Origin of the sequence: Halomonas sp. 113 (genome assembly GCF_904067645.1) — a bacterium.
GTDB classification, from domain to species: Bacteria; Pseudomonadota; Gammaproteobacteria; order Pseudomonadales; family Halomonadaceae; genus Vreelandella; species Vreelandella titanicae.
In genome coordinates this window covers 1085461-1200803 of the sequence record NZ_LR881453.1, presented here as the reverse complement: position 1 = coordinate 1200803, position 115343 = coordinate 1085461, and the positions used below count along the sequence as shown (strand labels likewise).

At 53.8% G+C, this 115343-nt stretch carries 97 protein-coding genes (2 of these 97 only partly in view); 43 read left to right on the top strand and 54 right to left on the bottom strand.

Annotated features, from left to right (window positions below):
- On the bottom strand, positions 1 to 169 hold the 5' end (the start) of the coding sequence (locus YERSI8AC_RS05660) for a hypothetical protein (protein WP_159176292.1). It extends 1262 nt beyond the left edge of the window; only the first 169 of its 1431 coding nucleotides appear in the window; it begins with the start codon at positions 167 to 169; its stop codon lies off the left edge, out of view.
- Positions 170 to 281: 112 nt separating this feature from the next.
- On the opposite strand from YERSI8AC_RS05660, the gene YERSI8AC_RS05655 reads away from it, so the two are divergent.
- Together YERSI8AC_RS05655 and YERSI8AC_RS05650 are read left to right on the top strand one after the other, a co-directional pair.
- A complete protein-coding gene (locus tag YERSI8AC_RS05655) occupies positions 282 to 1301 on the top strand; it encodes a J domain-containing protein (protein WP_022520650.1) in 1020 nt (339 codons plus the stop codon).
- A gap of 59 nt (positions 1302 to 1360) precedes the next feature.
- A complete protein-coding gene (locus YERSI8AC_RS05650) occupies positions 1361 to 1792 on the top strand; it encodes a hypothetical protein (protein WP_022520651.1) in 432 nt (143 codons plus the stop codon).
- On the opposite strand, the gene YERSI8AC_RS05645 is transcribed toward YERSI8AC_RS05650, so the two are convergent.
- Positions 1709 to 4243, bottom strand: coding sequence for a mechanosensitive ion channel family protein (locus YERSI8AC_RS05645; RefSeq protein WP_022520652.1), 2535 nt, complete (start codon positions 4241 to 4243; stop codon positions 1709 to 1711). The genes YERSI8AC_RS05650 and YERSI8AC_RS05645 overlap by 84 nt on opposite strands.
- A 127-nt stretch (positions 4244 to 4370) precedes the next feature.
- On the opposite strand from YERSI8AC_RS05645, the gene YERSI8AC_RS05640 reads away from it, so the two are divergent.
- Positions 4371 to 5381: an amidoligase family protein gene (locus tag YERSI8AC_RS05640; RefSeq protein ID WP_009287187.1), complete on the top strand. Its 1011-nt coding sequence runs from the start codon at positions 4371 to 4373 to the stop codon at positions 5379 to 5381.
- Positions 5382 to 5455: 74 nt separating this feature from the next.
- Positions 5456 to 6139 carry a gamma-glutamyl-gamma-aminobutyrate hydrolase family protein gene (locus tag YERSI8AC_RS05635; protein ID WP_159176291.1) on the top strand — a complete coding sequence of 228 codons (684 nt, stop codon included), beginning with the start codon at positions 5456 to 5458 and terminating at the stop codon, positions 6137 to 6139.
- On the opposite strand, the gene tpx is transcribed toward YERSI8AC_RS05635, so the two are convergent.
- Positions 6136 to 6636 (bottom strand): thiol peroxidase, encoded by a 501-nt coding sequence (tpx, locus tag YERSI8AC_RS05630; RefSeq protein WP_159176290.1) that lies wholly within the window; start codon positions 6634 to 6636, stop codon positions 6136 to 6138. The two genes, YERSI8AC_RS05635 and tpx, sit on opposite strands and share 4 nt — an antisense overlap.
- Before the next feature lie 136 nt (positions 6637 to 6772).
- On the opposite strand from tpx, the gene YERSI8AC_RS05625 reads away from it, so the two are divergent.
- The gene (locus YERSI8AC_RS05625) at positions 6773 to 7489 is read left to right on the top strand and encodes a glutamine amidotransferase (protein WP_159176289.1); all 717 of its coding nucleotides are present in this window, start codon (positions 6773 to 6775) and stop codon (positions 7487 to 7489) included.
- Positions 7490 to 7513: 24 nt separating this feature from the next.
- On the opposite strand, the gene nfi is transcribed toward YERSI8AC_RS05625, so the two are convergent.
- The 3 genes from nfi to YERSI8AC_RS05610 all read right to left on the bottom strand — a co-directional run bounded on the left by nfi (position 7514) and on the right by YERSI8AC_RS05610 (position 10331).
- Positions 7514 to 8200: a deoxyribonuclease V gene (nfi, locus tag YERSI8AC_RS05620; protein WP_022520656.1), complete on the bottom strand. Its 687-nt coding sequence runs from the start codon at positions 8198 to 8200 to the stop codon at positions 7514 to 7516.
- Positions 8201 to 8335: 135 nt separating this feature from the next.
- Positions 8336 to 10051, bottom strand: a complete 1716-nt coding sequence (locus tag YERSI8AC_RS05615) for a DEAD/DEAH box helicase (RefSeq protein ID WP_009287184.1) — start codon at positions 10049 to 10051, stop codon at positions 8336 to 8338.
- A 91-nt stretch (positions 10052 to 10142) separates the two neighbouring features.
- Positions 10143 to 10331, bottom strand: coding sequence for a hypothetical protein (locus tag YERSI8AC_RS05610; RefSeq protein ID WP_039859330.1), 189 nt, complete (start codon positions 10329 to 10331; stop codon positions 10143 to 10145).
- A 253-nt stretch (positions 10332 to 10584) separates the two neighbouring features.
- On the opposite strand from YERSI8AC_RS05610, the gene YERSI8AC_RS05605 reads away from it, so the two are divergent.
- Both YERSI8AC_RS05605 and YERSI8AC_RS05600 read left to right on the top strand, forming a co-directional pair.
- A complete protein-coding gene (locus YERSI8AC_RS05605) occupies positions 10585 to 10782 on the top strand; it encodes a CsbD family protein (protein WP_141439734.1) in 198 nt (65 codons plus the stop codon).
- 153 nt (positions 10783 to 10935) lie between these two features.
- Complete coding sequence (locus YERSI8AC_RS05600) at positions 10936 to 11424, top strand: PRC-barrel domain-containing protein (RefSeq protein WP_201304194.1); 489 nt, start codon at positions 10936 to 10938, stop codon at positions 11422 to 11424.
- 123 nt (positions 11425 to 11547) lie between these two features.
- Here YERSI8AC_RS05600 and YERSI8AC_RS05595 read toward each other — a convergent pair whose 3' ends face one another.
- Together YERSI8AC_RS05595 and YERSI8AC_RS05590 are read right to left on the bottom strand one after the other, a co-directional pair.
- The gene (locus YERSI8AC_RS05595; RefSeq protein WP_022520660.1) at positions 11548 to 12540 is read right to left on the bottom strand and encodes a glutathione S-transferase family protein; all 993 of its coding nucleotides are present in this window, start codon (positions 12538 to 12540) and stop codon (positions 11548 to 11550) included.
- Positions 12541 to 12629: 89 nt separating this feature from the next.
- A complete protein-coding gene (locus tag YERSI8AC_RS05590; protein ID WP_027959901.1) occupies positions 12630 to 13553 on the bottom strand; it encodes a LysR family transcriptional regulator in 924 nt (307 codons plus the stop codon).
- A 435-nt stretch (positions 13554 to 13988) separates the two neighbouring features.
- Here YERSI8AC_RS05590 and YERSI8AC_RS05585 point away from each other — a divergent pair, with 435 nt between their 5' ends.
- Complete coding sequence (locus tag YERSI8AC_RS05585; protein WP_022520662.1) at positions 13989 to 15686, top strand: peptidoglycan DD-metalloendopeptidase family protein; 1698 nt, start codon at positions 13989 to 13991, stop codon at positions 15684 to 15686.
- Positions 15687 to 15771: 85 nt separating this feature from the next.
- Here YERSI8AC_RS05585 and YERSI8AC_RS05580 read toward each other — a convergent pair whose 3' ends face one another.
- Complete coding sequence (locus YERSI8AC_RS05580) at positions 15772 to 17406, bottom strand: L,D-transpeptidase family protein (RefSeq protein WP_159176288.1); 1635 nt, start codon at positions 17404 to 17406, stop codon at positions 15772 to 15774.
- Between the two features lie 105 nt (positions 17407 to 17511).
- Here YERSI8AC_RS05580 and YERSI8AC_RS05575 point away from each other — a divergent pair, with 105 nt between their 5' ends.
- The 6 genes from YERSI8AC_RS05575 to YERSI8AC_RS05550 all read left to right on the top strand — a co-directional run bounded on the left by YERSI8AC_RS05575 (position 17512) and on the right by YERSI8AC_RS05550 (position 24575).
- A complete protein-coding gene (locus YERSI8AC_RS05575; protein WP_159176287.1) occupies positions 17512 to 18234 on the top strand; it encodes a murein L,D-transpeptidase catalytic domain family protein in 723 nt (240 codons plus the stop codon).
- 170 nt (positions 18235 to 18404) lie between these two features.
- Positions 18405 to 19529 (top strand): CZB domain-containing protein, encoded by a 1125-nt coding sequence (locus tag YERSI8AC_RS05570; protein ID WP_201304193.1) that lies wholly within the window; start codon positions 18405 to 18407, stop codon positions 19527 to 19529.
- A gap of 103 nt (positions 19530 to 19632) precedes the next feature.
- The gene (locus YERSI8AC_RS05565) at positions 19633 to 20652 is read left to right on the top strand and encodes a patatin-like phospholipase family protein (protein ID WP_159176285.1); all 1020 of its coding nucleotides are present in this window, start codon (positions 19633 to 19635) and stop codon (positions 20650 to 20652) included.
- 343 nt (positions 20653 to 20995) lie between these two features.
- The gene (locus YERSI8AC_RS05560; protein ID WP_009287177.1) at positions 20996 to 22348 is read left to right on the top strand and encodes a NarK family nitrate/nitrite MFS transporter; all 1353 of its coding nucleotides are present in this window, start codon (positions 20996 to 20998) and stop codon (positions 22346 to 22348) included.
- Positions 22349 to 22474: 126 nt separating this feature from the next.
- Positions 22475 to 23752: a nitrate regulatory protein gene (locus YERSI8AC_RS05555; RefSeq protein WP_159176284.1), complete on the top strand. Its 1278-nt coding sequence runs from the start codon at positions 22475 to 22477 to the stop codon at positions 23750 to 23752.
- A 130-nt stretch (positions 23753 to 23882) separates the two neighbouring features.
- On the top strand, positions 23883 to 24575 hold the full coding sequence (locus tag YERSI8AC_RS05550) for an SDR family oxidoreductase (RefSeq protein ID WP_159176283.1): 693 nt from the start codon (positions 23883 to 23885) through the stop codon (positions 24573 to 24575).
- Here the strand turns inward: YERSI8AC_RS05550 and YERSI8AC_RS05545 are convergent.
- The gene (locus YERSI8AC_RS05545) at positions 24561 to 24725 is read right to left on the bottom strand and encodes a hypothetical protein (protein WP_159176282.1); all 165 of its coding nucleotides are present in this window, start codon (positions 24723 to 24725) and stop codon (positions 24561 to 24563) included. The two genes, YERSI8AC_RS05550 and YERSI8AC_RS05545, sit on opposite strands and share 15 nt — an antisense overlap.
- On the opposite strand from YERSI8AC_RS05545, the gene YERSI8AC_RS05540 reads away from it, so the two are divergent.
- The 5 genes from YERSI8AC_RS05540 (at position 24724) to YERSI8AC_RS05520 (ending at position 29982) form a co-directional block, all read left to right on the top strand.
- Entirely contained in the window at positions 24724 to 25716 is a 993-nt protein-coding gene (locus YERSI8AC_RS05540; RefSeq protein ID WP_027959907.1) for an LLM class flavin-dependent oxidoreductase, read from the top strand. The genes YERSI8AC_RS05545 and YERSI8AC_RS05540 overlap by 2 nt on opposite strands.
- A 23-nt stretch (positions 25717 to 25739) precedes the next feature.
- On the top strand, positions 25740 to 26234 hold the full coding sequence (locus YERSI8AC_RS05535; protein WP_022520669.1) for a GNAT family N-acetyltransferase: 495 nt from the start codon (positions 25740 to 25742) through the stop codon (positions 26232 to 26234).
- A gap of 257 nt (positions 26235 to 26491) precedes the next feature.
- Positions 26492 to 26917, top strand: coding sequence for a Tar ligand binding domain-containing protein (locus YERSI8AC_RS05530; RefSeq protein ID WP_236557254.1), 426 nt, complete (start codon positions 26492 to 26494; stop codon positions 26915 to 26917).
- Between the two features lie 6 nt (positions 26918 to 26923).
- Positions 26924 to 28156 carry a methyl-accepting chemotaxis protein gene (locus YERSI8AC_RS05525; protein ID WP_236557253.1) on the top strand — a complete coding sequence of 411 codons (1233 nt, stop codon included), beginning with the start codon at positions 26924 to 26926 and terminating at the stop codon, positions 28154 to 28156.
- A gap of 164 nt (positions 28157 to 28320) precedes the next feature.
- A complete protein-coding gene (locus YERSI8AC_RS05520) occupies positions 28321 to 29982 on the top strand; it encodes a sensor domain-containing diguanylate cyclase (protein WP_022520671.1) in 1662 nt (553 codons plus the stop codon).
- A 16-nt stretch (positions 29983 to 29998) separates the two neighbouring features.
- On the opposite strand, the gene YERSI8AC_RS05515 is transcribed toward YERSI8AC_RS05520, so the two are convergent.
- Positions 29999 to 30580 (bottom strand): DUF1415 domain-containing protein, encoded by a 582-nt coding sequence (locus tag YERSI8AC_RS05515; protein WP_022520672.1) that lies wholly within the window; start codon positions 30578 to 30580, stop codon positions 29999 to 30001.
- A 77-nt stretch (positions 30581 to 30657) separates the two neighbouring features.
- Positions 30658 to 31344, bottom strand: a complete 687-nt coding sequence (locus YERSI8AC_RS05510) for a GntR family transcriptional regulator (RefSeq protein ID WP_159176281.1) — start codon at positions 31342 to 31344, stop codon at positions 30658 to 30660.
- A gap of 178 nt (positions 31345 to 31522) precedes the next feature.
- On the opposite strand from YERSI8AC_RS05510, the gene YERSI8AC_RS05505 reads away from it, so the two are divergent.
- The 9 genes from YERSI8AC_RS05505 to YERSI8AC_RS05465 all read left to right on the top strand — a co-directional run bounded on the left by YERSI8AC_RS05505 (position 31523) and on the right by YERSI8AC_RS05465 (position 42589).
- Positions 31523 to 32092: a chromate transporter gene (locus YERSI8AC_RS05505; RefSeq protein ID WP_022520674.1), complete on the top strand. Its 570-nt coding sequence runs from the start codon at positions 31523 to 31525 to the stop codon at positions 32090 to 32092.
- Complete coding sequence (locus YERSI8AC_RS05500; protein WP_009287173.1) at positions 32089 to 32619, top strand: chromate transporter; 531 nt, start codon at positions 32089 to 32091, stop codon at positions 32617 to 32619. Before YERSI8AC_RS05505 ends, YERSI8AC_RS05500 begins: the two co-directional genes overlap by 4 nt.
- A gap of 124 nt (positions 32620 to 32743) precedes the next feature.
- A complete protein-coding gene (locus YERSI8AC_RS05495; protein ID WP_022520675.1) occupies positions 32744 to 33724 on the top strand; it encodes a Bug family tripartite tricarboxylate transporter substrate binding protein in 981 nt (326 codons plus the stop codon).
- 84 nt (positions 33725 to 33808) lie between these two features.
- On the top strand, positions 33809 to 34252 hold the full coding sequence (locus YERSI8AC_RS05490; RefSeq protein ID WP_236557252.1) for a tripartite tricarboxylate transporter TctB family protein: 444 nt from the start codon (positions 33809 to 33811) through the stop codon (positions 34250 to 34252).
- A 15-nt stretch (positions 34253 to 34267) separates the two neighbouring features.
- Positions 34268 to 35782, top strand: a complete 1515-nt coding sequence (locus YERSI8AC_RS05485; protein WP_022520677.1) for a tripartite tricarboxylate transporter permease — start codon at positions 34268 to 34270, stop codon at positions 35780 to 35782.
- A gap of 59 nt (positions 35783 to 35841) precedes the next feature.
- Positions 35842 to 37449 (top strand): gamma-glutamyltransferase family protein, encoded by a 1608-nt coding sequence (locus tag YERSI8AC_RS05480; RefSeq protein WP_022520678.1) that lies wholly within the window; start codon positions 35842 to 35844, stop codon positions 37447 to 37449.
- A gap of 129 nt (positions 37450 to 37578) precedes the next feature.
- Positions 37579 to 39441: an ABC transporter ATP-binding protein gene (locus YERSI8AC_RS05475; protein WP_159176280.1), complete on the top strand. Its 1863-nt coding sequence runs from the start codon at positions 37579 to 37581 to the stop codon at positions 39439 to 39441.
- 165 nt (positions 39442 to 39606) lie between these two features.
- Positions 39607 to 41283: a methyl-accepting chemotaxis protein gene (locus YERSI8AC_RS05470; protein ID WP_159176279.1), complete on the top strand. Its 1677-nt coding sequence runs from the start codon at positions 39607 to 39609 to the stop codon at positions 41281 to 41283.
- Positions 41284 to 41422: 139 nt separating this feature from the next.
- The gene (locus tag YERSI8AC_RS05465) at positions 41423 to 42589 is read left to right on the top strand and encodes an EAL domain-containing response regulator (protein ID WP_159176278.1); all 1167 of its coding nucleotides are present in this window, start codon (positions 41423 to 41425) and stop codon (positions 42587 to 42589) included.
- A 7-nt stretch (positions 42590 to 42596) separates the two neighbouring features.
- Here YERSI8AC_RS05465 and YERSI8AC_RS05460 read toward each other — a convergent pair whose 3' ends face one another.
- A complete protein-coding gene (locus YERSI8AC_RS05460) occupies positions 42597 to 44837 on the bottom strand; it encodes an ATP-binding protein (RefSeq protein WP_159176277.1) in 2241 nt (746 codons plus the stop codon).
- Positions 44838 to 44855: 18 nt separating this feature from the next.
- Complete coding sequence (locus YERSI8AC_RS05455) at positions 44856 to 45374, bottom strand: molybdopterin-dependent oxidoreductase (RefSeq protein WP_022520682.1); 519 nt, start codon at positions 45372 to 45374, stop codon at positions 44856 to 44858.
- A gap of 165 nt (positions 45375 to 45539) precedes the next feature.
- On the opposite strand from YERSI8AC_RS05455, the gene YERSI8AC_RS05450 reads away from it, so the two are divergent.
- Both YERSI8AC_RS05450 and YERSI8AC_RS05445 read left to right on the top strand, forming a co-directional pair.
- Entirely contained in the window at positions 45540 to 46268 is a 729-nt protein-coding gene (locus YERSI8AC_RS05450; protein ID WP_159176276.1) for a response regulator transcription factor, read from the top strand.
- 280 nt (positions 46269 to 46548) lie between these two features.
- Positions 46549 to 46797, top strand: a complete 249-nt coding sequence (locus YERSI8AC_RS05445; protein WP_008957723.1) for a hypothetical protein — start codon at positions 46549 to 46551, stop codon at positions 46795 to 46797.
- 167 nt (positions 46798 to 46964) lie between these two features.
- Here the strand turns inward: YERSI8AC_RS05445 and arfA are convergent, their stop codons facing one another.
- Together arfA and dkgB are read right to left on the bottom strand one after the other, a co-directional pair.
- Positions 46965 to 47114 (bottom strand): alternative ribosome rescue factor ArfA, encoded by a 150-nt coding sequence (arfA, locus tag YERSI8AC_RS05440; RefSeq protein WP_008957724.1) that lies wholly within the window; start codon positions 47112 to 47114, stop codon positions 46965 to 46967.
- A 110-nt stretch (positions 47115 to 47224) separates the two neighbouring features.
- Complete coding sequence (gene dkgB / locus YERSI8AC_RS05435) at positions 47225 to 48043, bottom strand: 2,5-didehydrogluconate reductase DkgB (RefSeq protein WP_053856855.1); 819 nt, start codon at positions 48041 to 48043, stop codon at positions 47225 to 47227.
- A 90-nt stretch (positions 48044 to 48133) separates the two neighbouring features.
- Here dkgB and YERSI8AC_RS05430 point away from each other — a divergent pair, with 90 nt between their 5' ends.
- On the top strand, positions 48134 to 49393 hold the full coding sequence (locus tag YERSI8AC_RS05430; protein ID WP_159176275.1) for an MFS transporter: 1260 nt from the start codon (positions 48134 to 48136) through the stop codon (positions 49391 to 49393).
- 21 nt (positions 49394 to 49414) lie between these two features.
- Here YERSI8AC_RS05430 and YERSI8AC_RS05425 read toward each other — a convergent pair whose 3' ends face one another.
- The 4 genes from YERSI8AC_RS05425 to YERSI8AC_RS05410 all read right to left on the bottom strand — a co-directional run bounded on the left by YERSI8AC_RS05425 (position 49415) and on the right by YERSI8AC_RS05410 (position 55710).
- Positions 49415 to 51130 (bottom strand): bifunctional protein-serine/threonine kinase/phosphatase, encoded by a 1716-nt coding sequence (locus YERSI8AC_RS05425; protein ID WP_159176274.1) that lies wholly within the window; start codon positions 51128 to 51130, stop codon positions 49415 to 49417.
- A 68-nt stretch (positions 51131 to 51198) separates the two neighbouring features.
- Entirely contained in the window at positions 51199 to 52008 is an 810-nt protein-coding gene (locus YERSI8AC_RS05420; protein ID WP_008957727.1) for a formate/nitrite transporter family protein, read from the bottom strand.
- 77 nt (positions 52009 to 52085) lie between these two features.
- On the bottom strand, positions 52086 to 52985 hold the full coding sequence (gene cobA / locus YERSI8AC_RS05415) for a uroporphyrinogen-III C-methyltransferase (protein WP_159176273.1): 900 nt from the start codon (positions 52983 to 52985) through the stop codon (positions 52086 to 52088).
- Complete coding sequence (locus YERSI8AC_RS05410) at positions 52945 to 55710, bottom strand: nitrate reductase (protein ID WP_159176272.1); 2766 nt, start codon at positions 55708 to 55710, stop codon at positions 52945 to 52947. Before YERSI8AC_RS05410 ends, cobA begins: the two co-directional genes overlap by 41 nt.
- A gap of 758 nt (positions 55711 to 56468) precedes the next feature.
- On the opposite strand from YERSI8AC_RS05410, the gene YERSI8AC_RS05405 reads away from it, so the two are divergent.
- From YERSI8AC_RS05405 to nirD, 3 genes are all read left to right on the top strand, one after another.
- Positions 56469 to 57809: an NAD(P)/FAD-dependent oxidoreductase gene (locus YERSI8AC_RS05405; protein WP_159176271.1), complete on the top strand. Its 1341-nt coding sequence runs from the start codon at positions 56469 to 56471 to the stop codon at positions 57807 to 57809.
- Positions 57810 to 60317, top strand: a complete 2508-nt coding sequence (gene nirB, locus YERSI8AC_RS05400) for a nitrite reductase large subunit NirB (RefSeq protein ID WP_159176270.1) — start codon at positions 57810 to 57812, stop codon at positions 60315 to 60317.
- Positions 60318 to 60394: 77 nt separating this feature from the next.
- The gene (nirD, locus tag YERSI8AC_RS05395; protein ID WP_159176269.1) at positions 60395 to 60829 is read left to right on the top strand and encodes a nitrite reductase small subunit NirD; all 435 of its coding nucleotides are present in this window, start codon (positions 60395 to 60397) and stop codon (positions 60827 to 60829) included.
- Between the two features lie 79 nt (positions 60830 to 60908).
- Here nirD and YERSI8AC_RS05390 read toward each other — a convergent pair whose 3' ends face one another.
- From YERSI8AC_RS05390 to YERSI8AC_RS05365, 6 genes are all read right to left on the bottom strand, one after another.
- The gene (locus tag YERSI8AC_RS05390) at positions 60909 to 61745 is read right to left on the bottom strand and encodes an alpha/beta fold hydrolase (RefSeq protein WP_159176268.1); all 837 of its coding nucleotides are present in this window, start codon (positions 61743 to 61745) and stop codon (positions 60909 to 60911) included.
- 198 nt (positions 61746 to 61943) lie between these two features.
- Positions 61944 to 62933: a hypothetical protein gene (locus YERSI8AC_RS05385; RefSeq protein ID WP_236557251.1), complete on the bottom strand. Its 990-nt coding sequence runs from the start codon at positions 62931 to 62933 to the stop codon at positions 61944 to 61946.
- A gap of 342 nt (positions 62934 to 63275) precedes the next feature.
- Entirely contained in the window at positions 63276 to 64607 is a 1332-nt protein-coding gene (locus YERSI8AC_RS05380; protein WP_159176267.1) for a hypothetical protein, read from the bottom strand.
- A 13-nt stretch (positions 64608 to 64620) separates the two neighbouring features.
- On the bottom strand, positions 64621 to 68070 hold the full coding sequence (locus tag YERSI8AC_RS05375) for a toxin VasX (protein ID WP_201304192.1): 3450 nt from the start codon (positions 68068 to 68070) through the stop codon (positions 64621 to 64623).
- Complete coding sequence (locus YERSI8AC_RS05370; protein WP_159176266.1) at positions 68067 to 69005, bottom strand: DUF4123 domain-containing protein; 939 nt, start codon at positions 69003 to 69005, stop codon at positions 68067 to 68069. The genes YERSI8AC_RS05375 and YERSI8AC_RS05370 overlap by 4 nt, the downstream gene beginning before the upstream one ends.
- 2 nt (positions 69006 to 69007) lie before the next feature.
- Entirely contained in the window at positions 69008 to 71134 is a 2127-nt protein-coding gene (locus YERSI8AC_RS05365; protein ID WP_201524289.1) for a type VI secretion system Vgr family protein, read from the bottom strand.
- Between the two features lie 244 nt (positions 71135 to 71378).
- Between YERSI8AC_RS05365 and YERSI8AC_RS05360 the strand changes: the two genes are divergently transcribed.
- A complete protein-coding gene (locus tag YERSI8AC_RS05360; RefSeq protein WP_159176265.1) occupies positions 71379 to 72311 on the top strand; it encodes a cation diffusion facilitator family transporter in 933 nt (310 codons plus the stop codon).
- A 14-nt stretch (positions 72312 to 72325) separates the two neighbouring features.
- Here YERSI8AC_RS05360 and YERSI8AC_RS05355 read toward each other — a convergent pair whose 3' ends face one another.
- A complete protein-coding gene (locus YERSI8AC_RS05355; protein ID WP_159176264.1) occupies positions 72326 to 73495 on the bottom strand; it encodes an MFS transporter in 1170 nt (389 codons plus the stop codon).
- A gap of 137 nt (positions 73496 to 73632) precedes the next feature.
- On the opposite strand from YERSI8AC_RS05355, the gene YERSI8AC_RS05350 reads away from it, so the two are divergent.
- Positions 73633 to 75021 (top strand): aminotransferase-like domain-containing protein, encoded by a 1389-nt coding sequence (locus YERSI8AC_RS05350; protein ID WP_159176263.1) that lies wholly within the window; start codon positions 73633 to 73635, stop codon positions 75019 to 75021.
- A 53-nt stretch (positions 75022 to 75074) separates the two neighbouring features.
- Here the strand turns inward: YERSI8AC_RS05350 and YERSI8AC_RS05345 are convergent, their stop codons facing one another.
- A complete protein-coding gene (locus YERSI8AC_RS05345) occupies positions 75075 to 76649 on the bottom strand; it encodes an aldehyde dehydrogenase (NADP(+)) (RefSeq protein ID WP_159176262.1) in 1575 nt (524 codons plus the stop codon).
- A gap of 28 nt (positions 76650 to 76677) precedes the next feature.
- Positions 76678 to 77433 carry a FadR/GntR family transcriptional regulator gene (locus YERSI8AC_RS05340; RefSeq protein WP_022521772.1) on the bottom strand — a complete coding sequence of 252 codons (756 nt, stop codon included), beginning with the start codon at positions 77431 to 77433 and terminating at the stop codon, positions 76678 to 76680.
- Between the two features lie 499 nt (positions 77434 to 77932).
- On the opposite strand from YERSI8AC_RS05340, the gene YERSI8AC_RS05335 reads away from it, so the two are divergent.
- Positions 77933 to 78250 carry an NIPSNAP family protein gene (locus YERSI8AC_RS05335; RefSeq protein WP_141439758.1) on the top strand — a complete coding sequence of 106 codons (318 nt, stop codon included), beginning with the start codon at positions 77933 to 77935 and terminating at the stop codon, positions 78248 to 78250.
- A 37-nt stretch (positions 78251 to 78287) separates the two neighbouring features.
- On the opposite strand, the gene YERSI8AC_RS05330 is transcribed toward YERSI8AC_RS05335, so the two are convergent.
- The 16 genes from YERSI8AC_RS05330 to YERSI8AC_RS05255 all read right to left on the bottom strand — a co-directional run bounded on the left by YERSI8AC_RS05330 (position 78288) and on the right by YERSI8AC_RS05255 (position 97189).
- Positions 78288 to 79973, bottom strand: coding sequence for a thiamine pyrophosphate-binding protein (locus YERSI8AC_RS05330; protein ID WP_159176261.1), 1686 nt, complete (start codon positions 79971 to 79973; stop codon positions 78288 to 78290).
- Positions 79974 to 80086: 113 nt separating this feature from the next.
- Positions 80087 to 81604 (bottom strand): tripartite tricarboxylate transporter permease, encoded by a 1518-nt coding sequence (locus tag YERSI8AC_RS05325; RefSeq protein ID WP_141439760.1) that lies wholly within the window; start codon positions 81602 to 81604, stop codon positions 80087 to 80089.
- On the bottom strand, positions 81604 to 82074 hold the full coding sequence (locus YERSI8AC_RS05320) for a tripartite tricarboxylate transporter TctB family protein (protein WP_159176260.1): 471 nt from the start codon (positions 82072 to 82074) through the stop codon (positions 81604 to 81606). Before YERSI8AC_RS05320 ends, YERSI8AC_RS05325 begins: the two co-directional genes overlap by 1 nt.
- Before the next feature lie 69 nt (positions 82075 to 82143).
- Complete coding sequence (locus YERSI8AC_RS05315; protein ID WP_009287148.1) at positions 82144 to 83127, bottom strand: Bug family tripartite tricarboxylate transporter substrate binding protein; 984 nt, start codon at positions 83125 to 83127, stop codon at positions 82144 to 82146.
- A 204-nt stretch (positions 83128 to 83331) separates the two neighbouring features.
- Positions 83332 to 84657, bottom strand: a complete 1326-nt coding sequence (locus YERSI8AC_RS05310; protein ID WP_159176259.1) for an enolase C-terminal domain-like protein — start codon at positions 84655 to 84657, stop codon at positions 83332 to 83334.
- A gap of 52 nt (positions 84658 to 84709) precedes the next feature.
- Complete coding sequence (gene garD / locus YERSI8AC_RS05305; RefSeq protein ID WP_159176258.1) at positions 84710 to 86272, bottom strand: galactarate dehydratase; 1563 nt, start codon at positions 86270 to 86272, stop codon at positions 84710 to 84712.
- The gene (locus tag YERSI8AC_RS05300; RefSeq protein WP_052475532.1) at positions 86259 to 87815 is read right to left on the bottom strand and encodes a tripartite tricarboxylate transporter permease; all 1557 of its coding nucleotides are present in this window, start codon (positions 87813 to 87815) and stop codon (positions 86259 to 86261) included. The genes garD and YERSI8AC_RS05300 overlap by 14 nt, the downstream gene beginning before the upstream one ends.
- A gap of 17 nt (positions 87816 to 87832) precedes the next feature.
- Entirely contained in the window at positions 87833 to 88276 is a 444-nt protein-coding gene (locus YERSI8AC_RS05295) for a hypothetical protein (RefSeq protein ID WP_041157756.1), read from the bottom strand.
- A gap of 118 nt (positions 88277 to 88394) precedes the next feature.
- Positions 88395 to 89450, bottom strand: a complete 1056-nt coding sequence (locus tag YERSI8AC_RS05290; protein ID WP_159176257.1) for an ABC transporter substrate-binding protein — start codon at positions 89448 to 89450, stop codon at positions 88395 to 88397.
- Positions 89451 to 89526: 76 nt separating this feature from the next.
- Positions 89527 to 90438, bottom strand: coding sequence for a 5-dehydro-4-deoxyglucarate dehydratase (kdgD, locus tag YERSI8AC_RS05285; protein ID WP_159176256.1), 912 nt, complete (start codon positions 90436 to 90438; stop codon positions 89527 to 89529).
- Positions 90439 to 90629: 191 nt separating this feature from the next.
- Positions 90630 to 91640 carry a 3-dehydro-L-gulonate 2-dehydrogenase gene (gene yiaK, locus YERSI8AC_RS05280; RefSeq protein ID WP_159176255.1) on the bottom strand — a complete coding sequence of 337 codons (1011 nt, stop codon included), beginning with the start codon at positions 91638 to 91640 and terminating at the stop codon, positions 90630 to 90632.
- Positions 91641 to 91721: 81 nt separating this feature from the next.
- Positions 91722 to 93230, bottom strand: a complete 1509-nt coding sequence (locus YERSI8AC_RS05275) for a tripartite tricarboxylate transporter permease (protein ID WP_159176254.1) — start codon at positions 93228 to 93230, stop codon at positions 91722 to 91724.
- Positions 93231 to 93245: 15 nt separating this feature from the next.
- Positions 93246 to 93761, bottom strand: a complete 516-nt coding sequence (locus tag YERSI8AC_RS05270; protein ID WP_159176253.1) for a tripartite tricarboxylate transporter TctB family protein — start codon at positions 93759 to 93761, stop codon at positions 93246 to 93248.
- Positions 93742 to 94725, bottom strand: a complete 984-nt coding sequence (locus tag YERSI8AC_RS05265) for a Bug family tripartite tricarboxylate transporter substrate binding protein (protein WP_159176252.1) — start codon at positions 94723 to 94725, stop codon at positions 93742 to 93744. The genes YERSI8AC_RS05270 and YERSI8AC_RS05265 overlap by 20 nt, the downstream gene beginning before the upstream one ends.
- A gap of 36 nt (positions 94726 to 94761) precedes the next feature.
- Positions 94762 to 96102 carry an enolase C-terminal domain-like protein gene (locus YERSI8AC_RS05260; protein WP_022521785.1) on the bottom strand — a complete coding sequence of 447 codons (1341 nt, stop codon included), beginning with the start codon at positions 96100 to 96102 and terminating at the stop codon, positions 94762 to 94764.
- 325 nt (positions 96103 to 96427) lie between these two features.
- Positions 96428 to 97189 (bottom strand): metallophosphoesterase, encoded by a 762-nt coding sequence (locus tag YERSI8AC_RS05255; RefSeq protein ID WP_009287137.1) that lies wholly within the window; start codon positions 97187 to 97189, stop codon positions 96428 to 96430.
- Between the two features lie 1200 nt (positions 97190 to 98389).
- Here YERSI8AC_RS05255 and YERSI8AC_RS05250 point away from each other — a divergent pair.
- Positions 98390 to 99151 (top strand): M48 family metalloprotease, encoded by a 762-nt coding sequence (locus YERSI8AC_RS05250; RefSeq protein WP_022521788.1) that lies wholly within the window; start codon positions 98390 to 98392, stop codon positions 99149 to 99151.
- 91 nt (positions 99152 to 99242) lie between these two features.
- Here YERSI8AC_RS05250 and speG read toward each other — a convergent pair whose 3' ends face one another.
- Positions 99243 to 99794, bottom strand: a complete 552-nt coding sequence (gene speG, locus YERSI8AC_RS05245; protein WP_009287135.1) for a spermidine N1-acetyltransferase — start codon at positions 99792 to 99794, stop codon at positions 99243 to 99245.
- A 75-nt stretch (positions 99795 to 99869) separates the two neighbouring features.
- Positions 99870 to 101090, bottom strand: a complete 1221-nt coding sequence (locus YERSI8AC_RS05240; RefSeq protein ID WP_159176251.1) for an NAD(P)/FAD-dependent oxidoreductase — start codon at positions 101088 to 101090, stop codon at positions 99870 to 99872.
- Between the two features lie 114 nt (positions 101091 to 101204).
- Between YERSI8AC_RS05240 and ltaE the strand changes: the two genes are divergently transcribed.
- Complete coding sequence (gene ltaE, locus YERSI8AC_RS05235) at positions 101205 to 102212, top strand: low-specificity L-threonine aldolase (RefSeq protein WP_039859237.1); 1008 nt, start codon at positions 101205 to 101207, stop codon at positions 102210 to 102212.
- Positions 102213 to 102241: 29 nt separating this feature from the next.
- On the opposite strand, the gene YERSI8AC_RS05230 is transcribed toward ltaE, so the two are convergent.
- The 5 genes from YERSI8AC_RS05230 to YERSI8AC_RS05210 all read right to left on the bottom strand — a co-directional run bounded on the left by YERSI8AC_RS05230 (position 102242) and on the right by YERSI8AC_RS05210 (position 107873).
- Entirely contained in the window at positions 102242 to 102856 is a 615-nt protein-coding gene (locus YERSI8AC_RS05230) for a LysE/ArgO family amino acid transporter (protein ID WP_009287132.1), read from the bottom strand.
- Positions 102857 to 103011: 155 nt separating this feature from the next.
- Complete coding sequence (gene uxuA / locus YERSI8AC_RS05225; RefSeq protein WP_039859236.1) at positions 103012 to 104184, bottom strand: mannonate dehydratase; 1173 nt, start codon at positions 104182 to 104184, stop codon at positions 103012 to 103014.
- Positions 104185 to 104226: 42 nt separating this feature from the next.
- A complete protein-coding gene (locus YERSI8AC_RS05220) occupies positions 104227 to 104955 on the bottom strand; it encodes an FCD domain-containing protein (RefSeq protein ID WP_027959959.1) in 729 nt (242 codons plus the stop codon).
- Between the two features lie 18 nt (positions 104956 to 104973).
- Complete coding sequence (locus YERSI8AC_RS05215) at positions 104974 to 106803, bottom strand: glycoside hydrolase family 2 protein (RefSeq protein WP_009287130.1); 1830 nt, start codon at positions 106801 to 106803, stop codon at positions 104974 to 104976.
- Between the two features lie 23 nt (positions 106804 to 106826).
- The gene (locus YERSI8AC_RS05210; protein WP_201304189.1) at positions 106827 to 107873 is read right to left on the bottom strand and encodes a TRAP transporter substrate-binding protein; all 1047 of its coding nucleotides are present in this window, start codon (positions 107871 to 107873) and stop codon (positions 106827 to 106829) included.
- A gap of 172 nt (positions 107874 to 108045) precedes the next feature.
- On the opposite strand from YERSI8AC_RS05210, the gene YERSI8AC_RS05205 reads away from it, so the two are divergent.
- From YERSI8AC_RS05205 to uxaC, 4 genes are all read left to right on the top strand, one after another.
- A complete protein-coding gene (locus YERSI8AC_RS05205) occupies positions 108046 to 108570 on the top strand; it encodes a TRAP transporter small permease (protein ID WP_009287128.1) in 525 nt (174 codons plus the stop codon).
- A gap of 1 nt (position 108571) precedes the next feature.
- Positions 108572 to 109870 (top strand): TRAP transporter large permease, encoded by a 1299-nt coding sequence (locus tag YERSI8AC_RS05200; RefSeq protein ID WP_009287127.1) that lies wholly within the window; start codon positions 108572 to 108574, stop codon positions 109868 to 109870.
- Between the two features lie 61 nt (positions 109871 to 109931).
- Positions 109932 to 112307, top strand: a complete 2376-nt coding sequence (locus YERSI8AC_RS05195; protein ID WP_159176250.1) for a glycoside hydrolase family 31 protein — start codon at positions 109932 to 109934, stop codon at positions 112305 to 112307.
- A gap of 74 nt (positions 112308 to 112381) precedes the next feature.
- Positions 112382 to 113791, top strand: coding sequence for a glucuronate isomerase (uxaC, locus tag YERSI8AC_RS05190; RefSeq protein ID WP_159176249.1), 1410 nt, complete (start codon positions 112382 to 112384; stop codon positions 113789 to 113791).
- A 54-nt stretch (positions 113792 to 113845) separates the two neighbouring features.
- Here the strand turns inward: uxaC and YERSI8AC_RS05185 are convergent, their stop codons facing one another.
- Both YERSI8AC_RS05185 and YERSI8AC_RS05180 read right to left on the bottom strand, forming a co-directional pair.
- Positions 113846 to 114451 carry a LysE/ArgO family amino acid transporter gene (locus YERSI8AC_RS05185; protein WP_159176248.1) on the bottom strand — a complete coding sequence of 202 codons (606 nt, stop codon included), beginning with the start codon at positions 114449 to 114451 and terminating at the stop codon, positions 113846 to 113848.
- A gap of 174 nt (positions 114452 to 114625) precedes the next feature.
- Positions 114626 to 115343 carry the 3' portion of an ABC transporter substrate-binding protein gene (locus YERSI8AC_RS05180; RefSeq protein WP_159176247.1) on the bottom strand. The gene runs 179 nt beyond the window's last position, so only the last 718 of its 897 coding nucleotides appear in the window; its start codon lies off the right edge, out of view; the stop codon is at positions 114626 to 114628.

Genomic DNA, 115343 nt, shown 5'->3' with positions numbered 1-115343 from the left:
GCGAGACATTGATAGCGGCATGATAAAAGGCTTCTTCTGAGATAAGCTGGGTGCTTAATCCCAAATCGCCAGGCACAAAAAGATAGACGTCGAGGTTATGCGATGTCTCTTCCTTGAGCCGCCGGGTAAGACGCAGCTGAAAGCTGTTTTTACGCTCAACGTTGATCAACTCATCAATCTCCTACTCCTTTGCCTAACGCGATGATATACCATGGCTAACTTGATCATGGCGCTACCTAAAGCCACCCCTCTGCTCACCTCTTCACCTATGGAGCTAGGAAATGTCCATTGCCCGTTTTTCACCCTTTGAGCTGCTGCTATTAAAGAGCCGCAGCCAAGTGGATACGGCAACCCTGCTGCTGTTGGCCTGGGTGCTGGTGCACCGTCAACATGTTTCAGAGGGGCAGCGGCGCCGCCGCCTGGCTCAGGTAACCGCACAGTTTCGCCACGGGCATGAGCTGGGGCCAGTAATGAGTATTGCCCGTAGCCAAGACTTGCAAGCGATCCAACTAGCTGCCGAGGTGGTTCGCAAAGAATGCGGCACAGAACGCAGCCTGAGCGTTATTCATCAAGCGATTACCGTCGCCACTGACGACGGCGAGCTGTCCCTGGCCAACCACTATATTTTGCGTTTTTTGGCCGACCTGCTAAGTATCGCACCAATGACCTTGAATACTCTGTTTAAAGAGCTCACCGGCACACCCCTTGCCACACCCGAAGACCCCAGCCGTGATGCTTACTGGCAGGCACACGACCCAGATTATCATGCCCGAAAAGCACGCGAAGCCGAGGCCGCTGAGCAGTACCACCAACAGGCCAATGCTCGGGCCAAACAGCAGCAACAACAGAAAGAGCGACGCCACCAGCAGAAGCAACAAAAACAGCAGGAGAAACAGCAACGCCAGGAGCAGGCTCGCCAAGCCCGCGAACAGGAACAGCAGCGCCAGCGTGAACAGACGCGCCAACAGGAGCAGGAACGGCAACGGCAACAACAGCAGCGCGAACAGGCCGAGCGCGAACGGCGCCGCTCTCGCCAGCAAGATTCTCGCCACCAGCATCGCCAACAAGAGCATCGCCAGCAGCGCGCCTCACCGCCGCCCGATCGCACCACGCGGGCGCTTTCGGTGCTAGGACTTACCCCAGGTGCCACCCGGGTAGAGGTTCGCCACGCCTATCGGCGGATGGCGCAGCTCCACCATCCAGACCGCTTCTATTCGGAAAGTGAACAACAGGTCGCCTTGGCCTCAGCGCGGTTTCAGCGTATTAAAAACGCCTATGATTATTTGATGCAAACTTACTAAGACCATGTAACGCTAGACGTTTCGCAGGATGCACTGGCCCATGAGAATAAATTGACCCTATGCGCGATTTGTACCAGCGCCTCGCGGTTTCCCCCGAGGCCAACGAACAAGAAATCAGCCAAGCCGTGGCTAGCTGCCAGCATAGCGCGCTACGCCAGGATGCCGAGGCGGTGTTCGCGGTTGCCGAACGCCGCGAAACCTACGATACGCTGCACGACACCGTCAGCGATATCGGAAAGCTACGAGCGCGCCTGGGGCTCAGCCACGGCGCCCACTGGCAGGGCGATGTCGCCAACGACTTTTCGCTGCCGCCGGATCACGCCATTTCCCGTCACGACGAACTGGTCGACCGCGTTAGCCACGCGGTCTCGTTGTACAACCGTTGGCGCCGCTGGCGGGGCCCGTGGCTACTCATCGCCGTGTTCGCCACCGGGGCTGGCATAGGAATCGCTCTGGGGCTTGCCCTGTGCCTGGGGCTTTTGCCGATGTGACGCAGCACGATTATTCGTATTATCGTGCCTGCGTGCCTGTTCATCCTGGCGAATCTCAGCTTTTGTCGGACGCGGCGCGGGCTTCGGAGGTGTTGGTTTCTTATGCTCCTGTGGGTTGAAGTCACTTGCTTGCGTCGCGCTATGCTTGCCTTGTTCACTCTCAGGCGAAGTGTTTTCTTGCCCAGCTTGTTCTTGCGAGCCCTCTTCTAAAGAGAATGAAGTACCCGCGGTCGCCTCCATGCGGTCTTCAGCGCGTGCTTCCATACTGACACTAAGACGCGGCACGCCCAGGTCAATCTCTTGAGCTTCCATACGCTGCTTCAGCAACAGGTTAAACGCCCGCGAGACATCCCACTGCATCTCCGGCGCGGTGCGAAAGCGCATGCGTAAAATGGGGCAGCCATCTTCAAAACCCTGAACGCCCTGCATCTCCAGCGGCGACCAGATGTAGTGGCGCATCATCGGATCACGGCGCAGCTCCTGGGCAGTCTCCTGCATCAGCGTAATCGCATCGTCGATTTTCATATCAAACGGAATGCGTATTCGCATCAGCGCGATGCCGAACTGGCGGGACATGTTATGAATCGACTCAATGCGGCTAAAGGTGATGATGTGCACAATGCCATCCAAATCGCGTAGCCGCACAGTGCGCAGCGTCAGCCCCTCGACCGTGCCCATATGGTTATTGATCTGCACGAAGTCATCGACCGCTAACGAATCTTCGATCAAGATAAAAATACCGGTAATCAAATCCTGCACTAACGTTTGCGCACCAAAACCGATCGCCAGACCGATCACACCAGCACCCGCCAGCAGCGGTGTGACGTTGACACCCAAATTAGCCAACCCGGCGATAACGGCAATAATCAGAATTGTTACAAAGATGACGTTGCGGATCATCGGCGTGATGGTTTGCGCCCGGGCCTGATTGACCCGCCGCCCACGTGAACGGGCTGACGATGTTAGCGCTCGCTGAATGGCGGTATCGGCAAATATCCATACCAGCCATGCAAGCAACACCGTGGCCCCCAAGCTAACCAGCGCTTGGCCAATCCGCGCGCTGGCCACGGCTTGTTGGCCCAAACCGAAGAACGAACTGCCCCACACCTGCATTGAGAGTTCGGCAAACACCATCCACGAGCAGATGTGCGCCAACACGAAGCCGAAGCGCTCTAAACGTTTGCGATATTGGCTATAACGGCGGCGGTGGCGACGCTTGCCCATCCGTTCCGCTTGGCGGCGCAGCAACCCGGTGACTACCAGTGTCAGTACCAGCAGGCTGGCGGAAATAATCGAGCGCGCCAGAGCAGTGCCCACATCGCCCACGGTGATAAAAATCGCCAGCAGCGAACCGCTCACCAACAGCAGCGCGGGTATGTGCCATAGCCCCCCCAGGGAGCGAATCATTTCGACCGCGGTGCTGGCGTCACGCCGCTGCTTGAAGGGCCGGTTGCAAATCAGGTGGCGCACGGGGCGCTTAAACTTGAGAATAAACCGCGCTGCAAGCAACGCTGCGAGCATATTGGAAAGCACAGAGGCTAGGCTCGACAGCTCGCTACCCAGCATTTCAACGAGACGAGTGGAGTTGACCGCGTCGCCAAGCGCAATCAAAGCACCAATCACAAACAGCCCGCGCAGCGCACGCTGTTGAAGCAGTTGAACCGCAGTAAAACGATGGCCACGGCTAAAGAACGCGATGACTGTTTCAAACACCACCGATAGCGCCCTGCCACACAGGCAGATATAGGCCACTACCAATACCAGCGTACGCCCAGGGCTATCGGGCAGCACCTGGCCAATCCCCAAGGTAATGGCAAACGACAGTGCCCAGGGCAGCATGCGGCGCAAAAAGTGCACTGCCATCAGCCAGCCCTTGGGATCCCGAGGCAGATCCAACGGCCACTCACGCCGGGTAGCGATCATGCGCCCAAAGGCAATCATCAGCACCAACAGTACGCCCCAAACCAAGGCCAGCACCGCCCCTTCGGCAACCGCTCGAATCGCTTCCCCCTGGTCGGCATCATCGTTAAGCGCGCGCAAATCATCTACGCCCTGAACCAGCTGGCGTGACCACTGATCAACCGGCGAATCCCCCGCCTGGGCCTGATCACCCAGGTCACTTAAGGTATCGGCGAGAGCACCCAGTAATCCCTGGCGTACTACGCCCTCATCTGCGCTGGCAGCGTCTGCGGTTACTTGCAATTCGCGTAGCGATTTAAGCAACTCTGTGCGCCGCTCTTCGTTTTCAAGCATGGTGATGACGTCAGTGAGCGACTTCTGAAACTCTTCACCGCTAACGTCAGCGCTTTCCTCTTCGGAACCGCTGCTCAGGCCGGGCAGCGACACCGTTTGCGCCTGGGCCTGAGTGATTGCCATGCTCGTCATTGCTAGGCTTGCCAATACAAACAAGACAAAACCTATTAACGAATTGATTAACCAGTGCTGTCGCACGCCTTACTCCTGAAAATTAGCTTAGATGGCGTCCTGCTTATCATTTGCCGCCGCTATTAATACGCTCAGTCTCAACGCGTGACTATGATAGGCTGAAGACTTAAACGTTCACCTCAAGGACGCCGAGATGACGCTACAAGCTCCACCTAACCGCTTAAACAGCCAGGGGAAAATCCGGCACGTTGGCATTGAAATCGAGTTCGCTGGCCTGCCGCCCCGAGACACGGCGATGATCGTACGTGAACTGTTTGGCGGGGAGCTTAACGTGGTAAGCCCCCATCGGCTACTCGTTGAGGATACCCGCTGGGGAGAATTTGGTATCGAGCTCGACACCCAATACGCGCATCCCGACAAATCGCTGGCCGACGACCCTCACCCAGAAGATAGCGAGTGGGCGCGCCATCAGCATCAACGCCGGGTCGAGTTCCATCACAAAACCCGCGAGCTGATTGGCGACATGGTCACAGGCCTGGTGCCTACCGAAATCGTTTGCCCACCGATACCTTGGAATGAGCTGGAAGATTTAGACGCGCTGTTCGAGACACTACGAGAGCATGGCGCTAAGGGCACCGATGCCAGCCTGCTGTATGGGTTCGGCTTACACCTAAACCCTGAAGCGGAGCGCTTCGACGTTGACTATTTGCTAGCCATGCTGCGTGCGTACCTGCTGCTGGCTGGCTGGCTGCGCGACGAAATTAAAGTCGATATTACCCGTGAGATGCTGCCCCACGCGAATCCATTTCACAAAGCCTATGCGTTAAAAATACTGGATAGCCACTATTCGCCTGATCTCGACACGTTAATTGACGACTACTTGCACCATAATCCCACGCGCAATCGCGAGCTGGATATGCTGCCGCTATTTGCCTATCTACGCCCCGACCACTCTCATGAATTGCTGCATACGCAGCTTACCAAGCCGCGCCCCACCTTTCACTACCGCTTACCCAACGCTCAGCTTTCCCAACCGGGGTGGGGCTCAGTGACCGAGTGGAATCGCTGGGTGGAAGTCGAGAAACTTGCCGCTAATTCTGAGGTGTTACTCGCTCGCTGCGCTGAATATATCGCCGACCATAACCGACCGATGCTGACCCGCGTAAAAGAAAAACTAGTTCGTTTGCTTCGCCGCGAACACTGATTGTGTTGTAGAGCCCAGCTATATAAAACCCGTTTAGCATTCTTCATTTCCTGTCACAGTGAGTAACTATCCACATGACTCGGCCGCTTATCGGAATTACTACCTCTGACCAAAAAAGCCACTTAGCGTGGTGGTTTGATTGGTTCGCCGTCTGGCGGCATGGCGGCAAACCGTTGCGGTTATCGCCTTCGCGCCCGCAGCCGGAAAGCCTTGACGGCTTGATCATTGGCGGCGGCGACGATATTCAGGCCCACCTCTACGGCGGCGAAGTACAATTAGATGTTCGTTTAGATCCTGCAAGGGATGAGCTGGAGCTAGCCCTGCTTGAACGTTTTATTCCGCTGCATACACCGGTGCTGGGTATTTGCCGAGGGGCACAATTAATCAACGTGCATCTTGGTGGCACACTGGATCCCGATATCTACACCACCCACGAAGGGTTAAAACGGCGACGCACCGTTCTGCCGCGCAAAACCGTTGATATCGTGGGGGCAAGTAAGTTGCATCGCCTGCTAGGAGTTACCTGGTGTCGGGTTAACAGCCTGCATCATCAAGCCGTTTATCAGGCAGGCAGAGGGATTGAAATCGTTGCACGCGACCGGGATGGCCTAGTGCAGGGCATTGAGTCACCGGAGCACGACTTCTTGATTGGCGTGCAGTGGCACCCGGAGTGGCTGATTTTCAATCGCCCCCAGCAGCGCTTGATTCGCGCGCTGGTGAGGGCGTCAGAGCGGTATGCTACACGGCATATGAGCTAGCTCAGCACCGCCAAGGCAGCATCATAATCAGGCTCGTTCTTCAACTCGCTCACCAGCTCGCTGTGCAGCACGCGGTTATCGGCATCCAGTACGACGACTGCACGGGCGCAAAGACCTTCCATGGAGTTGTTGCACAGTGCTACGCCCCAGGCTTCGCGAAACTCGGGGTGGCGGAAAGTAGACAGCGTTTCGACGTTATCCAATCCTTCCGCGCCACAAAAGCGTTTGGCTGCAAAGGGTAAATCCGCTGAGACGACCAATACCACGGTGTCGGCAAGGTTAGACGCCAGCTCGTTAAAGTGACGCGTGGACATGGCACAAGTGGGCGTATCCACACTGGGGATGATATTGAGCACTTTACGCTTTCCTGCGTACGTATCGAGCGTAACGTCTTGCAGATCGGTGTTGGTCAGCGTCATCGCCGGTGCCGCCTGCCCTTTTGCTGGCAATGTGCCAGCCACATCCAGCGGTTCGCCTGCGCGGGTAACCTGTTGCATTATTGTCTCCTTATGATGTTCATAATTAATGCGTTCTTACCATTTAAGCAGCCATGGTAGGCTATCTTCACGCCTTTGCGCTCTTCCTGAAAGGCCTTTGTTCAATGTTTGCGTTTCATCATACCGAGGGAGTGATATGGCCTGTGTATTGATCGTTAAAACCGGCGACGCTTTTCCGGAAGTCGTCGACCAGCACGGTGATTTTGAAACGCTATTTATAAAGCAGCTTAGCACCGCGCTGCCCGCGCATTTAGAACTACAGGTGTGGGATGCAACCCGCCAACCCAGCGCTCCTGAACTTAATACACTCGCGGGTATTGTGATTACAGGTTCGCACAGTATGGTCAGCGAGGCCGAACCCTGGAGCGAAGCACTGAAGCCGTGGCTGAAGGAGGCGCTGGCAAACGACATTCCCATGCTAGGCGTTTGCTATGGCCACCAGTTAATGGCCGCCGCTTTTGGTGGCGTGAGTGACTACCATCCGGCAGGCCGTGAATCCGGCACACGCACCGTGCGGCTCACTCAAGCAGGCCAACAAGACCCCCTGTTTAGCCAACTACCGGAGAGCTTTGCCGCCCACCTGACCCATGCCCAGTCGGTGATGCAGGCGCCCCAAGGTTGCACGGTGCTGACCCATAACAGCCACGACGCCCACCAGGCGCTGCGCTACGGCCCGCGCCAGTGGAGCGTGCAGTTTCACCCGGAATTTACGGCACCGGTGATGCGCGCCTACCTTGAACGCCAACGCGCCGCCCTACGCGACCAAGGCGAAGAGCCCGACACCCTGCTGGCGAACATTACTGACTGCCAAGAGGCCTCCAGCCTACTGCGACGTTTTTTAGCGTTTGTATAGCCCTTAACCATTGGCAATCGAAAGCTACTTACGCAGATCACGCCGTGAGGCCAGCCGATCTGCCAGCCGTGTTGGCTCAGGTAGCTTGGTACGCCCCAAGCAGCGCAACACCCAGGCCAGCGAGGTTTCTAAAGTGATCCGGTGGCCAGGTGATACGTACACGGGCTTGACCTTGGTGCGGGAACGCAAAACGGCACCAATGGTTTCCTGCCCCGCGGAGAGTGGCACCCAGTCGCCGCGCTGCTCGCCCACCTCGGCGTGTTGGCCATATAGGCGTGACTTGGCAATACCGATGGTAGGTAGATCGAGCCATAGCCCTAGGTGAGCCGCCACGCCTAACCGGCGTGGGTGTGCAATCCCCTGGCCGTCGACCATCACCAGTTCAGGCATCACGCTGAGTTTTTCAAACGCGCCTAGCGCGGCGGGGATTTCTCGAAACGAAAGCAAGCCGGGGATATACGGCATTCGGGTGGGCTCGCGATGAACGACCTGTTCCACCACGCTTAAATCGGGTGCGGTGGCAGGATCCCATTTCAATACCACCACCGCTGCCCGAGTGATTTCGCCGCCCTCTTCGAAGCCAATATCCACCCCGGCGATATGCGTTATCGGCGCTAGGCGATCAGTAAGTTCCAATCGCCTCGCCAACTGCAACTGCAGCGCCATCGCTTCCTTGGGTGCCAGATTCCATTCGTGTAGTGGTGCGGACATGGTTTCCTCCTTGAAACGGTTAATGGTGAATAAGGTAGCAAAAAAACGCCCTCGCACCAGTAACGGTACGAGGGCGTCGAGATCTTCTCAGTTGCCGCTTGGCGGCAGCTGATTAATCCTTATAGTGGTGAAGACTTAGGCGCGTTCGCGACGACGAACCGGCGCATCGCCTTCGTCGCGACGGCGGCGCGGTGCACGCTCTGCCGGTGCGCTGTCTTCGCTGATTTCCAACGGACGACCGGCCACACGGGCACGGGCCATCTTGGTCAGAATCGTCGAGGGCAAGCCGCTCGGCAGTTCGACCACAGAGAAAGCGTTGCGAATATCGATACGACCGATACGCGCGCCTTCAATGCCGCCTTCGTTGGCGAGGGCACCAACTAGTTGGCCAGGCTTGACGCCATCTTTATGACCAACCGATACGCGGTAGCGCGTCATACCTTCAGTTGGTGCACCAGTGCGTTCGCGGCGTGCTCCCGGCTTACCGCCAGACGCTCCATCACGCGAGGGCTTCTCTTTGCGCGGCGCCTGAAGGCGACCGATCGGCGCTTCGTCAGCACGCGCCATAGCGGCAAACGCACAAGTCAGCTCGATCGGGTCATGGCCTTCTTCGATCAGACGCTCAATCAGCGCACGCTGCTCTTCGGCGCCCTTCGTTAAGGAGGCGATAACACGCTGATAGAAGACGTCATCGCGATGGGCACGAATAGCGGCTTCATCAGGTAGCGGCATTTCGGTCATTTTCTGACCGGTTGCCTGCTCCATCCAGCCCACTTTGCGGCCTTCACGGAAGCCAGCAAAGGTAATCGCGATACCGCTACGGCCCGCACGACCGGTACGGCCAATACGGTGCGTATAAGCCTCTGCATCTTGAGGCAGATCGTAGTTGATAACGTGAGTGATACGCGACACGTCAAGACCACGGGCAGCTACATCGGTAGCGATCAGTACGTCGACTTTGCCACGCTTCAAGCGCGTAATAGTACGCTCACGCAGGCTCTGATCGAGATCACCGGACAGGCCAGCAGCGTTAACGCCACGAGCAGTCAACTGCTCAACGAGCGTGGTACAAGCGGCACGGGTACGTACAAAGACGATGGCCCCATCGACCGGCTCGACTTCAAGAATACGCGAAAGAGCTTCAAGCTTAGCGCCACCATCAACACGCACAATGCGCTGTTCGATGTTTTCGCCGGTCGTGGTGCCCGACTCAATCGCGACTTTCACTGGGTTAACCAAGTAACGGTTAACGATGCGCTCGATTTCAGTGGGCAGTGTCGCTGAGAAGAACACACGCTGAGCATCTTTCGGGGTATCGGCAACCACGCGTTTTACGTCGTCGATAAAGCCCATGCGCAACATTTCATCAGCTTCGTCCAGCACTAGGGCGGAGAGGCCATCAAGCTTCAGGCTACCGCGATCCAGGTGGTCGATAATCCGGCCGGGGGTACCGACAACCACTTGCGCGCCACGCTTAAGGGCGCCCAGCTGTTCACGGTACTCTTGGCCACCACATAGGGTCGCAACTTCGAGACCTTTCAGGTTTTGGCCATATTTACTAAACGAGGCAGCTACTTGCTGAGCCAATTCGCGGGTTGGCGCCATAACCAACACTTGGGGCTCACGGCGAGTCAGCTCTAAACGTGACAGTAACGGTAATGCAAACGCTGCGGTTTTGCCGGTACCCGTCTGGGCCTGGCCCAGCATATCGCGGCCTTCAAGCAACGCAGGAATAGTTTGTGCCTGAATCGGCGAGGGAACGAGGTAGCCCTGTGATTCAACAGCAGACAGAACGGCAGGCAAAAGAGCCAGATCGCCGAAGCTCGGCGAGGCGACAGAAGTCGAGGTCATTAATCACACCTTGGTAGGCCGGCAAGTACCGGCAAAAAACATCATAAGCGTCTCTGACTCAGTCATCGCACAACGACATGAAGAATGGTCATTATCGATAACAGGCACCGCCGTAGCGGTCAAAGCCATCAGTGGAGTCGGAGACGCCGGTCGCACCTAGCATCCGGTTGGCAAACAACGCATTAGCGGGCCAACCGTTGTGGCGACCTTCTGCGCCGATTTCACCCGTTTGGTGAAATACTGGAGGCGCGCCATCTACACAGCAATGAACATCTAGCAATTGGCGAGATGTTCCCGCAAGCGACACTACAAATAACTATTAACATCTACTCATTAATAACTATGCAGTTAAACGCTTACCGTCGTGATGGAGGGGTCAACACATGCGAGGAGCGCGCATCCTACCATTGCATTTGGCGTCTGACCAGTACTTTTAACTTACACCACAGTGAAACAAGGACTTGCGCTCATGCACATATGGTCTAACCTGAAAAAGTGCCTAATCAAGTTCACTATTCTCAAGGAGCGATGCAATGAACTGGGATCAAATTGAAGGCAAATGGAAAGAGATGAAGGGTAAGGCACGCTCAAGCTGGGGCGAGCTCACCGACGATGAGTTGGATCAGATCGGTGGTAAAAAGGATCAATTGATAGGCAAGCTTCAGCAGAAGTACGGCCTAGAGCGCGAAGAAGCAGAGCGTCAAGCCGATGACTGGGCTGATAAGCAGTAATAGCCTTATAAGCCCCCTTTAATTACACCATTTCCGTTTTGGTAGGTCGGTTTTTTAGCAACACAATGTGCTGGTGGTTCTGGTTATGTTATCCCCTCCAGTACCTGCAGCCACACAGATCTATTATCTATCGTAGCCACATGGAGAGATGCTATGCGTAAGACAATCCTCACAACCGTTATCGGTACCGCCCTTATGGGCAGCGTTGCCATGAATGCTCACGCACAGGATGAGCCCCAGGGCATGTATTCTGCCGACGACATTCTTGATGCAGAGGTCTATTTTGCCAGCGGTTCCGGTGAAGAGATTGGTGACGTCGATGACATCCTGTTTGATGAAGAGATGCGCATTACCGCGATTGTGATCGAAAGCGGTTCAGTACTGGGCCTCGGCGGCCGCGAGATCGTTGTTGATACCGACTACTTCACCCTCGAAACCGAAACGGACGCCGATGGTGATACAGAACATCGCATTATGGTCGAAGCCAGCCAGGAAGAAGTCGAAGCCTTCCCGGCTTACAATAACGAGTGGTGGGAACAGACTAAAGCCAACGCTCGCGATGCCTGGCAAACTACCCAAGAGGGAGCTGAAAGCGCTTGGCAGCGTACCCGTGAAGCGTTAGATATCGATGATAATGGCTAACGGTTCCCCATTGTTTTTAATAGCAACGTTTTTAATAGCAACGAAACGCTAGCAGTAGAATCTCAGCATTAGAAAAAGGGCTGCCCAACTGGGCGGCCCTTTTTGCTAGCTAGCGATACGCATCTATTTACGCCGCACGCCCTGCCCCGGTAAACGCTCCCGGTCGTGAGACCGTTCAAGGTCGAGTAGGGGCCCAGCAGGTACGATTCGCGTTGGGTTAATCGTGTCGTGACTATAATAGTAGTGGCGTTTGATGTGATCCATATTGACGGTCTCCGCCACTCCCGGCCACTGATAGATTTCCCTCACGTAATTGGAAAGATTGGGATAATCTTCAATGCGCTTAAAATTGCATTTGAAGTGGCCATAGTAAACCGCGTCAAACCGGATCAGCGTGGTAAAGAGACGAATATCCGCCTCGGTTAACCACTCCCCCGCCAAGTAACGATGCTCGGCCAAGCGTGCTTCCATACGCTCTAGACCGTCAAACAACGCCTTCACGTGCTTCTCATAAACCGCCTGTTCGGTGGCAAAGCCTGATTTATAAACGCCGTTATTGATGTGGTCGTAAACATCGGCGTTTACGTCATCAATGACACCGCGCAGATCTTCTGGGTAAAAATCTAGGTCGTTGCCGGTCAATTCATCGAACGCACGGTTAAAAATACGTAGCAAGTCTGCAGACTCATTATTAACGATGGCGCTGCGCTGTTTGTCCCATAGCACGGGCACGGTGACACGCCCGGTATAGTGGGGGTCGGTCATGGTATACAGCTGGTGATGGTAGTCGACGCCGTTAACGGGGTCGCCACTGGCACCTTCGTCCTGACGGTACGTCCAGCCTTGGTCGAGCATCAAGGGGCTAACATGGGACGTGCCGATCAACGGCTCTAGCCCTTTCAACTTACGCATAATCAGCGTGCGATGCGCCCAGGGGCAGGCTAGCGAGACATATAAATGATAACGCTCTTTTTCCGCTGGGTAGCAGTCACCGTCAGTCTCCGGATGGCTGCCCACCCAGTCACGAAGCTGAGCGGACTCACGAACAAATTCGCCGCCGTGTTTTTTAGTGTCATACCACTGGTCTTGCCACTTGCCATTTACCAGTAATCCCATTGGGCGTCTCCTGAAAGTCATTAGAGGTGCTAACAATTACGTTCTTTTCTTCAGCATACGCCCGCTTCAGGAACGCTCAAGCGGATGTTTTACGGCCTTTCATTCGAGTCAGTCGAATCATTCAGCGCGCATTCGCTCACCACGGCCTGTTTCAGTGCGGCGGCCATCGCATGAGCCGCTGGCCCTGCCCGGTCTCGGTCGCGAAAAATCATCTGAATCGGCACTTCACGAATACCGCCCGCGGGTAGTGGCAGCGGCTTTAATTGCCCGCTGTTTAACTCCTCCGCAATTCGTGTTTCCGGCATCCAGGCAAACCCCAAGCCACGCCTTAGCATATCCAGTGAGGTATTGAGGTGGCTGACGGTCCAACGCTGCTCGGCTTTCAACCAGCCAGCATTGGTTGATTGGCGCAGCGCTGAATCACGCACCACCAACTGCCGATACTGGGCTAGATCGCGCAAATCCAACGAGCGGCCCAATTGATGTAGCGCATGCTGGGGATGCGCCACGGCAACAAAGCGCACCGTGACCAACGGCTCGCCCAAGAAGCCCTGCGCCTCAATGCCGGAGACTACCAAGTCTGCGCGGCCATCATAGAGCATCTCAATGCCGCCATTGAGAACACTCTCGTGCAACTGCACGCGCACCTGCGGGTACGTTTCAGAGAATCGCTCTAGCGCTTTAGCTTGAGCAGCAGCGGGAAACACCTGATCGATTGCCACTACCACTTCCGCTTCTAAACCAGCGGCTAGCCGGGTGGCGACATCTTCAAGTGACGCTGCGCTCTCTATTAATTGACGCGCGCGCCGAAGCAGCAGCTCGCCCGCTTCGGTTAACCGTACTTGTCGGCCAATAGGCTCCAGCACCTGCACGCCTAGCTGCTCTTCTAATTTATGAACGGCATGGTTCAGCGTGGAGGGGCTTTTATGTACCGCCTCTGCCGCACGCGCAAATCCACCGTGGTCAACCACGGCGGCCAACATTTGCCATTGTGAAAGTGTTACCCGGGACATTTCGATTTCCTCAACGCAATACAGCGAAACAATGCGCTTAATGTTCGAAAAAACATGGCTAGAATGCCAGGAAACAGCTAACACTTCCGCCCATGCTTACAAAATGCTTGAGATTAACTGCTGGTCGCAGGTAAAAGAGCACGTCATTTCTATCCAGCGGGAAAATATTTGACACAGATTATACTTTAGCTTTTAAAAGCGTAGTTTTCGTCTATAGTTAACACAGATTATTTAGTTAGCACGCCTCACTGGTTACATTTGTTAGCAAACGCTGTTTATAAATAGTAATCTCTGTCTGTTAGTGCTATTTTTGTATTTAATTACGCTTTATGTATAGATATACAGTCTATGCACCCCTGCCTCCATGGGGTATGGTTTCCGGGTTTATTCGCTTAATAGTTACTTTTAATCACGAACTCGGCGGTCCATTTACCCATGTTGCGAATCCTCCATTCGCTGCCCCGTACGCACAAATTATTACTGTTACCCGTGGCCACAATGGTCACCGTGCTGGGCACACAAAAGTTATTGACGACATACCAAGATTTAACTCAACTAAACACACCGCTTGAAAGCGTGCTAGTACCGCTCCCAAGCGACTCTACTCCGGGCGTCCCTTCCCTGCATCAAGAACGCACCCCGGTAGCAGATGCGATCGATCGCGCCTCGCGCGCCCTCGACGCGACCCGCGAAAATATCCCCCTCAGTGAACTCACCGCAACCGAGATCGTTGATCTTGACGTCATTGCCAGCGCAGAGGCCGACATGGCGAACCAGCCGGCTTTGGGCGGCGACGTCACGGTACCGAATACCGCAGCACTGGAAAGCGGTGGTCTCGATGACGGTGCGCTGCATATGGCAATTGTGCTAGGCACATTGGCTAGCGGCATGCTGGATAATAATGTAGACAACAGCTCTTCCGTCGAAATTGCCGACGCTACCTCTTATGAGGATTATGGCGTTGAGCTATTCGATGATATCTCCTTTCTGGATTTAGAGCTGGCAGCTGAAGAGCCCTTTGTACCTGAGTGGGAAACCCACATTGTTGAATCCGGCGAAACTTTTGCCGTACTGGCACAAAACGAATTAGGCCTAGGCTATAGCGAAGTGATGGCTCTGCTGGAGGATTTACCTGACCCGCGCATGCTAACCAATTGGCGCGCCGGGCACAGCTTTGATTATCAGCTGGATGAAGATGGGCGTTTATTGTCGCTACGCATGATGAAAAACACCCGTGACGGCATACTGCTGGAGAAGGACGCAGACCACTTCGCCATCACCACGATTGAACGCCAAGGAGAACCTGTTCAGCGCCTCTATGCCGGTAGCGTCAGCGGTAGCTTTGCGCGCTCCGCCCAGGCGACAGGTTTGAACAGCGGCTCGGTAACAGAACTGACGAAACTACTCGAAAAGAAACTCGATTTTCGGCGTGACAGCCGCCGCGGCGATCGTTTCCAGGTACTGGTCGAGTCAGACATGATCGATGGTGAAACTTTAGATTCCCGTGTATTGGCTGTTCATTACAACGGCGAACGCATGGACTTAACCGTTGTGCGTAATGCCAGCGACGATAACTTCTATACACCTGAGGGTGGTAGCCTGGATCCTGCCTTTGCGCGCCACCCGTTTGAAGGCAACTACCGTTTAAGCTCCAGCTTCAATCCGCGCCGTAAGCATCCAGTAACCGGCCGCACTAGCCCGCATAACGGTACCGATTTTGCTATGCCGATTGGCACGCCGGTAACGGCTCCCGCTAACGGTGTTGTGGAACGAGTGAGCAACCATCGCGCCGCAGGACGCTATGTCGTCATCCGTCATGACAATGGCTACCGGACGCGCTACCTGCACCTCTCCCGGCCGCTGGTGAAGCAAGGTGAACGTGTAACAATGGGCGAGCGTATCGCGCTATCAGGCAATACAGGCCGCAGCACCGGCCCTCACCTGCACTACGAAGTCATCGTCAACAACTCACCGGTCAATGCGATGACGGTTCCCCTGCCCGAAAACACCAGCTTGAGCGGCGATACGCTTATTGCGTTCCAGAATCAGGCAGCACCCATATTGGCGGCGCTGGAAAGCGGCGAAACAGGCCCGGTTAGCGTGGCTAATTATCGGCAGGAGAGCGACGACTAGCGACCGCTATATAGCTACCGTGTACTCAAACGCAAAACACCGCCACTGGGCGGTGTTTTGCGTTGGCTTACGTATTTTCAACTGTCTAGACTGACCGCTGCAGCGCGGCCAGTAGCGTTGCATCCCGGCGGTAGATATCAGGTCTAAACTCCACCTCGCCTTCGGCATTTGGCCACGCGGTCAAATAATGCAGCGCAATGGGAATACGCTGAGATAAGCTCACATTGCGATCACTCCCTCCTTTTAACAGCGTACTCATTTGATAACGACTGCCGGTGTCTTGCAGCAGCATTTGCGCCAGCTCAGTCACACCTTCAACCCGAATACAGCCTGAACTAAGTGCACGCTGATCACGCCGGAACAATCCACGCGCGGGGGTATCGTGCAAATAGATCATGTCATCGTTGGGAAACCGTACCACGACGCGACCTAGCGGGTTACCTGTACCCGCTACCTGACGCAACATAACGCCGCCAGGACGCTGCCAGTCGATCTCCTCCGCAGCAAGCGGTTCGCCCATGGGGCTAATCACCTGGATGTTTTTACGCGCCAAGTAGTCGATATCGGCACGCACCTGGGGCAACACATCCTCGCGCATGATCGTCGGCGGGATTGTCCAGGAAGGATTAATGGTTAAATGGCTGATCGTAGAGTGGATAATCGGCGTCTCGCGCCGCGGGGTTCCTACCACCACACGGGCGTCCCAGTGCTGGCCGTTAGGGCGCACGTAGTGCATCCGGTAGCCTGCAATATCAACCCATACTCGTGGCTCAGCAGACTGCATCGGACGGATCCACCGCGCGCGCTCTAAATTGACCCGCAGCTGGTCGATTCGCGACGCCACTGAGGTGTTCAACGCCAAGCGAGTTTGTTCGCCCACTACACCATCTTCCTGCAGCAAATGACGGCGCTGGAAACGCCTCACAGCGGCTTCCAGCGGTGCATCAAAGGCACGCCGATTCGACCCGGCTTGTACACCGATTAATGGATAGGCGCTGCTATCCGCCACCTGTAACTCAGCCTCTCCCCATAGTGCCAGGCGCTGGCGCAGCACGCTCACATCGTCGGCTTCATCGCCTGGCCGCAACGACTCTTCTCGCGCAGCCAAGTAGGGCACGCTGCCCAGGTTAGCCAACTGATAATGCTGCTTCAAGGCATCGCGCAGTTGCTGATATTCAGCAGACGAGGGCCGAGCCAGCGCGATCGCGTTATCAAGCGAGCGGTCATCGACGGCATGCACCACACGCAGCAGTGAGTAGCGACGCTCAGGGCGCGGCGCATCCCACTGGGGTTCGACATCGCGCGGGTTCACCTTACCGCGTTCTAAATGATCCAGCGCCAGCAGCAACGCTCGAGTTGCTTTAATATCAAACGACGCCTGAGCGGCTTGACTGCTTGCCTGACTGCGCTGGAACTCATCAATCAGTGTATCAGCGTGGTAATCCTCGGGTGTTAGACCATCGGTTTCCAAGCTATTCAACGCAGCAACCAGAGACTCAACCGCCACGGCTGCCTGCCAGGCGGGCTGCCCATCGCGCAGTTGATAAAACTCAGTAACGGGTAGCCGCTGCGCCTCAACCGCGCTTAATTGCTGGGCTAACGCCTGTTGTAACGGCGCTGAATCCGCATTCGCATAGCTAATGCCTAAAGGGCTGTGGGTAAGCGTGAGACAAAGAGCGACCCCTATCGCCCATTGTCTTAGTGGCTGTATCTCGTTCATCGCCCTCTCCTTGCGTTACTATAGTCTTCCACATCGCCGACCCTGTTTTTTATATTAGTCGGCTAATCTTTATAATGACTTATATTGCTCGTAGGATCGACTTTTATGGCTCTTCGTTTAAATGTTGCCACGTTATTATTTTCTCTCCCTTTTATATTATTTACATTACCGCTCCACGCTGCCAGTTTCTTCGCCCAAGTTGATTCAACGCCACCTCGCGGCATACTGCCTTTACACCATCAGTTGCTGCAGCTCGCCCCCCAGGCCTCGCCCGATGCGCTGCGTTTAGCCGCCCAAGCGCTTAACTGCGCCGAGCCTAATGCCGAGCGCTTGGCAGTGATCGATTACTCGCTGCCATCTACCGAGCCGCGCTTGTGGGTATTTGATTTGCGCCAGCATAAGCTACTCTTCGAAGAGCTGGTCTCCCACGGCCAGGGGTCTGGCGACGCCCAAGCAGAGACGTTTTCCAATACCCCCGATAGCCATCAATCCAGCATTGGCCTATTTCGCACTATGAACAGCTACTATGGGCGCAACGGCTATTCACTGCGCCTGGAGGGTCTGGAACCCAACGTCAATGACTTGGCGTTTGAGCGCGCTATTGTGATCCACGGCGCGGACTATGTAAGCGACGCCTTTATCAACCAAACGGGGCGGCTCGGGCGCAGCCATGGCTGTCCAGCGGTACGCGAAAACGTCACTTACCCGCTGATCGACAGTCTAAAAGAGGATCAGTATGTGTTCGCTTATTATCCCGATGCCGAGTGGCTGGCCACCTCCGCGTTTTTAGGCTGCACGGCCACCGCCGCACAGCTAGCCCGGCGCTAATGTTACCCAGACTCTTAATGAGGGGAACGTTAACAACCTCAGTCTTACAGGCAATCAGTAGCTGAATTTTATCATTTTCGGCCGCTAAATCAGGCGCACAGGGGAACCCTCTGCAATACTTTGTGACAAATTAACACAAAATATTGCTATCTGCCGTAGGTGTCTCTGCCATGTTCACCTTTATGCACCCGTACCAAAAAATTCGCCGCCTGGAACAGGAAGTTGCCGAGTTACGCATTCAGCTTGACGCTGCTACCCCCTCCCCCAGTTGTCGATTATTGAGCCTGATGAAACCGGCACAATCCATCGGCATGCTGCAGGCAAGAGGCGCGGATATGCTGGCTTCTCTCAATAGTGGCATACAGGAGTACGCGGATCAGCTTGCCGGCGAGCGGGCCACCCTAACGGAAACGGTTAATTTAATTGCCACCGCTGAACAGGCGGTCAGTAGCCTTGACCAACGCTGCCACGACACTGAACGTACCGAAGCGTTACCCCCATTAGTGTTAGCTAAAACTCTGCACGCCTTAAGCCAGCTACAGGTCGCTCTCGCCCGTAGTGCAGGCCACGCCCAGGCGTTAGCGGTAAGTACGGCCCTCGAAACGGCCCATAGCCAAGGTCTGCTTGGCAGCACCGATGCCGCTAGCCAGCAATCTCCAGGATTGGCAGCCATTGCAGACGATGTCCACCGCTTAGCGTTGACTATGCACAGCTTGAGCCATCAGCTCAGCCTACTGATGGAGCAAATTAATAGCCAGGTAAGAGAACACTCGCAGGCCGTAGTGAAAAAACGTCTGGCCGACGAAGAGATTACCCATTCCGCGCAAGCAGCCAAGCAGGCAGTGCATCAGCTTGCTGACCAAGCTCAGCATATGCACAAGGTGATTCATCACAATGCCACCGCTGCGTTTTTACACTCCGCGAAGCTTGATCATGCGGTGTGGAAGTGTCGGCTTTATAAGCAGCTCCTCTCTGCCAACACAGACACTCCCCTAGAAGACCATCACCAATGCCGTTTAGGGCGCTGGCATCAACATGGAGAAGGTCACCAACGTTACGCCCGCACTGAGGCCTATCGAGCGCTGGCGGCACCCCATCGCCGTATGCATGACAGTGGCGCGGAAGCACTTAAGTTTGCCCGTCTGGGCGACCGCAATGGTCAACTGGCCGCCTTGGGAGTCATGGAAGAAGCCAGCCAGCAGCTCGCCCTGCAGTTGGACAACCTCATGGAGCACGCCATGTATGAGGCGCCCTATTCAACCAATCATCACTCACCGCTTGCGGGCGCACCTTAAATAGCCGTTGTACGCTAAATAGCCTTTCGTCTTATCTAGCCGCCTATGCCATGCTGGTTGCAATAAAACCACTTTCCTCACCAGCAGCAATGGGAAAAAGCATATGGCACAGGTCAAAAAGCTAGATCTCGCGTTACAAGGCGGTGGCGCCCACGGGGCTTATACCTGGGGTGTCATTGATCGCCTACTGGCAGATGACCGCATTGAGATTGAGGGCATCAGCGGCACCAGCGCCGGGGCAATGAATGGCGTGGTAATGGCCGATGCGCTCACAAGAGGCGATAAAGAGACCGCTCGGCAAGCACTGCACGACTTTTGGCAAGCGGTGAGTCGCGCGGGTATGGCCAGCACCATCCGCCGCTCTCCCTTGGACATATTGACCGGCAACTGGAGCCTGGATCACTCGCCCGGTTTTATTGCGATGGACCTATTAAGCCGTGTGGCCTCCCCCTACCAACTCAACCCACTCAATATAAATCCGCTGCGCGATATCGTGGCCGAACATATTGATTTCGAGCGGGTTAGGCAATGCCAACAGCTTAAGCTGTTTGTCGCGGCCACTAACGTACGCACGGGTAAACAGCGGGTGTTCCGCCGTGAAGAGATGAGCGTTGACGCGGTGATGGCCTCCGCTTGCTTGCCCTTTATATTCCAAGCAGTGGAGATCGACGGCGAAGCGTATTGGGATGGTGGCTACATGGGTAACCCCGCCCTGTTTCCTCTCATGGAGGAGTGCAGCGCACGGGATATTCTGCTGATACAAATCAACCCAATCAGCCGTAACGAAGTCCCCACCTCGGCATCGGCCATTATGAATCGCCTCAACGAGATCACCTTTAACTCAGCACTGATTAAAGAGATCCGTATGATTGCGCTGCTTAAGCATACCCTCGATGAGCAAGGCATTGAAAACTGCTACCAGCAGGCGTTGTTCCACCGCATTAGCGGCGAGCAGGCACTTGAGGGCCTCTCTGTCTCCAGCAAATCCAATTCTGAGTGGCCTTTTCTATGCCATCTTTTCGAGCAGGGACAAGCTGCCGCTGAACGTTGGTTAAGCGAACACTTTGAAGCGATTGGTAGCCACTCCACACTGGATATTGATGCCGTCTATTTACATGAATAATGGCTGCACGTTCAGTCCGCCCATTGCACCCTTCTAGCACCAAGATGCCGCAAAATCGGCGTTGCATGCCCAATCATGCAGCATAGACTTGATCACTCATCTCTAACACGCACAACAAAAAATAAATTAAGATTTTGATTTTTAGCAATAAACATTCAACTGGCAAACTACCTGCATAACTCCTACCAGTGGTGGTAGGCGTGGACCAGGCCCAACTGGGTACGAGTGCGTCGAGCCTGACCTTCAACGATGAAGGCATGTTCTCGTCAATTGTTTGCGTAACGCGCTAACTTGTTTGCGTTGCGTAGCGACTAACTCGTTTTATGCCCCGTGAGGCCATCCCATGGACATACGCAACAAAGCCAACCGCATTCGGCTGCTTAACTTCTCGACTCCTCAGATGCGCGCTTTCCACTTTTCATGGTTCGCGTTTCATATCTGTTTCTTCGGCTGGTTCGGCATCGCCCCTCTTATGGCGATTGTTCGAGAAGACCTTTCACTGACTCAAACACAAATCGGCAATACGATTATCGCTTCGGTAGCGATTACGGTCATTGTGCGCCTTGCGATTGGCGTACTGTGTGACCGCATCGGTCCGCGTAAAACCTATACCGGGCTACTGATATTAGGCGCTATTCCGGTGATGGGCATTGGCTTGGCCGATAGCTTTGAAACCTTTCTATTGGCGCGCTTAGCCATTGGGGCCATTGGTGCCTCCTTCGTGATTACCCAGTACCACACCTCGATGATGTTCGCCCCCAATGTGGTCGGTACCGCCAACGCTACTAGCGCAGGTTGGGGAAACCTGGGTGGTGGCACCACGCAGATACTGATGCCACTAATCTTCTCGGGCATGCTGATGCTGGGCGTTAACGAAGCCTTTGGCTGGCGTTTAGCGATGATGGTGCCTGGTGTAGTGATGTTCTTTACCGGCATTGGCTACTGGTTCTTTACCCAGGATGCCCCCAACGGCAACTTCAGTGACCTGCGCGCACGCGGCGAATTGCCTGAAGCTTCAGGAGAAAATGGTGCCGCGCAAAGCTTTCTAGCCGCCGCCAAGGATATTCGTGTTTGGGCGCTGTTCGTTGTCTATGGCCTCTGCTTTGGCGTGGAACTGACGATCAACAATATTGCCGCCATCTACTTCTTTGATAAGTTTGATCTTACCCTGGCCACCGCGGGTCTGATTGCCGGTCTGTTTGGTTTAATGAATATTTTTGCGCGTACTTTAGGCGGCGTCTTCTCGGATCTTTTCGCTAAGCAAGGGGGCTTGAAAGGACGCGTTCGCTGGCTGTTTATTGCCTTGGTTTGCGAAGGTATTGCGTTGGTAGCGTTTTCGCAGATGCACGTATTAAGTCTAGCGATAGGTATAATGCTGGTGTTCAGCCTGTTTGTGCAGATGGCGGAAGGCGCTACTTTTGGCGTGGTGCCGTTTATCAACAAAAAGGCGCTGGGTGCCGTGGCGGGCATAGTCGGCGCTGGCGGTAATGTGGGCGCGGTAGGCGCTGCCTTTCTGTTCCGCAGCGAAAGCCTGACCTATCAGCAAGGTCTGTTCTATTTAGGCCTCACTGTACTGATCCTGGCTTCATGTGTGTTGGTGGTACGCTTTAGCGATGCTACCGAAGCAGAAGAGGCCAAAGCGTATAGCGACGCAGTAGGTGATGATGTAGGCGCGGGCGCTCTGTCGTTACGCTAAGCGCTTTCCAGTACACTCATACTTCCATAACCGTTCCTGTTCACTCCCATACGCTTCGGCATGGTATGGGAGAATAACGGTATGGGAGTGTTCACATTTAGGCGGCGAGTCACCAAGGAAATTTCTATGTCTTCAGCGCAGCAACTGCTCTTAACCGCCATCCGTTGCGATATCGACAACCTTACCCACCTTGCCACCACCGCCGATATTGTCGGCGACATCAGCCGCTTTATTCATATGCTCCAGCGTGAACGGGGCGCATCGACGATTTACCTTGTTTCCCAGGGGCAGCGCTTCAAAACCCGCCGCGACACCTACCGGCAAAACAGTCAGCAGGCCGAAACACTAATGCGCCAACGGCTGGAAGCGCTCAGTGAGGAGGCCCGCCCCCAGGCCGCCGCGCGCTTACTGCGCCGGATTGCCGCCGTCTGGTACGCGCTTGACGAACTTGGCGCGCTTCGTCAGGCCATTGATACCTTTGCTATCACCCCCGATGCAGCGACCCAGGCGTTTAACCAGTTGACCAGTGGCCTACTGGCCATTGTGTTTGAGGCCGCAGATACCTCTATCGATCCCGATATTACCCGCACGCTAGTAGCGATTTTCCACTTAATGCAAGGCAAAGAGCTGGCTGGCCAGGAGCGCGCCTGCGGCGCCTTTGGCTTTACCCATGGCCACTTCGACGAGCCCCATCGCGCGCTGCTCAATCAACTCATGGCAGATCAACAGCGCTGCTTCGACACCTTTGTAGAGTTTGCGACACCCGAAGCGCAGCAGGCATGGCAGAAGGAGCTTTCACCGCGAACGCTGTCGGGTATTTGCCATCTGCGCGATATCGCCTGCCAGCGCTCGTCGGCAAAACAATCACCACCCAAAGAGACACCCGATAAGCTGGGTGAAACCTGGTATGAACTCACCACGCTGCGTATCGACTCAATGAAAAGGGTTGAAGATGCGCTGATCTCACAGCTGAGCGTACTGTGCCACCGCAAAATCGCCCAAGCGCAAGACGCTTTAGAGAAAACTAAAACGCAGACTTGTACTTATGCACCTGCGCCGTGCGAACAACTGCTGGCGCTTAATGATGGGCAACCGTTAGGCGATCTGACCGCCAACGCTCTCACCTCCCCCCTGGGCCGCTCGCTGATCGAGCTCACCCAAGCCCAGGCCAGCCGCTTACAAGGGCTCAGCGATGAGCTTGAAAATACCCGCAAAGCGCTACGAGAACGCAAACTGATTGAACGCGCCAAAGGTCTCATCATGGCCCACCAGGAGATGAACGAAGAGGAGGCCTACCGCTTTCTGCGGAAAACCTCAATGGATCAAAGCAAAAGCATGGCAGATATGGCTCAAGCGATACTGGATCTCTCAGCGATGCTAAAACGCAACGATGCTAAAACATAAAGTAGATGGGCTCCTCGTTAGCAGTCAGTTAGCAGCACAATACCAAGCTGCTTAAGCCTATATTTGCAGGATGCTGTCACCTTAGCCATGCTAAAAGCTCACTTGACTGACCAAGCAAGGAGCGCACCCCATGCAACACCGCGTGCTATTAATTACCGGCGCATCTAGCGGCATCGGTGCGGCCACCGCTCGCGCAGCTGCACGTGAAGGCTATAAGTTAGTACTCGCTGCACGTTCTAGCGACAAGCTCACCGCACTGGCGCAAGAGCTGGGGCCGGAAAACGTACTGACCTGTGAGCTGGACGTGATTAACATGGAACAGCAGCAGGCCATGGTTGAGCAGGCGCTGGAAACCTTTGGCCGCCTGGATGGCGTCTTTGCCAACGCTGGCCGTGGCGGTTCACCCGGCGGCTTTAGTGAAGCCGACCACGACGCATGGCGTGAGATGATTCTCACCAATATCTATGGAGTGGGCTTCACTATTCAAGCCTGTTTGCCCGCCCTTAAACGCAGCAAAGGCCATGTATTGCTCACCGGCTCAGCCGCAGGCCGCACGACTATTCCAGGCTCGATGTATAGCGCGACCAAGTGGGCGGTCACCGGAATTGGCTACAACTTACGTGAAGAGTTACGTGGCACCGGCATGCGTGTGACGCTAATTGAACCTGGAATGGTCGACACCCCCTTTTTTGATGAGCCGCCAACTCATGCCTTAGAAGATCGCGATATCGCCAATGCGGTAATTTACGCACTAGCGCAACCTGCCCATGTAGATGTGAATGAAATTCTTATTCGCCCCACTCCACCTTTAAGTGAGGAGTGAGGAGTGAGGAGCCAACGAACCTGTATATCCGCCACCTGGATAGTCGGCACCTTGCAATTCATCTGCAATGGCCGCATAACGTGTAATTACCAAGCGCGCTAAGTAATTTTTCACCCGACGCGCCCACGAATTAATTTGCAGGTGATCCATGAGCCAACTCGCTTCCACGGCACTTTCCGTTCTTGATCTGGCACCTATTCGCCAGGGCGGCAGTGCCGCAGAGACCTTTCGCGATAGTGTTGCCCTGGCGCAATTAACCGAGCGGCTAGGCTATACCCGTTACTGGCTTGCCGAGCACCACAATATTGCCGGTATCGCCAGTGCCGCAACCGCCGTGTTGATTGGTCATATAGCCGGGCAAACGTCCACCATCCGCGTGGGTAGCGGCGGCATTATGCTGCCTAACCATCCACCGCTGGTGATTGCCGAGCAGTTCGGCACACTGGAAACGCTCTACCCTGGCCGTATTGATCTGGGATTAGGCCGTGCGCCTGGCTCGGATGGTGCCACCATGCAGGCTATGCGCCGCAACGCCCACGCCGGGGTCGATGATTTTCCACAACTGCTGAATGAGCTGCGCAGCTACTTAGCCGATGCAGAGCCCCAGCAGCGAGTGAAAGCGGTGCCTGGCCAAGGTACCCATGTGCCTATTTGGTTGCTGGGTTCCAGCGGTTACAGCGCGCAGCTGGCAGCCAAACTGGGCTTACCCTTCGCGTTTGCGGCTCAGTTCGCGCCGGGCTATTTATTTGAAGCGCTGCGTTTGTACCGTGATAACTTCCGCCCTTCGGAGCACCTGGATAAGCCCCATGCGATGGTCGGCCTTCCCGTGATGGCCGCAGAGAGTGACGCGATGGCTCACTACTTGGCCACGACAGCGCAGCAGAAGTTTTTAAACCTTATTCGCGGCAAGCCGACTCAGTCACAACCGCCGGTTGAGCAGTTGGATTGGTCGCCGATGGAACAGGCCCAAGTCAGCCAATTTTTAGGCGCGGCGATTATTGGTGGGCCCGAGACAGTTAAAGCCGAGCTTGAGGAATTCCAAACACGCACTGGCGCCGATGAACTAATGATTAATAGCGATTTTTACAACCACGCCGACCGTCTACGCAGCTACGAGATTGTGGCTGAGGTCGCCCGATAAGCGCTTAGCTGCACAGGATAGTTATGACCACACTCGCTTTCTCTCCAATAACGGATGACGATTTTGCTGCTTTCTGGCCCACCTTCCAAGCCATTGTTGCAGCGCAAGAGACCTATGCGTTTGATCCCGATATCAGTTTTGAAGCTGCCCGTCAGTTATGGTGTAAAACGCCTAACGCCAGTGTGGTTGCCAAAGATGAAAACGGACAAGTGCTGGGCGCTTACTACTTAAAAACCAACGCGGCTGGCCCCGGCGATCATATATGTAACTGTGGTTATATGGTGACCCCCGCCGCACGGGGCAAAGGCGTAGCGCGAGCCATGTGTGAGCACTCCCAGCAACAGGCCCGGGAACTAGGGTTTCTGGCCATGCAGTACAACGCCGTGGTGGCCACCAATGAGGTGGCCGTCGCGTTATGGCAGAAGCTGGGGTTTAGTATTGTGGGTACCGTTCCTAACGCCTACCGCCATGCGCGCTTCGGTTTTGTCGATACGCATGTGATGCATAAGACGCTTTAACAATCATCCATTTACCAAAGGGTTCTTTACCAGACGACTATTTACTAAGCAACTCTTTATCAAACAATTATTTCCCAAACAACTCTCAAACAAGTTTAAAAAAACATTTAATTATACGGCTTTATTATGATTTAGCATTTAACAATCTAACAAACTAAAGATAACTTAATCAAATCATTATATTAACGAGAAATTGATACCTTTTAAAACTCCCCTATGCACCAATTCAGGTGCGGGGAGTATTAGGAGAAGTATCAATGCAAAACATATCAGTTAAGAGAGTGATTGCTGGCGCACTGATTGTGCTTTTAGCCATGCTTATCATTTTGGGTAGCATGGGTGCTATGGCAGAACGCGAAGGTGCACAGCTGCTGGCAGAAATTAATGAAATCAGCGCTCAACAAGCGAGTGCTGCTAACCGTGCAGAAACAAATCTAATGGAAGTGCGGGTCAGGCTAGAGCGCATGTCACAGCACTACCGCAATGGCAACGAAAATTACGCTGAGCGGGCGCTGGGAGAAGCATTGGAGAGTTTGGAGAAATCTGACCAGCGTATTGCGGAACTCACTCGCCTTGAACTCCCGGTTGATTCCGAGCGTCGCCCACTAGTCGATGCAATTGTCGATAGTTACCACCTTATTGTCACTGACGCCTTAAGAAGTGATTTAGCCAACGAGCGCTAGGAGGCATTGGACGAATACCGTGATCCCATTAATCAGAAGTTCGTCGGCTTTAGCACTGCGATCAGTAATTTTAATGATTATGCACTGAGCAGAGGCAGCCAAGTTCTCTCGGAAGCACAGCGCGACAGCGTCATTTTTGGTATTACCGTAGGTGTTCTCATTTTAACCGCGATTGTACTCTATATTGTGGTACAAATAATGATTAACCGGCTCGTCATCAGCCCTCTACAGCGGGCAGTCAGCATTTGCGAAAACATTGCAAAGGGGGATTTGACCAGCCATATCGACGCCCTAGGGCGTAACGAGATCGGCCGCCTTTATAGTGCCATGGAGGATATGCAGGAGCGCCTGGAAGAGATGATCGGTACGCTCAATCAAAGTAGCGAAGCCGTCGCCTCCAGCTCTACGCAAATTGCCAGCGGCAGCCAGGATCTCGCTTCGCGTACAGAGCAACAAGCCGCAGCTTTGCAGCAAACCGCCGCGAGTATGGATGAAATTTCATCGATTGTGCGGCAAAACGCAGATACTGCCGGTCAAGCACAGCAATTGACCCAGGACGCCGCACAACAGGCGAATAGTGGTAAGCAGGCATCTGAACGCACCAGCCTACTGATGCGGGAATTAGAAGAGACCTCGCACAAAGTCCATGACATTATCCAGGTGATTGACTCGATCGCCTTTCAAACCAATATCCTGGCGTTGAATGCATCGGTAGAAGCTGCCCGGGCTGGCGAGCACGGCAGAGGCTTTGCGGTGGTGGCCAGCGAAGTTCGTTCATTAGCAACAAAGACCTCCACCTCATCGAAAGAAATACGCACCATGATTGAAGATATCTCACAGCGTATTGTTGTCGGTGCGGAACAAGCAGCGAAAAATGGCCATGATATGGCGGAGATCAACGAAGCTATTCGTAAAGTGACGGAAATGATGCAAGAGCTTGCTCTCGCCGCAAAGGAGCAGGAGTCGGGCATTAGCCAAGTCAGCACAGCGGTATCCCAGATGGACTCGGCGACCCAGGAAAATGTATCGCTGGTTGAAGAGACCAGCACCGCGTCAGCCTCACTCCAGGATGAAGCTACTCGTTTGGCCGAGTTAGTCACGACCTTCAAACTTAAGCGCGTAACGCACGGTGGCTCGGAATCCCCCACCACCTCTTCATCACCGCAGGCACTTGCAGCGTCTAACGCTTACTCAACTAGAAAACTGCCCAATGCCACACCTGATTGGGAAGAGTTTTAATTCAAGTTTTTGGGCCAGCTTGACTGGCCCTTTTTCCATTGGTCTTCCACTTCAGGTCATAAAAATTAGCGGCTCGTTAAATGCAAATATCGACAGAATAAGGTACGTTTCCCCACCTAATGACAATGCAATTAAGCATCTCCCCTTCTCTGTGATGGCAAATTATGTTTTTTCATGCCAGGTTATTCTCTCGCTTCTCACTGCACTCGCGGTTTATCGCCCTGATTGCTGCCTTGGTGTTTGCCACTACCCTGCTGCTTGGCTGGGTGGCTTCCCGTGAGTCGGCGCAGCAAATGGAGGCTACGATTGGCGAGGCTGCCTCTGAAGCCGCTTATCAAATGGTGGATAAGCTGGATCGCAGCATGGATGCTCGTATCAAAGAAGTTAAGTTGCTGCTAGGTATCCAAGCCTTCACTAACGATAGTGATACTCGCCTGCTGCGTGAACAGTTAGAGCTACTCCAGAGCACTCATAACGTTGTATCGTGGATCGGCTTCACCGATAGGCAAGGTACTGTTCAAGCAGCGACCGGGGGAATTTTAGAAGGGGTTTCAATAGCACAACGCCCCGTCTTTATTGAAGGGCGTGAGTCGCTCTGGGTGGGGGACGTGCATGAAGCAGTGCTCCTCGCACAACTGCTGCCTAACCCAAGTGGTGAAGAGTTGAAATTTGTCGATATTGCCACCCCGGTGTTTGACCGCTACGAACAGCTTCAAGGCATTTTGGCAGTACATTTAAGCTGGGAGTGGGCCGAATATATTCAGCAATCCATGTTTTCTCCTACCAAGCAACGGCAAGATACCGAGATGCTACTGCTTGCAGCTGACGGTACCGTGCTGCTGGGCCCAGAGACGCTTATTGGTCAATCACTAGCCAGTCTGGATCACCTACCCGGCCCTACCACGACATCACCTCAATGGGCCATTGAAACCTGGCCAAGCGGTGAGCAATATATGACCGGCTATGCGCGCAGCAACGGTTTTGAAGACTTTCCTGGCTTGGGTTGGATTGCGGTTAGCCGTAAGCCCGTGGCTAGCGCCTTTGCCGCGGTTGAGCAGCTCCAGGCGGCCATTATGGGTATAGGCATACTTCTGGCGCTGCTCTTTGCGATGATTGGGTGGACGATTGCATCACGCATGGTGGCTCCTCTTTCCCGCTTAGCAAAAGCCGCCGATCAAATGCAACACGGTGAGCATAATGACGTCATGCCATTGGAACAGGGCTCTCCAGAGCTTAAGCGCCTATCAACCTCAATGCGCAATATGGTTAGCCGCTTGCTGGATCAGCGGCAAACGATTAATCGCTTAGAGGATTTAGCCAATACCGACCCATTAACAGGCTTACCTAATCGCGCATTTCTTAATCAATACCTTCAGCTTGCTATCCCAGAAGCGGAAAGAAACCAGCAAAGTATGGTGGTCATGTATATCGATCTGGATGGTTTCAAACAGGTCAACGATGAACTGGGCCACCATGCGGGTGATTTGCTACTTATTGAGATCACCCAGCGCCTGAAAAACGCCCTGCGCAGTGGTGACGTGGTCGCACGTTTAGGGGGTGATGAGTTCATTATGGTGCTTAAAACCAAGCAGGAGTACCTGGAAATGCTTACCCACGAAGTGAGCAGGCGTTTACTTACTGCTATAGCCCAACCCATTCTACTACCGGAAAATAAGCGCGCTCATGTGGGCTGTAGTTTGGGCGCTGCTTGGTGGCCGCACCACGGCCTGCATATTGAAACGGTGCTACAACTTGCGGATAGCGCCCTGTATGCGGCTAAAAGTAAAGGCAAGCATCAGCTAGTGATTCACAAGCCTGACCGTTAATTTTAAAGCTTGGCCATTAGTTCAAACCCGAGCCGTGCACGTCAAAACAGTGCTGTAACTGTTGCTCAGCGGCGTCGCTGCCCATCGCCGTTAACTTAGCGATATTGCGCTCAGGAATCGCGTCGGTATCGCCGTAAAACTCGATCGCCTTTTCAACACTCTCTTCGCGGAGCAGATGCACCATGGCATAGGGAGAGCGGTTGGTATAGTTGGCAGCGTCATCGGGCTCAGCCCCGTCGAAGCAGTAATCGGGGTGAAAAGTAGCAAGCTGATAGACTCCTTCATATCCCTGATCGACAAGGATGCTTTCGGCCAGCTCAACAAAATCCAGGTAGTGATCAAAACTTTTAAAAAGCGTAGGAAATACCAGCAGCGTCGTTTCAGTTTCAGGGTGTTCGTCCAGCCACGCTACCTCGACCATCAGCTCTTCAAGCGCCACTTCAATTTTTTTAGAGCGCACAACCTCAACGCGGATGGCTTCACGCGCTAGCTCCCGCTGAGCGAACGGGCAAATATCGTGGGCGACAATGAAGGTGCGCACCCAGTTCAGCGTCTGCGCGGCTACTTGGTCATCTGCGTGTTGGTTATCTGTGTGCATAGCACCCTCATGATCATGGTTAGGTCGGCGATGGCCGACGCTTTATGCGCAGCAGTTTACCAACTGTTCATGACCAACTACACGTGCTCTTGGTAGCGCTTCAGGGCGACTTCATAGGATTTATGGATATGGTCGTCCATTAATTCACGCGCTGCTTTAGCATCCCGCTGTAGCGCCAGCTCCACCAGCTGATGATGCTGCTCGTCCAGCTCTTGACGTATCGTCGGCATTTTTGGTCCCAAACGTCGGTAGCGATCGAACTGGTCGTGTAACTGCTCAATAAAACGCAATAACCAGACTGACCCACACGGCGCCACCAGGGTGCGGTGAAACTGTGTATGCAGATGCTCCCACTCTTCGCCTTTATCCAGGGTTATATCGGCCCGTTTCAGGCGATGTGCGGCGGCAAGCAAATCGGCCTCCCAAAGCGAGTCACCGTTAGCAATAGCTCGCTCTAGCGCCATCCCCTCCATTTCCAGGCGCATTTGGGCAATATCGTCCAGCTCATCCCGCGATAGCTTCGGCACCCGAAAGCCGCGCTGGTTTTCCTGCACCAGCAACCCATAAGCCGCCAATCTATTGAGCGCTTCTCGCAGCGGGCTCAAACCGACTTGATAGCGCTCTTTGAGGGCATTGATAGCGAGCTTTTCACCGGCCACAAAACGCCCACCCACCAAATCCTTGCGTAAATGATCAAACACGCGACTTGATGCGGTACCTGCTGGCCCTACTGACTTGGCTGACGTAGGTAGAGAATTATTCATCACGATGTCCTTTGTTCATCTCAGTTCCCGCTGTCCATTCTGTTTTGACTGTTGACGTTGGGTCGGGCACTACCTATATTCTATTTTAGACAAGATAATCGATTTTTTAACCTACAAACGATAAATAAGGTCTAGGTATGCTTCTGATCTCCTCTTTGGCTTCGCGGGATATGCATCAATGACACCACCCGCCGTCTCCTGGCAACTTTTCTGGGCCTTTTTCCGCATCGGCATCTTTGGTTTCGGTGGCGGCCCCGCCATGATCCCATTAGTGCGCGCCGAAGTCGTCACCCGCCACCATTGGTTAACCGATGAAGAGTTTGCCGATGTACTGGCGATTGGTAATACCTTACCCGGCCCCATTGCCACCAAGATGCCCGGCTATATTGGCTATCGTGTAGGGGGAGTCGTCGGCTGTATTGCGTCCGTCATTGCTATTATCGTCCCGATGATTGTGGCGATGATCGTCATGTTAGGCATTTTCAGCCGTTACCGTGATGTGGCTTGGATTCGCGGCATGGGCCAAGCCGTGGTGCCGGTGGTCATGGTGATGATGGCGCAGCTCACATGGGACTTTTTTGATAAATCCCAGGCCGCTCTTGGCTGGCTGGTCAGCATTGCCATGGCCATCATTGCCGCCGGGCTGATCTACTGGCTTGGCATTCACCCAGGCTGGGTGATTGGCGCCATTCTACTTGCTGCCCTCCTGCGCCCTGCCGGTAAGAAAAAAGCGGAGGGAGCGGCATGATTTATTGGGATCTCTTCTTAGCCTTTTTTATCCCAAACATTATCGGCTATGGCGGCGGCCCGGCCATTATTCCACTGATCGAAGCCGAAGTGGTTGGCCGCTATGGCTGGATGACCGCACAAACCTTCGCGGAAACATTAGCCCTCGGCAATGCATTACCTAGCCCTATCGCGACCAAAATGGCCGGCTATGTGGGCTATGAAGTAGCAGGTATTGGCGGTGCCTTCATTGCCGTAGCTGCCACAGTGATCCCTACGCTGCTACTCATGTTAGGCGCGTTAGGGTTGCTCTACCGTCATCGTGATTCCCCCCGGGTTAAGCGCATGAGCCAATGGGTGCGCCCTGTCATCGCCATGATGATGGCCTGGCTGACCTTGGGGTTTCTGCTCGAAAGCCTTAATACCAGCGGGACGATTCATACCCTGATCATTGGCATAGTCGCCGCTATAGCACTGATTCGTTTTAACACGCACCCCGCCTTTGTGGTTATGGGCGCCCTGGTTTATGGAGGTTTCTTTCTAGGCTAACGCTTATTGGCAGATGTATTTATTAGATAACAAAAACCCGATAACGGGATCACGCGCTCACCACGTCGCTGCAGTCAGGGCGGCATCCCACAACACCAACCTCAATCTATAAAGGTGTATAAGAATGACGCGTTCAACATTTACTCTAAGCACTACCCTCGCAGCCATCGGACTTGCGTCTAGTTTGGCAATTGCCACCACCGCACAAGCTGACTATCCCGAGCAGGATATTCGCTTAATTATCCCTTATGGGCCTGGGGGAGCAACGGATATCCTCTTCCGGTTGATTTCTCAGGAAGCTGAAAAGAACCTTGGAGAATCCATCGTTCCGGTCAATATGGCAGGAGCAGGCGCTACCCTGGGGTCTCGCAATGTAAAAGACGCAGAACCCGATGGCTATACACTGCTTGGCAGCCACGACACCATTGCACTTTCAAAGCTAGCGGGCACCGTCGACTACTCGTTTGATGCCTTCGAACCTATCGCGCTACTTACCCAAACCATCAATATCCCAACCGCCCATGCGAATCACCCTGTCCAGAGCGCTGATGAAATCGCTGACTATGTTAGCGAAAACCCAGGCCAAGTGCGCTTCAGTATGATTCCTAGCTCCACTGACCACTTCTTCTGGGCACAGTTCTTCCAGGAGGCTGGCATTGATATGGCCGACGTGCGTCTAGTCGGCTATCCAGATACGGGTGAACAGGTATCGGCTTTGATGGCGGAAGAAGTTGATTTCGCAATGTTCAACCTGCCCTCTGGCGGTGCGTTTTTTGAAGATGGCACCTTCCGCGCGCTCGGCATCGCTCATCCAGAGCGCCTTGATAGCATGCCAGATGTAGCCACCCTGCGAGAGCAAGGCATCGAGATGGATCACTCCACCAGCAGAGGTATTTTTGCTCCCAAAGGCACTCCGCAAGAAGTCCTCGATACCATCGCTGACGCTTACGAGCAGGCCTTGGAAAATGAAGAAGTACAGAGCCGCATTGAAAATGAATTTGGCTCTGTTGTTCGCTTTCTGGCCGGTGATGATTATCAAACGTTTCTGGATGAAAACGAAGCTGCACTATCCGCCGCTGCTGAGAACATCGATTTCCAGAACTGAGGGCGCACCCTCTAGCCCTCGTGAGTACGGGGGCTAGAACTACCGGAGGCATCGCTAATGCTTACGCTAACGAAAGACCGCGCCTTGGCGCTGGCTCTGCTATTAATTGTGGCTGTCATGTGGATGGAGTCAGGAAGCATTGCTCCACCGACCAGTTGGCAACCGTATGGGTCAGCTCTTTTCCCACGTATTTTGTTGGTAGTGATTGGTTCGTTCTCACTGCTGATCCTAGTGCGCTCCTTATTAGTAAAAGTACCTGAGCGGGCGGGCGCAAAGCAGCTTGTTGCTGGGTGGTTTAAAAGCCGGCGCACCATACTCGCTCTGTTTCTACTGTTTGGGCTTTATGCAGCACTTCTCCCAGCAGTTGGGTATATCGCAACCACTATGGGCTTCTTAGTCGCCTCGCTTGCTTTACTTATGGGTATAGATACGCGGCGAAAATGGATCATTAATCTCACGTTGAGTTTCACTCTGACGCTCGTGATATTTGTGGTTTTCCGCTATGGCTTAAATGTCTGGCTGCCCTAATCTGCGGAGTAAATAATGACCAATTTTTTTCTCCAAGCTCTCGCTGAGGTCGGTACTCCCTCGGTGCTGGGCCTAATTGTAATCGGTGTTTTGTTTGGCATTATTGGCGGTAGCATCCCTGGCTTTACCGTCACCATGGCCATCCTGGTGGTCTTCCCTTTTACCTTTGCTATGGATCCGGTCAGCGGCGTCTCACTGATGGTTGGTGTATTTGTGGGGGGATACTCGGGCGGCATTGTGTCTGGCGTCATGTTGGGGATACCCGGCACACCCTCGTCTATTACTACTGTTTATGACGGCTACCCGATGGCACAGAAAGGCGAACCGGGCCGCGCCCTAGGCATTGGCGTCGCTTCATCGTTTTTAGGCACCATTATCAGCGTGGCGGTGCTGGTGTTCTTCGGACCGCTAATTGCAAGCTTCAGCATGCACTTCCGTCCTTGGGAAATCACTGCATTAATCGTTTTCGCTCTGACACTTGTGGCAGGCCTTTCCAGTGGCGCTCTGCTCAAAGGCCTGATGGCCGCCGCTTTGGGGCTTTTGATTACCACCGTTGGCTATGACCGCAACAGCAATCTTCGCTTTGACTTCGGCCTGCCGGCGATGGGATCTGGGTTCGAAATTCTCCCCGTGATGATCGGTATATTTGCTTTTTCGCAGCTACTTGGAAATATAGAGAAGCTCAAAGATGAGAAAAGCGAAGCCAAAAACATCGATACCAATGTAACGATTCCCTACGGCCAAATACTCAAAGATATGGCGGGACAAAAGCTTAACACGCTGCGCTCTTCACTCATTGGTAGCTTGGTAGGAGCGCTACCTGGCACGGGTGGCACCGTGGCTAATTTCTTAAGCTACGACCAAGCCAAGAAATTCTCAAAACATCCAGAGAAGTTTGGCACTGGCACACCCAGCGGCATCGTGGCGTCTGAAGCCTCCAATAGCGCGGTGGCAGGCGGCGCGTTTGTACCTACGCTCGCGTTGGGAATACCGGGCGATTTGCCCATGGCGATCATGATGGGGGTTCTGATCCTGCACGGCATTACGCCGGGGCCAATGATGTTTGAACAGAACCCGGTGCTGGTGGGTGCTATTTATGCCAGCTTACTGATCGGTGCGGTGGTCATGGTGCTTTGCAATCTGCTGCTAGTACGCTGGTTCGCCAAAATATCGTTGATCCCCCAACAGATCCTCGTTCCTGTCGTATTAATGCTGTGTGCCATTGGTGCTTATGCACTGAACAACAACCTGTTTGATATTTGGGTGCTGTTTATCTTTGGCATTATCGGCTACCTGCTGTGGAAAGCTGAAGTACCGCTAACGCCTCTGATACTCGGCGTAGTACTTGGCGATAACCTTGAGCGCCAGCTCTTCCGCGCCCTTGAGCTTAATGAAAGCTGGCTGACTTTTTTGACTCGACCACTCTCTGCGCTTTTTCTGGCACTCGCTGTCGCTTCGATACTGTTTTCGCTCTATCAAGATCGCAAAATTCAGCACTTAAAAAATGCCGCACAGCAAGAGAATGTTTAATACCTCTACGTTATTTCAAAAAACTGTTGTTTCAAAACAACATTCAAAAGGACACTGGTATGCAACATGATGCTCTCTATTACCCCAGCGCCTCGCGCCGGATGGCAACGTTCGGTAAACGTGGCATGGTCGCCACCTCACAACCGCTAGCAGCGCAGGTAGGTATTAGCATTTTGCAGCAAGGTGGTAATGCGATTGATGCAGCCATTGCCACGGCAGCCGCATTAACGGTGGTGGAACCCACCTCGAATGGAATCGGCAGCGATGCCTTTGCCATTGTCTGGGTCGACGGCAAACTGCATGGCCTCAACGCCAGTGGCCCTGCTCCACAAGCGGCAACCATTGAAGCGCTAAAGGCCCTCGGACACGATACGATGCCCAACCATGGCATGCTACCTGTCACCGTGCCCGGGGCCCCGGCTGCCTGGGCGGCACTTTCAGAGCGTTTTGGCAAACTGCCTTTCGCAGAGTTGCTGGCGCCTGCGATTTCACTGGCCGATGAAGGATTCCCGGTTTCTCCCGTCATTCATCAAATGTGGAAAGAAGCTTTCAACACCTACTCGGCTTACGATGAGGCCTCCTTCAAACCATGGTTTGATACGTTTGCTCCCAAAGGGCATGCGCCGAAGCCCGGTGAACTGTGGCGCTCTGAAGGCCATGCTAAAAGCCTAAAAGCGATTGCTGACACCCGCGCCAAAGCATTCTATGAGGGCGACCTGTCCGAGGCCATTGATGCCTTTTCCCGCGAACATGGTGGCTTATTACGCAAAGAAGACCTAGCGGCTTACCAGCCAGAGTGGGTAGACCCTATTAGCGTGCGCTACAAAGGCCACGATATTTGGGAAATACCCCCTAACGGCAGCGGCATAATTGTCCTGCAAGCGCTGGGTATGCTTGAGCGGTTGGGCGAAGAAGGGCGAGATCCGGTCGAAACACTGCACCGTCGTATTGAAGCCACCAAACTGGCTTACGTCGATGGCTTCGCGCATGTTACCGACCTTGATGCTATGCGACCTACCATTGATCAGATGCTGGACGACGACTATTTGAAGTCGCGAGCAGCAATGATTGGCGAGCAAGCCGTCGACCCTATACACGGCAATCCGATCAAGGGCGGAACAGTGTATCTCGCCACGGCTGATAACGATGGCAATATGGTGTCGCTGATTCAAAGCAACTTCAAAGGCTTTGGTTCTGGCATGGTGGTACCGGGCACCGGCATTAGCCTGCAAAACCGTGGCTGGTCGTTCTCCCTCGACCCGCAGCACCCTAATGCACTAGCCCCCGGCAAGCGCACCTACCACACCATCATCCCAGGCTTTATCACCAAAGATAACCAAGCCGTTGGGCCGTTCGGTGTGATGGGTGGCTATATGCAGCCCCAGGGCCATGTGCAGGTGGTAACGGCGATGCTTGAGGATCAACTGAATCCTCAGGCAGCGCTCGATATGCCACGTTGGAAATGGACCAAAGGCAAAACCATCGAAGTTGAAGCCGACTTCCCCAATCACTTAGCGCTTGCCCTGGCACGCCGCGGCCACGACATCGTTAAAGTCGCCGATTCAATCAGCTTTGGCCGTGGCCAAATCATTCTGCGCGATCCTGACACCGGCGTACTCCAAGGGGGTACCGAGCCACGCACCGATGGGGCTGTGCTCCCCTGGTAACATCTCACCACTAAACTGGGTCTCCGCCGTGTTGCCGTTGAAGGCAACCGGCGGCTGAGCTGGCTATCCACGCTCAACCACCGCATCATGGCACTCTTTTTTTCGTCGGTACTTTTTGCCAGCCTAACTATGTCTCCACCACCTTCTGAATCGACTTCCTCACCACTAAGCGGCTTTTTTGGCGTATTTCGCTATAGCCGACGTGCACTTGGCTTAGTCTGGGAAACCTCTCGCTGGATGATGCTTGGGCTGGCGCTGTGCACGCTGGTCGCAGGGGTTCTGCCTGCCGTGGCGGCCTGGGTGGGTCAATTGATTGTGGATGGGGTGGTAAGTGCCATGGAGGCCCATCAAGCAGCCACTGACCCCAATCTACTAGCGTCCATCACACCGGTGCTAACGCTGGTGGGGATCGAAGCCGTGATTATTGCGCTCATTGCCCTGGCCCAGCGCGGCCTCTCAGCCCAACAGTCACTGCTGCGTGCGCTGCTGGGGCAGAAGGTCAATGTGATGATTCTGGAGAAAGCGGGACAACTGTCACTTAGCCAGTTTGAAGATTCAGAGCTTTACGACCAGCTCACGCGAGCGCGCCGTGAAGCATCTACGCGCCCGCTTGCACTGGTGAATAAAACCTTTGGGCTGCTGCAAAACGCTATCTCGCTGGGTAGCTTCGGCGTGCTACTGGTGCAGTTCTCCCCTTGGGCGCTGCTGATTTTGGTGGCAGGCGCCCTACCGGTATTTATCTCAGAGGCCAAATTCTCGGGCGATGCTTTCAGGCTGTTTCGCTGGCGCTCGCCGCAAACCCGTATGCAGATCTATTTAGAGACGGTGCTGGCACGGGAAGATAGCATTAAAGAGGTCAAGCTGTTTGGCCTTGAGGGGCTGTTTCTCAAGCGCTACCGGGATATTTTTACCCAGCTATTTGCAGAGGATCGCCGCCTAACTTTGCGTCGTGAAAGCTGGGGGTTTCTGCTCGGCCTGCTTGGCACCTTAACCTTTTACGCCGCCTACGCCTGGGTGGTGATTGAAACGATTGCCGGGGCGCTGACCCTGGGTCAGATGACCATGTACCTGATGGTCTTCAAGCAGGGTCAGGCCGCGCTCTCCGCAAGCCTCACCGCGATCAGCGGCATGTACGAGGATAACCTCTACCTCTCCAATCTTTATGAGTATCTTGAGCAGCCAGTGGAGGGAGAGAGCGGTACACTCACTCAGGGAGCACTGCCCGGTGACGGGCTGCGCTTTGAGCACGTTAGCTTCTCCTACCCTGGCGGCGACTCTGTTCTCCAAGATCCGGTTCTTCACGATATCTCACTGCACCTCTGCCCTGGGCAGAGCCTGGCTTTGGTAGGCGAAAACGGCTCGGGTAAGACGACCCTTATCAAGCTGCTCACGCGGCTCTACCACCCAACCCAAGGCCGAATTCTGTTAGATGGTAGCGACCTGCGGGATTGGAGTACCCAAGCACTACGTGAACGCACCGGGGTGATTTTTCAGGACTTCGTGCGCTATCAGTTGCAGGTGGGCGAAAACCTTGGTGTCGGCGATACGCATGCCTTTAACGACCAAGAAAGGTGGCAGAACGCCGCTCGTCACGGTATGGCGGATGAGTTTATTACCCGCATGGCCAACGGCTACAAAACCCAGCTGGGTCGCTGGTTTAAAAATGGCCAAGAGCTCTCTGGTGGCCAGTGGCAGAAAATTGCCCTCTCCCGAGCGTATATGCGCGAAAACGCGGACATTTTGGTACTGGATGAACCTACCGCTGCCATGGATGCTGCCGCAGAAGCCGAAATATTTGCCCGCTTTCGCGAGCACAGCCGCGATAAAATGGCGATATTGATCTCTCATCGTTTTTCCACAGTACGCAGCGCTGATCTCATTCTGGTTATTGATCAAGGGCATATCGTTGAACGCGGCACCCATGAAGAACTCCTGGCCACTGCAGGCCGCTATGCGAAACTGTTTCAACTCCAGGCAGCGGGTTATAAATAGCCACTAAAATATTAATAATTCTTATTATAATTATGTTTAAACTCTTACCACGCTAATTAAAACCTCGAACGTGAACAAACGTCACAAGCGTTACAAAGCTATCGACCTTTCTAATACTTTAAAGGTAATGTGCTCTCATGGTTTGACACTACAGGAGTAGCACATATGAACCGTCTTCATCAGATAAAAGTTAAGTATGCTCTTGCCTTTATCAGCGTTGCGTTAGCATTACTGGTTATTGTGGTAGCCGATGCACTGCTGGTTAATATGGTAAAAAGCCGTTTAGATACGTTTATCACCAACTATATTCCGGCGACTTCAGCCACACTCAACGGCGACCGTGACCTTTATCAAGCACGCGTTGCTGAGATTGAGTATCTGTTATCTGACCCCAGCTCCGAGCGAGCAACAGCGTTAATCGCCGAGTTTGAAGAGAATGCTCAGCAGGCTTATGACCGCATGGGGCTCTACGCCGAACTAATGCAGAACTACCCAGAGCTAACCAAGCAACTAGCTAACTTTGAAACGCTGTATAGCGATTGGAAACAAGAGGCAACACGTGTTTTTGAGCTGCACCAAAACGGCAATACTGCAGCAGCATTAACGATGCTATCCGGCTCATCATTAGACGACTTTAATGCACTACGTGACATATATGATGTATCGGGAATAAATATTGAGACAGCCACTTATCAAGCAGAAGCAGCGGTGGTAGATAGAATCCAAGTGCAGCAAACATCCACTATTATTGTTGCTTTAATCATCTTTATTGCGGCAACGCTTATTGCGCTACTAGGGCCGCTAATGATGTCTCGGGCTATCCGCCAAATCAGTGGACGTATTAAGGAGATCACCGAAGGAGATGGCGATTTAACCGCGCGGATTGAGAGCCAACGCCGTGATGAAATTGGTGAATTGGCACAACAGTTCAATGCCTTTATTAAACGCATTGACGATACGCTTCAGTCAGTTAGCAGCAGTACCGTTAGCCTGCAGCATGCATCTACTGAAATTGCCAAAGGCAGTCAGGAGCTTGCGGCACGTACTGAGCAAGCAGCTGCGAATTTACAGCAAACCTCTGCTTCGATGGAGCAAATCGCAGCAGTGGTCAACAACGCCTCTGATTCTGCCCAGCAAGCTGACCAGCTGGCACTTTCAACCCGGGATCTCGCTCAACAGGGTTTGCACTCCATGCACAGTGTTGAGCAGACAATGGATACGATTAACGACTCTTCCTCTGAAATCAGCAGCATCGTCAACCTTATTGATAGCATCGCTTTTCAAACCAATATCCTGGCGCTGAATGCGTCTGTAGAGGCCGCCCGCGCAGGCGAGCATGGCCGAGGCTTTGCGGTAGTTGCCCAAGAGGTACGTATATTGGCCAGCCGTTCAAGTGATGCCTCCAAAAACATTGCCACTCTGATCAATACCTCGTTAAGCCGCACAAAATCGGGCGTTGACCAAGTGAAACAAACCGGCGCCACCATGCAAGAGATGGTAAAAAGCATCGAGCGTGTGGCGGACGTGATTGCTGAGATCAGTGCTGGTGCTAAAGAACAGAGTGTAGGTATCGGTCAAGTAAATGACGCAGTTAACGAGCTGGATAGCATGACCCAACACAATGCCTCCATGGTAGAAGAGTCCAGCGCTGCGGCGGCGGAGCTAAGGGAGCAAGCTGACCGGTTAGGCGTGCTAGTGGGCGCCTTCAAGCTCAGTAATGCTAGTGAGCAACCAGCTCTTGGCAAAGCAGCGCTTGCCCCTACAGCTAATAAGCCCTCACCTACGCCTAAGGACCCGCGTCGTTTGGCGAGCTCACAGCAGCCTGAATGGGAGTCGTTTTAAGCAATCCCCTTAGTCTTCTAAGTTTCCTTGGACTTATACTGAGTCCAAGGAAGTTTCGTTACCGGCTTATATGCTCATCCATTTCAGCAAGCTCTTCGTCTAGCCGCAGCCGCTCATCGTAGTCATCAAAGGTATATGTATGCTGTCTGGTGCTTTAATTATTGATGATGATTGTAATGTCCAACTATTGGGCAGAATGCTACTACGCCAGCACGGTTATCAGGTGGTGACGGCAAGCAGTTTTGGCGAGCTGGTGCGCCAACCCGACCTACTCAATGTCGAGCTGATCTTGCTTGATCTCGGGCTAGGTGAATTTACGAGCCTTGATATTCTGGAATATCTTTATGATTTACGCTTAAACGCTTCAATTTTATTAATTAGCAATTATGCGGAAGAAACTGCCGCGCATGCGCTTGCAGCAGGTGAAGCAAAAGGCTTGAAAATGTTAGGTTTCCTATCTAAATCCAAGCTACTCACCGGTCTAACGACATTTTTGGGGCCATTAAAAAAAGCGCCCAAAGCGCCTACAAGAGTTGAATTGGCGAAGGCCATTCGTGAACAACAGCTTTTTCTAGCTTTTCAACCCCAAATAAGCCTGCAACAAGGCACTCAACAAGGGCAGGTTATTGGCGTTGAAGCGCTGGTACGCTGGCAGGACCCTCAACGCGGCGTGCTATACCCCGACAGTTTTATACCTCTAGCAGAGCAAAACGACCTGATGCTTCCACTCACTTGGTACGTTATTGAGCTTGCCATGAAGCAGCAAGCCCAATGGTTGTCACAAGGGTGGGACTTAGACGTCTCGATAAATATACCGGCGGCCTTTATTCAAGCAGAAGGCGTACTAGACGCGTTTGATCAACTCACCCAAGCGCATCATGCTGTGCTTAGCAAGATCACCCTGGAACTCACCGAAACAGCGGGGGTTGAGTGCTTGGGCTACGCTAGCTACGTGCTCAAAGCGTTGCGACAACGGGGCTGCAAACTGGCGTTAGATGACTTTGGTACCGGCCACTCTTCGCTGACACAGCTCTATCGGTTGCCTTTCAGCGAGCTCAAAATTGACCGTAGCTTTGTCTCACTGATAGATCAGGACAAAGAGGCACTGGTGATAACAGAGTCGATTGTCGATTTAGGCAAACGCCTGGGACTGACTGTTGTCGCCGAAGGTATCGAAACGTCGGCACAGTTCACTCGGCTTGTTGAAGCCGGGTGCACTGTTGGACAAGGCTACGGTATTGCACACCCGTTAACCGCCGACGCTTTCAACACCTGGTTACGCGAGTACTCACCGTCCGCACCCTAAGAACGCATCAAACGAACATGCTTTCTTGCTCCAAAGCCAGCTTAGTAGTGGCCTCAAGAGCAACTAAACGCTCCAGATAGATCATCAATTCGCTTAATGGGGCTTCTAGCGCTGCTTGCTCCAATTGGCTTGCTTGCTCAGCAATCGCAGCACAGCCTAGAGAGGAAGCGGCACCCTTTAGTGAATGGGCTTCTAGGCACAAGGCTTGTCGATCCTCTGACTGCCAGTAGGCATTCAAGCGAGCGATACGTTCACCAAGCCGTGTTAAAAACGTGGTCAGCAGCGCATCCAGTGCCTTGGGTTCAAAGGTACTTTGCAGCTCTTCGCAAAGACGCTTATCGAGTACTTGAACTGCCCCAGCGCTATCACCCAGCGATTCGGGGCTTTTAATAGGAACGGTAGCGTGAATACTGACAGATTCAATGCTTTCATCATTTAACAGATAGCGGCCAATCACCTGATGCAACTCATCGCGCGTAAAAGGCTTGTGAATCATATCGTCCATGCCGCTTTGAATGCAGCGCTCTCGGTGCTCAGGCATCACATTGGCGGTCATCGCCACTATGGGCAACTTAGGCAGTTGATGCACAGCTTCATAATCGCGCCAGCGTTGGGTGGTTTCCGTGCCATCCAGCTTAGGCATCTGCATATCCATTAACACCAAATCAAATCGACCATGGTCTGCTTTCAACTGATCGAGCGCTTCCTGGCCGTTCTCTGCAACCGATACCTGCTGGCCAAGGCGCTCAAGCATGACGCGTGCCACCGTTTGATTTAGCGGGTTATCCTCTACCACCAAGATATGGTGATGGGAGGGCATTGCTGGCGGGTGTTCACCGCTTTGGTAAATGGCCAAAGGTTCGGTTTCCGGCAGGCTGACGGTAAACCAGAATCGACTGCCGAGCCCCTGCTGGCTGTTAACACCTATCTCGCCCTGCATGGCATCGACCAACCGCTTACAGATTGCGAGCCCAAGCCCCGTGCCTTCGTGACGACGCGCCATTGAGGTATCCACTTGCGAGAACGCCGAGAACAGCTGTGCTTGATCCGCTTCCGCGATACCACAGCCAGTATCGTGTACCTCCATAAGAATATTATCGTCTCCAAGAGGTTTTATCTGGCATTTGACGAACCCCTCTTCCGTGAACTTCAAGGCATTATTGATTAAATTCATCATGACTTGGCGCAGCCGCGCGATGTCTCCCAGCACATAACGGGGCAGCGCCGGGTCGATAGCGTAACTAAAGGAGACCTTCGCCTTTGGTTCGCGGAGGGTATAGCTTTCACAAAGCTGGTCGATGCATTGGTGAAGATCAAACGGCTGGATATCCAGGTCGAGGCGCCCCGACTCAATTTTGGTGTAGTCGAGAATATCGTTGATCACCGCGCGTAGACTCTCCGCACTGCGCTTAAGAGCGGCTAAATAAGTCTCAGCACTTGTTGTTTTAACCTCCTCGCTTAACAAATCCGCCATACCCACGACACCATTTAATGGAGTTCTAATTTCATGGCTCATCACCGCCATAAACTCAGATTTTGCCAGGCTCGCTTTCTCTGCTTGCTTGGCGGCCTCGTTCAGTTCTTTACTCTTGGCTTCTAATGCCTGTGCCTTGTGATCACTTGAACGGCTTTCCAGAATCAGAGCGCGAACCAGCATGCCCCCAGACAACATGAGCAGCGTAATGAGCAGTAATACTAGACCATATAGCTGCGTCAATATCCGACGCTCATCGCTGCGCATACGGGAGACATGCGCGTTGGTTTCAATAAGGATAGTGCCAGTGAACTGCTGGAGGCTTTCCGATCTCTCCAAGAGAGTAGCGATTAGGGCGCTAGTTAATTCAGAAGGGTCATCCCAAAGCGGTTCAAGCAGCGTTTCCATCTCTAGAACCAGCTCTTCAGTATGGCGAGTTACCCCCTCAACGCCTTCCAGTTTAGCCACGACTTTACCGATTTCACCTTGAAAAAAAAGTGACTGTCGACTAAATAGAATTTCATATCGAAGCAGCACGTCATCAACGCTGGCATTATCAGATCTTGCTTCCAATAGCGTTAACCGAAACTCGCGCACCTCTCGATCAAACTGATATCCGGCCCAAAGCAAGTTTTCGAGCAGACGATTTTCCAACGCATGCTGACGGTTATAAATAACCCCACCGGTGGTTAGTGCAGAAAGAAAAAAAAGGATCGCTGTAAAAGTAGCGATCCTGGTGCTGCGGGAAAAATAGAACTTCAGAAAGGCCAGCATGGCAATTACCCGGTTGTTTTATTCAACGTCGATGCGCGCCACCTGCCACACCGAGCGCATAAGAATTTCTTCGTTCAAAAGTTCAGGGTGCTGGTCAAAGGGGTAAATAACAAATAGCGGCCCCTGATCGCGAACACGGAGTGCTTGGCCGTTCGCCTGCATAGCAAAAATCACATCATAATTCTCAAAATCGCTGACGGGTATCGTCGACGCATACTCATTGAGTGCCACTACACGCATGCTTCTGCCCTCAGCACCGGCGGCTTCCAATATAGCTCGCCCCAATGGGCCAGAGAAGCTTACTGCGCCATCGTACCAGGGCGTATGAGTAATTGTTTCGTGCTGCGCCAAGGCTTCTAGCATCGCTTTGTCAAAATGAGCCTCATCCCCCACGTTTGCCTGGCCCACATTACCGCTGACCACCAATATCACAGCGCCTTTAGGTGGTTCCAGGGCGATAGCATGGGCCGATAGCGAGGCAAGTCCCGCCACGACGATGAAAACCGCGAATTTAACCAACATAGGACGACGTATCATGCTGCACCTCAATGGGAATCGATTACAGTGCAAGCATTGTATATCGGCCGTGAAAGGTTAACTGTGAACCTTTGTGTCAACGCATCATCCTCAACTAAGCTTAATGTATGAGTTTGTAGCTATTACGCATATGGCGCTTATAAGACGATAATGCGGGGAATCACTATGCATATTGGCGTACTTGAAGATGACCTGGATCAGCAGGCCTTTATTGAGCAGTGTCTACTAACGGCAGAACACCAAGTCTCGCTGTTTAGTCGCTCCAGCGAGCTTCGCCGTGCGACGCAGCAGCACACCTTTGACCTGCTCATTATCGATTGGCGCCTGCCCGACAGCGACGGCATGGATGTGGTTGCTCATCTTCGCCAGCACGACAGCTGGCGTGGGCCAATCCTGTTTATTACCGCCAGCCAGGGCGAAGACGATGTTGTAGAAGCCCTGGAGCGAGGCGCCGATGATTTTCTCGCCAAGCCCCTTCGCCCCAGTGAGCTGATTGCCAGAGTGAGCGCGTTAGGTAGACGCTCTGGCTATGCCACACCGCGCCCTGCACCGGCCTGTCCCGAGATATTTACCCTGCATACCGATGAGCACTACATCAGCGTGGCGGGCGACGCCATTGATTTAACCGAACGTGAATATCGGTTAGCCACGCTGTTTTTCTCTAAAATGGGTGAGCTAATTACCCGTGCACACTTACTAGAACTGGTGTGGGGCATTAAAGGGGATATTTCGACGCGTACCGTTGACACCCACGTAAGCCGCCTACGCCGCAAGCTGGAACTGGATGGTCGGCATGGCCTGCGTCTACGTAGCGTTTACCAATCGGGGTATCGCATGGAAACTTGCCAGCCCCCCACCTTGAACAAGTCGCTAAATAGATTGACGCTCATATAAGCATCGGTTAAAACATAAGAGCTCCCCTTTAAGGGGCAGTTCTTTTTTATTAACGAAACTTTTTCAGAGACCTTCTCATGCGCTGGCAAATCCCCGCGACACGAATGAATAAGCTGCATCGCATTATTAATAATGCGGTATCAGCTTATTATTGTCGCGCGCCAGAGATGTAAAGAGGAAATTGGCCGCGGCAAGTGTCGCGGCCATGTTGTTTTATCGTTACCTTTGAGACTCCCTGATCGCGATGTTGCCCGGCCTCCTAACCCAGGAGACCGACCCCATGGCAATCGCAACCATTACCCGCAAACTACTCAGCGCTTTCACCCACTATCGTACCCAGCGGCGCTTTTACGAAGACCCGCGCTTTCATGACCCGCACCTGTTAAAAGATATCGGTTTACGCTGGGAGCAGGGCCAGCTGGTATCCATTCATGGTGTAGAGGAACCAAGTCAGCGCAACCAACGCCATCAGGCTGAAACCCGCGATGCCTACGAAAAATGTCCACACTGTGGGAGTAGGTTGGCATAGCCAACGCCCCGGTCGCAGGAAGTGGCCGGGGCGTTTTCAGTGGCGTGCCACGCCTGGCGCGCAATAAAAAAAGCCGATCCATTGGATCGGCCAAGCTGATGGGATATTGCACAGCATGGGGAATACTGTGCAGAGATGCCTGGGGAAGGCATCGCCAAAACGCCGGGTTAGGCGGCTTGGCGATGCCCTCCCAGAGAATTGCGTCCTTTCCGGGAGTAGCTCCCTTTACCTTTTTTCGGGGTTTGCTGCTGCATTTTAAACATCGGCGTTCGCAGCTGCGCTTTTAAAGCGTTGTCTTTTATCTTGCGCTGTTTCATCGTTTTCTCCATTCTTTTAAAGATGCCTGCCTGGGCAGGCACCCACTACGATACATACTATTAATTGAAGTTCATCGTTTAGCGTTTCAAGTCCTGGTTATTCATTCCTCTTACTCATCCCAGAGCGGCGCTATTTCAGGGTTGGCGATACGCTCTTTACGATCCAACTTGGCGATTTCCGTCATCTCGCTGTCGCTCAAGACTAAGTCAAAGGCGGCAATGTTGCTTTGAATATTTCGCGCCTTGGTCGATGAAGGAATCGTAATCATATTGCGCTGTTTTACCCAAGCAAGGGCAATTTGCGCGGGCGTGGCGTTATGCGCGTCGGCGATCTGCTTAAGGGTTGGGTCATCCATGACTTTACCCACGGCCAGGGGCATAAAGGCAGTAATTTGAATGCCATGCTGCTCGCAGTGATCGACCAGTTTACGGTTCTGTAAGAAAGGATGAACCTCGATCTGATTGGTGAGAATTTCACCTTTACCCAGAATGCTAACCGCTTCGTCCACCTGTGCGATGGTAAAGTTGGAAATGCCGATATTGCGCGCTTTACCCTCGGCTTTGACCTCTTTTAGCGCCGTCAGGTAATCGACCATCGGCACTTCATCCTCGGGGGAGGGCCAGTGGATCAGCAGCAGGTCAACGTAATCGGTGCCTAATTTCTGCAGGCTTTCGTCCACGCTGGCTTTAAGCGTTGCGGGCTCAAGATTATCGAACCACACCTTGGTGGTTAGGAAAATATCGCGGCGTGGCACGCTGCTGTCGCGAATCGCCTCCCCTACCCCTTTTTCATTGCCATAAAACTGTGCCGTGTCGATGTGCCGATACCCGGCCTCAAGCGCTGCGTGGATACTCTGCTTGAGTGTATCGCCTTCCAGGCGAAAAGTACCAAAACCGGGGTTAGGCATCACAGTTTGCATCATTAACATCCTTTTCTATTGATAGCGTGTTAACTAATATGGGGTGGTTACGGCACCACTTCAACCCTTTGCTATTGAAACTCTTACCATGATGACGCCATGACCTTCGCTAACGAAACATCCGCCCGCGACGAAGCGCCCTTACTCCCGCTTCACCGCCAATCAGGCTTTTTAAGTTTTTTGCTGTCGCGATTAGCCGCGGTATTTGCCATGCAGATTCAGGCCATTGTAGTGGCTTGGCAGGTTTACGATATCACCCGGGACCCGATGGCACTGGCCTATGTGGGTTTGGCGCAGTTCCTGCCAATGGTGCTATTGCTGCTACCTGCAGGGGATTTCGTTGATCGCTTCTCGCGCAAACGTATTTTGCAACTTAGCTGGTTGGTGCAAGGGCTATGCAGCGCCCTGCTGCTGACCCTTTCGCTGAATGAAAGTCATAATGTGGGCGGCTATTACGCTGTTCTGGCGCTGTTTGGTGCCGCACGCGCCTTTACCGGTCCTGCCTTACAAAGCTTGCTGCCCAATATTGTGCCCCGGGCGCAGCTTGCCTCTGCGATTGCCTTGAATAGCTCTATTATGAAAATTGCCGTGATCGCCGGCCCGTTATTGGGCGGCATTCTGTATGGGTTAGGCGGTGGCAGCCTTGCCTACGGCGTGTGTTTAGGCTGTTTTATTGCGGCACTTGTGCTGCTGCTCCCGGTGCCCATTCGCTACGCTGAAACCGCCAAAATACTGGAAAGCACTGCCATAAAGCGCTTTACCGCAGGTATTCGTTACATCCGCCATCAGCCGATTATTTTGGGCGCCATTTCGTTGGATCTGTTTGCCGTGTTATTGGGTGGCGTCGTGGCGCTACTGCCTATCTACGCCCAGGAAGTGCTGCACGTTGGGCCGGAAGGGTTAGGCGCGCTGCGTAGCGCTATTGCGGTGGGAGCCCTCCTAATGGGGCTCTACTTAGGCATCCGCGGCATTCAGCGCCGCGCCGGGTGGGTAATGTTTATGGCAGTGGCGATTTTTGGCATTGCGAATCTGGTGTTCGCCGTTTCAACGATTTTTTGGCTCTCCCTGATAGCCATGTTGGTGGCGGGCGCCGCCGATATGATTAGCGTCTACGTGCGCATGACGCTGATTCAGCTTGCCACCCCAGATGAGATGCGCGGCCGCGTGAATGCCGTCAACATGCTGTTTATCGGTTCCAGCAATGAGCTAGGTGAGTTCCGCGCGGGCAGCATGGCGGCAGGGTTTGGCGTAGTGCCAGCGGCCATTATTGGCGGCGTGGGCACTTTGGCGGTGGTCGGCGCCTGGATGAAGCTGTTCCCAACCTTGCGCCGGGTTGACCGTTTTGACGATGCGCGCTGATAACACTGCATCCCACCATCCTTAACGCACTAACAGAGCAATCACCACAATAGCCAGCGCTAGCGATACGCCCTTCCAGAACAGCACCGGGTCGCGCTCCAGCAGCGGTAATTGGGCACGTTTCAGCACTTCTTGGCTTGGCGAGCGTAGCTCGAAAATAAACTCCGAAAGTGCCGAAAAACGTTTGTGGGGATTGGGATGTAGTGCCTTTTTGAGCACCTCATCTACCCAAGCGGGCAGTTCACGGTTCTCGCTAAGCGCCGATTGGTAGGCAAGCTTATGCTGCGCTGCCCGAGTGCGAGTTTTGGCCACCTCGGTGCCATAGGGCAGCGTTCCGGTTAGCATCTGATAGGTAATCACTGCCAGTGAGTACTGATCCGAACGGGGCGTACCACCTTCACCCAGAAAATACTCCGGAGCGCTGTACTGAGCGGTGCCTAGAATATCTTCGCTAGCCTCACTGACCTCTTCGGCGATACCCGACACCTTGGCAGCACCAAAGTCGATCAGCTTCACCGTTCCGTGGCTATCGATCATGACGTTATCGGGGCGTAAATCCTGATGCAGCATTTCCAGGCGATGAAAGGCGCGTAGCCCCTTGGCAATCTGCTCGACGATGGGACGAACGCTGGCTAATTCGGCGTTGGGGTGGTCACGCATCCACTGGGTCAGGGTTTGCCCTTCGATATACGCCAGCACGGTGTAAAGGTAGCGGCGAGGGCGCTCTTGGGCGGGGGCTTTAAGCACGTGCTGATTATCGATGCGTCGGGCAATCCACTCTTCGCGCACAAACCGCTCGATACTCGCCGAGTCTTGGCTTAGCTCGGTTGAGAGGGTTTTAAGTGCCACCTTCTCGCCACTCGCTACCTCTTCCGCCAGGTAGACATGGCTGCGGCTGCTGGCATGCAGTTGACGCACAATGCGGTAGCCATCCAGCTCACTTCCTGCGCGCAATTCAGACGGTGACGGCAGTGTGCTCAGCGCCGCGTAGAGTTCATTAGCGTGGCGCTCAGGCAGCGAATCAATGCGCACAATTTGCACGGTGAGGTTGTCATCGCTGCCATGATCGATGGCAGCCGCGATTAGCGCCTCAGCCGCCGCATCGAGATCGCCCCAATGGGCATGAATCAGCGCGGCCATTTCAGCGCCGGTTAGCCACTCATAAACACCGTCGGTAGTGAGTACAAACACATCGCCCACACTCAGCGATACCGAGGAATAATCCAACTCCAGGTGCTGGCTAGCCCCCATGGCGCGGCTTAAATGACTGACTTCCCGGGATGCCCAGAAGCGATGATCCTCGGTCAGTGGCTCCAGCGTATTGCCGGCGAGCTGATAGATACGGCTATCGCCAACGTGAAACAGGTGCGCAGTGGTGGATTTAATCACCATCGCGCTGAGGGTACACACATAGCCACGATCCAGGTTATAGCGATACTGGCTCTGCCGGGTTTGGGCATAAAGCCATGCATTGGTGGCCTGCAGCACCCGCTGGGCGGAGGTTTTAACCGCCCAGGTGGCGGGGGTGGCGTAGTAGTCTGTTAAGAAACCGCCCACTGCTGCTTCGCTCGCTTCCCGGCTCACTTCGCTGCTGCTGATCCCATCCGCTAACGCGATCGCAATCCCTTTGGTGGCGCGCTGGGAGTCGCTGGGTAAATAAGCGCCGTAAAAATCCTGATTACTTGGCTTGCGCCCTTTATCAGAGTGCTGGCCGAGCGAAATGGTCAGCGCTGCCATTATGCTTCCCCTAAAAAAGCCTCCGCCGGAGCGAAGGCTTGGTTAATGACAAACTGCTGCCTATCAGATCATAGGGCTTTTTGCGGCGCGGTACGCACGTGGGTGGTGTAGAGAGTCAGGCCAGTTAGCGCTAGGCCACCGATCAAGTTACCCAGCACTACCGGAATTTCGTTCCAGATCAGGTAATCCATAATCGAGAAGTTACCGCCCATCATCAGCCCAGATGGGAACAGGAACATGTTGACCACCGAGTGCTCAAAGCCCATACCGAAGAACAGCATAATCGGCATCCACATGGCAATGACCTTACCGCTCACCGTGGTTGAGATCATTGCCCCCACTACCCCCAGCGACACCATCCAGTTGCACAGTATGCCGCGAATAAAAATCGTCGCCATGCCGCCAGCGCCATACTCTTTATAACCAACCGTGCGCCCTTCGCCCACTTCACCAATGACCCGCCCCACTTCGCTGGGTTCGGTGCTAAAGCCGTAGGTGAACACAATCGCCATGAGAAAGGCGACCGTTAATGCCCCACCAAAATTACCGATAAACACAATACCCCAGTGCTTGAGAATACGATTAATCGTCACCCCAGGTCGTTTATCCAGCCACGCCAGCGGCGTTAACACAAACACCCCGGTCAACAGATCAAAGCCCATTAGATAAAGTATCGAGAAACCCACCGGAAACAGGATGGCGCCGATAATCGGGTAGCCGGTTTGCACCGCTACGGTCACCGCAAACACCGCCGCGATGGCCAAAATAGCCCCCGCCATAAAAGCGCGAATCAGCGCATCACGGGTAGACATGTGAAGCTTGGCTTCGCCAGCATCGACCATCTTGGTGGCAAATTCGGCAGGCAATAAGTAGGACATAGAGAGCGTTTCCTTTGTTGTGAGTTTTAAGGGATAGAAGGGTCAGAAGAATAAAACGAGTACCGCGAACCCTGCCGTTAAGGCGTGGTTTGCTGTGTAGCGCAAAAATTGGTGGCTAGGACAGCGGGCGTCGTGGCGACTCTTTGCACCACACTGCCCACCACAATCAAACAGGGTGACGGTAAGGGAGTTGCGGCGAGTTTTTCGGGCATATCCGCCAGCGAGCCCACCAGCGACTGCTGATCACTCTGGCTGGCGTTAGCCACCAGCATGACCGGCCACTCATCCGGCAGGCCTGCTTGGCGTAGGCCGTGGCAAATTGCACTCACTTTTGAAAGCCCCATATAAAACACCAGGGTTTCATCCTTGCGCGCCAGCGATGCCCAATCCGGCGTACCGTCTTCGCGGCATAGCTGGGCAGTCACAAAGCGCAGTTGCTGCGCATGACCGCGATCAGTGAGCGGAATGCCCAAGCAGGCAGCGGCAGCAGAGGCCGCGGTAATCCCAGGCACAATGGCAGCGGGGATCTCTGCGGCGGCCAGGGCATCCAGCTCTTCGCCCATCCGCGCGAATACCGCCGGATCACCGCCCTTCAGACGCACCACCGATTTACCTTCCCGGGCGAGTTTTACCATCAGCTCGCCGATCTCCGTTTGGGGTACACTGTGGTGGCCGCGGGCTTTGCCAACGTAGTAGCGTTCGCTGCCGCTAGGAATCAGCGCCAGCACGTCATCCCCTACCAAGCGGTCATACACGACGGCGTCGGCCTGCATCAGTAAGCGTGCGGCCTTGAGGGTTAACAGCTCCGCATCGCCGCTGCCTGCCCCGACCAGGTAAACTTGCCCGGCGCAGCACTCGCCGCGTAGTGGCAAACGTATGCCAGCCCCATGCTGAACCAACGGCGTTAGCGCGCGGTGCGATAACCGCATAAAGGCGTTAAACCACTTCTGTAGCAAGGGGTTGCTTAGTGCGGGCATTGGGCCGCTCCTCTTCAATAAGTGATTTCAATTCGGGAATACAGCTACCGCACTGGGTGCCGCAGGCGAGCCTGGCGCCCAACGCTTCTACGCTGGTGTCGCCCTCGCGGATCGCATTGACGATGGTGGTTTGGCCTACTTGGTGGCAACTACATACCACCGGGCCGGTATCCGCAGCACCGTCGTCGCAGCCCGCCAATAGGCGGCGGCGGTGGGTATCGCTCAGCGCCGCCTCGTTAAAACGCGCTTCCAGCCACGCCAACCCTGGCAACTCTTTGGGCGGGCCAACCATCAGCCACCAGCGCAATTGACCGCTTTCCACACAGGCGGCACGCAGACGTCCGTTAGTAGGGTCTTGGCTGATAACCGATACGTCGCCGGGCAGCCACGTTTTCAGTTGCGCCAACCAGTCATTAACCGACTGCGTATTGGCAAGCTGCCAGCGTTGGCAGCCGCGCATGGGAATACGTGTCCAGTAGGCACTGGTGCACCAAGGTGTTGATTCCGTTGCCCCTTCGGCGATCAGTAGAGTAGCCTGCCAATCAGTAGCAAGCGGCGCCAGCGCCACGGCGCCGTGCTTCGATTCTGGCTGCCCAGAGAGCGGATCGGTAATGCTGTCGATCAGCGCGCTGCTTCTGGCCTGCTGGGTGAAGCAGTCAGCCCAGTGGATGGGTACGAAGACCTCACCGCGGCGTTGGGCATTGGAGACCCGCACCCGAGCGCGAAATTCGCCTTTCTCGGCGGTTAACACCGCCAGCCCTTGATCGGTTACACCGGCAGTGTGGGCATCCTCTGGGTGAACATCCATAAAGGGTTCGGCGCGGTGATTCATTAACCGCGGTGAGCGAGCGGTACGGGTCATGGTGTGCCACTGGTCACGAATCCGGCCGGTGTTCAGACGCAGCGGATAAGCGGCGCTCAGCGCCTGCTCAGGCCCTTGGGGCTTGATCGCCAGCAGCTTGGCGCGACCATTGGCGGTGGCAAACTCGCCATCCTCAAACAGCCGCGCAGTGCCATGGGGTGCGGCCTTTGTGACCGGCCATTGAATGGGGGCTAAGGCGTCGTAGCCATCCCGGCCCAGGCCCACCAAACCCGATATATCAAACAACCGCTGCGGGTTGCCGGGCACCGTGCTGTTATCAACTCCGTTTTCAAACCCAGAGAGCTTGGCGTGCTCGTCGAAAATCTCCCAGGGGTGCGCGTAGTTAAACGCCTCAGCAAACCCCAACCGTTTCGCCACCTCACACATTATCCACCAGTCGTGGCGGGCTTCACCCGGGGGCGGCAGCATGCCCCGCTGGCGAGAAATGCGCCGCTCGGAGTTAGTCACGGTGCCATCTTTTTCCGACCACCCCGAGGCTGGCAGCACGATATCGGCATAAGGCAGCAGATCGGTATGGGCAGCGCACTCGGAAACAATCACCAGCGGACATTTTTCCAGCGCAGCACGCACCCGCGCAGCATCGGGAAGGCTAATCGCGGGATTGGTGGCCATCACCCACAGCGCTTTTATTTCGCCACGCTCAATGGCCTCAAACAGCTCCACTGCTTTATAACCGGGCCCTTCCGGCAGGATCGGTGTAAGGCTGTCGGTAGTCCAAAAGCGGCTGACTAGATCGAGGGCGCCTGGGGTGTGGTAATCCATATGCGCGGCTAGCTGGTTGGCCAGCCCGCCTACTTCGCGCCCACCCATGGCGTTGGGCTGGCCGGTAATCGAGAACGGCCCTGCCCCCGGTAAACCGATTTTGCCGCCAGCCAAGTGACAGTTAATAATCGCGTTGCACTTATCGGTACCACTGGCGGATTGATTAACGCCCTGAGAGTAGAGGGTAACCACATGCAGCTGGCTGGCAAACCAGTAGTAGAAGGTTTCCAGTCGCTCGGGGTCAACATCACAGGCCGCCGCTACCTCCGCCACTGAGCCCGCGGTTTGCTGGGCCGCCGCCAGAGCATCGTCAAACCCTTCGGTGTGGCGCTCAAGGTAGAGGGTATCAAGCCTGCGACGCTGCGCCATCCACGCCAGCAAGCCGTTAAACAGGTAAGCATCGCTGCCTGGCTTAATCCCCAGGTAGAGGTCGGCGATTTCGCAGCTGTCGGTGACGCGCGGATCGATCACCACCAAACGCATCAATGGATTGCGCTCTTTGGCCACTTTGATGCGCTGGTAAAGTACCGGGTGATTCCAAGCCAAGTTGGAACCCACCAACACGATCAGTTCCGCCTCTTCCAAATCCTCGTAGTTACACGGCACCGCATCGGCACCGAAGGCGCGCTTGTAGCCAACCACCGCTGAGGCCATACACAGCCTTGAGTTAGTATCTAAATGGGGCGTGCCTAAAAATCCTTTAAACAGCTTATTGGCCACGTAGTAGTCTTCAGTCAGCAGCTGACCGGATAGGTACGCTGCCACACTGTGGTTGCCATACTCGGCCCGTAGGGTGTTTAAGCGTTCGGTAGTAGTGCTTAGGGCGGTGTCCCAGGAGACCTCAACACCATCAACGCGAGGGTGAGTCAGCCGCCCCTGTTGTCCCAAGGTTTCATGTAGCGCAGAACCTTTGACACACAGCCGCCCGAAGTTCGCCGGATGCTCGCGGTCGCCTTCTACAGCGCTCAGCGTGCCCGCTTCAACGGTTGCCGTCACGCCACAGCCAACGCCGCAATAGGGGCAGGTGGTTTTGGCTTGCTGCGTCGTTGTGGACTGCTGCCCTGCTTTTGCCCCTCGCATAACACCTCCTCGGGTCGAACCTGAACGCCGTATATACGTATATAAATGGCGGGCATAAAAAAACGCCCAGTCCCATTCTCTAATGCGCTATATAAACGCATTAAGAGAAGAGGGCTGGACGTCGTTGCCACAGCGCACCTTCATCGGTGCATTACTCTTTACAATAGTCTCTTCAAACAAATGAAGATTTACTAACAGCTACACATTTTCTAACGGCTACTTATTTTTCTAACGGCTTTGGAATTGTTCGCTGCCATCGCCAAACAATGAGCGCTTATCCCTTGTTAACTTACTTATTGCCTAGGGGACTGCAAGAGCCAAGCCGACAATCGGCAATATAAAACTTAATCATTTAAAAACAGATAGTTAAAAAATAAAAAATCATCACGCAACGCTCTTTTTCGCACTCTGCACACGCTAAATGATGCTTGAGAGTGCAGGCCACCTCTCTTTTCGCACCATCACCGTGCAGTCTATCCGAAGAGCCTGGCCACCGCTTACCCACCACCTAAACATAAGCAACTGAAGTTATTTAAAAAAATATGCTATACGGCCAGTTGGCTAGCTCCTTGCTTGTTACAGGGTAAGGTTTTTAATCAGTTGGCAGCCAATGGCGGTTGTCGCGTATTTAAAACGACGCTATCGGGCAACGACGCCCCTGTTACGCACGCTTTTGCGATTATTTGCAAAGAGGTGCGCGACAGGGGCGTTTTTTTGTTTGGTGCTCAAGCAGCCGCAAAGACACAGAGGAGCCCCCCATGGAAACTAATTCCCGGTGCTCATCCAACGACCATCTGGTGGTCATTGGCAATGGTATGGCAAGCCACCGCCTAATCGAGGCGTTGGTAAAACAGCCCACACGCCCCCAGCGCATCACGGTGATTGGCGCAGAGCCAACCCCTGCCTACAACCGTATTCTGCTTTCGCCACTGCTGGCCGGTGAGATGCAGCAGGAGGCGCTTACCCTGCGCGATACCCAGTGGTACGCCGAACAGGGCGTTACGCTGATACTGGGTGAAAAGGTCGAGACGCTTGATCGCTCACGCCAAACATTGACCACCGATAGCGGCCGATCACTTGATTACGATCATTTGGTCATCGCCACCGGCTCGCGTCCAGCGCTGCCCAACGTTCCCGGCATTGAGTTTGAGGGCGTACATGGCTTTCGCGACCTGCAAGATGCCGAATCACTAGAAGCCATTGCCAAGCGTGGCGGTGACGCTGTCGTGATTGGCGGCGGCCTGCTGGGTCTTGAAGCGGCTGAGGGGTTACGTAAACGCGGCAGCGGCATCAACGTAAGCGTGCTCCAGCGCAGCGAGCGCCTGATGAACCGTCAGTTGGATACCACCGCCGCCCACCTGCTTAAAGACACCCTCACTCAACGCGGTCTACAGATCATCACCGGCGCGCAGTTAGCGAGGCTAGAGAGTGACGCCCTGGGCCGGGTAGCTAAGGTGCATCTTGCCGATGGCCGCCAGTTGAACGCCTCCAGTGTGATCGTTGCCGCGGGCATTACCCCTAATGCAGAACTTGGCCGCCAGGCAGGTCTGCGCACGGATCGAGCTATTGTCGTGGATGAATGGCTCACCACCAGCGACCCGGCGATCTCAGCGCTGGGCGAGTGCTGCCAGTTCGATGGCACCACCTACGGCCTGGTGGAGCCGATCTGGCGTCAGGTAGAAGTGCTCGCCGCGACGCTGTGCGGCACGCATACCCAAGGCTACGCGGATGCTCCCAGCGCTACCAAACTCAAAATCAGTGGCGTAGCGCTCTACGCCTTTGGCCCCACCGCGGCTAGCGCCGAGCATGACGTACTGAATTACCACGATCTTGAACGCGGCGACTACCGCCGCCTGCTGCTACGCGACGGCCAGATTGAAGGCGCGGTGCTTTACGGCGACACCAGCCAAGGCCCCTGGTACTTCGAGCAGGCGCTCGCGGGTACCGATCTCAACGCTTACCGCCAAGCCTTGTTGTTTGGTGGTGCTGATGTCGAGGTGCTACGCGAAGCATCTAAACACAGCCCTGATTCTTCTGAACTCTCTTCAAAGTACTCTTCTTCAAAACAATCTTCTTCTACAACGTCGGAGGCGGCTTAAATGTCTACCCAACAGCAGCTTATTATTATTGGTAACGGCATGGTCGGCCACCACTTGGTCGAGCAGTTAGTCGATAACGGCGCCCTTGAGCGCTATCAGGTCACCGTGTTTGGCGAAGAGCGCCACCGCGCCTATGACCGAGTGCATCTATCTGAATACTTCAGCGGCCGCAATGCCGATTCGCTAGCGCTTTGCGAAGCGGATTACTACGCCACCAGCGGCGTGGAGCTGCGCACAAGCGAAGCCGTCATTGAGATCGACCGCAACTCACAAGAGGTGGTCACCGAACAAGGCCGTTACCCTTACGACCGCGTGGTGCTAGCCACCGGCTCCTTCCCCTTTGTGCCGCCGATTCCCGGTAATGACCGCGATGGTTGTTTGGTGTACCGCACCTTGGACGACCTAGACGCCATTCAGGCCGCCGCCGAAAACGCCACCACCGGCGTGGTCGTGGGCGGCGGTTTGCTGGGCCTTGAAGCGGCAAATGCCCTGCGCGGGTTGAACCTGGATACCGCTGTAGTGGAGTTCGCCTCACGCCTAATGCCCATGCAGGTGGATAATGAAGGCGGCGAGCTACTGCGGGAAAAAATCGAAGCGCTGGGCGTACAGGTGCTTCTTGAACGGGCCACACAGCGTATTGAAGATGGCGAGGCAAGCCGCCACCGTATGGTATTCCAAGACGATAAGGTGCTGGAAACCGACCTGATTGTGTTCTCGGCAGGCATCCGCCCCCGCGACCAGTTGGCCCGTGACTGCGGCCTGGAGATTGGTGAACGCGGCGGCGTGGTGGTGGATAACCAGTGCCTCACCAGCGACCCGGCCATTCTGGCGATTGGCGAAGTGGCGCTTTGGAACCAGAGCATTTTTGGCCTGGTCGCCCCCGGTTATCAAATGGCCAAGGCGGCGTTTTCGACGCTAACCGGTGGCGATACCCAGTTTGGCGGCGCAGATATGAGCACCAAGCTCAAGCTGCTGGGCGTGGATGTGGGCTCGATTGGTGATGCCCACGGCAACCAAAACCCCAGCGCACGCATGTTCCGCTACCTAGACCCCATCAAGCAGGAGTACCGCAAGCTGGTAGTCTCCAGTGACGGTAAAAAGCTGCTAGGCGCGATGCTGGTAGGCAACAACGGCGTTTACGACACGCTGCTACAGTACTACTCCAACGGCATTGAGTTGCCCGACGAGCCCGCCTCATTGATTCTGCCCCAAAGCAGCGGCGCCGCGCCCACTCTCGGCCCTGGGGCGCTGCCGGAAACCGCCTCCATCTGTTCTTGTCATAACGTCACCAAGGGCGATATTTGCGCCACTATTGACGCTGGCGCGGTAGATCTAGGCGGTGTCAAAGCGGCCACCAAAGCCAGCACCGGCTGCGGCGGCTGCACCGCGCTGCTCAAAAGCGTGGTTGACCACGAACTTGAAGCCCGCGGTGTCGAAGTCGATAAATCGATTTGCGAACACTTCGCCCATACCCGCCAGGAGCTATACGATATTGTGCGCGTTGAAGGTATTAAAACCTTCACTGACTTGATTGAAAAACACGGCAACGCCGACACCCATCGCCTGGGCTGCGATATCTGCAAACCCGCCGTGGCATCCATCCTGGCCTCCTGCTTCAATGAGCCGATCACCGACGCGGCGCATATTCCCCTGCAGGATACCAACGACACCTTTATGGCCAACATGCAGAAAAACGGCACCTACTCAGTAGTGCCGCGTGTTGCCGGTGGCGAGATTACCCCGGACAAACTCATCGTGCTGGGCGAAGTGGCCAAAAAATACAGCCTCTACTCCAAGGTCACCGGCGGCCAGCGTATCGACCTGTTCGGCGCCCGCCTGGAAGACCTGCCGGATATCTGGAGTGAGCTGATTGCCGCAGGCTTCGAGACCGGCCACGCCTACGGCAAATCGCTGCGCACGGTGAAATCCTGCGTAGGCAGCACCTGGTGCCGCTACGGTGTGCAGGACAGCGTCGGCATGGCGATTCAGTTAGAGAACCGCTACAAGGGCCTGCGCTCACCCCACAAGATCAAGTTCGGCGTTTCCGGCTGCACCCGCGAGTGCGCCGAAGCCCAGAGCAAAGACATCGGCATTATCGCTACCGAAAACGGCTGGAACCTCTACGTTTGCGGTAACGGCGGCATGCGCCCCCGCCACGCTGAACTGTTTGCCACCGACCTGGACGACGAGCAGCTCTACCGCACCATTGACCGCTTCTTGATGTTTTACGTGCGCACTGCCGACCGTTTGCAACGCACTTCGGTGTGGCGCGAAAACCTCGACGGCGGCCTGGAGTACCTCAAAGAGGTGATTCTGGAAGACAGCTTAGGCATCAACGACGAGCTGGAGCGCCAGATGCAAACCGTGGTGGATACCTACCAGTGCGAATGGGCCGACGCCATCAGCGACCCAGAGAAACTCAAGCGCTTCCGCAGCTTCGTCAACGACGACCGCCCGGATCCGTCAATCATTATGACCTCCGAGCGCGGCCAGCTGCGCCCCGCTTAAGCGACGCTGGGCCCTGACACTGACAACGACACTGACACTGACACTGACACTGACACTGAATAAAAACGAGGCAACCCATGACCGCAACGGCACTGAAAAAAGAGATGGATATGGCGGATGTGCGAAACAGCGAGGCTTTTGAAAACCACGCTTCTGAATACAACACGGCGTGGCAAAAAGTCTGCACCAAAGCTGATCTAGTCGCGTTCTCCGGCGTCGCCGCCTGGCTGGAAACCGCCGAAGGCCCCGCCCAGGTAGCTATTTTCTACTTGCCAGGGCTGCGAGGAAAGGGCGATGAACTCTATGCTCTCGATCATCATGACCCCTTCTCAAACGCCAACGTGATCGCCCGAGGCATCGTTGGCGACCTTAAAGGTGCGGCGGTCGTCGCCTCGCCTATCTACAAGCAGCACTTCCGCCTTGAAGACGGCCAGTGTTTAGAGGATGAGGACGTTAAGCTACGTACCTGGAAGGTTGAATTTAAAGGTGATGAAGTGTGGGTTGAGGGGTGATCACATTCATTAGCCTGGTTAAATCGACAACGCCGCCATTAAGGCGGCGTGGTTGTTAGCAGGCAGTCACTCTCAAACGTTATTCATCTAAAAAGCTAATCAGCGCCTGATTAAACTCATCGGGATGGGTAGCATTGAGACCATGGGGCCCGCCCTTGATCACTTGCGTTTGCGCATTGGGCAGTAGCTCCTGGGCCCGCTTGCCACTAACTTCAAAGGGCACAATGCCATCAGAATCGCCATGGATGATTAGCGTGGGGATATCGATACTCGGCAGGTCTTTGCGGAAATCGGTATAGCTAAAGGCTTTGATGCAGTCATAAGTGGCCTGAGGAGAGGCGAAGGCGGCAATATCACGGTGATACTGGCGGTTGGGCTCGCTAACCAAGTCGCTGCGTTCACCCGCCGTAAAGAAGCTCTTGGTAAACTCTTCCAGGAAGGCAAGGCGGTCATCTTTTACGCCATCAAGGAACTGATTGATGGTGGCATCATCAAGACCACCTTCAGGGTTATCATCGGCTTTGTACAGGTAAGGTGGCACCGCCGCGGCAAAAACGGCTTTATGAACACGACTGGTGCCGTAGCTGGAAAGATAGCGGGCCACTTCACCGCCGCCCATGGAAAAGCCCACCAGGGTGGCATCGTGCAAATCCAGCGCCTCAATCAGTTTCTTGAGGTCAGACGCTAGGTTGTCGTAATCGTAGCCACCATCAGCCTGGGTTGACCCGCCAAAGCCTCGGCGGTCATAGGTAATCACCTTATATCCCGCCTCGACTAACGCTGGCACCTGCTGTTCCCACGAACGGCCACTCAGCGGCCAACCGTGGATCAGCACCACGGGCTTGCCCGCCCCGCGCACTTCGTAATAAAGCTCAACTGGCGTGCCCTGTTCCGTTCCTACGCTCAGCATTGGCATCGTCTCACCCTCCTGTTTGGCTTAACGTGAAGCATTTATGTGCCACATAAGGCTAGTACAACCCTTTCGGACTTACCAAAGTGGGCTGTTAGTAGCTCTTTATACGTTCGTTAGGAGCGGGAGCATTACTGTTCGCCCCCGGCTTTCACGTTCCTGTGCGCATGGGGGCAGAGCTGCTTTGGGATTGGTGTTAAACATTTATCGTGAACTACCGCGCCGAAACGGAAACGAGGGATAAGCCTGTTGACTAGCGGCAGGCACGGCTACCCTAAAGCGTTTTTCGATATCACCCATTTCAATAAATTTCTCGCCGCGCTGGTAAGCCGCGCGCAGGTGTTTGCTAAGTTCATTAACAGCCGCCGAAGGCTTGACCCATTGGGATTCGGGTAAGGGTTTTGACCACTCGGCGAGCCAATCGCTGGGTACGGCTTTGGGCAGAATATGCTTCATGCGGTATTCGGTGTACCAGTGAGCGAAGCGGGCATGTTCCCACAGGCGCTTGCGCCGAAAGCGACGCCACCGGGCCGGGTCGTTGGTGCGCTCGCATTCGGCTTTTTCGCGGGCCACATAGGCGTTATACCACTCGACGCCCCACTCTTTGGCGGAAGGAGTAATCGCCTCGGCCCCCTCTTCCATAAAGCGGCGAATATACTCCCATTGGGCCAGCGCCCCTGGCAGGCCACCCACGCTGACTATGATACCCGCCCCTGGCAGTGTGTAGCCTGGCCGCTGCGGGTCGGGTGGCACCAGCGCAAAGCTCCAAACAAAGCCTGTGATCGCCCCTGGCCCGAGGCCCGGGTTAAAGGCACACATCGCGGCGACATCTTCCCAGGGTACCAACACTGTGCGCCGTTCACGTTTGAAAAGCCGACAGAGAGCGTCATAAACAGGCGGATAAACAAAGAAAAAGGCCAGGGCGCCGATATGCAGTAACGTCAAACCCACAGGGAAACTCTCCCGGGCACCGCGCAGCCATTCACCCACTTCGATCACACCCATAAAACCAGCAGCCGCTGCGGCTAAGCCCGCTGTAGACATTAACCACAGGTTTTGAGGCGCGGGAAGCCAGAAGCGACCTGGGGGTTCTACTACAAAAGCAACTTCACGGCGCTGGCGATTTAAGCGAATAGGAGGTATGCGCTTAAGCAGCGTATTGATCCAGATAATGCCTAGAATAAAGATATACAAAAAAACAAAGTACAGTCCCCCCCCCAGAATGCTAATACCTGGCTGTACGCCGTGTTTTTTATGATTGCCATACAAAACACCACTAAAAAAAAGCCGTTCATAAATACAGTCCCAACGCTTAGCACATGCCCTGCCGTCATCATGGTGTCGGGGCTCGCGCCCTGGCGAATATCCATTGTGGCGCTATCGTGGTGCACATCGATATGGGACACATCTACCGCGTACTCGCTATCTGTGGGTAGGGGTAGCGGACTCAAACAATATTGCTCCCCCCCGGCACGGCTTTCCCGTTCGCCCGCGCGCATGGGGGGGGAGAGCGTCTTTGGGGTTGGTGTTAAACATTTATCGTGAACTACCGCGCCGAAACGGAAACGAGGGATAAGCCTGTTGACTAGCGGCAAGCACGGCTACCCTAAAGCGTTTTTCGATATCACCCATTTCAATAAATTTCTCGCCGCGATGGTAAGCCGCGCGCAGGTGTTTGCTAAGCTCATTAACAGCCGCCGAAGGCTTGGCCCATTGGGATTCGGGTAAGGGTTTTGACCACTCGGCTAGCCAGTCGCTGGGTACGGCTTTGGGTAGGATATGCTTCATGCGGTATTCGGTGTACCAGTGGGCAAAGCGAGCATGTTCCCAAAGACGTTTGCGCCGAAAGCGCCGCCACCGGGCGGGGTCGTTGATGCGCTCGCACTCGGCTTTTTCACGGGCCACGTAGGCGTTATACCACTCTACGCCCCACTCTTTGGCGGAAGGGGTAATGGCCTCGGCGCCCTCTTCCATAAAGCGGCGAATATACTCCCACTGGGCCAACGCACCGGGCAGACCACCAACGCCGACCATAATGCCTGCACCCGGCAATGTGTACCCAGGGCGCTCCGGGTCGGGCGGCAGCAGCGCAAAGTTCCAGCCAAAGCCTGTGACCGCCCCAGGCCCCAGGTTGGGGTTAAACCCGCAGACTGCTACGACATCTTCCCAGGGCACTAACACCGTGCGCCGCTCGCGTTTGAATAGCCGACAGAGGGCGTCATAAATCGGCGGGTAAACGTAGAAAAAGGCCATGGCGCCGATATGTAGTAGCGTTAAACCCACAGGGAAACTCTCCCGGGCACCGCGCAGCCATTCGCCAATCTCAATGACCCCCATTCCTCCTGGTGCCGCTGCAGCTACGCCCACCGCAGACGTTAACCACAGATTTTGAGGCGCAGGAAGCCAGAAGCGACCTGGGGGATCCACCACAAAGGCAACTTCGCGGCGCTGACGGTTTAAACGAATCGGAGGAATACGCTTAAGCAGCGTATTAATCCAAACAATACTCAAGATAAACACAAATAGAAAACCGAAATAGAGAGCCCCCCCCCAGAAAGCTAACACTGTGTCATACATAGTGTTTTTTATCATAACCATGCAAAATACTACTAAAAAAAAACCGTTCACAAACAACGCTAACCCACTCAGCATATGGCCTGCCGTCATCATGCTGTCGGGGCTAGCACCCTGGCGAATATCCATAGTGACGTCATCGTGGTGTACATCAATATGGGCCACATCTACCGCGTGCTCGCTATCCGCAGGCAGCGGTAAGGGGCTTAAACAGTATTGCTCGCCCCCGGCACGGCTTTCCCGTTCGCCCGCGCGCATGGGGGGTAAAGCGTCTTTGGGGTTGGTATTAAACATTATTCGTCCTTGTTTAGGGTGCCCAGGGCGTGAGTGGCATACTGGGCCACGTGCCTATTTTGACGCTGCTGAAAAAGCTATCCGTCAGAGCACTCACTTCACGCCACTCACTTGGCAGTGAACGGCCACGACGGTGTAGTTCATAGACTTGCGTTTTGGATTCACCATTGAGGCGCGAGCGCACCACCAGCCGTACAAAGTAGAACTGACTTAGCGCCTCTGGCGCAAAGTGATAGATGACATCTACTCGAGAGCTTTCTATTCTATTATGGGCATACGACAACACATCACGGGTCAGCTCTTGATGGCCCCCACGCATAGGAACACCCCATACACCGAAAGAGAGCGTCTCTTCATCGGGTGGCTGACCACCGGGCATGGTCAGCCGGAAGGCTAGATCGCTAGCGGCAGGGCCAGGCCCAGGGCCTGCATGGGGTTCTGCCACGCCTTGGCGCTCCACGCTAACCTCGCTGCCACTTAGTTTGCCCAGTTCCTGCTCATGCTTTTCAAGATTCCACTGTTTGCTGCGCAGCCCCCAGTAGCTTTGCTGACACCAGCGCTGCACCGGGCTGAGTGAAAAGCGACTGGCCAGCAAGTCGCCCATGACCAATAACAGCGTACTGACGGCGACGAACCAGCCCACCGGCCCAGCGAACTGCAGCATCACAAGCCGCCACTGCGCTGCGGGTGCGCCCAATATTTTCCCCACAAGTCCCATGCCAGCTAAGCCAAAGCCACCGAGCATTGTTCCAGTGGCCCCTACCAGTGTCACCTGTGTGGCTAAACGCTCCGCCTGTGTCTCGGCCCGCCCCATCTTCCGAGTTTGCCTAATAACTTCAAAGAAACCCGCCATCCCGCCTAAACCAGCAACAAACCCCATGGCTCTATTGGCTGCCCGCGCCCAGCTTTCTAACTGAGCAGGGCTACCCGCTGCCGCTTTTAAAGGTGAATTTGCTATTTGTTGAAAGGCGCGGCCCTCATAAAGCCTGCGATGGCGGGCATCGACGATCATTTCTCTTATCGCCATAAGTGATGCTGCTGTTGCCGCTGTCTGAGAACCTGCGTTACCTAGACTTTCAGAAAACCTCTCTGTTCCTATACTGTCCAGCATATCTTTCATGGCTACGCAGGCTGTGATGGCCCCCATCGCCGACAAACTACCGTTCACCAACACCCCCACCGCGCGGGATACCGACACTTCATTCTGCTCGTTTCGAATCAGGGTATCCAAGCTGCTGCGCATCGTCTCACGGGGCTGATTGGCCAGCGCTTTGATGGCGTTGCGCTCAGCCAGCGCTGCGCGGGTAGCGGCTTGGCTTAAGCCACCTATTTTCAGGACGTGGCTGCCGTTTTCATTAGCGGGGAAGCTGTGATCTGACAGCTCTTCCAATGCCTCGCCGAGCAACTGCTGCTGTTGTCTGATCTCTAACTCTTTAGCTCGGATTTTTCTTGCATTGAACTGGTCGGCGGCGCGGCGATGTGCCTGGCTTGTGCCCCGACGAGAAGCACGCTGTATTTCCGCATCCCGCTCTTGGTAATAGCGCTCCATATCCTGTTCCAACCGCTGGAGCAGCGATGAGGCGCGTTGTGCCTTGGTGGTGGCTTCCCGCAATTTCCCTAGCACGGTTTGGTCGGGAATATCCCAGCCCATCTCAGGCAGCCCCAGACGCTCAAGAAACATTAGCCGCTGCCCTTCCGGCAACATACTCGCCAGGTTGGCAAAGCGCTGGGGCAAATCCAACTGCGGCGCGTCGTCTAGCAGTGTTTTGATGACCGCTTCACCCAACATTTTCTCTTTGTAACTGACCTCCCCGGCGATATCCGCCACCACATCATCGGCGAGGCCCTCAATGCTGCGAAAGCGCAGGCCTATTTGCTCATCAATAGTACTCTGCCACGTTTGGTAATTACTTAGTGCGCCTGAGGCGGTCATCAATGCCGCCACCTGTGTTAAGGCTTTTTGCGGGCCATCCAACTCGGATAGGAAAGTGTCAATAAAGCTTTCAGTAGGAATAAAGTGAAGCAAGTGGGCCGTGTTGGGGGTATCGCCCATATAATACTGAGCAAGAAAATCGCTTTGCCCACACAATGCCAGCGTTTCGAAAACGTACTTCTCGATTTTACTCGTCAGTTTTATGTGTAGCGCTTCTTCCCGATCCAGCACCAGTGCATAGTCGTGCCATACAGGTGCTAGCCGCGCCATATCCTGTCCTATGGCTAGGTAAGCCGATTGCCACTCCTCTTCAATGCCGTTGGCGTAGGCTAGGAAATTTTCCATATCCTGCTGACGAATGACATCTACAATGCCGTTGGGTGCCAGCGCGTAGTTGCCGCCAATCACTTCATTAAAGTGAGCCTGCTCGGTTTCCTCGACAAACTCTTTTACTGCTTCGGAGTCAGTACCAAGCCGATCGGCAAGATGTTCGCTCAGTACATCGATATCTTCATCAATAGATTTTAGTGCACCACCGATAAAACCAGGATGGCCCCCCGAACTTGCAGTGACACTCTCTTCCCTTTCTCGGCGCTGCTCATATAAATCTGCCAGTTCGCGTAGATCGGCCTGATCATCGCTGTCAGCATTGCCCAGCCATTCAGGAATATTGCCCTGGCCCGCATTAGCGACATGCGGCGTAAAGTTAAGGGTCATCAGACCATCAATCGTGCGTGCTGCGAAGTTCTCGGTCTGATACTTATCCTGCCAATTACCTTGCTGTTCAGACAATTTTTTCCACAGCTGTGCCCAGTCTGTCACTCGTGCGGGAATATCTTCTACCACGAGAATGGCACTATCATTTTGGTAGCTGCCTTTAATGCTGCCCACAATCTCGCCAGCACTGGCCGCTTGCCAACCGGTAGGCGTCGCTTCGAAGTCACACCAGGCATAACTGCCCGGGTCGATTTCAGCATCAGCGCCTGCCTCTTGGTCAGGCGCTTCTGGGGTTGCACGATATTCACCGTGGTCGTCTGCCAGTGCGTCAGGCAAGTCATTGGGGTCAAGTAAATGGGCGGTGCCATGGCAGAATCCGCCTATGCCTACTCGGGTCATTACCTGGCGACGGAAGGTGGGGATCAGTAGCATGGACTGATGGCGCTCAGTTAGCTCCACCATGCTGTGCAGTACTTCGATGCTCCCTTTGCGTTCAAGAATAATCTCATCGCCACTGCCATCGGGCTCTACTTTGAATATCAGGAGTTCATCGGGCGTTAAGCTATGCACAATATATAGCCACCCCGAGCGTATCGGCCGAATGCCTGAACGACGAAAACGACCGCCGTGCACTGGGGCAAAGCCATTCACCGCTTCGGCACGTTCGGCCTCAGGCTCTTCGACCATGGCATAACGTACCGGCACTAACTGCATATCTTTTTGTGTTAGCGTACATTGGCCGCTTTCATCGCTGGGGTCGTTATCGGGTTGATTATCGGCAACGCGATTCGCGGCCGCTATATCCATGCTCATACCATGTCATCCTGTTCTAACGCTTGCTGGGCAAGACTGACTGCCGCTTTTAGCCGTTCCATTGGTGCTTGATGGTTGGGATGGAGAAGCAATTTAGCTAATGCAGGGTACTGATCAACATCCAATGCGGCGTTACCGTGGGCGCCTAATATATTTGCCATGTAAAAGTGCGCTCGTTGCCCCACAAATCCCAGGCGAGCTGTCGTTGCGATGACCTGCTCAGCCGCTTTCATCGTAGAGCCGTGGTGACTGATTAACGGGCCTGATGGGAAGTAATGATGTAAATGTTTAGCTAGCGAGACTTGAAAACGCTGCCAGTTAACGTGTGCCAAGGCGGAAAGGTGCGCCTCTTGCAATGTTAGGGGAGACGCTGAAGTAGGTACGCCAGTCTCTTGCAATGAGTCGCTTTGGTTAACCTGCCACCATGTCATGGAGGTGCTGTCTTTAACCGGTAACCAAGCACGTTCAATAACGCTACCAAACAAACTTGTGTAGCTCCCTCCCCCCTTGATATTGAGCAGGCTATGCATAACGGCAGGAGAAGCAAGACGCAGCACCTGCTCCCCATGGACAGGGTGATGCACCATCAGCAGCCAGCGTAGGCGGGCTAAAAGCTCTTGGCGGGAGGTGCGGCTGTAAAGCAGCCATCCCCACTCCTGATTAGCCCCCTGTTTTAAGAATGCCTCCCACAGCGCAGGCTCTCCTTTAATCGCTACAAGGCAAGGTGAAACTTCACAGCACTCTTTCAGGGGCGTTTTCAAATACAGTAATTCATAATCAGGCGCTTCCAATGTTTCGTATAGCCAGCGCTCTAGGTTTGGCCTCGTTAACGCATCCAACAATACGTAGTAGCCAGGTTGATTCACTACATCGCTGCTTTTAGGCGGCGAGCCCGGCGAATATTGTCGCAAGCCTTCGCTGGTGAAATTACTCATCCTCATGCCCTCCCTAATGAAGCGTCATCATCGGGTGGCTCGCATATATTAGTCAGAGCACTTCCTTGCTTTAGCGCCGATAACTGACGCGATGGCTCAATATCACTACTTAGCAACGGCGAATGCCCTATCGCCTCTGCCCGGTCATGATCTTTACCTTCTAGCACCGGTGGCAGTTTGGGCGGCTCAGCCGCCTGCCCGGTGCCGTTACCGGGGCTGCCGCCGGCGTTGATCTTGACCTGGGGGCCGACGATGGTGATGCCGCTGGCGTCCAGTTTGATAAAGCTGCCACCCACCTTGAGGGTGATTTCGCTACCGGCTTCGAGTACCGCTTTTTGGCCCGACTTGATATGCAGTTCCCGGCCACTTTCGCTTAGCCAGGCCTGCCCGGCACGCATATGCATAGTGCCTTCAACATTTAAATGTTGGGCGCCTTCGGTGTGCTCAAAACGGTGGCGCTGTACCGTGTGGTGCTCGTCGTTGTCGATCTCACTGATACGGTCGTTGTGCACTTTGAGATGGCTATCGCGTTTGATCTCTTCGGTGCGGTCATTAAGCGTCAGCAGCTCTAGATCTTTTTGGGCGTGAAACCATATCTGCTCTTCGCCAGTGGCGTCCTCGAAGCGCAGTTCGTTAAAGCCTTCCGATTTATGGCTCTGGGTGCGGATCACCGTGCGGGTCTTGTTGTCCGGCAGCGGGTAGGGCGGGGTGTTCACCGCGTGGTAGGTGCGACCGGTGACCAGCGGTTGATCGGGGTCGCCCTCTAAAAACGAGACAATGACCTCATGGCCGATCCGCGGGATCGCCATGCTGCCGTAGCCACCCCCAGCCCAGCCCTGGGCCACCCGTATCCAACAACTGGCGGTCTCATCAGGATCAGCATAACGATCCCAGGGGAACTGCACCTTGACCCGGCCGTGTTCGTCGCAGTAGATCTCTTCGCCTTCGGGGCCGACCACAAAGGCCACCTGGGGGCCATCGACCCGCGGCTTGGGGTTGGGCACTGGGCGGAAAGTCTGATCCCGGGGCATGATCACCACGTCGTTGTGGTAGCGGGTCATCAGCTCGCCTGCTTGCGCCGAGGTAGCACTGCTGCCATTGTTTCCCCGCGCCATACCGTCCTCTTCCAGGGCCTGGGGCTGTTCGCCGTGGTGTACCACCGAGACCACCTGCCACGCTTGGTTAAGGCTATCGATATCGTGGTCGGTGAGGGTAAAGCAGATGCCGGGAGCGAGTTCCGGCAGGTCACTCTCGGCCTCGGCGGTGGTGGCGTCGGCGCGCAAGGACTCTAACCGGTGGCGGGTAAACGGCTTGCCGGAGGCGTCCTTCTTGTAGCGGCCGGGGTAGTCAAAGTGTTCGTAATCCTCCCGCTGGGCGTGTTCGCCCAAGTTGGGAGCGAGGTGCTCATGGATCTGCGCATAGGGCGGGTTTTTAAAGGTGTAGTCCTTGAGCATCGCCGAGGCGGGGCGCACGCGGTTGGCCTGACGCAATTTACGCACATGGCGTCGAGGCGGTGTGCCCCCAGCGCGGCCGTGGTAGGTACGCTCGCCCACGCTGGGCAGCACCACCGTGGCGTCTGCAAACACCAACTGGTGTTTACCGCCCTCGGCGTTCTCGAACTCATGGAAATAGAAGCAGCCCTCTTCGGCGGCTAAACGCTCGATAAAGGCCAGATCGGTCTCGCGGTACTGAACCAGAAACTCCCGATCAAGGGGCGTGCGGGTGGTGGCAAAGCCGATATCGGTGAGGCTGCGTTCGCTGGCGAGCGTCGTGATGGCGTCAAACGGCGAGGCGTCCTGAAAGATACGCGAGTTATGGCGCAGCGATAACCGCCATAGCGCGGGACGAATCTCCACCCGATAAAAGCTGCGCCGGTGTCCCCGGTCGCCGCGGTGTAGCTCAGCGATTATCCCATGGACACGACGTAGCGGCTCGCCGTCCTGCCAAATGGTCAGGGTGGCGTTTTGATCCAAGCAGTCGCTGGGCGACAGGTCGTGGGTGCGGCTGGCAAACTCAACCGAGAGCGCAAACGGCTCAGACAGCGCCTCGCGATGGGTAAAGCGCACCACGGCGGTGTCATCGGCCCCGGGTAGGGTCAGGGTAAATTGCAGGCCCGTTTTGTCCGCCATCGCTCCGCTCCTTGGATCATCAACTGCTAATGAGAGGCAGTCAGGATAGCGAGCCAGGGGCAGAGGGCAACCCCTTGAGGGCACGAAGCGTCAATGTCTTACACGCTTGTAAGAGATCTCTTACAAAATAGGGCCGAAGACTCATCAAACAGGCAGCCAGCATTCAATAAGCCACTGACGTTGTGACCAACAAAGTTGCTATGCTTATTGGCTATTTTGACTATGTACACTGGAAGAAACCTTCGTGAAGACAGAATCAAGCACTCTAGCGTTCTCCGCTTTTATGGCGCTGTTAATTGGCTGTGCAGGCATTATTGCTACGTTAGCCTCCAACTCCCAGGCGATCCTACTGGATGGGCTGTTTAATCTGATCTATTTCAGTGTTGCCCTGGTGACGATCAAGGTGAGCAAGTTAGCCAGCCGCCCCGATAGCGAATCCTATCCGTTCGGCTATAGCTACTTTGAGTCGCTAGTAAATCTGTGCAAAGGGCTGCTTATTTTAGGCGTGTCTATTTTTGCCTTGGTCGATGCCATTGCCGCCCTACTCACCGGCGGCCGTGAGATCGCGGCAGGCTTGGCGGTGCTGTACGCGCTATTCGCCACCGCGGCTTGTTCACTTACCGCTTGGGTGATGCACCGCAGCCAGCGCCACGTAAGCAGCCCACTGGTGGCGGCAGACAAACTCAACTGGCTAGTCAACAGCGTTATCTCTGCCGCCGTGCTAGCCGCTTTCTGCCTGGTGATGCTGTTTGAGCGCCTAGGCTGGCAGACAATTCTGCCCTACGTGGATTCGGTGTTGGTCATTGCGGTGGTGTTGCTGTGTTTAGGCGTGCCGGTGCGGATGGCCTCCCAAGCCTTGAAGGAGCTGCTCAACAGAACCCCGGAAGAGGCTATCGCGGTGCCCGTTCGCCAAGCCGTGGCGAGTGCCCTGGCGGATACCGACACCCAAGAGGTGCGGGTGCGCATGGTTCGCCCTGGGCGCCTGCTATATGTGATAGTGCATGTGGTACTACCCGACGCATCCGATGTTTCGGTCTCCACCCAGGATTTACTCAGGGCACGCGTCGATGACGAGGTGCGCCGCTACTACTCTCCCGTGGTGTGTGATGTGGTGTTTACTGCCAACACCCGCTGGGCAGCGCCCTCTTGTGGTCTATTGGTAGAGAAGCACACATAGATCGGCTGTCCAGATTACCGAGCCTTGCGCAATAGAACTAGCGTGGCGATCACGCCAAACAGTAGCGCAAGGCCAAATAGCGTTAATGCCAACGTATGCCCTACGGCATCAATGAGTACACCGGTAGTGATCACCGGGATGCTAAAGCCCAGATAGGCCATCAGGAAATAGCCTGCGCTGGCTTGGGTGGCTTGTTGGCTAGCCGAGGTATTCGCAATCTCCAACACGCCGCTTAATCCCCCCAGGTAGATAAACCCATAGCAGGCGCTACTGGCTGCTACCGTGCCCAGCAGTACCGCCGCAAGATAACCTTGAACCGCTCCCAAGGCGATCAACCCGTAGGCAATCGGCAAAATCACCAGCCCCAGTTGGGTAGCGCTGCGCGGCGCAAGTCTTCTCGCCCAGGGCTGAAACAGCACCCCGCAGCTGCAGATACCGAAGGTGGCGAAGCCACTCCAGGCGGATAAACCGTGTTGGCTTAATGCCGAAGGCAGAATCGCAATCACTAGCCCCACCAACGCCCAGGCCAACAAAATCGCCACCCCATAGGAGATAGCCCCTTGGGGATAGCTGGGCAAACGCAGCATAGGACTTTTAGTGGTGCTCGGTGCACGATCCTTAAGCGTGGTGACCACCACCAGCGCCAACGAAGCGGTCGCCAAATAAATCCACAGGCTGGGTGGCGATACATTTGGGGTGTGGAAAACAAACAGGCTAGTCACCGCTGCTCCTAACCCAAACCCGAGCGCGGTACTGGCCGTCACATAGGTAGTCGCCACACGGTTATCCTGCCCACCCAACAGCATCTGCATATAAGCGGGCGCCACCGCTGACGTTAACCCCGTACTAATACCCAGCAGAAAGCGTGCAACTCCTAGCGCCAACAAACCGGGCGCTATTAGGGTAATCCCGGTCGCCAGGAGACATAACAGCAGCGCGGCAATGATTAGTGGCTTGCGCCCTACCCGGTCAGCCAAGCCATTTAAACCCAGCAGTACCGGCACAATACCCACCACATAGCAGGCAAAAGCGATGCTAGTGGCACCAACGCCCAAACCATCCCGCGCCGCCAGCGCATCGTAAAGCGGGGCCTGCAAATTAACCGCCGTGGTAATCGTACATAGCGCAAATGACAGGCAGGCTGCGCTCCTTCTGTTGATAGCGCGATTAACAGTGCGGCTCATGGCTAAGTCCTAAATAAGTAAGTCATTGAACCGCTACCCTCCCACGCTTACTGCACAGCGGTAAGGTACACTTAACCTTCACTTTCCAGACACTGTTCCGCCTTTTTAGTGAACAGTTGAAAGCCATAGGGCACGTTATGAAACTAGAGGTTAATCGGCACGCCACGACGCCCATCGCCCAGCAGCTCGAAGTGGGTATTCGCGCTTGGATTGCAGCGCACGGTGCAGGTGGTGGCCGTCGTTTACCCTCTATTCGTCGCTTAGCCGCCACCCACCACATCAGCCGTAATGCGGTGATTGAAGCCTACGAACGGCTTGTCGCTTCTGGCTTAGTGCGCTCACGACCCGGTTCAGGTTTTTATGTGGCGGATAGCGCGGCAGCACTGGTATCACAACCCGCAGCTACGAGCGGATTGGAAGAGGTCACCAACGGGCTATGGGGGCTTTTCAGTGCAAACGAGCACGCGCTCAAGCTGGGCTGCGGCTGGCTGCCCAGTGATTGGCGCGAAGGCGATGACCTCACTCACGCCATTCGCCAAGTGGCACGTAAAAGCCGTTCGGGGATTTTCGAGTACAGTACCCCTCAAGGGCCGCAGGATTTACGCGGCTTAATCCAGGAACGCCTGCGCCCAATGGCGATTACTGCGGACGCCCAGCAGATCGTGATGACCGGTGGCGGTAGCCATTCGCTGGATCTACTGGTGCGGATGCTGCTTGAGCCTGGCGATGTGGTCTTCGTGGAATCACCGGGCTATTACAATCTGTTCGGCCTGCTGCACTTACAGCGAATCCGCGTAATTGGCGTGCCGCGATTAGCCGATGGGCCTGATATCGAGCGCTTGGAGGTATTGTTGGCCAAGCACCGCCCAAAGCTGTTCTACATTAACAGCGTTTTTCACAACCCCACGGGCAGTACGCTCACCCCGGCGGTGGCGCACCGAGTGTTACAGCTCGCCGAGCAACACGATTTTCAGATTATTGAAGACGATATCTACGCGGATTTTCAGCACACCCCCACCACCCGCTTGGCAGCGCTAGACGGTTTGAGCCGGGTGTTCTACCTGGGCAGCTTTTCGAAAAGCCTCTCCTCTTCACTGCGAGTAGGCTTTGTCGCCACCCCCGTGGCTTGGGTGCAGCGCCTTGTGGATATCAAGATGTTGACCAGCATCTCCGCTTCGCGGTTTGCCGAGCAAGTGGTCACGACCCTGCTGCAAAACGGCAGCTACCGGAAGCTTACCGAACGGCTGCGCATCAAGCTCGCCAATCAAATGGCAATGGCACTAACGATGCTGAAAAATGCCGGCTGGGAGGTGTATACCCAACCGGCTGGTGGGATGTTTGTGTGGGCAAAACCACCGGTAGCCATCGCCCCTGAAACCCTGAGTGAACTGGCTAACCGGTGGGAAATCACGCTATCGCCGGGGCATCTGTTTTTCGCCGATCACCAGCCAACGCCCTGGCTCCGGCTTAATGTAGCCTATATACAAGATCCCAGAGCCAAAGGGTTTATTGAGGCGGCAAGTTAGGATTAAAGCGGCCCTTCTGATATCGCTGAAGGGGGCTGGTAACCCCCCGTTAATTACAGCTCGCGTTTGCCGTCAACTAACCGCGACACCTTCAGCGGGTTGCCCTCTTTCAGCGCATCGGGCAGTAAGCCTTCTGGCAGGGACTGGTAACAAACCGGACGTAAGAAGCGGTGAATGGCCGCCGAACCGACGGAGGTCGAGCGCGAATCAGAGGTGGCCGGGAACGGGCCACCGTGCACCATGGCATGGCACACCTCGACACCCGTGGGCCAACCATTGGCGAGAATACGCCCAGCCTTGCGCTCAAGCGTAGGCAGCAGCGCTTTAGCGGCATCCAAATCGGCGTCGTCCATATGCAGTGTGGCGGTGAGCTGGCCTTCCAGCTGTTCAGCAACACGTTTTACTTCCGACGCGTCTTCGCACTCAACAATCAACGAGCTGGCACCGAACACTTCCGCCTGCAGCGCTTCAGATGCGAGGAAATCGCTCGCTGAGGCAGCAAACAGGCCTGTCTGGCACTGGTAGTCGCTGCCGGTTTGACCACGGGCGATTTCGCGCACTTTGGCTGCGCCGCTCAGGCTGGTCACGCCCTCTTGATAGGCGCGGTGGATACCCGGCGTCAGCATTGTCTGCGCGACGCTGGCTTCCACGGCGCCTCGCGCTGCCTCAATGAAGGCATCCAACTCAGGACCTTTTTCCGCAATGACCAGGCCAGGATTGGTGCAGAACTGGCCCGCGCCCATATTGAGTGAGCCAACAAAGGCTTCGCCCAGTGCTTTACCGCGCGCTTTAAGTGCCGCTGGTAGCAAGAACACAGGGTTAATACTGCTCATCTCAGCGTAGACTGGGATCGGCTGAGGCCTTGCTTGCGCCGTTTTCATCAGCGCCATACCGCCACTGCGCGAGCCGGTGAAACCAACCGCTTGAATACGCGGATCATCCACCAGCGCCTGGCCAATTTCGTTACCGGCACCAAACAGCAGCGAGAAAACGCCTTCCGGTAAATTGCAGGCTTTTACGGCTTTTTGAATCGCCTGGCCCACCAGCTCAGAGGTGCCTGGGTGCGCAGAATGACCTTTCACCACCACCGGGCAGCCAGCCGCTAGGGCCGAAGCGGTATCACCACCCGCAACCGAAAATGCTAGCGGAAAATTGCTGGCGCCAAATACAGCGACAGGCCCCAGGGCGATATGACGCTGACGCAGGTCAGCACGCGGCAGCGGTTGGCGATCTGGCATGGCCGGGTCGATGCGTACATCAAGCCATTCACCGGCACGCACTACTGAAGCGAACAGTCGCAGCTGACCGCAGGTTCTGCCTCGCTCACCCTCGATGCGTGCCTGAGGCAGGCCTGTTTCAGCCATGGCGCGCTCAATCAGCTCACTACCGATCGCTTCTATTTCACTGGCGATGGTTTCTAAAAACGTAGCGCGCTCTTCGAGAGACGTTTCGCGGTAGATGGCATAGGCCGTTTCAGCCAGCTCGCAGGCTTGTTCAACATGGGCTCGACTGCCGCCAGTATAGACAGGCTCTAGTTTTTCACCGGTGGCTGGGTTAACAGCTTGAATATTGGCTTGGGTGCCGGTCACTGATTGTTGACCTATCAGCATTTCGCCTCGAATCGTCATATGTTGCTCCTTATATGGGTCAGTGGTATCACTGGTCGCGATACTGGGCGTATGTATTGCGCGCCCGATTAAGGTGCTGGTACATGGTTTCGCGGGCTGCTTGAGCATCACGAGAAAGAATAGCTTCGAGAATGTAGGCGTGCTCTTCCTGAACTCGCTCTAAATAGCGCTCTGAGGAGATCGGGTTAATATCAATACTCAGCAGCTTGGCGCGGGGAATCACGCTCTGACTCCACTGCTTGTAGAAAGATTGAAAGAAAGGATTTTTGGTCGCCGTGGCAATCGCAAAGTGAAACAAATAATCCTCTTCTCGAGCTTGGGTTTTTGCAGCATACGCATTGCTAAAAGCAAGGTGCTGCGCTTCGAGCCGTTGACGATCTTCATCATCATGGCGTAAGGCAGCCAGTTCAGCTGCCGCTGGCTCTAAGGTTAGCCGCAGTTCCAGCAGGTGCAAGATATCTTCCACGGTGGTCGGGTTTATCCGCTCTGCAGGCCGCGCCTCTACCGTAGAAGAGCGCAGCACCGAAGTGCCTACACCACGTCGGGTCTCAACAAGCCCCAGGGATTTAAGGTGTGTGATGGCCTCACGTATGACTGTGCGGCTAACGCCAAAGGAGTCACAAAGACTGTTCTCAGTGGGCAATTTTTCTCCCACGCCTACTTTCCCCTGGGTGATCAACGCTTCCAACTGGTCGGCCACGTGCACGGACAAGCTTCCCTGCTGTGTCACTTTACTTATTTGAAGCGGTTTTAGGGCGGATGCCGCTGCGCTGGTTTTGACCATGGAAGCTATCCTTCATTAATATCCAAGTTGTATTATATCGTACAACCTAGGTCTTGAAAGTGCCAATAAACGGCTTCTGAATGACCCCAGACAGCCTGTTTTCTATTTTTAATGCCATCACGAGTAATAACAAATATTTTTTCATACCAGATATAACACATCATACAAGAAAAAAGGTAGGTCTGGTTATTGTGCCAAGCAAGCATAACTAACGAAATCTAAACCTAAGTTAAAGTAGCACTTTGATAAAAATCAAGCTCATCAACACTACGGTCTCACATACCTTATCCCCCCTTGCTTATGGCGCAATCGGTGCATGCTTTTTGTTGCAGTCTTGTATGATGTAATACAACATGTGATTCATAGAGGGATCCAAAGGCGATAAGACTTAACGCAACCCTCATACCGGCGAGATCACACAAGGTTCTTTACTTGCATAGCGCCACCTTGGGTGGATAACCCGCAGCCCTTAATAGAGTAATCATCAAGGAGTATCACCATGCTGTATGACCATCGTACCTATACCTGCACCCCGGGCACGTTGAAGAAACAGATGGCGCTCTACGAAGAGCATGGCTGGGCCATCCAAAAACGCCACCTTGGCGAGCCTCTGCTATACGGGCCGGTAGAAACAGGCAATGTGAATTCCTATGTGCACATCTGGGTGTTCAAAGATGTCGCTGACCGTAGCCAGCGGCGCGCCGCCATGCAGAGCGACCCAGAATGGGCCGCCTATCTCAAGAAAAGTGCCGAGGCGGGTTATCTAATTAGCCAGGAAAACAAGATTGTTGTCCCCGCCCCCTTCTTTAAAGACTGATTTCTTGATTAGCGGGTCTCTTCATGAAGTGGTTCCTTTATGAACGAGCTTTAGCTGAACGCAGTGCTGTGACGGTAGTGCGTGTTGAAATACGTTCCGGGTCAGTGACAAGCTCGATCACGGCAGGGCGACCCGAGGCCATGGCCCGCTCCAGAGCGGGCTTGAAACCAGCCGTATCGATAACACGTTCGAAATGCGCGCCAAGCCCTGCTGCCAATTGGCCGAAATCGGGATTCACCAGGTCGGTTCCCGAGACACGGCTGGGGTGCTCACGCTCCTGGTGCATGCGAATCGTGCCGTAAGTACCGTTGTTGAATAGCAGCACGATGGGCCGGCCACCATGCTGTACGGCGGTGGCAATCTCAATACCGCTCATCATAAAACCACCATCGCCGACAAACACCAGCACACACTTATCGGGTTCACGTAAAGAGGCCGCCACGGCGGCAGGTACTGAATACCCCATCGCCCCGCAGGTTGAGCCGATGATCCGACCAGGCCTCTGATAGGCCAAAAAACGCTGCGCCCACCCGGTATGGTTTCCAGCGTCTAGCGTGACGATACACTCCTTCGGCAGGCTATCGCGCAACGCATGCATTGCCGCGCCCATATCGAGCGGGTAATCGTGTGACGGAGGCAAAATATCGGCAAGATACTCATCTCGCAACGTTTTGCACCACTCACTCCAGCGGCTGAGCTGCCCCCAGTCGTGAGTGGCTAACGCTGCAGCCAGCTTATCAGGGGCCGAAACAACGCCCAGCGCCGGGCTAAACACACGGCCTATCTCATCCGGGTCGATGTGTACGTGTATCAGTGTCTGGCTAGGGGTAGGAGAAGCCAGCGTAGTATACGTTCGGGTAGTCATCTCGCCGAGCCGGGCTCCGACGACCAACAGTAGGTCAGCCTCGGCAAGACGTTTAATCAATGAAGGCACCACAGCGGTACCGAAATCGCCCACATAGCAGTCTGAGGCGTTGTCCAAAAGATCCTGACGTCGAAACGAGCAGGCCACTGGAATACCGTTAGTTTCAGCGAAGGTGCGTATCTGCCCACAGGACTCATCCGTCCAGCCCGACCCGCCTACCAGCATTAACGGACGTTCGGCACGGGAGACCAGGGCAGCGATTTTCTCGATTTCCTCCACGGCAACGCCCGGCCTTGACGGCGTGTAGGGAACAGCGTCTTCGACTTCGACGATATCGGTTAGCATATCCTCAGGTAGCGCCAGCACCACCGGGCCTGGGCGGCCTGACGTCGCTACCCGGAAGGCGCGCGCCATGTATTCGGGAATTCGGTGAGCATCCTCTATCTGTGCCACCCACTTGGCCACACCGCCGAACATCACCCGATAGTCAATTTCCTGGAATGCTTCCCGATCCATCGAGCCACGGTCGACCTGACCTATTAGCAGGATCATTGGCGTCGAATCCTGCTGGGCAATATGAACGCCAATAGCGGCATGGCAAGCGCCAGGCCCGCGTGTCACCAAGCATATACCGGGGCGTCCCGTCAGCTTGCCATACGCTTCGGCCATGTCCGCTGCCCCGGCCTCATGCCGCGCATTGTAGAGGGTGAAGTGCTCACGCTGATCATAGAGCGCATCGAGTACTTCCAGGTAGCTCTCTCCGGGCACACAGTAGCCACTATCAGCCCCGTGGATCAGGAGTTGGTCAACCAGTACTTTTCCCCCGGTACGCGGTAGTGGGCGAGTTTTTATTGTCATGTTGGCATCCTAATGGCAGAGAAGAGCGCCCCCAGCCGTTCGTGATGATCAATACAGGAGGCGCATAGCGAGTAACAGAAACCAATCTTGTTGTGTACAAATGTTTATTAAGATCACGGAATGGCATCAAGCTTCGGCTTCTTGCGCAGAATCAGATAGGCGAAAACGACGGTTAATGCCAGGAAAGCAAGGCTGTCTAAACTCGTCAGAAAGACTATCGGGTTACCGTCATTGAACGATAAGGAGCGTCGCAAATACTGCTCCAGATCCGGCCCCAAGATGAAGCCTAGCAACATGGCCACAACCGAATAGTTATGTTTGCGCAGGAAGAAAGCCAACACACCAAACACTAGGGCTAAAAACATCTGAAAAACTGAGTAGGTCGCCACATAACTTCCGACGAGCGCTACCACGGCGATGGCGCTGTAGAGCAAACCACGGGAGATTGAGACGATGCGAATAAAGTACGGCCCGAACAGGAACAGCGTCAGCGGGATGAGGATCAAGGCGCTCACAAACAAAGAGGCAAACATGGGCGCTATTAGATCAGCCTGCTGCTCAATGAGACGTGGCCCTGGCTGTAAGCCATTGATAACCAAAACGCCTAGTACAATAGCCGTGGTAGGGTCGCCCGGAATCCCGAACATCAGCATCGGCACAAAAGCACCGCCGCACATGGAATTATTCGCCGATTCAGCCGCGGCAATACCTTCTCGACTGCCGTTGCCATACTCCTCAGGCTTCTGCGAACCGCGTTTGGCATCAGCATAAGCCACAAAAGCGGCCATCGAGCCACCCGCGCCGGGAAGGATGCCAATCGCATAGCCAATGAAGGCGCTCTTAATATAGGTAAAGAAGCCCACTTCGCGGATTTCAGACCAGGGGGGGATAAAATCGCGCCGACGTATTTTTAAGCCCTTCGCCCTATTCAGGGAGCCTTCCAGAGAGAGGTTCCAGTTCTGCGCCTGTACCAGCAGCTCACTGACCGCAAAGGCACCGATCACCACCGGCATTAAACCGATACCTTCGACCAGCAGTTCGGTGCCGAACTCAAAGCGAGGAATCGGCTGAAGTACATCGATGCCTACGGTGGCCAGCATGATACCCAGCGTGGTGGCGACAATTCCCTTGGCGATAGCGCCCTTATCGACAAGGATAATCACCACCAGTGCGAAAAGCACAAGGGAGAATTTCCCCGGGGTGCGGATCAACAGCGCCAGCTCACCGGCAATGGGCATGAACGCCATGAGCAGTAACGCGCCGATTGCCCCACCGATCATCGAGCCCAGCGCCGCGTGACCCAGCGCATTGGCGCCCTGCCCTTTTAACATCAAGGCGTTGCCTTCCACAGCGGTCATCATTGAGGACGGCGCACCGGGAATATTGATGGTGGTAGCCGTGATACTGCCGGAGTACATCCCCGCCATAAAGATCGAGGCACACATGACCAGCGCAGGTACTACGTCGATCGTATAGGTAATAGGTAACAACAGCGCAATGGCTAGCACTGATGTGAGGCCTGGCATGGCACCGAAAAAGGTACCAATCAAGAAACCGGCAATCATGAAGCCAAGCACTTCCCAACTCAGCAATGCTTCAAAACCGCCCAGGAAACTAACAAAGGTCTCCATTAGAATCCTCCTAACAGGGGAGGCAGCCGTACCCCGAAAATACCGGCAAATAGTCCGTAAAAGAGCGCTGTAACGGCGATCACATAAAATATAAAGAAGGCGGGCCGATGTTTTTCGAAGTCAAAGATAAGAAAGAGGGCTACCACGAAACCCAGCGTAGCGGGCACGTAACCCAAGGGACGAAACAAGGCGATGTAGATGCCTGTCGCCACCACAATCAGCAATGGCCTTAGCAGAGAGCCACCAGTGGCCGCCTCTGCTTCTTTGCGCCACTCTCCTACGATTACGACTATCAGCGCTGCATACATGATGAACGCCATCAGGATAGGCATGAAGCGCGGCCCCACAATGGTGTCACCACCAAACTGAGAGCGTATGCTCAAGGCTTCCGCCAGGTAGATCGTGGTCAATATCAGCAAGAAGGCAGGAAAAAGTACTGCCGACCTTCTAAAGCGTTCGACGTTGTTCATTGACTCAAAATCCTCTGCTTGAGATAGCTGTGGCACCGGTAACCGGCGCCACGCTCTTTGAGTAGCGAGTTACTTGGACATCACGCCTGCTTCTACCAGCGCATCCATTTCGCTGAACAGTGACTCGGCCGTTTCATCAGCCCAGACAGTCACCTCATCGGTACCCAGCCAGTTCGGCGTAACACCAACGTTGGCAACCCACTCTTGAAACTCATCACTGTCGTAAGCCGTTTTGTAAGCGCTTTCCAGTACGTTAATGGCTTCTTCCGGGGTGTCTGCTGGTGCGGCGAACACAATAAAGCTGCCAATCTGGAGGTCGATCCCCTCGTCAGCGGTGGTAGGCACATCGGGATACGTCGGGTTTTGCGTATCGGAGAACTCAACGAGACCGCGTACGGTGCCATCTTCCAGGAGATTGGAAAAATCGCCCAGGCTGGTAAGTGCAACATCGACCTCATCGGACAGAATGGCCTCTTTCTGCGGAGCAGCTCCGCCAGGATAAGAGACGATTCGGAACTCCGTACCGGTCAGCTCTTGAAGCTGTAGAATCGCTAGATGGATACGCCCGCCAAGATTCTGAATGGCTACGCGAATCTCACCAGGATTTGCCTTAGCCGCTTCAATAAGGTCATGAATCGTTTGATAGTCGGAATCGGCGTCAACAACGATAGCGTCGGGCTCGCTTGTTACTCGTGCAATCAGCTTCAACTTATCAATATCGTAACTGGGCAGCATGGCTTGCCAAGGCACGGTCACCAGGCTGTCGTAGGTTAACGCGCCAATGGTATAGCCGTCGGGCCGGGCGCTCATAAGCTGGCCAATACCAGTGGCACTCACGCCACCCTCGATGTTTTCTGCATACATGGAAACATCAAGATTTTCTTCAGCGATGGTGGTCAGTTTTCGAACGATTCCATCGGTACCCCCTCCGGCCCCCCAAGGCACAATCACGCGAATATCGCGCTCGGGGTAGTCAGCAAGCGCCACGCCAGTTAGTGAGGATAAAGCGACGGCAGCGGACAGTGTTAGCAGGGCTTTGTTGTTTTTGTACATTGTGTACTCCTTGGTTTAAAACCTATCAGCAAACTATTTCTTATGATCAAGTCATACATCATACAACCTGAAACTTAGTGTGTTCTTGTTAGCGCTACAATAGAGAGATGTAAAAACTAGACCAAAGTCGAGCGCTTACCTAACTGACCACATCTCTCTATCGGTAATACGTCTGGCTAAATCCATCATCATCGAGAAAGTACTTTAACGAACGAGTGCGGGACGCTTAGGATCAAACTCCCACCCAGGAATCAAAAACTGCATCGCCATGGCATCATTTCGCTGTGTGGTATCCAACGATTTATAAAGACTATGCGCCTCCATAAGCTTCTCTTCATCAAGCTCAACCCCCAGCCCTGGGGTGGTGGGCACCTTGAGTTTGCCATTGCGAATGAGCAATGGGTCTTTAGTGATTCGCTGCCCGTCTTGCCAAATCCAATGGGTATCAATCGCGGTAATCTCACCCGGGCAAGCCGCTGCGACGTGGGTCATCATGGCGAGCGAAATATCGAAGTGGTTATTACTGTGAGAGCCCCAGGTCATGCCCCACTCGTTGCAAAGCTCACCCACTTTTACCGCACCTTGCATGGTCCAGAAATGACAGTCTGCCAAAGGTATATCCACCGAATTGAGCTGAACGGCGTACTGCAGCTGTTTAAAATCGGTCGCAATCATATTGGTAGCGGTGGGTAGGCCGGTTCGCTTCTTAAACTCGGCCATAGTCTCGCGCCCTGAATAGCTCTCTTCCTGGCCACAGGGGTCTTCAGCATAGCTGAGCAGATGCTTGATAGGCTCCAACACGCGCACCGCTTCATCCAGTTTCCAGGCACCGTTGGGATCAAGCGTCAATCGAGCATCGGGAAATGCTTCATGGAGCGCCCGTATGCAATCAGCCTCCTCTTCCCCACGTAATACACCGCCCTTTAGCTTGAAGTCTTTAAACCCATAGCGCTCATAAGCGGCTTTGGCCAACTTAGCCACGGCCTCGGGTGTTAGCGCTTCTTGGTAGCGTATTTCATCCCAGCTATCCTGTGGGTTATACGCGTTAGGGTATGGCAGGTCTGTCTTGCCCGGGTCACCCAGTAAAAACAGGTAGCCCAATGCCTCGACTTCATCACGCTGACGGCCGTACTGCCCCAGCAGGTCGGCGACGGGTAGCTGTAGTGCCTGCCCATAGAGGTCTAACAGCGCCGACTCAATTCCGGTGATCACGTGTACCGCTACGCGCAAATCAAACGTCTGACGCCCCCGCTCTTCGCGTCCGTTCTGAGCCAATCGCAGGCGAACCTGATTGAGGGTGTGCTTGATGTTATTGATTTGCGAGCCTTCCACCAGCTCACGGCACTGCTCCAGCCCCTTAAGAATGCCACCACTGGAAGGAATCTCACCAACGCCCTGATTACCCGCGTCATCCTCAAGGATGACCACACAACGGATAAACCAAGGGGCATGACCGCCACTGAGATTTAATAAGAAGCCGTCGTAACCTGCGACTGGTACCACTTTCATTGATTTAATTTTTGGAAACATATGTCGTACACCTCTCTTATTATTGACTCAAGTTGAAACTTTATTCAGGTGATCAAGTCACTGGCGCAGGATTAAACAACACCAAATCGTTATGAATTCCCAGTCGGTCGGCAGCGGCCTGTTGGCGGCCGCTGGCCACGTCCAGGATGAGGTGGAAAAGTTCCCAGCCCACCTCTTCGATACTGGCATCGCCGGTGGCAATGCGACCTGCATCCAGATCGATAATGTCGTGCCAGCGTTTTCCTAGCGTGGAATTAGAGGAGACCTTAAGCACAGGCACCATGGCCAGGCCATATGGCGTCCCACGCCCCGTGGTAAACACCTGCAAGTTCATACCTGCCGCTAACTGAAGCGTGCCGCAAATAAAATCGCTGGCCGGAGTGGCAGCAAAGGTCAGGCCCTTGCGGCGCAGCCGTTCACCGGGGCCAATAACATCAACAATGGGTGAGTTGCCCGACTTAATCACCGACCCCAGCGCCTTCTCAACCACGTTGCTGAGCCCGCCTTTCTTGTTGCCTGGGGAGGGGTTGGCACTGCGATCCGCCTGTCCTTGAGATAGATAGTCGTCGTACCAGGCTATTTGCTCGATCAACGCCCGACCCACCTGCTCATCAATTGCCCTGGGCGTCAGCAGATGGATGGCGTCCCGCACCTCGGTGACCTCCGAAAACATCACGCTGCCACCCGCTCGCACGATCAAGTCGGTCGCAAAACCCACCGCGGGGTTAGCCGTTACTCCAGAAAAAGCATCGCTACCGCCACACTGCATACCGACCACTAGCTCGGACGCCGGGCAGGTTTCGCGCTGACGGCTATTGAGTCGTTCAAGATGGCGTTCGGCCATGGCCAGAATACCCTCGACCATCTCACCGAAGCCTTGAAAGGAGTCATCTTGAAGGCTCAGCACGTTGGCTTCTGGGTCGGCCGCCTGGGTGTTTTCGTAAACTCTTACTGGCCGATCAGTCAGCAGTGTCGAGGGTTGCAGCTTTTCACAGCCCAGCCCGATCACCATTATCTCGTTGCCGAAGTTTGGATTCAGGGCGATATTTTTAAGCGTTCGAATCGGCACAATCGCCGCAGGTGCATTAATGGCGACGCCACAGCCATAAGAGTGATTAAGCCCCACAACATCGTCGACGTTGGGGAAGCGCGGCAGCAGCTCGCGTTTGATGCGCTGCACTACGTAATCGACAGTACCGGCGACACACTGAACGCTGGTGGTGATACCCAAGACGTTTTTGGTTCCCACGCTGCCATCCGGATTGCGAAAGCCTTCAAAGGTGTACCCTTCCAGAGCCTCCATCGCGGGGATCTCACGCGTAGCCAAGGGTAACTCACCCAGCGCCGGTGCCGTGGGAAGGCGTACATTCGTCTCATTCACGTGACTGCCACAGGCAATGGCCGTTAACGCCTGACCAATGATCTCGCCATAACGAACAACCTGAGTACCTTCAGCGATGTCCTCTAGCGCCACCTTGTGGCCTTGCGGAATAGACATCGTGGTGGTGATGCCGCCCTCAATAACGGTGCCTTCAGCGAGGCCGCCCTGCTCGACCACAATGGCAACATTATCGTTGGGATGTACGCGAATCACGCGGGAATTAGTTTGTGTCATGACCCTTTCCTGAGGCTGTGTGTGTACTGCCAGTCACCTGGGTCAGCTCCATTTTTTGCCTGGCGCGGGACTTAACGCTCATGACGACCGCGAACATTACCGAGGCTGCAATCAATCCCCACAGCACCATGGCAATGGGGCTTTTGGTGAAAAAGATCGAGTAAGTGCCGAACGATTCCAGACTCTTGACGAAGTAGACCTCGGCCTGGCTCCCCAAGATGAAACCAATAATGAGCGGAGCCACTTCCAGACCAATCTTCTGCACCAGATAGCCTAAAACACCGAAAATCAGCAGCGTCCAGACATCAAACATGATGCCGTAGTTGATGGCATAGGCACCCACTACACACATCATCACAATGATGGGAAACAGGATGTGTTTGGGAACCATCACCACTTTGGCGATGTACTTAATGGCATAGAACATTAAGAAGAACATCACGATGTTGGCAAAAACCAGGGCCGTCATCATGACGTACCAAGTGTCGGTATTCTCAGGAATAAATAGCGGCCCTACCTGGATGCCCTGCAGCGTGAATGCACCGATCAACACAGCCGTAGTTGAGTCACCGGGGATACCCAGCGACAGCAGTGGGATCAATGCACCGCCGGTCAAGGCATTGTTGGCTGACTCCGAGGCAATAAGCCCCTGGGGCGCCCCTTTACCCATTTGCGATGAATCCCGCGTTAAGTTTTTTTCTTGGGTATAAGCCAACACGGAGGCGGCGCTACCACCGACCCCAGGCAGCATGCCGACGAAGGTGCCGATAAAGGATGAGCGCACCAGATTGGTCAGGCGCCCATTAAAGATTGAAAGCGAAAAGCCTCCTCCTTTGCTGATCTTTATGCGTTCGTTGACCAGCCCACTCTTTGCCCCCTTTTCCGCTTCAAGCAGAATCGTGGAAATACCAAAGACACCGATCAGCACCGGCAGCAGGGAAAACCCTTCAAATAAGTAGGGTTCCATAAAATCGAACATCAGTCGGGTCTTGCCATTGCCGCCATCCGAAATGCTGTAGTCACCGATCAGGCTCAGCCAGATGCCGATGACACCGCTAAAGATGCCAATCAGCATGCTGCTGGAGAGCGAAGCAATGACACTTAACGCTAACAAAATGATCAAAAACTTCTCCACATAGGAGAACTTGATCGAGAAATCGGCCAATAGTGGCGCAAACAGGAAGAGTATAGCGGCGCTGATAAGCCCCCCGACGACGGATGCGACAACGCATATTTTCAGCGCTTTCTCACCCTCGCCCTTTTGGGCCATCGGGTAGCCATCAAAGGTAGTGGTGATTGAAGACGGTGTGCCGGGAATATTAAGCAGCACCGCCGGCACCATCCCACCGGAAATACCCCCTACATAAAGACCCAGCAACAGCGCCAGGCCATGGTGTAATCCAAGTGCATAGGTCAGCGGCAGGCAAACAGCTACTGCCATGGTAGCGGTCATGCCGGGGATCGCGCCGAAGATGATGCCGATCAGAGCACCGAACCCGGCGAGTAAAAAAAACGTTATGTCGAGAAGTGAGAGAAATTCCATGGTGGCACTCACTTCGGTCACGGTAAGGTGATAGTGAAAAGCTTGGCGAGAATGAACCAGGCCAGACTAGGTGCGACGATGGCATTGACCACCACGATGGTAAGGGCCTTTTTCGTCCAGTCATGCAAATAGAGCAGTGACATAAGGAATACGAAAGCTATCGAAACCATCAGAAAGCCATAGCCGGTGTAGGGGAATAGGTCACCCACCACTGCCATTAAATAAAAATACGCCGCGATCAAGACGAGAGTGCCGAAGAAACGGAAATTATCCCTAGCCTCACCCACAATGGGCAGTGTGCGCTCTCCTCGTTTCACTGATGCCATGAAGGGAGCTACCTTTGTCATTAAAATCAAGACAAAGAGTCCCGCCATGATCCAGTGAATAATCCTCGGGAAAAACAGGTGGGAGGTCTCGAAATCGATGGAGACACTAAGCAGACTTGAAAGACCTGATTCCATAACAGCTCCGGGCATTAGCAGCAGATACCCTGCTTACTATTGTTCTTTCTATAGCGGTTCTATAGCGGCTCACGCATAGGTGAGACACCCGCCACCCACGCAGCGAGTGCCATACCCTTTACTTGATGTTGCTGATGATTTCTTCGTAGCGAGCCATTTTATCGGCGAGATACTCAGAGGCTTCATCAGAAGGCTTGAAGTTGGGGATAAAGAAGGCGTTCTTCTGAGTCTCCTGTATTTCACCTTCCGCATAGATATCCGCTAGCGCCTCATCGATTTGCTCAACAATCGCCGGATCCATGTCTTTGTTGTAGAGGAAGAAGAACTCTTTATCGAATGTGAAACTCTCGTCATCTCCCATTGTGACGTGCACGTTTGGCTCTACATACTCCAACAGTTGCTCACGAGACGTTTGGCCAAGCCCCTCTTCCGGAGCCTGTTCAATGGTATCTTGCCGGGCCGTCAACCAGACAAAACGCATCGCTTTCTGGTCGTCTTCAGGTAACCGCGTGTACTGCTCGTTAGCCTGCACGGTGCCATTAATTACATCGGCTTGGCCGTCAAAAAGCTGCTGGTTTTTGTCAGATTGAGAACCGGTATTGACAGCGACCAAGTTATCTTCCTGCCCAGGATGCTCAATGGAGATAGCGTTTTTCAGAGCACTGAAACCAATCTCTGACACGCCACCCGGCTGGATCGCGACCCGAACGGTTTCGCCATTGCCTACTGCAGCAATGATGTCGTCAAGGGTTTGGTAAGGTGAATCTTTAGGCACCAGGTAGGCATTGCCTGGGTTGATTGCAAGCGTCGGCCCGACGGTATATTTCTCAAAAATATCGTCGTAGCCCTCAACCCCATACAAATGGCCAAGATAGGACTGATCGTGGAAGATCATCAGCGTATTGCCGCGAGAGTCCCGATCGAGTGTGCGAAAAGCAGAGCTTGCACCAACGGCATCCACCTTCATGTTGAGATCCAGCCTTTCAGCTAGCTGATCCACCACAATAGTAGAGTTTTGATACGTATCCCCGCCGGTGGACGTTGAACCGATAACCACACGGATATTGCCGCGCAGCGGGCCATCCTGCGCCATGGCTACGCCAGCGCTGACGCTCAATGCTGCCATCAGCGCTGCGGAACCGACACTTGTCATTAATCTATTGGAAATGCTCATACTTTCACCTCTTTCGCTCGTTATTAAATTGTTATAGCTCAGTGGTTTAATGGCTTAGTGAGTTGGCGCTTTATTACTATTTAACGCGATCGATCAACTTTTTAAGCTCCTGACACTCCGCCTGGGTTGGCATTGTCAGCGGCGCACGAACACTGCCGGCGGGACGGCCAACAATGTCTGCGCCTGCTTTGATCAGGCTAACGGCATAGCCCGCTTTTCGATCCCTGAGGTCTACGAAAGGAATAAAAAAGTCGTTAGCAATCTGTTTCACAACGTCTTTATTACCTTTACGCAACTCCTTGTAGAACTTCACTGCCATCTCCGGCACGAAGTTGAAAACAGCCGATGAGTAGGTATTTACGCCAATGGAGACATAGGCCTCGGCAAAAATTTCAGCCGTGGGTACGCCGCCGATATACACCAAACGGTCACCCACGGTTTTGACGATTTTGTTGAGCGCCTGAATATCGCCTTTGCCATCTTTTAGCCCCACCAAGTTAGGGCAGTGGTCGGCAAGCTGCTGAACAGAATGAGCATTCAAGATGCCATTACCGCGGTTGTAATAAATCACGTTGACTGACGTGGCATCACAAATCTGGCGGGCATACTCCACCAAGCCATCCTGCGGGCACTCGGTAAGGTATGGCGGCATCAGTAGAATGCCGTCAGCGCCCGATTCTTCGGCCGCTTTTGCAAAGGCCTTGCCGGTTTCAACGCTTAAGCCCGCGCTGGCAATGACGGGCAAGCGACCGTCGATTACTTCGACAGCGACGCGAACAATCTCGCGATACTCATCAAGTGACAGGTTAAAAAACTCCCCCGTGCCACCCGCGACGAAGACCGCCGAGATCTCGTGGCTGATGAACCACTCAAGCCGCTTGCGGTAGCTCGCCTCATCGAAACGACCTTGACTATCGAAATCGGTAATCGGGAACGATAGCAGACCATCGCCGATGGCTTTTGTTACTTCTTGTCTTGAAAACGTCACTTTGCGCCCTCTTTAAAATGTGTTGACCACTGAATGAGCAGACATCATTTGCTAGCCAACAACCTTATGTCATACATCATACAACCTAGAAGATAAGTATCCTGCTAGCAGGGTGCAAGCAGAACTATTGAAATTTAAACCAAAGTAGCAGCCATACCCTGTAAACCTGTTGAGGATTAAAACGCCTTTAACTAATCATCCGCCAGCTCGCAAACAGAGCGCCATAGCATGTCATCGACAACAATCGGCCTCTCTCCATATCGCTGATTAGCGGTCGACTCGCCCGGCCAGCGCACTGTGCGCCCCGGCTCGGCAGGCGTGGTTGCGGCCAGATGAGACTGAATGCCTTCAACAATGCTATCGCAAGCTTCGCGACCACCAAGCTGTTCAGGGTCAAAGACCATAAACACCTGGCTGCAACCGCCGCCACTGCCACGCTGAACCTTATCAATAGCATGGCTAGGACGCCCTTGAGCGAGCAGTGCTGCTAACGCATCCAGTAGAATCGACAACCCAGAGCCTTTCCAGTACCCGGCCGGCAGCAAGCGACGCGTCGCAGCGATCGCCGCAGGATCACGGCTCAACGCTCCACGCTCATCAAAACCGCCGTCAACGGGCAAATGTTCGCCCTTCAGCTGAGTCGTCTGCAGCTTCCCATAGGAGAACTGAGACATCGCCATATCGAGCACCAGAGGCCCGGTGTTATGCGGTACGGCCATCACCAACGGGTTATTGCCAATCGATTGGGAAGCACCACCCCAGGCAGGCATGCACGACTCGGTATTGGTCCACATAATCGTAGCGAACCCCTGCCCAACCGCATGCCAGCCATAGCTTCCGCCCCGCATCCAGTGGGTTGTATCGCGTAACGCCACCAGCCCCATACCATGTTCACGCGCCAACGCCATGGCACGCTCTGTGGCATGAAGTGCATTGACCACACCTATTCCAAAACCTCCATCAAGCACCTCAATCGCGCCCAATCGCTGGACAAGGCTTGGCTTAGCGTCGATATCGACCCAGCCTTTCCCGACGTACTCAATGAAGCGTGGAACCCGCCCGATACCATGCGAATGTACGCCGTCGCGGGTACTTTCAGCATGGATTTGCGCGCAGGTCTCAGCATCAGCGGGCTTTAGCCCCGCCTTCAATAGTGATTTCTCAATCGTACTGCGCAACGTCTCAAAATCGATGTTAGCCATCACTTACCCCCCACCATTAAAAAAGCCCACTCCGCGAGTGGGCTTCAACACCCCAGCCGCCTCGCATAGCGGCCATGGACTTCAAGCAGCGTCAGACGCCGCGTCTTGTTGACGAGTACGGTAGTTCTGCCACAGTGTCAGCACCAGCAACCCTAAGGCGATGACTAAAAAGGTAACGCTGATGGGCCGGGTGAAAAACGGTGTCCAATCACCCCCGAAGGTCTGCAGCCCCCGCCTCAGGTTAGATTCCGCTATAGGCCCCAGAATTAAACCCAGTATTACTGGAGCGGTTCCAAAGCCATATCGGTTGAGAAAATAGCCGAGCAATCCAAAAGCCAGCATTATGTAGAGGTTAAACACATCCCCATCAACTCCGTAAACACCGATAAAACAGAAAACAATGATAGCCGATATCAACTGTTTTCTTGGCACTAGCAGTACACGAACAAACAGCTTGATACCTAAACACATGATGATAAGCATGAAGAAGTTAGCGACTAAGTACGCTAAAAATATGCCGTAAATGATGCCGCTCTGGCTTTCAAATAGCATCGGTCCCGGCGTAACGCCTTGAATCATTAAACCACCCAATAGAACAGCAGTCGCGGCCTCGCCGGGGATGCCCAGCGCAAGCGTAGGAATTAACGCCCCACCTAATAAAGCATTGTTCGCGCTCTCAACGGAGACAATACCTGCACCATGCCCCTTACCAAACTTTTCAGGTGTTTTAGAAAAACGACGTGCTTGGTCATAGGCCACCAGTGAGGCGATACTGCCCCCAGCGCCAGGCACTGGGCCCACGACAGAACCAGACACTATACCGACGAGAAGGGCGCGCCAATTGCGCAGCGTTTCAATAAAGCGCGGGCGTGCAATATCGACCTTATGGGGGCTATTCTGAAGTTTATTGGAGGGGTCATATTCGAAGGCATCTTTCAGCACTTGTGACACAGCGAATAATCCAATCAGCGCCGGTAAAAGGTTAATCCCGGTCAATAAAGAAAGCTGTCCAAACGTAAAACGGTCGACCCCCGCAATAGGATCTGTACCGATGGTAGAGCAAAAGAAACCTATCAGGCCTGCAATCAAACCTTTAAGAAGGGACTTGCCCGCAACAGAAGCAATAATGACTAGCCCGAAAATACTCAGCGAAAAATACTCCGCAGCACCGAATCGCAATGCAAACTCAGCGATGGGTGGTGCGAGAAGACTTAACACCACCATACTTGCTACACCGCCAAAGAAAGAGGCAACAATTGCCAGCCCCAGGGCTCTCCCCGCTTCCCCCTTTTGAGCCATTGGGAAGCCATCGAACGTCGTCGCGACCGAGGATGGCGTCCCTGGAATATTCAACAATATGGCGGGTATCGAGCCACTGGCACCAGCACCACACAGGGTACCCAGCAGCATACCAATACCCATCACAGGCGGCATTCCAAAGGTTACCGGCAATAATAGGGCTATCGCCATGGCCGATGTTAAGCCAGGCAATACCCCCATGATAATACCTAGGAAAGTCCCACCGGCAATCGCCAATAATGTACCCAACTGGAAGACCAGCCCCAAACCATCAATATAACCCGTTAGCATCTCACTTCTCCTTCTTCAATCCGGCAGTGGGATATTGAATAGTTCGGTAAATACATAATAGATAACCAATGATAAAGCGAACGCAAAAACTGTATACGCTGCTAGGTTTCGAAGTTTTCGACTATTGCTTAATTTTTGAAATTCACCGCTAGTTATGACAAGGCAAACGACATTTAAAAAGCAAAATATCGCTGTGCTTGCGATATACCCCAGCCGCTCGAAAGAGTTGATATAAACAATAATCAAAGCCACGATGGTCAGCCATTGCAAAATGCCTTTCTTCGGAGCAGTGGCATTAAGGGCTGTTACGCCTTCCCGCACTCGCCTTGCAGCAAGCCATTCGTAAGAATCACGTATTAAGCAGGGCACAGCACACACAAAAATCAAGCCAGAAATCAACTTTGGAAAAGAAGCGGGGGAAAGCCCCCCCGCCATGCTGACTGCTGGCAGCGTAGTGGCCATATAAAACCCAATTGCCGATGCCACCACAAGAAACAGATCAAAGATCGGTTTACCTATATCCTTTGCCATCAGTCACTAACTCCTTATTGTATTTAGCAGCTAAGTCGCCAGCACTGTCTTTCATCACTTCAGCAGATTCAGCGATAAACGCCTCTAACTCATCTCCATACAGCGGTACAATATCCAAGCCCAGATTCGAGGCAGTCTCTTCGAAGGATCCTTCGTCTACAATTTCTTTAATGGCGTTGACCCACGCTTCCTTAGCCTCTTCCGGTAGGCCATCAGGGCCCGCGATGCCGCGCCATACTGTCAGAGACAGGTTGTAGCCTTCCTCTTGGAAAGTGGGGACATCGGGCAGCGACTCGCTACGCTCTGCGTAGGACATACCCAAGGCTTTCAGACGACCGGACTCTAGCGCCGAGCGAAGTTCCGCCCCACCTAGCACCACGGCATCCACGTGCCCGCCCATAGCAGCGGAGATAGTCTCAGAACCACCGGGATAGGGAATGAAGTTAAAATCGACTTCAGCGGTATCAGCAAAGGCCACCGCCGCGATGTGAGCTGATGACCCTACCCCCGAAACCCCAACTTGCACCGAGGTGCCTTCCTTCGCAGCCTCGACCATAGCGTCCAAGTCGGCGTATTCACTGTCTTCACCAACAGCGATGACGTAGGGTTCTTCAAGAATCTTGGCGACAAAATCAAAATCTTCGTAGGTAAAGTCAACATTACCCAACGCCTCCAAGGTCAGCAGTGCATTGCTGGCGGCAGCTAAGGTATAGCCATCTGAATCTGATGCCTGAGCACGTGTCAGCCCCACGGCTCCGCCGCCGCCCGAGATATTGCGAATGACCAAGTTGGTATCGAGTTTTTCTTCCAGAAGCGGCTGTAGTGCGCGGACGAAGGTGTCGTTGCCGCCACCGGCTGAGAAGGGCACGATCATATCGATGTTTTGCTCAGGATATTCAGCAAATGCACCAGCACTGGCCATCATTGCTGTTGCCACAGATAAGCTTAGCGCTAACTTTTTCATTGTAATGTCCTTCTTTGTCATGTTTAGAGTATTCACTCAGCGCACTAACGCTGGCTTTTTCGGATCAAACTTCCAATCATCTATCAAATATTGCATTGCCATCGCATCATCCCGAGCACCAGCAGGCAGTGAACGATAGAGCTTATTAGCCTCCTCTATGGCCTTCATATCGATGTCGACCCCAAGCCCCGGCGCATCGGTTACGGCCACTTTGCCACCCACAATCTCCGGCGGATTGCGAGTCAGGCGAGCATCGCCCTCCTGCCATATCCAGTGGGTATCAAGCGCGGTTGTGCGCCCCACGGCGGCGGCCCCCACCTGGGCGAACATGGCAAGCGAAATATCGAAATGGTTGTTGGAGTGCGAGCCCCAGGTCATACCATGATCCTGGCAGAGCTGGGAGACACGTACAGCACCGGAAAGTGTCCAGAAGTGCGGGTCGGCTAATGGAATATCGACTGAGCGCAGCATCAACGCGTGGGCCATTTCCCGCCAGTTGGTGGCTACCATGTTGGTGGCGACAGGCAATCCGGTGGCATGGCGAAACTCAGCTAAAATCTCGCGACCGGAGAAGCCTTGTTCCGCCCCGCATGGATCCTCTGCGTAGGCAATCACACCGTGGAGATCCTTGCACAGCCGGATCGCCTCTTCTAGCGACCAAGCACCGTTAGGGTCAATGGTCGTGCGCGCATCCGGAAACGCATTGTGCAGCGCCGTGACGGCCGCTATTTCTTGCTCACCAGCCAGAGCCCCGCCCTTTAACTTAAAGTCTTTAAAGCCGTATCGATCATGCGCCGCCTGAGCTAGCTCAACAATGTGCTGAGGGGTCATGGCCGCCTCGTCGCGCAAACGGTACCAGTCGTGATCCAAGCCCCCGGTGCCACGTCGAAAATCCAACGGCGTAGCGTGCCCATCACCGATAAAGAATAAGTACCCCAGCACGTCAACGCTGTCACGCTGCTTGCCGTTGCCTAGGAGCTCTGCCACCGGCACTCCCAGAAACTTCCCCATCAAATCAAGTAACGCCGCTTCAAGCGCGGCAACTGCATTGATGCGTAGCTCAAATGTCCAGGATCCTTTACCGAAATCTTCAAAATCGGCACTCCGTCCGGCATTGTGCAACGACGCAATCATGGAGCGCATTTTTCCGATCGACTGACCGACCACCATCTCTCGCGACTGCTCAAGAGACGTTTGAATCGTCTCGCCACCGGGGGCTTCGCCCACCCCTACATTACCGTGACTATCCTTGAGGATAACCAGGTTGCGGGTAAAATACGGCGAGTGCGCTCCACCGATATTGAGTAACATGCTATCGCGCCCTGCCACGGGAATGACCTGCATATCGGTTATCGTGGGAGTGTCGTGACTCGACATAAAACAATTCTCCATATAGGCGGTGTTAGCGCGCAGATCAGCATCCCGCTCATTGCCGCATTAAAATAACGAAGGCGGACAAACGCAGCCCTTGTTGGTCAATCAAAGACTTTTAAACTCAAACCCACTCTTCGCTGCTTGGCATAGGCGATCTAATTATCCGGATCAATATGTCATACATCATACAAACAAGAAGATAAGTAGCATGACTTTCAGACGCAAGCAGCAGTAGTGAAAATTAAACCAAAGTAGCACTTGCTGGCATGACTGCCAGCAAGTGATTAACAACCTAAAAAAGACATTAAATAACTGATTTTATTTATTTTTATACTTCAACCACCCAGCCTGGCTTAAACACCGCTGGAGTAAACTCATCAGGGTATCCACCAGGGTTGGCAATGATACGCGTGCCGTTACGCAGAATATCCACGGGTTCGTGAACATGTCCGTGCACCCATACATCCATATTGCCCATTAAATGAGGCAAATTGGAGGCAAACGCGGGGGATAACGCGTCGCCCAGATATTGGCCTGGGATACAGTCGTGTAGCGGGGCATGATGGCTAACCACCACCTTAGGGCCATCAAACGGCTGGGACAGCTCTTTTTCGAGCCAAGCAAGCGCTTCAGCATGCACCTGCTGGCTTGCCTGAGGTGTGAATGTCTCCCCTGGCGAGGTTTGAACGATTTTAAAGTCGGGCATGTAGCGCAACGCCTTAGACTCAGTATCGGCGGGGTTTTGCGTTGGGTCACCGGCGTACAACGCAAAGTCAGTCCATAGCGTTGTACCGTAAAAGCGTACGCCATTGAAAGTGACGGCACGATTATCCAGAAGCTCAATGTCGAGCCGCTCGGCTTCGAGCGCCAGCTCATCACGCAGCAGCGGCATGCAGGTACCGTAGAACTCATGGTTGCCTGGTACATAGATAATCGGCGTGTCTGGAAACTGGTGGCGCGACCAGGCAAGGCCTTCGCACTTACGGTGAATATCCCCCGCCAGAACCACTACATCTGCCTCCGCCTCAGGCAGCTCGCGGTTCCCGTCAAAAAACTCCAGGTGCAGGTCAGACAAAATACGCAGACGCATAGGGCTCCTCGCAACAAATACCTATTTAAACGATCTTACCCGGCCTAGGACACGTTGTCGCAGGGCATCGGTGTCACGTCAAGGCATGCTGCATTGCAGCAAAAATAGGCTATAATAACGATGTAGTCCCAATAGGAGGACCGCACAATGACTTTTTTAATAACCCCCCCTGCACGCGATAATGAAGTTCTAGAGTTCTGGAGCTTGAATGCTCAATGGCATCGTGCCGCAGTTGAAGCGCTGAAAGCCTATTTAGGCTAATTCAGGTGCTTTTGCGCCCTTTAGACCAAAAGCTAATCACCGAAGCCGGAATATTTTCCGGCTTTTTTATGACTATGAAAATCTTTTCCATTCAAAGACCTAATATCGTCATTTCAGCATTTGTAAGCCATGGCTTACGAAAAATGGCAAAACACCTACATCGTTAGGACTAGCCCTTCGCAAAAAAAGCTCTTAGTATCCGACCACAGCTAAATTGCTGCTATGCACAACACAGGCTGTGTACAACATAAGCTTTCTACAACTTGAAGGCTTTACAACATAAGTTTTACAACAAGGTCTCATCGCATTCCCTGTCCCCTGAAAGAGGAGTGAACGCCATGCAACACTTAGTCACCCCAACACAAGCGTTGGAAGTAGATGTTATGGAAGTATGGGCACAGCGTGCCCGCCAACAACGTGCGGCACTTGACGCTATTAAAGCTTACCTGCGCTAAGTCCCCAAACGTCATATTGGTTCAACGCCGCTCAACGCCTCGTTTCAGCGAGGCGTTTTTTTACCTAGTTAAATGGACAAGCATCACTATCAGGTCTAAATATACGACCTCCAGGCTATAACTATGCTTTACGCAGCCATGCATTACCCTGCAACATAGTCTCTTGACACAAGACGCCTGTATAAGATAACGCTCTTCTGCTTACCCGCACCCCTTACCAGATGAACCGCTTTAATGCTCGCTACCATTAGGCTTAATTATATTTGTCACCTCTTTAAAAAAACAAATAGTATTGCAATACCTAGTGGATTAATGATAACCACCTCGACGCTTCAGTATACATAGTCCCCCCAAATCATTTACTTCACGGCTGGGTATGGAGTTATATAAAGAAATAGTCTAATATTAATTCGGCTGATAAAGGCGCAATACTCAACGTGCAGACTCTTCTTGTTATGCACGCACATTGACGAAGGAACGGACGATGCAAACACCTTTTTTGGTTCGTAAAACATCTTATGCTTTAGGTTTAGTGGCGACACTCGCCCTTAGCGGCTGTCAATCAGGCGCTGATCTCGGAGGCTTAATGTCTGCGGGCTCCAGCTTAGCCGGCGCTGCCACGATGTCAGATCAGCAAATGCAACAACTAGGCGATCAAACCATCGCCCAGCTTGACTCCCAGAACCACCTTGTTGCAGACGATAGCCAGTATGCAAAACGCTTGGCCGAGTTAACCCAAGGCTGGGAAACAGTCGACGGCCATACGCTTGACTATAACGTTTATCGAATAGAAGAAATGAATGCTTTTGCGGTACCCAACGGATCCATTCGACTGCATAGCGGGCTGATGGATGAGATGACCGACGATGAAGTGCGTTACGTTATCGCCCACGAGATCGGCCACGTCTCGTTAGGACACTCCAAGCGTGCTTTCCAGGTTGCCTATGCTGCTTCCGCTGCACGTGAAGCAGCTGCGGCCAGCGGCAGCACTACCGCCGCCGCACTATCAAGCTCTGAGCTTGGTGACCTGGGCGAAAAACTGATCAATGCTCAGTTCTCTCAAAGCCAAGAGAGTGCAGCTGATGACTATGCCATTGAGCTAATGCAGCGCCACGACATGAATGCAGAGGCTTCAGTTGCAGCTCTACGCAAAATGGAAGCCAAATACGGCAACAACAGCAGCGTCTTCTCCAGCCACCCAGCAGCGGGTGATCGTGCAGAGCGCCTAGAAGCTTCGTTCCAGTAAAGCTCAGGCACTGGTACTCCTGCCAAGTTAGTCTTGATAATGAATGGCAGGAGTATTGGTTGCTTAGGTTTACCGATTTTTCTTACCCCCACTAAGCCCACTCGCCACCCTCTTCTTGCTGTTCGGACAGTTGCGTCAGGTAAGTGCCCTGCAAGATATACATTCGCTTTACATCGCGGTATTTGCCATTGATAAAGAACTCCTGCACCAAGTGGCCCTCTTCTATAAAGCCACTCTCCTCGTAAAGATGAATCGCTTTGACATTATCCACCGCCACAATGAGATATACCTTGTGCAGGTTTAGAATGGTGAACGAGTAATGCAGCGCTTGGCGAATTAACGTGCGCGCAAACCCTTTGCCCTGATGCTCCGGGGTAATAATGATTTGAAACTCGCCGCTGCGATGGATGTAGTCGATCTCGATCAGTTCTACCAGACCGATGGCATTTCCATGGCTATCTTCAGCGACAAAGCGCCGTTCGGCGTTGTCATGGATATGCTTGTTATACAGCTCCTCCAGCTCATCAAATGACTCGTAAGGCTCTTCAAACCAGTACGACATAATGCTCTGGTTATTATTTAGCTCATGAACAAAGCGCAGGTCGTTGCGCTCCAGTGCACGCAAATAAAGTGTATGGCCCATTGCCCGCTTTCCTTATGAATATCCGTTAAGAATACTCGTTTTAAACTTGCCCGCCACTCGGTTCTTGCCTTTAGGTTAGGCCATTTTGGCCAGGCGTCTAAATGAAAACAGCTCCACCAAAGGGTGTTCTCTACCCTCTATAAGCGCGCGCAGCAGTTTGGCGCCTATCATGCTATAGCTGATGCCGTTGCCGCCGTAGGCCATGGCAAAATGAACGCGTGGGCCTAGGGCGTCATGCGGGCCGAAAAAAGGCAGGCCGTCGTCGGTTTCAGCAAAGGTGCCACCCCAAGAGAATGTTGGGTTGATATCGAGCTTAGGCCATAGCGTTGCTATTTTAGCTGTTAGCCCTTCGGCCTTCTCTTCTACCCGCGCATCGCGGCGCTTGGGAATATCTTCATCGTCGTCGTCTCCCCCTACGAGAAGTCGTCCATCGCAGGTAGTGCGCATATACAGGTAGGGGCGCGATGATTCCCACATCATGGTGTGGCGCAGTTTGACCAATGCCTCTGGCGGTAGTGGGTCGGTAATCAGCGCATAGCTACTGCGATTGACGGCCACCTTTTCTGGCAGCCAGTCTTGAGACTCATACCCTGCGGCCATCACTACGTACTGGCAACGCAGCTTGGCGCCATTGGCCAGAGTGAGCGTGACGCCTTGATCATCCGGCGTCATCGTCTCCATCTGTGTGCGGTCATATACTTCTCCCCCACGCGCGACCACTCTGGAAAACAGCTGATATGCCATGCGATAAGGATCAATAGTGGCGGCTAGCTGAGTAAGAATAGCGCCGGGTGCCTCAAAGCCGTACTCCGCCAAAATAGCCTTGCGCTCAAGCCACTCGGCTTCAAAACCGTGTTTTTGGCGCAGCGCCAATTCCTCCTGAAGCGATGCGACATCCTCTTCGCTACTGGCATAGTAAAGGCTTTGCTGACGCTCAAAGTCCACATCGCCCAGCCCTGCCGCCAGGGACTCAAGCTCGCCAATGGCCTCTGCACAGGCGCGGTAAGCACGCACTGCATCGGCTTCGCCATAGCGCTCGGCTAGCTCTGTCATATGGGTGTCAATTTCGTACTGCAGCAAAGCAGTACTGGCGGCTGAACTGCCCCACCCAACATCCCGGCGTTCAAGCACCACCACATGGTGGCCACTGCGGCTTAGCTCATCAGCAATCAACGCCCCCGTAATACCGCCACCAATCACAACAACCTCGCATTGGTGATCGCGAGTCAATTGAGGAAAGGTTTTCAACAGGCCATTTTTGACTGCCCAAAAGGGATAACCACTTTTCAGATCCATCTGTTTGCCTTTGCTTGAGAGACTTGCAGTATGCTGTTAACCATAGATGGTTCCCCAGAACTTGCTTGAGAAAACGCTTCCGAGTGATTGCTCCACACAATAAAGGAGATGCGCATGATTGATTTACGCAGTGATACGGTGACCCGTCCGACCTCTGCCATGAAAGACGCCATGATGGCCGCCCCGGTTGGCGATGATGTGTGGGGCGATGACCCAACGGTCAACGCGTTTCAAGCAAATCTGGCCGAACAGGCAGGTAAAGAAGCGGCACTGCTGTTTCCTAGTGGGACTCAAAGCAACCTAGTGGCACTAATGTCCCACTGCGAGCGCGGCGATGAGTACATTGTTGGGCAGTCCGCGCACGCCTATCGTTGGGAAGGCGGTGGCGCCGCGGTGCTGGGCAGTATCCAGCCCCAGCCCATTGAAAACGCCGCTGACGGTAGCCTGCCACTGGAAAAAATCAGTGCCGCGATTAAAGCCGACGATTTTCACTTTGCGCGTACTAAGCTGCTGGCATTAGAAAACACCATTGGCGGCAAAGTGCTGCCCGCAGAGTACGTATTAAAAGCCACTGAGCTTGCTCGCGAGCGCGGCCTGGCAACGCATTTAGACGGGGCGCGCTTATTCAATGCCGCTGTCGCAACCGACACCTCGCTCAAGCAGCTGTGCCTGCCGTTCGATAGCGTGTCGCTGTGCTTCTCAAAAGGCCTGGGTACGCCAATAGGGTCGGCGCTGGTGGGCTCACAAGCATTGATCGACCGCGCTCGGCGCTGGCGTAAAGTGGTGGGTGGTGGCATGCGCCAATCAGGTATTATCGCCGCCGCCTGCCAGTATGCGTTAGATCACCACGTGGCAGACTTAGCCGACGATCACCGCCGTGCAGAGCGCCTTGCAGCGGGCTTAGCAAAGCTGCCAGGAGTCGAGATCAGCGCTCAGACAACCAATATGGTATTCGCGCATTTTCCCGACGAGCATGTAAAGCCACTCTCCGCCTGGCTAAAAGAGCACGGCATTTTGATTGAGCTGCTTTACGCCACGCGTTTCGTTACCCATCGTGATCTTAATGACGCAGATATCGACAAAGTCATCGCGGTGATGGAGGCCTATTTTAGTCGCCATTAAAAACGAGTCGTCATTAACCAATAAATGGCTTAGCTAAGCGATGTCGCCCCTAGAGCAAGATGCACGGCGATACCCGCCATCATCAAGCCAATCAGGCCATCGATAATGCGCCATGCGATGGGTTTTGAAAGCCAAGGCGAAAGCGCAGCGCCGCCCCAGGCCAGAAGGCTGAACCAAAGGATGGACGCAGTAGATGCCCCCGCCACAAACACACCGGCGCTCTCCTGCTGGGCGCCAATGGCGGGTATTAGCAGCAGCGTATCCAGATATACCTGGGGGTTAAGCACGGTGACGGCAAGAGTGGCGAAAATCACTTTGGTTAAGCTGCGCGCTTTGCCCGCTTCGGCACTTAACCCTTGCCGCCCGCTAAAGGCTCTAAACAGCGCCTGAGCCGCCAGCCAGCTTAAAAACACTACGCCCACCCAGCGCATTGCCTCCAATGCGTTGGGCATCGTCAGCAGAAAAGCACTCACCCCAAACATGCCCGCCGTGAGCAGGATAATATCCGCGCTGATGCACAACCCTGCCGACCACCAGTGGTACTCACGACGAATAGCCAGCCCTAGGATATAGGCGTTTTGCGCCCCAATCGCCATGATAATCCCGCCGCACACCACTAGCCCGGTGATATAACTTTCCCACATTGCCCTGCCCCCATTGCCGGAATTAGCGTCGCGTTAATTAATCTGGCAATAAAGTAACCGGGAATGCTGATTGCTAAAAATCATCCTGCTAATGGGGTATTAGTTTTTCTTATACTCACCCTCTTACACACAGCCTATCTATTTTGATTCCAAGGCTATGGTTTGTTGGAACGTTTGAACTGAAGCGCACGCTCAACACCACGAATTTCCGCCATGCCGCGCAAACGCCCGATTGCCGGGTAGCCAGGTTTAAAGTCGCTGCGCAAATCACTCAACATCGCATGACCATGGTCTGGACGGAAGGGAAGTTGTTCGCCCCTTTTTGCTTCAATGTCCAGAATGATATCGATTAGGCGAACCATATCGGTATCACCCTCTAAATGGGCATCTTCGTGGAAACTGGCCCCATCTGCTTCCAAGGTAGTATTTCGTAAGTGCAAAAAGTGCACTCTATCCGCCTGTTCTTGCAATATTGCAGGCACATCGTTATCAGCTCGTACGCCCAGTGATCCAGAGCAGAGCGTGAAACCATTTACCGGCGAATCGACCATATTCGCAATATCTCTTAAGTCCTGGGCGGTTGAGACCACTCTCGGCAGCCCGAACAGAGAATACGGTGGATCGTCTGGATGAATCGCTAATCGAACGCCTGTATGCGCTATCTTTGGAATGACTCTTGAGAGAAACGAAGCGAGGTTTTCTCTCAAAACCTCGGCGGTAATGTCTTTGTAGGCAGCGAGCCGCTCGCTGAAGCTATCGAGACTGTAGCTTTCTTCAGCGCCTGGTAGGCCAGCAATAATAGTATTCGTTAATTCCTCAACCTGATCTGCGTTCATTTCAGATAGGCGAGCCCGGGCTGATTCCTGCGTTTTCTCGTCATAATCTGACGCTGCGCCGGGGCGCTGCAATATAAGCAAATCAAAAACGACGACGCTAAGCGCGTCATACCTTAAGCATAAGGCCCCATCAGGTAACTCATGGCGCAAGGACGTCCGGGTCCAATCAAGAACCGGCATAAAGTTGTAACAGATGGTTTTTATGCCAGCCTCGGCAAGGTTAATGGTACTTTCTGCCCAGGCATCGGCCAGTGTTTCCCAACCATGGGCGTGAGTCTTTATATCCTCATGAATTGGAATGCTTTCTGCCACTGTCCACTCAAGCCCAGCAGCTTCGATAATAGCTTTACGCTCCATGATTTCACTCAAGGGCCACACACAACCGTTCGGTAAGTGATGCAGAGCCGTCACAACACCAGTCGAGCCAGCTTGTCGTACATCCGACAAGCTGATTGGATCGTCCGGCCCAAACCAGCGCCATGTATGTTTCATCAACCTTCTCCCCCGTATTATTAGTGTTAAATAATGCTCTTATTAAATCGTGCTCTTGTTAAACAGATAACCGTCAAAATTCGGGTCTTCCACGTCGGAAAGCTCCATTAGGGTGTCTCGGACGTTATCTAAATGAACCCACATCGCCTTACGCGCCCCTTCGGCATCTTTTAGCTGCAGTGCAGAGAGAATATCCTGATGATCCTTTAGCCATTTTTCTCGGTAGTTGGTATCAAATATCCGCTCATGCAGTCTGGCCCACATCAAGCTCTGGTCTCTTTTGGCCCACAGTTCAGAAACCATATCGACCAGTACACTGTTTTGCGTGGCCTCTGCTATCAGGCGATGGAATAGTTCATCACTGGAGTAGTCGTTATTCTTTTCTTCAATGCCCTTGCGCTCCATATCAAGCGCTTCCCGCATGCGTACAATATCGTTTTTGGTGACTGACACCGCGGCAAAGCCGGCGATGCTGCTTTCCAAAAGCTGCCTTGCCTGTAACAGTTCAAACGGTCCTATATCATCCACAACAGGCTGTGCTACCGAGCGACTGTCGGAAAGCAAATAGATGCCAGACCCTTTTCTCACTTCAACCAGCTCTTCAATTTCAAGCATGAGTATGGCTTCGCGTGCGGCAGACCTGCCCACGTTCAAAGCCTCTGAAATCTGACGCTCAGTCATAATACGATCGCCGACTTTATACCCTTTCTGCTGAATCAAAATCTTTAAGTCGCGAGCCAGCTCTTGGTAACGCCGTAAACCTTTATGCATTAGATTTCATTTCCATTTTTAATCTTTTATAGAGTGGTAAAAAGAAGCTAGAACATTAAATGCTTCTTTTTTTGTAGATTTATCAGCAGCAATTAACCCTTTTCGATTAAATCCTCTCTGGAAGATATTTTGTCTTCGCTCAACTCTAAAATCGTATAAAATCCAAGGAGAAATGCCTTTGATATACGCTAATTTTTGCAGCGTATCGATCTGCCGCCGATAAACATCCGCCATATACTTTTCGCTGAACAGGCCTTCAGATGGGCCTTGAGACGAGTTATCGCCATCCGCCCCTGTTTCAGAAATGACGACGGGGCGATCAGGATCGGAATTTTTTCCGATGGCGTACAGGTCGTCGAAGTTTTCATCGTACCAACCGTAGTACTCATTAATGCCTATAACGTCTAAATGGTCGACTAACCGATCCTCAATTTTCAATTTTGCATGATTAATTAGGCACGCTGCGGCGACTAAGCGCGTGGGGTCATATAGGCGTGCAGTTTCAGCCAGGTCACGCATAAAAGAGAGACGACTATCCGTATCTGGATTCTCGTTGCCAATCGACCAAATAATGACGCTAGCTCTATTGCGATCACGCTTTATTAACTCAATGAGTTGGTTTTTAGCGTCTTTAAGCGTGTTGTGATTATCAAAGTCAATGGCCCAGTAAACGGGAATTTCTTGCCACAGTAAAAAGCCCATCTCATCGGCTAGTTCAGCTGCGCGTTCATGATGGGGGTAGTGCGCGAGGCGAAGAAAATTGCACCCAAGCTCTTTCGCATGAGCGAGCCGTCTGCGAATGTCTTCGTCGGACGTCACTTTCCCTAGGATGTCGTCGTCTTCATGGACAGAAATGCCGCGTAGCCAGATAGGCTCGCCGTTTAGGAGAATATCTACCCCTTGGCGAACGATGGAGCGGAATCCGACATTGTCAGTGATACGGTCTTCACCAGCCGTCAGCACCACTTTATATAGGCGTGGGTTTTCAGGCGACCATCGCTCTGGCTCTGCTGCTATTCGGCAAGTACCTTTGCCATGTTCAATGTTAATCTTTTGAGCAATTCCTAATTCAGGTATCTCAAGGTGAGCATGGTGAATGCTGGGGCCATCAACAGCGCTATCAACAGCTCTATCAACAACTACATCAACCTCTATCGCCCTTCCATCCTGAGAAAGGCGAATGAACATATCGCGAATGAATTCTCTGGGTAAGCTAAAGAGCTCGACCTCGCGGTAAACGCCACCGTAATTAAACCAGTCTGTATTGCGCATCGGGACGCGATCCAGCGTACGGGTATTATTGACACACAGCATCAGCCAATTGGTTTCTTCGGCAAGGTCATCCGTCAACTCAACGTAGAAGGGCGTCGAGCCGCCATAGTGATTGCCTAGGAATTTTCCGTTAAGAAATACTTTACAGTCGTACTGAGCCGCACCGACCCTAAGGATGTAGCGTTGGTCTGATTCCGCGTCACTCTCTCGCTTTTTAAAAAGCTCTGGGGGCAGCTTTTTGGTGTACCAAGCACTGCCCTCAAAGAAGTACCATTTTTCCTTTAACATGGCCCAGTTTGAGGGCACCGGGATGGACTCACCCATAAATGGGTCGTAGTCCCAGGGTTCAATGCGATCAACAGGGTTGGCCGGCTGCATTTCATACCATTTTTGACGCAGACCTGTATCAAGCAAATCCACGCAAAAATTCCAACTGCCGTTAAGCGACGTTGACGTGCGACCTTTCGTGAACACCATGGTGGAGTGATTCAGATTTTGCAGATTCAACGGCACGTCATACTCTTCGTCATGTAACGACGTTAGGGCATTCTCAGCCAAGGATGATCGCTCTAGCATCTCCCACCTCCCCTGCAGCGGTTTTAGTTAGCCTCTGACTTGATTCGGCTGATTAGATCGGCCAATTCAGCAGATTGGTTGGCCACTTCATCGTGCATAGGCATGACCGCTTCAATAAAGGGCGCTTTATCTACTTCATTAATCTCAACCCCCATCTCAGTCTCTGCGGTTTCCAATGCTGCCATTGCCGCTTTATTCCAGGAATCGGAATGGAATGCCTGAGCCTCTGATGCCGCCTGTCTCATCGCCGCTTGCTGATCCTCCGACATACGATCCCAGGCGCAGCTGGAGATGACGACCGCGGATGGGATGATGGTATGTTCATCAAGCGAAAAATGGCTTGCTACCTCGCCATGACGCGCGTTCGTCAGGGCCGTTGGGTTATTTTCTGCCATCTCGACCACCCCTTGCTGCAGCGCACTGTAAAGCTCGCCCCAATCAATAGGTGTCGGATTACCTCCCAACAGCTCAACCATTCTTACCGCTGATGGGCTTGGTTGTACTCTTATATTCAGACCCTCTAGGTCTGCTGGCGATTGAATGGCCCGGTCACCATAAAAGGAGCGAGCCCCCTCGGTTAAAAAGGCAACCCCTATGAATCCTTTATCACGTGACGCGTTAAGAATATCTTGGCCAATATCTCCGTTAATGACCCGTTCAAAATGCTCTTCGCTTTCAAAAATGAAAGGTAAATTCATGGCGCTGTACATTGGCTCGAATGCTTCCAGTTCGGCCGTATTGCTGCGCGCCATATCCAATGTACAGTTTTGTACCAACTCCATGGATTCACGCTGCGAGCCAAGCTGTGCGTTGGCATAAATGCGGATATCCAGTTCACCATCGGTGAGCTCTGAAAGACGTTCACTCATGTACTGCATGCTGACATGAGTAGGATGGTCTTCAGGATTATTGTGGTTCAGCCGCAGTGTCTGGGCTTGAGCTGAGGCCGCTGACATGAACAGCGCCGCACTGATTAGAGCCGTGTGTCGCAAGGCTTTTGTTGTCATCAGCTGTTTCTCCTGCTTGTTATGCTTGTTGTTGTGATTGTTGTCGTGAAAGCCGACTGTCATTGAGGCACTCACTTTCTAAGTTACAGATGCAAGATGGCTTACCGACTATATCATGTCAACCAATAAAACAAATTGGTTGACATCTTTTAGAGTAGAAGCGACTCTCTGCACAATGACTAGGGAGTAAGAAGCTAGTCACCAATACACAAAAATAAAACCAGAGGTCTTACGTATGAAACGCACAATGGACTATGTGCTTGGCACGTCTGTGTTTTTAATACTGTTGATCATCGTCGTCAGTGTGACGTGGCAAGTATTATCCCGGTACGTACTAGGCACCCCAAGCACAGCGACAAGTGAAATCGCTCGCTTGTTGTTCATGTGGTTAGCGCTACTTGGAGGTGCTTACACCTTTGGCCAAGCTCGACATCTCGCCATTGATATATTGCCTCTTGCCTTAAACGGCCGCTCACGTCAGTTACTTAATACACTCATACTGTTAATCGTGGCTGGCTTTGCCTTCTTTGTAATGGTTTGGGGTGGTTGGCAAATGGTCTCCCGAACGCTGGCATCGGGCCAAATCACCCCCACGTTGAGACTCCCCATGGGCTATGTATATGGTCCCATTCCAGCTTCCGGGCTAATCATCATTTTTTACTGTTTTATCTTTTTAGGGCGGGTTTGGCTTAACCCTAAGTCGGAGGGCGGCTTCACTATCGATCCGCAACAAGCACCTGCTCCACAAGAGAGAGATTAATATGAATATAACCGTCCTGGTGCTTTTTGGGTCGTTCGCGCTTTTAATGGTCTTAGGCATACCCATTGCGTTCGCGATTGGCGTATCTGCGACACTCACCTTCCTGCTATTCATGAGCGTCGACCAATCCCTCAGCATTGTTGCCCAGCAAATAGCGTCGGGGCTTGATAGCTTTACGTTAATAGCCATCCCCTTCTTCATTTTGGCTGGCAACATTATGAATCGAGGCGGCATCGCACTTCGCCTTATCGATTTAGCGAAAGTGCTTGCCGGAAGGCTTCCTGGCTCGCTTGCCCACGTCAATATCATTTCCAATATGCTGTTCGGCGCTTTATCCGGCTCAGCCGTTGCGTCAGCGGCGGCCGTTGGGGGCGTAATGGCTCCTATCCAGAAGCGGGAGGGTTATGATCCTGCTTTTTCGACAGCCGTTAACGTCACCTCTTGTCCTACGGGCCTGTTGATTCCTCCCAGCACAACACTCATTGTTTACTCGCTGATTACTGGCGGCACGTCGATAGCCGCGCTTTTTTTGGCGGGTTATATCCCCGGTATCATCATGGGCTTATCCCTGATGGTGGTGGCAGGGATCATATCTAAAAGAAAGGGCTACCCCGTCGCGGAGAAACCCTCCCTTGCTGAAGTTAAATCAGCAGTACGCCGGGCGATATTACCTTTAGGCCTTATTGTAGTGGTGATTGGCGGTATTATTAGTGGCGTATTTACGGCGACCGAAGCCTCAGCGATCGCAGTTGCTTATTCACTGTTCCTGTCTTTATGTTGGTACAGAGAAATAGGGGTAACGGATCTTCCCAAGATCTTTATCGACTCGGTCGTCACAACGTCTATCGTATTATTTTTAATCGGCTGCTCCATTGCCATGTCCCGCGCCATGGCGTTCGGCGACATACCTTTAACGATCTCTTCTTTTATGATCGGTATATCTGATAATCCGATCATCATTCTACTGTGCATTACCGCCGTACTGCTGGTGATTGGTACTTTTATGGATATGACACCAGCACTGCTTATCTTCACCCCTATCCTTATGCCAGTGATGCAGGATATCGGTATAGACCCGGTTCACTTCGGCATCATCATGACGATCAATCTCTGCGTCGGTATCTGTACCCCGCCAGTGGGCTCAGCACTGTTTGTCGGCTGCTCCATCAGTGGCGTGAGTATTGGTCAAGTGATGAAACCCATCCTGCCATTTTATTTAGTCTTGATAGCCATTGTTCTACTGGTGACCTTCGTTCCACAAATCAGCTTATTTTTGCCCCAGCTTATTTTAGGTTATTAACGAGTTGGTTCCAGGTGATGACCACCGTTAAATCCTGAATTCAGGAATCAAAGGATAAACAATGAAAACCTTAAAAAACTGGCGCCTGGAGCACCACGACGACACGACAGTGCAACTGAGAGTGCACGATAGACATTTAATCTGCATCAACATTCTCGACAACAAATTGTTCCGAGTGCGACTGCTAAAAGATGGTGCATGGCGCCTTAACCGCTCATGGACGGTAAACCCGGATGGCAACACCTTACCAAAGGGCCGCTCACGTGATTCGGTGACGGGGTTCAGTTGTCCCCAGTACAAGCTTGGGTGGTCGGATGGGCAGTTGCAGATCGAGACAGATGCCTTACGGCTCATCGTCTCTCAGCCACTGCATTTTAGGTGGGAGGCCTTCGTGGATGAGGGCTGGAAGTATTTAACTGAAGACAGACCCACCGGCGCTTATATGCTGGGCGTTAAGAACCATGCCCACGCCCACTATTTACGCCGACACCCCAATGAGCGGGTTTATGGCTTGGGCGAAAAAGCCGGGCTGTTGGAGCGGACAGGGCGGCGTTTCGAAATGCGCAGTTTAGACGCTATGGGGTATGACGCAGAGCGCACCGACCCGCTGTATAAACACCTGCCGTTCACCCTTACCCAAACCGCGTCCACCGGTAGTTTTAGTATCTTCTACGACACTTTGAACACCTGTGTATTGAACATAGGGCAGGAGCTTGATAACTACCACGCCCCTTATCGCTCCTTTACGGCCGATGATGGCGACCTGGATTACTATTTCCGCTGGTCTCTACAGCTTCTAGACCTGGTGAAGAACCAGTTGGCCTTAACCGGGGGGATGGCATTTCCACCGCGCTGGTCGCTGGGCTATTCCGGGTCGACCATGGCCTATACCGATGCACCCGACGCTCAGGATCAGCTCATCGGCTTTTTGCGAAAGCTGGAGAACGAGGCCATCCCCTGCGACAGCTTTCATCTTTCTTCGGGTTACACCTCCATTGAAGATAAGCGTTATGTATTTCATTGGAATAACGACAAGGTGCCCAATCCAACCACATTGACGAAAGCCTTTAATGATTCCGGGGTGCGATTGATCGCCAACATCAAGCCCTGCTTGTTAAGGAACCACCCGCGCTACGCAGAAGTGGCAAACAATAAATTATTTATCCAAGACAGTGAATCTGACACGCCGGAGCTTTCAAGCTTCTGGGACGATGAAGGCTCTCATCTCGACTTCACCAACCCCGATACGCTCAGTTGGTGGAAAGAGAACGTCACTCAACAACTGCTGAACCTCGGCATCACTTCCACCTGGAATGATAACAACGAATTTGAAGTGTGGGATCATGGCGCTCGCTGCGTTGGTTTTGGTGAAGAGATCGAAGTGGGGCTGATACGGCCCTTGCATTCGCTGTTGATGGTTCATGCCTCTTGGGAAGCACAGTCTCAACACGCGCCTCAACATCGGCCCTATGTGGTGACCCGATCAGGCTGTGCTGGCCTACAACAGTTTGCCCAAACCTGGACGGGAGACAACAAAACCAGTTGGGAGAGCCTGCGTTGGAATATCCGCATGGGGCTGGGCCTGTCGCTTTCGGGAATCTACAACATTGGGCACGACGTAGGCGGGTTTGCGGGCCCCCAACCTGGGCCAGAGCTTTTACTCCGTTGGGTTCAGAACGGCATTTTTCACCCCCGGTTCTCCATTCACAGTTGGAACAACGATGGCTCTGTGACCGAGCCTTGGACGCACCCCAGCGTTACCGAAGGCATCCGTGCCGCTATCCAATTCCGTTACCGCTTGTTGCCATATTTTTATACCTGCCTTTGGCAGGCGGTCAACAACCATGAACCCATGCTACGGCCCACTTTTCTCGATCACGAGAATGACGCACAGACCTATGCAGACACCGACGATTTCCTTGTAGGTCGAGACCTACTCGTAGCGTCTGTAGTTGAGCAAGGCGCAGATAAGCGGCGCATCTATCTGCCCGACAACCATGCAGGATGGTGGGACTACTGGACAGGCCAACTGCATGCCCCTGGAACGTGGTTCGAGAAGCCGGTTTCATTGGCGGATATGCCGCTGTTTGTTAAGGCTGGATCAATATTGCCGCTTGCTAATGAAGCCATAAAAGCAACGCCGGAGGCGCAAGTTGGCCGAATGTTGGCACTGTTTCCACAGCCTGGATCGTTTTCCTGCACCTCACTGATTTACGATGATGACGGCGAGTCTAAAGATGGCCCGCACTGCATCACCACTCTGTTGCTTACCGGCGATGAGCATAGTTTGGAACTGCAAATCAGCCATGCTGGGGATATGCCTTTTCCTTTTTCACAACTCAATATAGTGCTACCAACAGGTGAAAATCGCCCCTTGAACTACGGTGGTCGCGTCATAGAGCATGGCGGGCTAATCACCGTGGGAGAAGCGTCGTGAGCAGCGATAACACATTACTTTGGCGCTTTTGCACGAGCCGCTATCGCTGAAATGGTAAACCAGAAGGCTTTTCTATGAATAATTACCTACACACTGATTTCTTGCTGGATACAGAAACAGCACGCCGCCTCTACCATGATGTAGCTGCGGACTTGCCGATTATTGACTACCACAACCATCTTCCGCCCGAAGAAGTGGCTCACAATCGCAGCTGGGACAACCTGGGCGATCTATGGCTGAGCCATGACCATTACAAGTGGCGTGTCATGCGCTGGGCGGGCGTCCCTGAATCTCACATTACCGGTAGCGCAACAGACAAAGAGAAGTTTCTGGCGTTTGCCCAGATTCTGCCTAAGGCAATTGGCAACCCCATGCACCACTGGAGTCACCTAGAACTGTGGCGCTACTTTGGTGATGAAGGCAAGTTGATCAACGGCGACAGCGCAGAGGACATTTGGCAAAGCACGCAAGCAATGCTGAGCCAGCCTGAGTTCCGCGCCCAGGGCTTGCTAAAAAAGATGAAGGTCGAACTCATTGGCACCACCGATGACCCGCTCGACAGCCTTGAGCACCACCAAGCATTTGCTGCCTCGCCACACAAAGGTGGGCTTTCCATGGTGCCTACCTTTCGCCCGGATCGCGCGCTGGCAATCGAAGGCGCAGGTTTCAATAACTACCTTGAAAAACTGGAGACCCTGACCGGACAACCCATCAGCACCTTCGAGCATCTGGTAAGCGCACTCACGGATCGCCTGGAGTACTTCATTGCCAACGGCTGCCGTGCCGCCGACCACGGTATTGGGCAGCTAGAACAGGCCGATGAGCTAAGTGCTAGCCAGCTTGATGCCATTCTGGAAAAAGGCCGCCAAGGCAAAGCCTTAGCGCCAAAGGAAGCAGAGAGCTTCCGTATGGCCGTATTGGTAGCACTTGGCCGTGGGTACGCGCGGGCTGATTTGGTGATGCAACTTCACATAGGGCCACTGCGTAATAACAGTACGCAAATATTAACGGCGGCGGGCAGCGACTCAGGTGCTGATTCCATTCAAGATAAGCCCATTGCCGAGCCGTTAAACAAATTGCTGAATCGCATGGATAGCACCAATGAGCTGCCGCGCACCATTCTTTATGCGCTGGATCCCAGTAAAAACCCCATCATCGTCACCACGGCGGGTAACTTCCAAAGTGGTGGTATAGCAGGCAAGGTACAGGCGGGGACTGCATGGTGGTTCAATGACCAACTGGACGGCATGGAAAACCAGATGAACCATCTGGCGCAAATGGGCCTGTTGTCTACCTTCACCGGCATGCTAACGGACAGCCGATCCTTTTTATCCTTTCCCCGACATGAGTATTTCAGAAGGCTGCTATGCCGTATCGTCGGGCGTTGGGTTTCCGAAGGGTTAGCGCCAAATGATCACAAACTGCTTGATGAGATCATTGCGGATATCGGTTACCACAACGCCCGCCGCTGGTTCACGGGGTAAAGGTCTAAGAAGATGCGTGTATCGATACGACCGTCGCGATAATAGAGAGCTATTTCAGCCAGCATTAAAGGCGAGATGAAAGGCGATGCCCGCCATCATCAAGCCAATCAGGCCATCGATAGTGCGCCACGCGATAGGTTTTGAAAGCCAAGGCGAGAGCGCGGCGCCACCCCAGGCCAGCAGGCTAAACCAGAGTATGGACGCGGTAGAGGCCCCCGCCACAAACACACCGGCGCTCTCCTGCTGAGCGCCAATGGCAGGTATCAGCAGCAGCGTATCCAGATACACCTGAGGATTAAGCACGGTGACGGCAAGGGTGGCCAAAATCACTTTGGTTAAACTACGCGCCTTGCCCGCTTCAGCGCTTAACCCCTGCCGCCCGCTAACGGCTCGGAACAACGCCTGCGCCGCCAGCCAGCTTAAAAACACCACGCCCACCCAGCGCATGACTTCCATAGCGCTGGGCATCGTCAGCAGGAAGGCGCTCACACCAAACATACCCGCCGTGAGCAGAATAATATCCGCGCTTATGCACAGCCCCGCCGACCACCAGTGATACTCGCGACGAATCGCCAGCCCCAGAATGTAGGCGTTCTGCGCCCCAATCGCCATGATAATCCCGCCGCACACCACCAGCCCGGTGATATAACTTTCCCACATTGCTTAGCTCCCAGTGTCAGAATATCGTCGTGTTGATTAATCTGGCACTAAGATAATGGGGAGCATGAATAAGCCAAAATCATCCTATTAATAGGGTATTATTTTTTCTTATAGAGAGACCATCTATATTGTTTAGAAATAACGCATAGTGAGTAAGAGGTTAGCGCCTACGAGCTAAGGCGCATCGCTAGCGCCTAATATCTCAACAAGAGATTCGGCAAAACGTAGTGCCGATGGCCAACCTCCCCAATGCCAATAATCTACGGCTAACGTGGTAGCGTCCTGGCTAGTTAAGGCGGGCCAGTGCTGCCATATGCCCTGCTCCAGCAAGGTTTGTTGCGTTCCTTCGACGGAGTAAGGGTTTTCCAGCATGATCACACAGCCTTCAAGGCCAAATAGCTGCTCGGCGGTGACGGTGGCAAACCCCCAGCGATTGACTTCACCCTCCCAGGCATTGTTGATACCCAGTTGCTCCAGCACTAATCCTTCCAGGCTGCCTGGGCCATATACCCTGGCGTGGCGCTCATCCATTAGGCTCACTAACACTACCGAGTGAGCGCTTCGTTCACTATGTTTGCGCTGTTCTGCCAACGCCTCAAATTGCGCTTCAATGTCTCTTAGGTAGTCGTCAGCATGGGCTTGGTCACCCGTTAGCTCGCCTAACTGCGTCGTTAAGTTATTAAGCCGTTGTTGTAGCGCAGGCGATGTCTCATAAACCACCCACTCTTTTAACGTTGCCAAACGGCTGAGTTGGGGGGTTAAGTTGGCATGAGCCGGTGGTGAGATCAGAATATGCGAAGGCGCAATGTCTTGTATCAACTCGAGATTAGGTAAGTGGCGGCTACCCAACTCCATAACGGTGGGCAGCGCTAGGGGATCGCGCCACCATACG

Bases quoted from the DNA above. Each gene is read 5' to 3' on its own strand.
- YERSI8AC_RS05315 (WP_009287148.1), bottom strand. From the start codon at position 83,127: ATGTACAAAAACAACAAAGCCCTGCTAACACTGTCCGCTGCCGTCGCT.
- YERSI8AC_RS05520 (WP_022520671.1), top strand. From the start codon at position 28,321: ATGTTTTTTCATGCCAGGTTATTCTCTCGCTTCTCACTGCACTCGCGG.
- YERSI8AC_RS05655 (WP_022520650.1), top strand. From the start codon at position 282: ATGTCCATTGCCCGTTTTTCACCCTTTGAGCTGCTGCTATTAAAGAGC.
- YERSI8AC_RS05445 (WP_008957723.1), top strand. From the start codon at position 46,549: ATGGCAATCGCAACCATTACCCGCAAACTACTCAGCGCTTTCACCCAC.
- YERSI8AC_RS05565 (WP_159176285.1), top strand. From the start codon at position 19,633: ATGGCACAGGTCAAAAAGCTAGATCTCGCGTTACAAGGCGGTGGCGCC.
- YERSI8AC_RS05240 (WP_159176251.1), bottom strand. From the start codon at position 101,090: ATGGATCTGAAAAGTGGTTATCCCTTTTGGGCAGTCAAAAATGGCCTG.
- YERSI8AC_RS05185 (WP_159176248.1), bottom strand. From the start codon at position 114,451: ATGTGGGAAAGTTATATCACCGGGCTGGTGGTGTGCGGCGGGATTATC.
- YERSI8AC_RS05575 (WP_159176287.1), top strand. From the start codon at position 17,512: ATGGCTCTTCGTTTAAATGTTGCCACGTTATTATTTTCTCTCCCTTTT.
- YERSI8AC_RS05510 (WP_159176281.1), bottom strand. From the start codon at position 31,344: ATGAATAATTCTCTACCTACGTCAGCCAAGTCAGTAGGGCCAGCAGGT.
- YERSI8AC_RS05330 (WP_159176261.1), bottom strand. From the start codon at position 79,973: ATGACAATAAAAACTCGCCCACTACCGCGTACCGGGGGAAAAGTACTG.
- ltaE (WP_039859237.1), top strand. From the start codon at position 101,205: ATGATTGATTTACGCAGTGATACGGTGACCCGTCCGACCTCTGCCATG.
- YERSI8AC_RS05365 (WP_201524289.1), bottom strand. From the start codon at position 71,134: ATGGCGGACAAAACGGGCCTGCAATTTACCCTGACCCTACCCGGGGCC.
- YERSI8AC_RS05405 (WP_159176271.1), top strand. From the start codon at position 56,469: ATGGAAACTAATTCCCGGTGCTCATCCAACGACCATCTGGTGGTCATT.
- YERSI8AC_RS05390 (WP_159176268.1), bottom strand. From the start codon at position 61,745: ATGCCAATGCTGAGCGTAGGAACGGAACAGGGCACGCCAGTTGAGCTT.
- YERSI8AC_RS05340 (WP_022521772.1), bottom strand. From the start codon at position 77,433: ATGGTCAAAACCAGCGCAGCGGCATCCGCCCTAAAACCGCTTCAAATA.
- YERSI8AC_RS05475 (WP_159176280.1), top strand. From the start codon at position 37,579: ATGTCTCCACCACCTTCTGAATCGACTTCCTCACCACTAAGCGGCTTT.
- YERSI8AC_RS05650 (WP_022520651.1), top strand. From the start codon at position 1,361: ATGCGCGATTTGTACCAGCGCCTCGCGGTTTCCCCCGAGGCCAACGAA.
- YERSI8AC_RS05320 (WP_159176260.1), bottom strand. From the start codon at position 82,074: ATGAACAACGTCGAACGCTTTAGAAGGTCGGCAGTACTTTTTCCTGCC.
- YERSI8AC_RS05495 (WP_022520675.1), top strand. From the start codon at position 32,744: ATGACGCGTTCAACATTTACTCTAAGCACTACCCTCGCAGCCATCGGA.
- YERSI8AC_RS05420 (WP_008957727.1), bottom strand. From the start codon at position 52,008: ATGTCCTACTTATTGCCTGCCGAATTTGCCACCAAGATGGTCGATGCT.
- YERSI8AC_RS05345 (WP_159176262.1), bottom strand. From the start codon at position 76,649: ATGACGATTCGAGGCGAAATGCTGATAGGTCAACAATCAGTGACCGGC.
- YERSI8AC_RS05370 (WP_159176266.1), bottom strand. From the start codon at position 69,005: ATGAGTAATTTCACCAGCGAAGGCTTGCGACAATATTCGCCGGGCTCG.
- YERSI8AC_RS05450 (WP_159176276.1), top strand. From the start codon at position 45,540: ATGCATATTGGCGTACTTGAAGATGACCTGGATCAGCAGGCCTTTATT.
- YERSI8AC_RS05195 (WP_159176250.1), top strand. From the start codon at position 109,932: ATGAAAACCTTAAAAAACTGGCGCCTGGAGCACCACGACGACACGACA.
- garD (WP_159176258.1), bottom strand. From the start codon at position 86,272: ATGACACAAACTAATTCCCGCGTGATTCGCGTACATCCCAACGATAAT.
- YERSI8AC_RS05220 (WP_027959959.1), bottom strand. From the start codon at position 104,955: ATGCATAAAGGTTTACGGCGTTACCAAGAGCTGGCTCGCGACTTAAAG.
- dkgB (WP_053856855.1), bottom strand. From the start codon at position 48,043: ATGTTAATGATGCAAACTGTGATGCCTAACCCCGGTTTTGGTACTTTT.
- YERSI8AC_RS05250 (WP_022521788.1), top strand. From the start codon at position 98,390: ATGCAAACACCTTTTTTGGTTCGTAAAACATCTTATGCTTTAGGTTTA.
- YERSI8AC_RS05635 (WP_159176291.1), top strand. From the start codon at position 5,456: ATGACTCGGCCGCTTATCGGAATTACTACCTCTGACCAAAAAAGCCAC.
- YERSI8AC_RS05425 (WP_159176274.1), bottom strand. From the start codon at position 51,130: ATGGCAGCGCTGACCATTTCGCTCGGCCAGCACTCTGATAAAGGGCGC.
- YERSI8AC_RS05540 (WP_027959907.1), top strand. From the start codon at position 24,724: ATGAGCCAACTCGCTTCCACGGCACTTTCCGTTCTTGATCTGGCACCT.
- YERSI8AC_RS05335 (WP_141439758.1), top strand. From the start codon at position 77,933: ATGCTGTATGACCATCGTACCTATACCTGCACCCCGGGCACGTTGAAG.
- YERSI8AC_RS05455 (WP_022520682.1), bottom strand. From the start codon at position 45,374: ATGATACGTCGTCCTATGTTGGTTAAATTCGCGGTTTTCATCGTCGTG.
- nirB (WP_159176270.1), top strand. From the start codon at position 57,810: ATGTCTACCCAACAGCAGCTTATTATTATTGGTAACGGCATGGTCGGC.
- YERSI8AC_RS05585 (WP_022520662.1), top strand. From the start codon at position 13,989: ATGTTGCGAATCCTCCATTCGCTGCCCCGTACGCACAAATTATTACTG.
- YERSI8AC_RS05605 (WP_141439734.1), top strand. From the start codon at position 10,585: ATGAACTGGGATCAAATTGAAGGCAAATGGAAAGAGATGAAGGGTAAG.
- YERSI8AC_RS05470 (WP_159176279.1), top strand. From the start codon at position 39,607: ATGAACCGTCTTCATCAGATAAAAGTTAAGTATGCTCTTGCCTTTATC.
- YERSI8AC_RS05215 (WP_009287130.1), bottom strand. From the start codon at position 106,803: ATGCTAGAGCGATCATCCTTGGCTGAGAATGCCCTAACGTCGTTACAT.
- YERSI8AC_RS05375 (WP_201304192.1), bottom strand. From the start codon at position 68,070: ATGAGCATGGATATAGCGGCCGCGAATCGCGTTGCCGATAATCAACCC.
- YERSI8AC_RS05625 (WP_159176289.1), top strand. From the start codon at position 6,773: ATGGCCTGTGTATTGATCGTTAAAACCGGCGACGCTTTTCCGGAAGTC.
- YERSI8AC_RS05480 (WP_022520678.1), top strand. From the start codon at position 35,842: ATGCAACATGATGCTCTCTATTACCCCAGCGCCTCGCGCCGGATGGCA.
- YERSI8AC_RS05515 (WP_022520672.1), bottom strand. From the start codon at position 30,580: ATGCACACAGATAACCAACACGCAGATGACCAAGTAGCCGCGCAGACG.
- speG (WP_009287135.1), bottom strand. From the start codon at position 99,794: ATGGGCCATACACTTTATTTGCGTGCACTGGAGCGCAACGACCTGCGC.
- YERSI8AC_RS05275 (WP_159176254.1), bottom strand. From the start codon at position 93,230: ATGCTAACGGGTTATATTGATGGTTTGGGGCTGGTCTTCCAGTTGGGT.
- YERSI8AC_RS05300 (WP_052475532.1), bottom strand. From the start codon at position 87,815: ATGGAATTTCTCTCACTTCTCGACATAACGTTTTTTTTACTCGCCGGG.
- YERSI8AC_RS05595 (WP_022520660.1), bottom strand. From the start codon at position 12,540: ATGGGATTACTGGTAAATGGCAAGTGGCAAGACCAGTGGTATGACACT.
- YERSI8AC_RS05535 (WP_022520669.1), top strand. From the start codon at position 25,740: ATGACCACACTCGCTTTCTCTCCAATAACGGATGACGATTTTGCTGCT.
- YERSI8AC_RS05295 (WP_041157756.1), bottom strand. From the start codon at position 88,276: ATGGAATCAGGTCTTTCAAGTCTGCTTAGTGTCTCCATCGATTTCGAG.
- YERSI8AC_RS05380 (WP_159176267.1), bottom strand. From the start codon at position 64,607: ATGTTTAATACCAACCCCAAAGACGCTTTACCCCCCATGCGCGCGGGC.
- YERSI8AC_RS05500 (WP_009287173.1), top strand. From the start codon at position 32,089: ATGATTTATTGGGATCTCTTCTTAGCCTTTTTTATCCCAAACATTATC.
- nfi (WP_022520656.1), bottom strand. From the start codon at position 8,200: ATGTCCGCACCACTACACGAATGGAATCTGGCACCCAAGGAAGCGATG.
- YERSI8AC_RS05265 (WP_159176252.1), bottom strand. From the start codon at position 94,725: ATGAAAAAGTTAGCGCTAAGCTTATCTGTGGCAACAGCAATGATGGCC.
- arfA (WP_008957724.1), bottom strand. From the start codon at position 47,114: ATGAAACAGCGCAAGATAAAAGACAACGCTTTAAAAGCGCAGCTGCGA.
- YERSI8AC_RS05205 (WP_009287128.1), top strand. From the start codon at position 108,046: ATGAAACGCACAATGGACTATGTGCTTGGCACGTCTGTGTTTTTAATA.
- YERSI8AC_RS05580 (WP_159176288.1), bottom strand. From the start codon at position 17,406: ATGAACGAGATACAGCCACTAAGACAATGGGCGATAGGGGTCGCTCTT.
- YERSI8AC_RS05485 (WP_022520677.1), top strand. From the start codon at position 34,268: ATGACCAATTTTTTTCTCCAAGCTCTCGCTGAGGTCGGTACTCCCTCG.
- YERSI8AC_RS05310 (WP_159176259.1), bottom strand. From the start codon at position 84,657: ATGTTTCCAAAAATTAAATCAATGAAAGTGGTACCAGTCGCAGGTTAC.
- YERSI8AC_RS05465 (WP_159176278.1), top strand. From the start codon at position 41,423: ATGCTGTCTGGTGCTTTAATTATTGATGATGATTGTAATGTCCAACTA.
- YERSI8AC_RS05355 (WP_159176264.1), bottom strand. From the start codon at position 73,495: ATGAGCCGCACTGTTAATCGCGCTATCAACAGAAGGAGCGCAGCCTGC.
- YERSI8AC_RS05615 (WP_009287184.1), bottom strand. From the start codon at position 10,051: ATGACCTCGACTTCTGTCGCCTCGCCGAGCTTCGGCGATCTGGCTCTT.
- uxaC (WP_159176249.1), top strand. From the start codon at position 112,382: ATGAATAATTACCTACACACTGATTTCTTGCTGGATACAGAAACAGCA.
- YERSI8AC_RS05290 (WP_159176257.1), bottom strand. From the start codon at position 89,450: ATGAGCATTTCCAATAGATTAATGACAAGTGTCGGTTCCGCAGCGCTG.
- tpx (WP_159176290.1), bottom strand. From the start codon at position 6,636: ATGCAACAGGTTACCCGCGCAGGCGAACCGCTGGATGTGGCTGGCACA.
- YERSI8AC_RS05430 (WP_159176275.1), top strand. From the start codon at position 48,134: ATGACCTTCGCTAACGAAACATCCGCCCGCGACGAAGCGCCCTTACTC.
- cobA (WP_159176273.1), bottom strand. From the start codon at position 52,985: ATGCCCGCACTAAGCAACCCCTTGCTACAGAAGTGGTTTAACGCCTTT.
- YERSI8AC_RS05555 (WP_159176284.1), top strand. From the start codon at position 22,475: ATGTCTTCAGCGCAGCAACTGCTCTTAACCGCCATCCGTTGCGATATC.
- YERSI8AC_RS05640 (WP_009287187.1), top strand. From the start codon at position 4,371: ATGACGCTACAAGCTCCACCTAACCGCTTAAACAGCCAGGGGAAAATC.
- yiaK (WP_159176255.1), bottom strand. From the start codon at position 91,640: ATGGCTAACATCGATTTTGAGACGTTGCGCAGTACGATTGAGAAATCA.
- YERSI8AC_RS05410 (WP_159176272.1), bottom strand. From the start codon at position 55,710: ATGCGAGGGGCAAAAGCAGGGCAGCAGTCCACAACGACGCAGCAAGCC.
- YERSI8AC_RS05230 (WP_009287132.1), bottom strand. From the start codon at position 102,856: ATGTGGGAAAGTTATATCACCGGGCTAGTGGTGTGCGGCGGGATTATC.
- YERSI8AC_RS05590 (WP_027959901.1), bottom strand. From the start codon at position 13,553: ATGTCCCGGGTAACACTTTCACAATGGCAAATGTTGGCCGCCGTGGTT.
- nirD (WP_159176269.1), top strand. From the start codon at position 60,395: ATGACCGCAACGGCACTGAAAAAAGAGATGGATATGGCGGATGTGCGA.
- YERSI8AC_RS05210 (WP_201304189.1), bottom strand. From the start codon at position 107,873: ATGACAGTCGGCTTTCACGACAACAATCACAACAACAAGCATAACAAG.
- YERSI8AC_RS05255 (WP_009287137.1), bottom strand. From the start codon at position 97,189: ATGCGTCTGCGTATTTTGTCTGACCTGCACCTGGAGTTTTTTGACGGG.
- YERSI8AC_RS05460 (WP_159176277.1), bottom strand. From the start codon at position 44,837: ATGCTGGCCTTTCTGAAGTTCTATTTTTCCCGCAGCACCAGGATCGCT.
- YERSI8AC_RS05570 (WP_201304193.1), top strand. From the start codon at position 18,405: ATGTTCACCTTTATGCACCCGTACCAAAAAATTCGCCGCCTGGAACAG.
- YERSI8AC_RS05200 (WP_009287127.1), top strand. From the start codon at position 108,572: ATGAATATAACCGTCCTGGTGCTTTTTGGGTCGTTCGCGCTTTTAATG.
- uxuA (WP_039859236.1), bottom strand. From the start codon at position 104,184: ATGAAACATACATGGCGCTGGTTTGGGCCGGACGATCCAATCAGCTTG.
- YERSI8AC_RS05505 (WP_022520674.1), top strand. From the start codon at position 31,523: ATGACACCACCCGCCGTCTCCTGGCAACTTTTCTGGGCCTTTTTCCGC.
- YERSI8AC_RS05560 (WP_009287177.1), top strand. From the start codon at position 20,996: ATGGACATACGCAACAAAGCCAACCGCATTCGGCTGCTTAACTTCTCG.
- YERSI8AC_RS05260 (WP_022521785.1), bottom strand. From the start codon at position 96,102: ATGTCGAGTCACGACACTCCCACGATAACCGATATGCAGGTCATTCCC.
- YERSI8AC_RS05530 (WP_236557254.1), top strand. From the start codon at position 26,492: ATGCAAAACATATCAGTTAAGAGAGTGATTGCTGGCGCACTGATTGTG.
- YERSI8AC_RS05325 (WP_141439760.1), bottom strand. From the start codon at position 81,604: ATGGAGACCTTTGTTAGTTTCCTGGGCGGTTTTGAAGCATTGCTGAGT.
- YERSI8AC_RS05350 (WP_159176263.1), top strand. From the start codon at position 73,633: ATGAAACTAGAGGTTAATCGGCACGCCACGACGCCCATCGCCCAGCAG.
- YERSI8AC_RS05270 (WP_159176253.1), bottom strand. From the start codon at position 93,761: ATGGCAAAGGATATAGGTAAACCGATCTTTGATCTGTTTCTTGTGGTG.
- YERSI8AC_RS05550 (WP_159176283.1), top strand. From the start codon at position 23,883: ATGCAACACCGCGTGCTATTAATTACCGGCGCATCTAGCGGCATCGGT.
- YERSI8AC_RS05600 (WP_201304194.1), top strand. From the start codon at position 10,936: ATGCGTAAGACAATCCTCACAACCGTTATCGGTACCGCCCTTATGGGC.
- YERSI8AC_RS05545 (WP_159176282.1), bottom strand. From the start codon at position 24,725: ATGGATCACCTGCAAATTAATTCGTGGGCGCGTCGGGTGAAAAATTAC.